The organism is Streptomyces sp. NPDC000229 (genome assembly GCF_040300825.1).
Lineage (GTDB): Bacteria > Actinomycetota > Actinomycetes > Streptomycetales > Streptomycetaceae > Streptomyces.
This window is the reverse complement of the sequence record NZ_JBEPEL010000014.1, coordinates 1-115,343: the sequence shown is the minus strand read 5'-3', so window position 1 is coordinate 115,343 and position 115,343 is coordinate 1. Positions and strand designations below refer to the sequence as shown.

Here is a 115,343-nt window from a genome sequence, read left to right as displayed (position 1 = left end):
CCGTCGTAACCGGAGCGGTCGACGAGGGTGTGGCGGGTCTTGCCGTACGTGGCGATGGCGGCGAGGACGACCGTGCCGTGCTCGTCCTTGAGCTCGTACGGCTCGGTGAGGCCGGTCGCGCCCTGCTCGACGGCGTACGCGTACGCCTTGCGGGCGTCCGGGACCTCGATGGCCAGGTCGATGACGCCGTCGCCGTGCTCGGCGACGTGCTCGGCGAGGAAGCGGCCCCAGTCGGTGGACGGCTTGATGACGGAGGTGAACACGAAGCGCGCGGCACCGTTCGTCAGGACGTAACTGGCGGTCTCGCGGCTGCCGTTCTCCGGTCCGGAGTAGGCCACCAGCTTCATGCCGAAGGCCGTGGAGTAGTAGTGCGCGGCCTGCTTGGCGTTGCCGACGGCGAAGACGACCGCGTCCATTCCCTTCACCGGGAAGGGGTCGGCCTGCCGGGCGGTGTCGGGGGTGTGGGAGATGGTCTCAGTCATGGCGGCAGACTCTCTCCGTTCTGCAAGGTGCGCAATAGTTCGCGTGGAGGCTGGGCAATCTGACCAGTGGGTGGGCAGTATGGTCGGGCGTTCTGTACAGGATGACCACCCCGGAGGCCGTCATGGCGATCGATCATCTGGACGGCAGGCTCATCGCCCTGCTGGCGCGCGAGCCGCGCATAGGCGTCCTGGAGGCCTCGCGCCGGCTGGGCGTGGCGCGCGGCACGGTGCAGGCGCGGCTGGACCGCCTTCAGTCGAACGGAGTCATCCGGGGCTTCGGGCCGGATGTGGACCCGGCGGCCCTGGGGTATCCGGTGACGGCCTTCGCGACGCTGGAGATCAAGCAGGGGCAAGGCGCCGACGTGCGGGAGCACTTGGCGGGCGTACCGGAGGTCCTGGAGCTGCACACGACGACCGGGCACGGGGACATGCTGTGCCGGCTGGTGGCCCGTTCGAACGCGGATCTCCAGCGGGTGATCGACCGGGTTGTCGGTTTTGATGGCATCGTGCGGGCGTCCACGGCGATCGTCATGGAGAACCCCGTGCCCCTGCGGATCATTCCGCTGGTGGAGCAGGCCGCGGAGGAGTAGCGGAAGGGAGCGCGCGTGGGCTTCTGGGAGTACGTGGCCACTCGGCACCAGCAGTTGCTCACGGACGCGTTGCAGCACGTCAGCGCCGTCTTCCAGTGCATGGTGATGGCCACGGTGCTGGGCGTGGCGCTCGCCCTGGCCACGTACCGCACCGGCTGGGCGGGGAACCTGGCGATCACGTCCACGGCGACGGTGCTGACCATTCCCTCGCTGGCGCTGATCGGTCTGCTGATCCCGGTGGTGGGGCTCGGTGTGCCGCCCACGGTGATCGCGCTGGTGCTGTACGGGCTGCTGCCGATCGTGCGGAACGCGATCGTGGGGCTGCGCGGTGTCGACCCGGCGCTGGTGGACGCCGCGAAGGGCATCGGGATGTCCCCGGCCGCCCGGCTGGCGCGGGTGGAGCTGCCGCTGGCGTGGCCACCGATCCTGGCCGGCATCCGGGTGTCGACGCAGATGCTGATGGGCATCGCCGCGATCGCCGCGTACGCCTCGGGGCCGGGGCTCGGCAACGAGATCTTCCGGGGGATCGCCTCGCTGGGCAGCGCCAACGCGATCAACCAGGTGCTTGCCGGGACGCTGGGCATCGTCGTCCTCGCGCTGCTCTTCGACGCCGCCTACGTGCTGCTGGGGCGGTTGACGATTCCGAGGGGGATCCGTGGCTGAGGCTTCGGGCGCGAGCATCGAGCTGGAGAACCTCTCCAAGCGCTACCCGGGCAATCCGAACCCGGCCGTGGACGACGTCTCGATGGAGATCAGGGCCGGGGAGACGGTGGTCTTCGTGGGGCCGTCGGGGTGCGGCAAGTCGACCACCCTCAAGATGATCAACCGGTTGATCGAGCCGTCGTCCGGGCGGATCAGGATCAACGACGAGGACGTCACCTCCATCGATCCGGTGAAGCTGCGCCGGAAGGTCGGGTACGCGATCCAGTCGTCGGGGCTCTTCCCCCATATGACGGTCGCGGAGAACATCGCCCTCGTACCGAGGATGGTGGGCTGGTCGAAGGCGAAGGTGCGCGACCGGGTCGAGGAGATGCTGGACCTGGTCGGGCTGGACCCGCGCGAGTTCCACGGCCGCTACCCGCGCCGGCTCTCGGGCGGCCAGCAGCAGCGGGTGGGCGTGGCGCGTGCGCTGGCGGCCGACCCGCCGGTGCTGCTGATGGACGAGCCGTTCGGGGCCGTGGACCCGATCACCCGGGACCATTTGCAGGACGAGCTGATCAGGCTCCAGCACGAGCTGCACAAGACGATCGTGTTCGTCACCCACGACTTCGACGAGGCGATCAAGCTGGGCGACCGGATCGCGGTGCTGCGCGAGCGTTCGCACATCGCGCAGTTCGACACGCCGGAGGCGATCCTCACCAACCCGGCGGACGACTTCGTGTCCGGGTTCGTGGGCGCGGGCGCGGCGCTGAAGCGGCTCAATCTCACCCGCGTACGGGATGTGGAGATCGCCGACTTCCCGACGGTCTCGGTGGACGACCCGCTCCAGACGATCTTCAACCGGCTGCGCGGCGGTCTGCACAACGAACTGCTGATGCTGGACCGGCGCGGCCGCCCCTACAAGTGGCTGCGGCGCGGCGACCTGATGCGGGCGAAGGGCTCCCTGGCGCGGGCCGGGCAGCTGGTGCACGACACGGTGACGCGGGACGCGACACTGCACGACGCGCTGGAGGCGGTGCTGCTCGACTCGGCGGGGCGGGTGGCGGTCACAGGCCGGCGCGGCGAGTACATCGGGGTCGTGGACATGGAGACGCTGATGAACTCGGTGCACGAGATGCTGGAGGCGGACCGGCTGGCCGCGATCGAGCACCAGCACGACCTGGAGGAGATGCGCCACCACCGCACCGAGGCGGAGCTGGAGGGCGGCCAGTGACGTACGAGGTCGATCAGGAGGCTCCGGCGCCGCCGTCGGGCCCCGTACGAAGACGGCGCGTCCCGTGGCGGAAGCTGGTGGTCGTGCCGGCCGTGCTGGCCGTGGTGCTGGTGGTGACGTACGTCTGGATCGCGAACGCCCGGCTGGACGCGATCGCCGAGAACTCGCTGGCGGGCGGGAATGTGCAGCTGCGGCTGTGGCAGCACGTGAAGCTCACGGCGATCTCCACCTTCTGGGTGCTGCTCATCGCCGTCCCGCTCGGCATCGCCCTGACCCGGCGCGGCCTGAGCCGGGCGGCACCGGTCGCGACGGCCGTGGCCAACGTGGGCCAGGCGACCCCCGCCATCGGTCTGCTGGCGCTGCTGGTGATCTGGCTGGGCATCGGGCCGTCGACCGCGATCACCGGCATGGTGATCTATGCCGTGCTGCCGGTGCTGTCGAACACCGTGGCCGGACTGCGTGCCATCGACCCCCAGCTGGTGGAGGCCGCGCGGGGCATCGGGATGTCGGCGGTGGGCAGGCTGGCGCGGGTCGAACTGCCGTTGGCCGTACCGCTGATCCTGGCGGGGGTGCGCACGGCGCTGGTGCTCAATGTCGGTACGGCGACGCTGGCGACGTTCGGCGGTGGCGGCGGGCTGGGGGACCTGATCACGTCGGGCATCCAGACGCAGCGGATGGCGGTGCTGGTGCTGGGTTCCGTCCTGACGGTGGCGCTGGCGCTGCTGGTCGACTGGCTGGCGTCGCTGGCCGAACTGGCGCTGACGCCGCGCGGGCTGGGGGCGGGGTGAGGCGATACGCGTACGGGCTGGTGGCGCTGGTCCTGGTCGGCGCGGGGCTGTCCGGCTGCGGGCTGAAGAGCGGCTCCCCGATGGCCGACGACGTCCTTCCGGGGTCGGTGGGACGCGGACAGCCGCTGAAGGGCGCCTCGTTGACGGTCACGTCGAAGAGCTTCAGCGAGAGCATCGTCCTCGGCCACATGATCGGGCTGGTCTTCAAGGCGGCGGGCGCGGAGGTGCTGGACCGGACGAACCTGCCCGGTTCCATCAGCGGCCGCGAGGCGATCGTCAAGGGGGACGCGGACGCGATCTACGAGTACACGGGCACGGCGTGGATCACGTACCAGGGCAACCAGAAGCCGGTCGTCGACCCGCAGGCGCAGTGGCGGGCGGTGCGGGACACGGACGTACGCAACGGCGTCACCTGGCTGCCGCAGTCCACCCTCAACAACACGTACACGCTGGCCATCAACAAGCGGAACAATGCCAGGTACCGGCTGCGCACCCTGTCGGACGTGGCCGAGCTGGCGCGCAAGGACCCGTCGGCGGTGACGCTGTGCGTGGAGAACGAGTTCGCGTCCCGGGAGGACGGGCTGCCGGGCATGCAGAAGGCGTACGGGATGTCCATCCCGGCGGCCAACATCCGCAAGATGGACGCCGGGATCATCTACACGCAGGTGGCGGAGTCGGGGGCGTGCCTGCTGGGCGAGGCGTACACGACGGACGGCCGGATCGAGGCGATGGACCTGGACACGCTCGCGGACGACAAGCGGTTCTTCCCCAACTACAACGCGGCGCCGTCGCTGCACTCGGCGACGTACGAGAAGTATCCGGCGATCGCGGGCCTGCTGAACCCGCTGAGCGCGCGGCTGAACACGGCGGTGGCACGGGAGTTGAACGCGCGGGTGGACGTGGGCGGGGAGGATCCGCACGAGGTGGCGAAGGAGTGGCTGGTGGAGGAGGGGTTCATCAGGGAGGGGTGACGGGTTCCGGAGACCGGGTTCCAAAGACTGGGTTGCAAAGAAGTGGTTGCAAGGTGTTCTTTGCAACTCTACGATGGAGGCATGCCCGAGCCCGAGAACCAGCCCGGCCGTCCGCCGGGCCACGAACTGGACCCCCGGTCCCTGCGCGGCCTGGCCCATCCTCTCCGGATGCGGCTGCTCGGCGCCCTGCGCCGGCACGGCCCCGCCACCGCCTCCCAACTGGCCGAGCGACTCGGCGAGTCGAGCGGCTCCACCAGCTACCACCTGCGCCAGCTGGCCGCGTACGGGTTCGTCGAGGACGACCCCGAGCGCGGCAAAGGACGTGAGCGGTGGTGGAAGTCGGCGCACTACAGCACGCACTTCAACGCCGAGCTGTACGACGACGACAGTCCGGACACCCGCGGCGCCGTCAGCGTCTACCTCCACGAGGTCGCAGGCATCCACACCCAGGAACTGAACACCTGGATCGGCACCATGCGGGACTGGCCCTCGGAATGGGCCAAGAACGCGGACCTGAGCGACTTCACGCTACGACTCGACCCCGAGCAACTGCACGAGCTGGACGAGAAGCTGCATGCGCTGATCAACAGCTACTCCGCCGTCGAACCGGGCGAAGGCGCCGCCCGCGTACGGGTCCACCTCCACGCCTTCCCGCAGCGGAACGACTGAAGGGACCGATGACCGCCATGCACCCCCACATCCACCTGCACCTGCACGAGCTGCGCGCCGCCGAGTTGAGGGACCGCGCTCCCCGGCGGTCCGCCACCCGCCGCCCTCTCCGTACGCAACTGGGGTGGACACTCGTCGAGGTGGGCCTCCGCCTGGCCGCCGCTCCCCCGCCGCGCACCGCCCGTGTCGCATGAAGGGGCGGGGACCACTGGCCACCGTGCTGGCGGCCAACGCGATATCCATCAGCGGCAATTCACTGACCCTCATCGGCGTCCCGTGGTTCGCGCTCCAGACCACGGGCAGCCCCGGCAAGGCCGGTCTCGTCGCCTTCTGCGCCACCCTGCCCGTCATCGTCTCGGCGATCGCCGGCGGGCCGGTCATCGACCGCATCGGCCGCCGGCGCGTCAGCGTCACCTCCGACCTGGTCTGCGCACTCGCCCTCGCCGCGATCCCGCTCCTGCACTACGCGGGCCGGCTGGACTTCTGGGTGCTGTGCGCGCTCATGGGCGTCACCGGGCTCTTTCACGCGCCCGGCGAGACGGCCCGGCACGTCCTCGTGCCGGACCTCGCCGAACGCGCCGGGACCACCCTCGCCCGGGCGGCGAGCCTGTTCGACGCGGTGTCGCGCGGGGCGCGGATGACGGGCGCCGCCGTCGCGGGCGTGCTGATCGCGCTGGTCGGCGCGGAAACGGTCCTGCTGCTGGACGCGGCGACCTTCGGGCTCTCCGCGCTGCTGGTCCTCAGTGGTGTACGCGGGGTGAAGGCCGCCGAACCGCAGCGGGACGCCGCGCCCGTCTCGATGGTGAGGTACCGGGCGGAGCTGCGCGAGGGGTACACCTTCGTGCTCGGCTCCCGACTGCTGCTGGGGATCACGCTGATGGTGATGGTCACCAATGGCCTGAGCCAGGGCTGGAGTGCGGTGCTCCTGCCGGTGCACGCCCAGCGCAACCTCGGCGGCGCGGCCGCGATCGGCCTGGTCTCGGCGGTGTGGGGCGGGTGCGCGCTGCTGGGTGCCCTGCTGTACGCGGCGGTGGGGCACCGCTTCCGCCGGCGGGCGGTGTTCACGGTCGCGTTCCTGGTCAGCGGGGCGCCCCCGTTCGTCATGGCGGCGACGACGGACAGCGTGTGGCCGCTGGTGGTGACCGCGGCGGTCGGCGGGCTGGGCTCGGGGACGCTCAACCCGATCCTGACGACGGTGCTGTACGAGCGGATCCCGGGCGCCCTGCGCAGCCGGGTGGCGGGGGTGACGACGGCCGGGGCGCTGATGACCATGCCGCTGGGCGCGGTCGGGGCGGGCTACCTGGTGGAGCAGGTGGGTCTCGTACCGACGCTGCTGACGGTCGCCGGGCTGTACTTCGTGGCGACGCTGACCCCGGTGCTCTTCCCCTCCTGGCGGGAGATGGACGCCCCGGCGGCGGTCAGCAGCTCGGGACCTTCTTCCCCTGCTCCAGCGCGCGCAGCGACGACACCGCGTCCTTGAGCGTGGTGACGGGGATCAGCCGCAGCCCCTCGGGCTTCTCGGCCTGCGCGTCGGCGCACTCGTCCTTCGGTACGAGGAAGACGGACGCGCCGTCGCGGTGGGCGGCCTGTGTCTTGAGGGACACCCCGCCCACAGCACCGACCGTGCCGTCGGCGGTGACCGTTCCGGTACCGGCGATCGTGCGCCCGCCGGTGAGGTCGCCGCCCCGGCCGTCGCCCTCGATCTTGTCGATGATCCCGAGCGCGAAGAACAGCCCGGCACTGGGCCCGCCGATGTCGGCCAGCTCCAGGTCGACCTTCACCTGCTTCGGGCTCTTGCCGAGGTGGCCGAGGGCGGCCTGCACGGCGCTGTTCTGGGACGCCTGCATCTGGCCGATGTTGCGCTTCTCGATCTCGGCGTCGGACTTGCCGGCCGGGTAGACCGAATCGTGCGGCAGCACGGCCCGGTCGCTCCGGAACCAGCTGTCGACGACGTCACCGAGGTCGACGTCGGTACGGGGGCCGGTCGCCACGATGGTCGTCATGCGCAGCTCCCCCTCCGTCTCGCGGACGGGTACGCCGGAGATGGTGATCACCTGCCGACCCTTGTGCTCGCCGAGCACGTCACTGGTCCCACCCGGCTGGGCAAGGGTGAACGGCAACGGCGCGACCCCGGCGACGACGAGCAGCGCGACGACGGGAAGGGCGCACAGGGCGAGAGCACGGGGGCGCGTGAGACTGGAGAGCACGGTGCCAATCTATCGGCCGGTGGGCGCGGTCGCCGGGGGCGGGCCGCGGGCGTCCGCTAGGGGCGGGCCGCCCGTCAGCGCAGCGCGTCCGCGACCTCGCGGGCGGCGTCGACGACGCGGGGGCCGACCCGTTCCGGGACGGCGTCCGCGAGCATGACCACGCCGACGCTGCCCTCGACGCCGGTCACCCCGAGCAGCGGGGCCGCCGCACCGCTCGCGCCCGCCTCCAGTTCACCGTGGGTGAGCGTGTAACCCGGCTCGCTCAGGGCGCCCTGCCGGGCGGCGAGTATCGCGCGGCCGGCCGCGCCCCGGTCGAGCGGGTGGCGGAACCCGGCCCGGTAGGCCACGTGGTAGTCGGTCCAGGTGGGTTCGACGACCGCGACGGCGAGCGCCTCCGCCCCGTCGACCAGGGTCAGGTGGGCGGTGGCCCCGATGTCCTCGGCCAGCGACCGCAGCGCGGGCAGCGCGGCCTCGCGCACCAGCGGGTGCACCTGGCGGCCCAGCCGCAGCACGCCGAGGCCGACACGGGCGCGGCCGCCCAGGTCACGGCGTACCAGGGCGTGCTGTTCGAGCGTGGCGAGCAGACGGTAGACGACGGTCCGGTTGACGCCGAGTTTGTTGGACAACTCGGTGACCGTCAGTCCGTGGTCGGTGTCGGCGAGCAGCTTGAGGACGCGCAGTCCTCGGTCGAGCGTCTGGGAGGTTTCCGCGGTCACGACGCCCTCTCCTTCGGAGTGAGTGACGGCGGACACTCTCAACGGCGGACGCGTCGCCTGTCCCATCGGCGACGCACGGAGAGGCCGCCGGCAGGCCATGGCACACCGGCTGCGCTCCGCGGCGGCGCTGCCACGGGGCGTTTGCATTGCGATTGCCGGGACAGTAGCGAGCGACTCCGCTCAGCGGAAGCCCTCGTCCAGAATCCGGGCGTAAGCGATTGCTGTACGGAAATTTCGTCCCGGTATGGACGTATTGGGCGCCCCGCGTGACCCTCGGGCGTTCAACGCATGCGTGTGGCCCACTCCTGAACCTTCTTGATCCGCTCCCGGATCTGCCCGGCCGTCGCCTCCGCGCTCGGCGGTCCGCCGCACACCCGGCGCAGCTCGGTGTGGATGACGCCGTGCGGCTTACCGCTCTGGTGGACGTACGCACCGACCATCGTGTTCAGCTGCTTGCGCAGTTCCAGCAGTTCCTTGTGCGAAACGACGGGCCGGCGTTCGGCCGGAAGCTCCAGGAGGTCGGCCTCCTCGGCCGGCTTCTGCCGGCTGTGCGCGATCTGCCGTGCCTGCCGCTTGCGCAGCAGCAGCTGCACCTGGTCGGGCTCCAGCAGCCCGGGAATCCCGAGGTAGTCCTGCTCCTCCGCACTTCCCGGGTGGGCCTGCATGCCGAACTCGGCGCCGTCGTACAGCACCCGGTCGAAGACGGCGTCGGACTCCAGCGCCTCGAAGGGCAGCATGTCCTGCTCGCCGGTGTCCTCGTCCTGCTGCTTGTTGGCCTCGTCCATCTCCTTCTCGGACTCGGCGTACGGATCCTCGTCCTCGCCCGCCTTCTTCGGCTTGTCGAGGGCGTGGTCGCGCTCGACCTCCATCTCGTTCGCGAAGGTCAGCAGCGTCGGGATCGTCGGAAGGAACACGGACGCGGTCTCGCCGCGCCTGCGGGATCGTACGAATCGGCCCACCGCCTGCGCGAAGAACAGCGGCGTCGAGATCGTCGTCGCGTACACGCCGACCGCGAGGCGCGGCACGTCGACACCCTCGGACACCATCCGGACGGCGACCATCCAGCGGTCGTCACCCTCACTGAAGTCGTCGATCCGCTTCGACGCGCCCGCGTCGTCGGAGAGGACGACCGTCGCCTTGGTCCCGGTGATCTCCCGGATGAGCTTGGCGTACGCCCGCGCCGAGTCCTGGTCGGAGGCGATGACCAGCCCGCCCGCGTCCGGGATGCCCTTGCGGACCTCGGTGAGCCGCTGGTCGGCGGCGCGCAGCACGTTCGGCATCCAGTCGCCGCGCGGGTCGAGCGCGGTGCGCCAGGCCTGCGAGATGGCGTCCTTGGTCATCGGCTCGCCGAGCCTGGCCGCGACCTCGTCACCGGCCTTCGTACGCCAGCGCATGTTGCCGCTGTAGCTGAGGAAGATCACCGGCCGGACGACTCCGTCGCCGAGCGCGTTTCCGTATCCGTACGTGTAGTCGGCGGAGGAGCGCCGGATGCCGTCGTTGCCCTCCTCGTACGTCACGAACGGGATGGGGTTGGTGTCGGACCGGAAGGGTGTACCGGTGAGCGCAAGGCGGCGCGTCGCGGGCTCGAAGGCCTCCAGGCACGCCTCGCCCCAGGACTTGGAGTCACCGGCGTGGTGGATTTCGTCGAGAATGACGAGCGTCTTGCGCTGCTCACTGCGGTTGCGGTGCAGCATGGGCCGTACGCCGACACCGGCGTACGTGACCGCGACCCCGTGGTACTCCTTGCTCAGCGGCCCCGCGCTGTAGTCCGGGTCCAGCTTGATGCCTATCCGCGCGGCGGCGGCGGCCCACTGCTTCTTCAGGTGCTCGGTCGGCGCGACGACGGTGACCTGCTGCACGACGTGGTGGTGCAGCAGCCAGGACGCGAGCGTGAGCGCGAAGGTGGTCTTACCGGCGCCGGGCGTCGCGACCGCGAGGAAGTCCCGCGGCTGCTCCTGGATGTACTTCTCCATCGCGGCCTGCTGCCAGGCACGCAGCTTGTTGGCGGTACCCCAGGGCGCGCGTCCGGGGAAGGCGGGTGAGAGGTGATGGGAGGCGGTAGTGGTCACGGTCTCCGACTCGGTCTCTCGGCGGTACGTACGACAACCGGGCCACCCTACCGGTGGTCCGGCACCGCCCCCGCCGGGACAGGGCCGGACCGGGGGCGGTTGAGACCGGGGTCACATGACCAGGTCGCGCAGGCCTTGGGCGATGACTTTCACCTCGTCCGCCTCACCTGTGGCGACTGCGATGACCAGCCGCTCGGCGGCATCGATGTCCGGACGCAGCCGCACACCGTTCATGGCGAGGAACGTCACGCACGACAGCCAGGCGGTGCGCTTGGTGCCGTAGACGAAGGGGCGGTCGGTGGCGAGCGACTGCAGCAGGGCAGCGGCCTTGTCGACAAGGTCCGGATAGGCCTCCTGTCCGAACATGGAGGCCGAAGGCCGGTGCACCGCCGATTCGAGAAGCCCTGCGTCCCTTACGACGACGTCCTGGTCATCGACCGCATGCTCGGCGATGACCAGGACGTCCTCGGAGGACAGGTAGAGGTACGTCACTTCAGCCGCTCCAGGAGCTCATGCCACTTGGCCGCCTGCTCCTTGGCCGTCTTGCGCGCGATGGCCTCCTGCGCGGTGCGCGCCAGGTAGTCATCGATCGCCCGCAGCACTAGGGCGTGCATGATCGGGTGCCGAAGACCCCGGCTCGCATCGGTTCACACGTCCTGCCGGGCGGCGAGCATGAGGGCAAGCGGGCCGGCCGGCAAGAGGAAGCCGCCCTCCGTAGCAGCTCGGAGTGCGGCGGACATGGGCCGCCAGAGGAGCTTGAAATCAACCTCGTTCGGCGTGAGCTGCTGCGGCCCGCAAACCAAGTCGCGGGCCTCGAAGAGGTGGACCCGAGCGGTAGAACCGAGGGTGATGGCGTAGGAACCGAGGTTCCTCCAGGAGGAGGCGGAGATGCCGGCCTCCTCCTGGAGTTCCCGCTGGGCGCATTCCTCTGGTGTCTCGTCTTCTTCCTGGCGGCCGCCGGGGAGGAACAGGTACTCACCGCCGTGCCGCGGGAAGTCAGCGCTCAGCAATGCCACATGTCCCCGCTCGTCGCGGGCGACGATGACGGAGGCGTCAGGCGTGGTGTCGGGCGGCGTTGCTTCGTTCATGGTGCGCGAGCGTAGTAGTCATCCGCGCACCATGGCCGTGAACGGGACATTCATGACGGCGGGGTGCGCGATGCCGCGACCGTGGTAGCCGTCGTCGCCGTATGCGTCACCGTGGTCGGCGCACATGATGATCAGCCATCGTTGCCGCTGGGTGAGCGTGCTGATCAGCCGGGCAAGGTGTTCATCGGCGTACGCGAGCGCAGCGCCCTGGGATGCACGGGTGTCGCTGCTGCTGTCCAGGTAGTGACCGTGGGGGACGTGCATGACCGAGACATTGACGAACAGGAACAGCGGTCGCCCGGGCATGACGGGACCTCGCCCCTGTCCGGAGACGGGACGGACCTCGTCCCTTGGTCGTACGTCCATGAACACCGTGTGGCAGTCGCGTTGCAGCCCTTCCACCACCGCGCCCGCGCACCCTACGGTCGTACCGAAGCACCTCCCGACCGTGTGCCCGAGAGGCTCAGGGGCCGGACTGCAACTCCGGTGACGCGGGTTCGAATCCCGCCACGGTCTCTACGGCACGAGGGCGCGATCCAGGCCCTACAGGATCGCGTCCACCGTGTCCTCCACCGTCAGCTCCGATGTGTCGAGCCACAGCCCGATCCGGGGCGTCTCCTCGCGCAGCCCCCGGTCCAGCAGCTCGGGCGTCCAGCCGCCGCCGTAGCCCGTCTTGGCCCTCCCCGCCTCCCGGGCGGCGACCGCGTGCGGGTGCGGGGCGAGGACGACGACGTAGAGGGGGCGGGTCCGTACGAGCGCGGTGTACGCGGCGAGTTCGGGGCCCAGCACCACGTCCTGGACGACGGCGGTGAAACCCTGCTCCGCGTAGGCGTCGGCCGTCGCGGCCGACAGCCGGTACCGCAGCAGTTGCGCGAGGGCCTCGTCGCCCGCCTCCGGCAGCATGTCCGCCCGCCCGGACACGATCATGCGGCGGAAGACGTCGCCCCGTACGTGCGCGGCCCTCGGCAGCCGTGCGGCGAGCGCCTGGGCGACGGTGGATTTGCCGGCGGCCATGACGCCGGTAATGAGGACGACGGCGGACACGACGGCCTCTAGGGCGCGGCAACCGCCGCCTGCGGGCGGATCGGGAGGCGGTTGACGGGGCGGCCGGTGGCGGAGCGGACGGCGGAGGCCACCGCGGCCGGGGAGGTGACCACCGGGACCGCGCTGGCGGCCTTGGCACCGAAGGGGGCGACCACGTCGCGTTCCTCGACGAGTTTGACGATGCGGATGTCCGGGGCGTCCAGGGACGTCGGGAGCGCGTAGCCGGTGAGGTCCGGGTGGCGGACCAGGCCGCGGGCGGTGCGGAGGTTCTCGGTGAGGGCCGCGCCGACGCCCTGGGTGACGCCCGCTTCGATGCGGGTGGCGAGCTGGGCGGGGTTGAGGACGCGGCCGACGTCCTGAGCGACGGCCATCTCGACCACGCGGACGGAGCCGAGCTCGATGTCGACGTCCACGACCGCGCGGATGGCACAGAAGGCGAGGCCCACGAAGGCGTCGCCCTGGCCGGCTTCGTCGAGGGGTTCGGTGGGGTGGGGGCGGCACTGGGCGGTGGCCCAGAGCTCCTTGCCGTCCATGGCCTCCATGACGGTGGTGGACAGCACGCCGTCGTAGGAGGTGATCTTTCCGTCGGTGATCTGGAGCAGCTCGGTCGACATGCCGAACTTGTGGGCCAGGGGCTGGAGGAGCTGGGTGCGCACCATCTTGGCCGCGCGCTCCACCGCGCCGCCCGAGACCCAGGTGTGGCGTCCGTGCGTCGCCGGCCCGGCGGGCGGCTGGTCGGTGTCGACGGAGGCGACGTGGACCTCGTCGATGCCGAGCGTGTCCTGGACGATCTGGCGGGCGAGCGTGGAGAAACCCTGGCCGGTTTCGACGGCCGCGCAGATGACGGTCGCGACGCCGTCGTGGACCTTGACCGTGGCGGTGGAGACCTCGTCGGTGCCCTCGGCCCCCAGCATGTGGACCATGCCGAGCGCGTAGCCGACACCACGGCGTACGGCGCCGGGCTCGCCCGCGCCCTCCGGGCCGCCGGGGAGCAGCCAGCCGTCCTCCGGGGAGTCCTTGGGGAGGGCGGGGAGGGGGAAGTCACGCACGGCCTGGAGGAGTTCGGCCACCGGGGCCGGGCAGGTGACCGTCTGGCCGGTGGGGAGGATGTCGCCGGTGGCCAGGGCGTTGCGCAGGCGCAGTTCGGCGGGGTCCATGCCCAGGCGCGCGGCCAGCTTGTCCATCTGGGCCTCGTACGCGGCGCAGACCTGCATCGCGCCTTCGCCGCGGACATGGCCGGAGGGCGGGTTGTTGGTGCGTACCGCCCAGCCCTCGACGAAGGCGTGCGGGACGACGTACGGACCGCAGGCGAAGGCGACGGCGGCGGCGAGCGACTCGGAGGACGCCTCGGCGTAGGCGCCCGCGTCCAGGAGGATCTGCGCCTCGACCTTGACCAGGCGGCCCTCCGCGTCCGCGTGGTGGCGGTAGCGCAGCAGGGTGGGGTGGCGGTGGGCGTGCCCGAGGAAGGACTCCTCCCGGGTGGCGGCCAGTTTGACGGGGCAGCCGGTGCGCAGCGCGAGCAGGCCCAGCGGGATCTGGAAGCCGGGGTCCTCGCGGTCGCCGGTGGCGCCGGGTACGCCGGTGACGACGACCTTGACCTGCTCGGGGGCGAGGCCGAAGCAGGCGGCGGCCAGGTCGCGGTCGGTGTGCGGGTCGGTGGAGGCGGTGTAGATGTCGACGCCGCCGTCCGGGCGGGGCACGGCGAGCCCGGCCTCGGCCCCGATCGGCGCGGGGTCCTGGCGGCCGATGCGGTACAGGCCCTCCACGATGACCTCGCCCGTCGCCTCCGGGTCGCCGTAGCGCAGCGGGATGTGGCGGATCAGGTTGCCGTCCGGGTGGAGGGGCGGGGCGGCGAAGGCCTTCTCCGGGTCGGTGACCGGGTCGAGGACCTCGTACTCGACGGCGATGGCCGCGGCGGCCAGGCGGGCCGTGTCCGGGTGGTCGGCCGCGACCGCCGCGATGGCCTCGCCGTGGTGGCGTACGAGGTCGGAGGCGAAGACCGGGCGGTCGGCGACCGTGCGGCCGTACGTCGCCTCGCCGGGCACGTCGGCGTGGGTCACCACGACCCGTACGCCGGGCATGCCGGCGGCGGCCGTGGTGTCGATCGAGACCACGCGCGCGTGCGCGTGCGGGGCGCGGAGGACGGCCGCCCACAGCAGGCCCTCGGCCCACAGGTCGGAGGCGTACGGGAAGGTGCCCTCCGTCTTGGCGCGGGCGTCGGCGGGCGGGAGGGACGCGCCGAGCCCGTGGGCCGGCAGCTCCTGCTGGGGCCCCTGGGGGCCGTCGACCGCCGGGATGGCGGTGGCCGCGTCGTTGCTCACGCCATGCCTCCGTCGTGCGGGTGGGGGATCTGGTGCGGGATACGGGCCTGTGGGGCGCCTTCTTCGGCGGGCTCGGCCGGAGCGGCGGCCTCCGCGGCGGCGGCCGCGCCGGCGGCACGTTCGGCGACGACCTCCCGTACGGCGTCGAGGACGCCGCGGTAGCCGGTGCAGCGGCAGAGGTTGCCGCACAGCGCCTGGCGGGTCTCCAGCTCGCTCGGGGCGTGGTTGCCTTCGAGGAGGTCGTGCACCGTCATCGCCATGCCGGGGATGCAGAAGCCGCACTGGACGGCTCCGCACTTGGCGAGGGCGCGCTGCACGTCGGAGGGCTCGCCGTCCGTGGCCAGCCCCTCGACCGTGCGCACCTCGCTGCCCGCCGCGGTGGCGGCGGGAACCAGGCAGGAGGCGACGAGGCGGCCGTCGACCTGGACGTTGCAAGCGCCGCACTCGCCCTGCGAGCAGCCGTCCTTGGCGCCGGCGAGGCCGAGTCGTTCGCGCAGCACGTACAGCAGGGACTCGCCGATCCATGCGTCGGTGACGGGACGGTCGGTGTCGTTGACGCGCAGCACGTACGAGATGTGCGGGTGCTCGTCGCTGTCCGTGGCGTGGGTGGGGGGAGCCGCCGCCTCGTGGCCCGGTTCCTGGACCTCCGGGTCCGGCTCCGGCTCCCGGCCGTGATGCGTCTCCTGGTGCGCCTCTTCGCGCGGGTCCTGCGCGTGTTCCTGAGCGTTCTCCTGAGCCGCCGGATGCTCCGGGTGCGGGTGCGGTTCCGGGTGCGGTTCCGGATGCGGGGCTTCCTGGGCGGGCTGCGGCTCCGGCGTGGCCCATGGCGCGGCGGCGCCGCCCGGCAGGGTGGCCGGCGGGTTGCCGCTCGTCCACTGCGAGGCGAGCGCCGACGTCGTGAACTCGCCCGATTCGTCCGGAAGATCCCCCTGGGCGACCGGAATCGTCCACTGCCCGGTCAGCTCCGAGGGCGCGGGCGCCGCCGCCTGGTAGTTCCACTGCGCCGGCGCGTTCGGGTCGTGCGCCGCCCAGGCCTCCGGCGGCACGTAGCCGTGCCCGGGGGCCTCCAGCGGAGCGCCGTGGGACGCCATGTCCGGCGGCAGCTGGACGAAGGCGGTCGCGTCGCCGTCGTACTCGCCCTGGGGCGTCGGCTGCCAGCCGCCCCGCCCCTGCCGGTCGTCGTTCTCGTCGGTGGTCACGACAGCGCCCTCCCCAGTGCCCGTCGGGCCAGCGCGGCGACCGTGCGCCGCAGGTGCAGTACGGCGGGCGGCAGCTGCTCCTCGCCCGGCGGGTCAGGGATGCAGGCGGCCGCGACGTACTCGCCGAACGCCGTGAGCGCCTCCGGCGCCAGTCCGCGGTCGCCGTCCCAGTCGATCAGCGACGCGATCCAGCGCTCCGCCTCCAGCGGCCGCAGCGGCATCGGGGCGATCGCCCCGACCGCGCAGCGCACGCCGCGCCGCGCCGGGTCCAGGACGACGGCGACGGAGGCGGTGGCCCGCCCGGGGCCGGTCCGGCCGGTGGCCTTCAGGAACACCTGCGGGGCGTGCAGGAGGGGTACGCGGACGAAGCCGATCAGTTCGGCGGGGCCGAGCAGTTCCCGGCCCGCCAGCAGGTGCGTCACCGGGACCTCGCGCGTACCGCCCGGGCCCGCGACGACCAGGTCCGCCTCCAGGGCGGCCAGCACGGGCAGGGAGTCGCCGGTGGGCGCGGCGCTGACGATGTTGCCGCCCAGGGTGCCCGCGTTGCGGATCTGGGGCGGACCGGCCGCGCGGGCGGCCGCGGCGAGCGCGGGGATGAGCGCCGCGAAGTCGGGGCGGCCCATGCGCGCGTGGGTGAGGCCGGCGCCCAGCAGGGCGTGACCGTCCTGGTACTGCCAGCCCCGGATCTCGTTGATGCGGCCGAGGCCGACGAGGCCGGCGGGGCGCAACTGGCCCTTGTTGACGGCGGCCATCAAGTCCGTACCGCCCGCCACGGGCACGGCGGCGGGCATGGCGCTGAGCGCCGCCACGGCCTCGCCGAGCGTGGCCGGCAGCGTCACGGACTGCGCCGCCTGCGGTGCGTGCGTGGTCAACCCAGCTGCCCCTTCCCGGTGTCCCGGCTGTCCCGGCTGTCCCGCCTGTGTTGCCGTACCGTACGTGCTCACAGCCCCGACGTGGCAACTCTGGCACATCTTCCGGGCCGGCCGACGCGAGGGTCCGCGAAGCACGCATCCGCCCCGGACATCCCGTGACCTGCGAGATGGACCGGTTTGCCATGCCATTGGCGGCACGCGTGGATTGCCACTTCTCGGCGACATCGGCGACCTTGTACGACTTATTCCGGGCGGGCCCCCACGGTCCCAGGGCCGGGCGCGGGGGCGTGCGTCTTTCCGCCGGGCTCACACGTTTGGGGGCGCTCCCTCGATAGGGCGTCCGACCACTCCCGGGCGCTTCTGCCACGGCAGCGGGCCGCCGGGCGGGCGGTAGCCGACGCCGAGCGCGTCAAGGCGCCGGTAGTGGCCGGTCATTCGGCGTTCGAAGTCCGTGAAGTCGCGTTCGGCGGGGGCGGCGGGGAGCCGGGTGGACCAGGCGACCTCGGCGAAGGCGGCGAGACGCGGGAAGACCTGGTAGTCGACGCGGGAGGGGGACTCCATGACCTCGGTCCAGACGTTCGCCTGGGTGCCGATGATGTGCGCGGCGGCGTCCCGGGACAGCCCCGGCGGTACGGGCTCGAAGCGGTAGACGTCCTCCAGGGTGCGTACGTATCCGATCGGCACCGGCTCGTCGGGGCCGCCGTCCTGCCGGTGGTCGAGGTAGACGTGCTGTTCGGGGCACATGACAACGTCGTGGCCCGCTTCGGCGGCGGCGATCCCGCCGGCGTACCCGCGCCACGACGAGACGGCGGCACCGGGGGCCAGGCCGCCCTCCAGGATCTCGTCCCACCCGATCAGGCGGCGGCCCCGCTCGGCCAGCCAGCGGTCGAAGTGCCGGACGAACCAGGACTGGAGCGCGTCCTCGTCGGCGAGCCCGAGCTCCTTCATACGGGCCCGGGCGGCCGGGGAGGCCCTCCACTGGTCCTTGGGGCATTCGTCGCCGCCGAGGTGGATGAAGGGGGACCTCTCCACGGGGAAGAGGTCGAGGACTTCCTCCAGGACGCCTTCGTAGAAGCGGAGGGTGTTGTCAGTGGGGGCGAGTACGTTCGGGTTGATGCCCCAGGTGTCCCAGACGGGGAGGGTGGTCGTGTCGATGACGTCGGTGTTGCCGAGCTCCGGGTACGCGGCGATGGCGGCCTGCGAGTGGCCGGGGATGTCGATCTCGGGGACGACGCGGACATGCCGCTCGGCGGCGTACGCGACGATCTCGCGGATGTCGTCCTGGGTGTAGTAGCCGCCGTGCGGCGTCTCGTCCCAGAGCTCCGAGGCCCGGTGCCCCCGCTTCGTCCGCGCCCGCCAGGCGCCGACCTCGGTGAGCCGGGGACGCCGCTTGATCTCGATGCGCCAGCCCTGGTCGTCGGTGAGGTGGAGGTGCAGGACGTTGAGCTTGTGGGCGGCGAGGAGGTCGATGTGGCGGAGGACGTCGTCCTTGGGGAGGAAGTGGCGGGCGACGTCGAGCAGGAGGCCGCGCCAGCCGAAGCGGGGTTCGTCCTCGACGACGACCGCCGGGACGTCCCACGCGCGCGTGGGGGTGATGGGTGCGCGCCGGAAGGCTTCCGGGCCCAGCAGTTGACGGAAGGTCTGGGCCCCCCAGAAGACGCCCGCGGCGCTGCCGCCCTGGATGCGGAGGCCGTATCCGTCGATGACGATGCGGTAGCCCTCCGGTGCCAGCCGGGGGTTGATGCTCAGCACGATGCGGTTGTCGGCGTCGGTGCCGTCCGGGAACGGCAGGCCGGTGGCGGCCCCGACCGTGGCCCGGAACCACCGTGCGACGCCCTCCGTGCCCGGCCGGGCCTCCAGCAGTGTCTCCGCGTCGAGGCAGGCGTAGCCGGCGGGCGTCACCCAGTGGCAGGTGCGCGGGGCGGGGATCAGGTCGAGGGGATCCATCGGGTCGTCAGTCCTTCACCGCGCCGCCGAGCCCGGACACCAGGCGGCGTTGTACGAGTACGAAGAAGACCAGCACCGGGATGGTCATCACGGTCGAGGCGGCCATGATGCCGCCCCAGTCGTTCTCGTCCGGCTTGAAGAAGACGAGCAGCGCCATGGGGAGGGTCGACTGGGAGGTGTCGCTGATGATGAACGACTTCGCGAACAGGAAGTCGTTCCAGGTCGAGATGAAGGAGAAGACGCTCGTCGCCACGAGCCCGGGGAAGACCAGCGGGAAGAGGATCTGCCACAGGAAGCGGGTCCGGCTCGCGCCGTCGATGTACGCCGCCTCCTCCAGGGCCTCCGGGACGGCCCTGACGAAGCCGCGCAGCATCCAGATCGCGAAGGGGAGGGAGAAGGCGATGTGCGGCAGGACCAGCGAGCCGAGGGTGTTGAGCAGGCCGAAGTCCCGCATGAGGAAGAACAGCGGGATGGTCAGCGCCTCGATCGGCACCATCTGCGCGACGAGGAACATCACGAGGAGTGTCGTACGGAACCGGAAGCGGAACCGGGTGACGGCCGTCGCCGCGAGGAAGGCGATGAGGGCGGACGCGACGACGACGGTGCCCGCCACCAGCAGGCTGTTGAGGAAGTAGCGGCCGAAGTCCTGCTGTTCGAAGACGCGGCGGAAGGAGTCGAGGGACGGGGACAGGGTCCAGGGGCGGGGATGGGCGGACTGGATCTCGCCGGCCGGTTTCAGGGCGGAGAGGACCATCCAGTAGAGGGGGAAGGCGACGACGGCCGCGACGAGGAGGGCCGTGGTCTCGGCGGCCAGGCGCCACGGGCGGTGGGCACGGCGGTGCGTACGGATCACAGTTCTTCTCCCTGGCGGCGCAGCAGGCGCAGGTACACCAACGTGACCGCGAGCAGGATCAGCAGCATGACGACGCCGATCGCCGCGCCCAGGCTGTACTGCGAGGACGCGAAGGCCTTCTGGTACGCGTAGACGTTCAGGACGAGGTTCTGGCCGGCGATGCCGCCGCCGTTCGTCATCACGTAGATCTGGGTGAAGACCTTGAAGTCCCAGATGATCGACTGGATGGTGACGACGACGAGGATGGGCCGCAGCATCGGGGCGGTGACGGAGCGCCAGGTCCGCCACGGGGAGGCGCCGTCGAGGGCGGCGGCCTCCAGGACCTCGGAGGGGATGGCCTCGATGCCCGCGTAGACGGTGACCATCACGAAGGGGAACGAGCACCAGACGACCTCGAACAGGACGAGGGCGAAGGCGCTCCAGCGCCCGTACGTCCAGGAGAAGTCACCGAGGCCGAGCAGTTTGTTGACGGGGCCGAAGTCCGGGTCGAAGAGGAACACCCAGACGGTGGACCCCGTGATGGCGGGGGTCGCCCACGCGCCGAGCGCGGCGAGCATGAGCGCGAGGCGCGGCACGGCGCGGATCCGGGTGAGGAGTACGGCGAGGGCGCACCCGACGGCCAGGGTGGCGACGACGCACGCGGCGGCGAACAGCACGGTGGCGAGGAGCACCTGCCGGAACTGCGGGTCGCGGAAGAGGGCCGCGTAGTTGCCGAACCCCTGGAAGGAGGTCGGTTCACCACCGCTGACCTGAGCCTGGGTGTACTCCAGGAACGAGATGAGGCCGAGCTGCTGGACCGGGTAGACGAGGAGCGCGCCGAGCACGACGAGCGCGGGCGCGAGGTACATCCAAGGCGCCCAGCCCGCGCCACCGCGCCGCCCCGGGGCCCTCCGGTCCTTCGTGGACCGCCCGCCCCGGCCGCCGCGCTTCCCGGGCGCTCCGGGTACGGGCGAGGGGACCAGGCCCGCCGGTGCGCCCGCCCCGCCGGCCGGTCCGGCAGGTCCGGGGTTCATGGTGTCGTACGTCATCGGGTCAGCCCGCCGCCGAGCCGAAGGCCGCGTTCATCTTCCTCGCCGCGTCGCCGGATGCCGTCGCCACGTCTTTGCGGCCGCTCACGATCTCCTGGAACATCGTCGGCAGGACGAGCGAGGCGTCTATCTGCCCCCAGCCCGGGGAGGCGGGGACGAACTTCGTGCCGGCCGACAGGGTGTCGGTGAACGGCTTCACGAACGGCTGCTTCCGCGCCGCCTCCGCCCGGACGTCCGTGTACGTCGGCAGGAAGCCCATCGCGTCGAACAGCTTCCGCTGCGCGTCCTTCCCCGCCAGGGACTTCATGAGGTCCACCGCCAGCGTGCGATGCGAACTGCTCCTCAGTACGCCGACGTTGTTGCCGCCCGCGAACGCCGGGGCGATCGATCCCGCCGTCACCCCCGGCAGCGGGACGACCGCGTACCTGCCCTTCGCCTCCCCCGCCTCCACCGCCCCACGGCTGAAGTCGCCGCCGATCGCCATCGCCGCCCTGCCCGACGCGAAGGCCGTGACCGTGGCGTTGCCGCCCATGGAGGCGCACTTGGCGGCCGGGCAGTTGTCGTCGCCGAAGAGCGAGGTGTACGCGGTGATGCCCTTGCGGGCGGCCGCGCTGTCGAGGGCCGAGACGTACGAGCCGCCGCTGCGCGTGGCGAGTTCGCCGCCGTGGGCCCAGAGGAAGGGCAGCGCGCCATAGGTGTACGCGCCGCCGACGGCGATGCCGTAGAGCTCCGGTTTCGCCTTGCGGACCTTCTTCGCGGTCGCGATCAGTTCGGCCTGCGTCCGGGGCGGCGTCAGGCCCAACTCGCGGAACACGTCGGTGCGGTAGTACAGCGCCCGTACCCCGACGAAGAGCGGTGCGCCGTACACCTTCCCGTCCACCGTGACCGAGGCCCGCGCGGTGGGGTCGGTGTCCTTCGCCTCCGCCCACGCGCCGAACTCGGCGCTGACGTCGGCGAGTCCGCCGTCCTTGACGTACCCGGCGGTGTCGGTGTTGCCGTACTCGATGACGTCCGGCGCACTCGCCGGGTCGTTGAAGGCGGCTTTGACGCGCTGTGCGCGGGTGTCGACGGGGATGTACTCGACCTGTACGTCGGCGCCCCGGTGCCGCTTCTCGAAGGCGGCGACGGCCGCGTCGACGACCTGCTCCTTCGGCTTGTTGTTGACCTCCTGGAAGAGCCAGACGCGCAGCGTGCCGGTCTTCTCGTCCCCCTTGGCGCCGGTGTCGGAGGTCTGCGGGGCACAGGCGGCCGAGGCCGTCACGAGTGCGGCGAGGACGGGGGCGACGAGTCGGGCAGGAAGCTTCATGGCGGGATCCCCTCCGATGGCGTTGCAGCATACGCAACACACGTTTCGTGCTGCACAACACGCAGGAGGTTAGGGCCGCCCGAGGGCGCCCACAAGAGGTCTCGACCACTTCGCGATCACACGACAAAGGCCCCCGGGGGGCGTACCGACGTACGCGCCCCGGGGGCCACCGCCCGGCGGGCCCGGCGAACCGGGCCGGGCGTTACTTCTTGTCCTTGCCGCCCTTGTCCTTGTCGCCACCGGCGCCCATGGACTCGTAGATCTCCTTGCACATCGGGCAGACCGGGTACTTCTTCGGGTCCCGCCCCGGTACCCAGACCTTCCCGCACAGCGCCACCACGGGAGTGCCGTCGAGGGCGCTCGCCATGATCTTGTCCTTCTGGACATAGTGGGCGTAGCGCTCGTGGTCGCCGTCGCCGTGCGACACCTGCGGCGTCGGCTCTACGAGGGTCCCCGTACCTGCCCCGCGCTCGGGCTCAAGAGTGCTCATGAGCTCCAAGGGTACTCACGTCGGCGCCGTCCCGGGAGCGAGGCCCCACAGGGCCTCATGCGTGGGTGTGAGGCGCGTCACGCACACCGACAGGGGGCGGGGCGCCCCGGCACATGGCCGAAAGTCGTCGTAATGACCGACACGCTCAGTTCAGCGAGGGATCGTCCGGGTACGTGGCGATCATGGCCAGCTCGCTGCGCTGGCGCCTCAGCACGTCCCGCCACAGGCTCTCGGGCCGGGGCGAGGAGACGTCCCCCGGCTCGGAGTCCACGACGAACCAGGCGCCCTCGGCGAGCTCGTCCTCCAGCTGGCCCGGCCCCCACCCCGCGTACCCGGCGAAGATCCGCAGGCTGCCCAGCGCGGCGGCCAGCAGCTCCGGCGGGGTCTCCAGGTCGACGAGCCCGATGGCGCCGTACACCCGCCGCCAGCCCAGCGGACCCTCGTCACCAGGGATGACGGCGAGCCCGAGCGCCGCGTCGAGCGAGACCGGACCGCCCTGGAACACCACGCCCGGCTCACCGGCCAGCGGGGCCCAGCCTTCGAGGATGTCGCCGACACCGACCGGCGTCGGGCGGTTGAGGACCACACCGAGGGAGCCCTCGTCGTCGTGATCGAGCAGCAGCACCACCGCGCGGTCGAAGTTCGGGTCCGCCAGCGCGGGGGTGGCGACTAGCAGCCGTCCTGTGAGGGAGGACACCTCGGTCATGCCAGACATGATCCCGCATCTCGGCCGTCCGCGGGGGGCGAGCGGCCGACTCGCGACCACCGCGACCGATCCGCTGCTCACACGCCGCCCGGAGTCCGTCCTGGCCGAAAGCGGACCGTAACCGTCCGCAAGGAGCGGAGGACAGAGGGTGTTGTGCCGAATTCATTACATCTGACTGGCGTCCTCGGGCTACCAAGAAGGCCGCTCCGCCCCCTTACCCTTTTCCCTGGCCCCCTGCCCGACCTCTCCGGAACGCGAGATTCATGACCGGCACAGACGATGTACTGCTTGTCCACGGCGGAACCCCGCTGGAGGGCGAGATCCGCGTCCGCGGCGCGAAGAACCTCGTGCCCAAGGCGATGGTCGCCGCCCTGCTCGGCAGCGGGCCGAGCCGGCTGCGCAATGTGCCCGACATCCGTGACGTCCGCGTCGTCCGCGGACTGCTCCAGCTGCACGGTGTGACGGTGCGCCCCGGCGAGGAGCCGGGCGAGCTGGTCCTGGACCCGACGTACGTCGAGTCCGCCAACGTCGCCGACATCGATGCCCACGCGGGCTCGTCGCGCATCCCCATCCTGTTCTGCGGCCCACTGCTGCACCGCCTCGGCCACGCCTTCATCCCGGGCCTGGGCGGCTGCGACATCGGCGGCCGGCCGATCGACTTCCACTTCGACGTACTGCGCCAGTTCGGCGCGACGATCGAGAAGCGGGCGGACGGCCAGTACCTGGAGGCCCCGCAGCGGCTGCGCGGCACGAAGATCCGGCTGCCGTACCCCTCGGTCGGCTCGACCGAGCAGGTGCTGCTGACGGCCGTGCTGGCGGAGGGCGTCACGGAGCTGTCGAACGCGGCCGTGGAGCCGGAGATCGAAGACCTCATCTGCGTCCTGCAGAAGATGGGCGCGATCATCTCCATGGACACCGACCGGACCATCCGGATCACCGGTGTCGACAAGCTCGGCGGCTACACCCACCGGGCGCTCCCGGACCGCCTGGAGGCGGCCTCCTGGGCGAGCGCGGCGCTGGCGACCGAGGGCAACATCTACGTGCGCGGCGCGCAGCAGCGCTCGATGATGACGTTCCTCAACACCTTCCGGAAGGTCGGCGGCGCCTTCGAGATCGACGACGAGGGCATCCGCTTCTGGCACCCGGGCGGCGCGCTCAACGCGATCGCCCTGGAGACGGACGTACACCCCGGCTTCCAGACCGACTGGCAGCAGCCGCTGGTGGTCGCCCTGACGCAGGCGGCGGGCCTGTCCATCGTCCACGAAACGGTGTACGAGTCCCGGCTCGGCTTCACCTCCGCGCTGAACCAGATGGGCGCGCACATCCAGCTGTACCGGGAGTGCCTGGGCGGCTCGGACTGCCGCTTCGGCCAGCGCAACTTCCTGCACTCGGCGGTCGTGTCGGGCCCGACGAAACTCCAGGGCGCGGATCTGGTCATCCCCGACCTGCGCGGTGGCTTCTCGTACCTGATCGCGGCCCTGGCGGCGCAGGGGACGTCGCGGGTGCACGGCATCGACCTGATCAACCGTGGCTACGAGAACTTCATGGAGAAGCTCGTGGAGCTCGGCGCCAAGGTCGAACTGCCCGGCAGCGCGATCGTCTGACGCCCCGTAAGCCCTTTTGACGGCCCCTCGCTCCCGCGAGGGGCCGTCGGCCGTTCCCGGCCCCGGCAGGGCCGTACGGAGCCTGCACGGGGGCCGTACGGGGGTTCCCGGCCCCGGCAGGGCCGTACGGAGCCTGCACGGGGGCCGTACGGGCGCTGTACGAGGCATGTACGCGCGCTGTACGGCGGCGGTACGGGTGTCAGGGCGGCCGCCCGCCCGCGTACGGCTCGGCAGGGAGCCGGACGGCGCCCGCCTCGCGAGCGAGCCGCGCCCCCGGCGGGCCTGCGGACGGCGGTCACCCCCCAGCGCCGTTCAGCGCCGCTCAGCGCCGCGCCGCCGCGCCGCGAGCGCCCTGGCGCCGTGCGGGGCCGCACCGGGCTCGCTCCGGGCATGCGGAAGGGCGGCCGCCCCGTGAGGGGTGACCGCCCTTCTCGATGCGCCCTGGGGACTTACTTGCCCTTGGCGGCTTCCTTGAGCTTCGAGCCCGCGGAGACCTTCACGCTGTAGCCGGCCGGGATGTTGATCGGGTCGCCGGTCTGCGGGTTGCGAGCGGTGCGAGCGGCACGGTGGGTGCGCTCGAAGGTCAGGAAGCCGGGGATGGTGACCTTCTCGTCGCCCTTGGCGACGACCTCGCCGACGGTCTCGGCGAGCGCGGCCAGCACGGCGTCGGCGTCCTTGCGGGTCACCTCGGCGCGGTCGGCCAGGGCGGCCACCAGCTCACTGCGGTTCATGTTGTACTCCCGTGTTCTTCTTGCTGTTGAGGCGTGCCACGCGGCGAAGCCGCATATTGGGCACAGCGAAGCCGATGCTGCCAGGGCCCTTGGACAGTCCCCGGACCCGGGTCTGCTGTCAGACCCTCGCGCCCGAATACGCATCCTGCCCCCACCAGCGGCGGGAAAGCCAATCCGGCACCCTCCGGAGTCACACGAAAAGCGCCACAGCCCCGCCGTGGTGACGTTGAGTCGACTGTGCCGGGACTCCCCGGAGCCGAACCGCCACCCTAAAGGCGGCTTTACGGCCCGGGGACGCGCGACGCGCCGGAGGTCAGGCGGACGTGGGCGCCGTCACACCGCCGCCGGCGGCCTTGGCGGCGTCGCGCACCGCGCCCGCCACGGCGCCCGCGACCTTGTCGTTGAAGACCGACGGGACGATGTAGTTCGGGTTCAGCTCGTCCTCGGTGACGACGTCCGCGAGGGCGCTCGCCGCCGCCAGCATCATCTCCGTGTTGACCGTCCGCGACTGGGCGTCGAGGAGGCCGCGGAAGACGCCCGGGAAGACCAGCACGTTGTTGATCTGGTTGGGGAAGTCGGACCGGCCGGTGGCCACAACTGCCGCCGTCTGGCGGGCGATTGCAGGCTCGACCTCGGGGTCCGGGTTCGCGAGCGCGAACACGATCGCGCCCTCCGCCATGGCCGCCACGTCGTCGCCCGACAGGACGTTCGGGGCGGAGACCCCGATGAAGACGTCGGCGCCGCTCACGGCCTCCTTGAGGGTGCCGGTGACACCCTCGGGGTTGGTGTTGTCGGCGATCCAGCGCAGCGGCGACTCGGGGTCGGCGGAGACGAGGTCCTCACGGCCCGCGTGCACCACGCCGTGGATGTCGGCGACGACGGCGTGCTTGACGCCCGCCGCGATGAGCAGCTTGAGGATGGCCGTACCGGCCGCTCCGGCGCCGGACATGACGACCCGTACGTCCCCGATGGCCTTGCCGACGACCCGGAGGGCGTTGGTCAGGGCGGCCAGGACGACGATCGCGGTGCCGTGCTGGTCGTCGTGGAAGACCGGGATGTCGAGGGCCTCGCGCAGCCGGGCCTCGATCTCGAAGCAGCGGGGCGCGGAGATGTCCTCCAGGTTGATGCCCGCGAAGCCGGGGGCGATCGCCTTGACGATCTCGACGATGGCGTCGGAGTCCTGGGTGTCGAGGCAGATGGGCCAGGCGTCGATGCCGGCGAACCGCTTGAAGAGGGCGGCCTTGCCCTCCATCACCGGCAGCGCGGCCTTGGGGCCGATGTTGCCGAGGCCCAGCACGGCGGAGCCGTCCGTCACAACTGCGACGGAATTGCGCTTGATGGTGAGGCGGCGGGCATCCTCGGGGTTCTCGGCGATGGCCATGCAGACCCGGGCCACGCCGGGGGTGTAGACCATGGAGAGGTCGTCACGGTTGCGGATGGGGTGTTTGGACGCCATCTCGATCTTGCCGCCGAGGTGCATCAGGAACGTACGGTCGGAGACCTTGCCCAGGACGACGCCCTCGATGCCGCGCAGCTTCTCGACGATCTCGTCGGCGTGCGCGGTGGAGCTCGCGGCGATGGTGACGTCGATCCGCAGCTTTTCGTGGCCGGACGCGGTGACGTCGAGGCCGGTGACCGAGCCGCCGGAGGATTCCACAGCCGTGGTGAGCTGGGAGACCGCTGTTCCGCTCGCGGGCACCTCCAGCCGGACCGTCATCGAGTACGAGACGCTGGGCGCCGTTGCCATGGCCGTGTTCCTCTGCTTTCCCTGGTTCGTTGCCGCACCGCGCCGGCGGGTGGCCGGGCGGAGCCCTCCGATGGTCGCACCTACCTGCGAGTAGCAGGTAATAGCGGTCGTTTCGGTCGCGCACAGTTTTCGGAAACTGTTTTCCACCATACGAGATAACCTGGTCTTGGTGGAAGCCCCAACGGGCAAACGACAGCAGGTCCGCGTCATCGGACGATGACACGGACCTGCTGGGTACGACTTGAGTGGCACCGACCCGCCATGCTCGCCTCGCGGCAAGTGGTCGCTCGTAGCGACGAAGGTTGGGCCCGGGGGCTTGGATCGAGCCGGTGCCACAACCCAGGCTAACAAACCGCCCCGGTAAGTGATTCCCCCCTCGCCGGACGACCCGGAATCAGTCCCGGAGCAAGTCCGGCACACCCTCCGCGTCCGGGTCGTCGCGGCGGCCCGAGACCACCGTCAGCTGCTGTGTCGCACGGGTGAGCGCCACGTACAGCACCCGCAGGCCGGCCGGCGACTCGTCGGCGATCTCGGCCGGAGAGACGACCACCGTGGCGTCGTACTCCAGGCCCTTCGCCTCCAGGCTGCCCAGGGCCACGACCCGTTCGCCCAGGTCCGCCAGCCAGCGCGCCGCCTGCTCGCGCCGGTTCATCGCGACCACGACGCCCACCGTGCCGTCCACCCGGTCCAGCAGCCGCCGCGCCTCCTCCCGTACGACCTCGGCCAGGTCCCCGTCCCCCACGGCCACGAAGCGGGGCTCCACGCCCGTGGAGCGGACCGCCCGGGGCGCCTCCATGCCCGGCATGGCGAGGGCCAGCACCTTGGCCGCGAGCTCCGCGATCTCGGCCGGGTTCCGGTAGTTCACCGTCAGCTCGAAGCGGCGGCGCGGCCGGGTGCCCAGCGCCTCGTCCCGCGCCTCGGCCGCCTCGTCCGGCACCGACCACGACGACTGGGCCGGGTCACCCACCACCGTCCAGGTGGCGTGCCGTCCGCGCCGGCCGACCATCCGCCACTGCATGGGCGTGAGGTCCTGCGCCTCGTCGACGATCACATGGGCGTACTCGGTGCGCTCCTGGGCCAGCCGCTCCGCCCGCTCGCGCTGGGTCTCCTCCCGAACCGGCATCAGCTCCTCCAAGCCGGTCAGCTGGTCCAGCGGGTCGAACTCCCGCTTCTTCCGCGGGCGCGCGGGGGCGCCGAGCAGCGTCTGGAGCTCGTCCAGCAGGGCCACGTCGTGCACCGACAGCTCGTCGCGCCGCAGCGAGCGGGCCACGCGCCGCACCTCGCCCGGGTTGAGCACCCGGCGGCCCCAGCGGCCCAGCCGCCTCTCGTCGGCCATGGAGCCGAGCACCCGGCGCGGGGTGAGCTCGGGCCACCAGGCGTTGAGGAAGTCGATGAAACTGTCCTCCGACGTGACGTCCTCGTCGAAGGAGGAGCGCAGCTCGGCCGCCAGCTCCGGGTCACCGGGGTGCCGCGACGCCGCGCCCGACTTGGCGTACAGGGCGTCCAGCAGCAGCTTGCGGGCCCGCGGGCGCAGCAGATTGACCGGCGCCGTGCCGCCGAGGGCGGCGTGCCGGATCCGGGTCAGCTCGTCGCCCTCCAGCTCCAGGCGCCGCCCGAAGGCCACCACCCGCAGCCGCTCGGGGGCCTCCCCCAGCTCCAGGGCGCCGCGCACGGCCTTGCGCAGCACCGCGCGCATCCGCGAGGAGCCCTTGACGCGGGCGACGGCCGGCTCGTCGTACGCGGTGGCCTCCACCCCGTCGACCAGGCTGCCGACCGCGCGGATCGCCACCTGGCCCTCCTCGCCCAGCGACGGCAGGACGCCCTCGGTGTAGGCGACCAGCAGCGGGGTCGGCGAGACGATCAGGATGCCGCCCGCGTATCTGCGCCGGTCCTGGTAGAGCAGATAGGCGGCGCGGTGCAGCGCGACGGCCGTCTTGCCGGTGCCGGGGCCGCCCTCGACGTACGTCACGGAGGCGGCGGGCGCGCGGATGACGAGGTCCTGCTCGGCCTGGATGGAGGAGACGATGTCGCGCATGGTGTGGCTGCGGGCCTGGCCGAGAGCGGCCATCAGGGCGCCGTCGCCGATCACCGCCAGGTCCTCGCCGCCGAGGCGGGCCTTCACCTCGGGGCGCATCAGGTCGTCCTCGACGCCGAGGACCTTGCGGCCCCGGGAGCGGATGACCCGGCGGCGTACCACCCGGCCCGGTTCGACCGGGGTGGACCGGTAGAAGGGCGCGGCGGCCGGGGCGCGCCAGTCGATGACGAGCGGCGCGTAGTCGGAGTCCAGGACGCCGATGCGGCCGATGTGGAGGGTCTCCCCGATGTCGGCGGTGCCGTCCGGGCGTACGGCGTCGTCGGCCGGCTCGACGGAGGTGTACGCGCCGTCGGGGCCCTTCTTGCCGTCCTTGCCGTACAGCAGGTCGATGCGGCCGAAGAGGAAGTCCTCGTACTCGTTGTTGAGCCGGTTGAGGTGGATACCGGCCCGGAACACCTGGGCGTCCCGCTCGGCGAGCGCGCCGGGCGTGCCCACCTGGCCGCGCTTGGCGGCGTCGTTCATCAGGAACTCCGCCTCGTGGATCTTCTCCTCGAGGCGGCGGTACACCTGGTCCAGGTGGTCCTGTTCGACACCGATCTCTCGGTCGCGGATCGTATCGACACCACGGTCGGCTTCCTGCGCGGCCACCGAGGCCCCCTTCTGACGTGCTGGGCAGCCGTCGAGCGTACGCCACGGAAGGGGGCTGTGTCAGGCGCCGGCCGCGGGGACCTCCACGAGGCGCTCTCCGTCGAACGTGCGGACCTCGAAGTGGTCGATCTCGTTCCGGTCCATGGCGGCACCTCCGTGGACGTACAGCGGGTTCTTGCCGACCTCGTGCGTACTGCCCGGGATGCCGTATCCCCACTTCGGGACCGCCCAGGACGTGACGACCTCCTCCTCGCCGGTCTTGGAGACGGCGATCAGGTTGCACTTCAGCGGGCCCTTGACGTTCTTGAGCTCCAGGACCGTGTGGGTGCCCCAGGCCTTCTTCTCCATCCCGACCGTGGCGCTGACCTTGGTGGACGCGTCGGTGTGCTGGACCTTCTCGTCCATGTGGTGGAAGAAGGCGTCCTCGGCGGGGCTGGTGGGGTGCGGGTCGATGGCCTGGTTGGTCCGGTTGGTCTCCTCGCCGGAGGTGGCCACGAACGCGGCCGTGGGACCGGCGATGATCAGCACGGCGGCCGCCGCGACCAGGAAACGGCTGCGGCGGCGGCGCTGGGCTCGTTTGGCGGCCACCTCGTCGACGAGGCGGTCCAGCATCGGTGCCGGTGGAGCCCCCGGGGCGCCGGGGCGTTCCGGCATCGGCAGGACGACCGGCCGGGCGGCCGGGCCGGGGGCCTCGGCGAGCATGGCCAGCATCGGTTCCATCCCGGAAAACTCCTCCAGGTGGTGGGCGCACAGGTCGCAGCCCGCCAGATGCGCCTCGAAGGCGGTGGCTTCGGCGTCGTCGAGAATGCCGAGCACGTACGCGCCGACTGCGTCGTGCACCGACTCGTTCCCCTGTGGAGCGTGGTGCGACATCATGCCGAGATCCCCCTCTCCTCCAGCGCGAGCTTCATCGAACGCAGTGCGTAGAACACCCGGGACCGGACGGTCCCGCTGGGTATGCCGAGGATTTCGGCAGCCTCGTTGACCGTACGCCCCTTGAAATACGTCTCGACCAAGACTTCCCGGTGGGCCGGGGTCAAATCGTCGAGCGCATCAGAGAGCGTCATCAGCCACAACGCCTTGTCGATCTCGTCCTCCGCGGGCATGACCTCAAGCGGCGACGGATCGACCTCCTGCGGCCGGGCCTGCCGGCTTCGGTGGCCGTCGATGACGATGCGCCGGGCGACCGTCACCAGCCAGGGTCGGACAGAGCCGGTCGCCCGATTGAGCTGACCGGCGTTCTTCCAGGCACGGATGAGCGTCTCCTGTACGACGTCCTCGGCTCGCTGGCGGTCGCCGGCGACGAGGCGGAGTACATAGGCGAGCAGGGGCCCGGCGTGTTCACGGTAGAGGGCCCGCATCAACTCTTCGTCCGGGACGTCGGGTTGGGTGCGGGCGGGCACCGCTCGATGCCGGGCGCGATGCGTCCCCCGACGGTCATCGGCCACGGCGGCATCCTTGCGCACCTGGAACCTCCCGGTCGAGACCTTGATCTGACTCGTTGTCTCCCATCACTACGTGGGGGGCGGGAGGGTTTACTCAACGCGGGGAGATTTTTTCTCAGGAAGTTTCGTAACTACCCGTGTGTACGCGCCCGGTGGCGCGCCACACGCTCCCTGTTGCCGCACATCTCGCTGGAGCACCAGCGGCGGCGGCGCCCCCGCGATGTGTCGAGATACACACGCCGGCAGCCCTCCCCCTCGCACTGGCGCAGCCGGGCGCGGGTGACGGGGTCGGTGAGCAGGTCGACCGCGTCACGGGCGACGGCCGCGAGGAGGGCGCCGCAGTCGGGCGGTGCGGCCAGGGCGCGTACGAGGCCGCCCTCTTCGCCGCGTACGGCGCGGGGCGCGGGGGGCGGGGCGGCGGCGAGGGCGTTGAGGTGGTCGAGGCGTGGACCGGCGTGCCCCCCGTGACCGTCGAGCTGGTCCCGTACCAATTGGTCGATGTCGCAGGCCAGTTCGGCGAAGCGTTCCGCCCACCGCCCGTCGACCCCGTCGAGCGGTGTCCCCGCCGGTACGAGTCCGGCGACGTGGAGCCACTGTGCGAGCCGTCCGGCGTCGGACGGCGGCTCGGCCATCAGGTCCAGGCAGAGCCGCCCGGAGTGGAACCGCCATGCCACCATGCGCCCCAGAGTGCCCGCCCGGGGCGGCGACCGGAACCCCGCCTACGCGACCGGGGGCGGGTCGTCGTGCAGAATCCGCTGGAACAGGTGGTGATCGCGCCACGCTCCGTCGATGTGCAGGTAGCGCGGGGCGGTGCCGAACCGCTCGAAGCCGCTTTTGAGCAGGACGCGTTGGGAGGCGGCGTTGGCGATGACGGTGCCGGCCTCGACGCGGTGCAGTCCCAGCTCCTCACGCGCGGCCCGGCACACGTGCGCCACCAGCCGGGTGGCCAGCCCGCGGCCGGTGCGTTCGCCGTCGACCCAGTACCCGAGGTGGGCGCTGCGGAAGGGCCCGAGGGCGATCCCGGAGAGGGTGGCGAGCCCGATGATCCGCCCGTCCTCGGCGAGGGCCCAGGAGCGGCTGCCGGAGGCGGACAGGCGGGCGGCCTGGGCGTCGGCGGTGTAGTACGTCTCGGGGCGGTGCGGCTCCCAGGGCCGCATGTGCTCCCGGTTGCGGACGAGGGCTTCGGCGAGCGCGGGCGCGTCGGCGGGGCCGGCGGGGCGGACGGAGAGGGTCATCCCCGTACCGTAGATCGCCCCGCCGGGACCTCACGCGTCGGCGTACTTGGCGTCCGCGCCCGGGTCCAGGGCCAGGCGGTAGCCCCGCTTGACGACCGTCTGAATCAGCTTGGGGGCGCCCAGGGCCGAGCGGAGGCGGGCCATCGCCGTCTCCACGGCGTGCTCGTCGCGCCCCGCGCCCGGCAGGGCACGCAGCAGGTCGGCGCGGGAGACGACCCAGCCGGGGCGGCGCGCCAGGGAGTGGAGCAGGGACATGCCCGCCGGCGGCACGGGGCGCAGGTCGCCGTCGACCAGCACGGCGTGGCCCCGGATCTCGATGCGGCGACCGGCGACCGGAAGGGTGCGCGCCCGTCCGGGCAGCTCCTGGCACAGCAGCTGGACCAGGGGGCCGAGCCGGAAGCGGGCCGGCTGGACGGTGTCGATGCCGTGCGCCTGGAGCGGCAGGGCGGTGACGGGTCCGACGCAGGCGGCCAGCACGTCGTGGCGCAGCGCGTCGAGCAGCTCGGGCAGCAGGCCCCGGTCCTGGGCGCGGGTCAGGAGCGAGGCGCCCGCCGGGGCGCTGGTGAAGGTCACCGCGTCCAGCGACCGGGCGACGGTGGCGTCGATGAGCCGGTCCAGGGGCGCGAGGTCCTCGGGCGGCATCCACCGGTAGACGGGGACGACCACGACGTCGGCGCCCGCGTCGCGCAGCGCCTCGACGAACCCGGGCAGCGGCTCGCCGTGCAGCTGGAGCGCGATGCGGCGCCCGGTGACGTCCTGGCCGAGGAGCCGCTCCAGTACCTCGGCCATGGAGTCGGAGGCGGGCGACCACTCCTCGGTCAGCCCGGCCGCCCGGACCGCGCCCTTGACCTTGGGGCCCCGGGCGAGGACCTGCGCGCCGCGCAGCCGGTCGAGGAGTTCCTCGCCGTGGCCCCAGCCGTCGGCCGCCTCCAGCCAGCCCCGGAAGCCGATCGCGGTCGTGGCGACCACGATGTCCGGGGCGTGGCTGACGAGGGCGTTGGTGGCGTCGAGGAGTTCGGCGTCGTCGGCGAGCGGCACGATCCGCAGCGCCGGGGCGTGCTGGACGGCCGCGCCGCGGCGTTCCAGCAGCGCGCCCAGCTCGTCCGCGCGGCGGGCCGCGGTGACGCCGACGGTGAACCCGGCCAGCGGGCCGTGGGAACCATGCTCTTGCTCGTGCATGACACCAGAGACTGGCAAGGATCCGTGACGGTCTCGGTTCCCCTGGGTTTCTCCCCCGTTACGTACGTCGCCGCCGAGTGCCACGCTCGTCACACCTCGGAGTAGCTGAGCTGCCGCTTCGCGGGGATCTCCACCGGACGGCGAAGGTATACCGCCCAGGTGACGGTCAGGCACGCCGCGTAGAAGAGGAGGAAGGCGACGAAGGCGGCGGTGCCGGTGCCCGCGGTCTGGAAGGACTGCCGGAAGGCGAGGTTGATGGCGAGCCCGCCGACCGCGCCGACCGCGCCGATCAGTCCGATCGCGGCGCCGGAGAGCCGGCGGCCGTACGCGTCGGCCTCCTCGCCCTCCAGGCCCGAGGCGTGCGCCTTGGCCTGGAAGATGGCGGGGATCATCTTGAACGTGGAGCCGTTGCCGAGCCCGCTGAGGATGAACAGGGAGATGAAGCCGACGAGAAAGACGGCGAGCGACTCGATGACGGAGGCGTAGACGACCACGCCGGTCGCGGCGGCCATGGCGACGAAGGTCCCCACCGTGATGCGGGCGCCGCCGTGCCGGTCGGCGAGGGAGCCGCCGAGCGGCCGGATCAGGGAACCGAGCAGCGGGCCGATGAAGGTGAGGGAGGCGGCCTGGAGCGGCGTACGCCCGAACTGGGTCTGGAGCACGAGACCGAAGGCGAAGCTGTAGCCGATGAACGAGCCGAACGTGCCGATGTAGAGGAACGCCATGATCCAGGTGTGGGCGTCCTTGACGGCCTCCTTGACGGCGCCGGTGTCGTTCTTCACGGGCGCCAGGTTGTCCATGTACAGCGCGGCGCACACGGCGGCGGCCACGATCAGCGGGATGTAGATCCCGAGCACGACCCGCGGCTCGGCCGCGCCCGCCGTACCGATGACCAGCAGGCCGACGAGCTGCACCACGGGGACGCCGATGTTGCCGCCGCCCGCGTTGAGGCCGAGGGCCCAGCCCTTCTTGTGGAGCGGGAAGAAGGCGTTGATGTTCGTCATCGACGAGGCGAAGTTGCCGCCGCCCACGCCGGTGAGCGCGGCGACCAGCAGGAAGGTGGTGTACGACGTGCCCGGCTCCATCACGGCGTACGCGGCGCCCGTGGGCAGCAGGAGCAGCAGCGCGCTGAAGATGGTCCAGTTGCGGCCGCCGAAGCGGGCGACGGCGAAGGTGTACGGGATCCGGATCATGGCGCCGACGAGCGTCGCGACCGCGATGAGGGAGAACTTGCCGGCCGGGTCGATCCCGTACTGCGGTCCCATGAACAGGACCATCACCGACCACAGCGACCAGATGGAGAACCCGATGTGCTCGCAGAGGACGGAGAAGAGCAGGTTGCGCTTGGCGATCCGCTCCCCCTTCTCCCGCCAGAAGGTCTCGTCCTCAGGGTCCCACTGCTCGATCCACCGGCCGCTCATCGCGTACCTCCACTGCTGCTGTCAGATCCCGAATCCCGTCAGGACCGACGCTAGGGAGGATGCGTTTCAGCCCGGTCATATGACGTGACCGGGCTGAAACCTTGATCTCACATGTGGCCGGGCGGGTGGGTGAGGACCCCGGATCGCTCCTCAGAGTGTGCGCAGTGCACGGCCCTCGTGGTCGCCCGTGTTGCACCACCAGACGGCGTGGCCCTCGTGGACCACCGCGTGCAGCCCCGTACCGTGCAGCGGGCACAGCGGCCACAGCACTCTGTAGCGGTCTGCCAGATACGTCTGGATGGCATCAGCCACCTCCGCGTACACCCCGTTCCGGTCGAACGACTGGATACCTGATTCGGCAACCGTCACCATGCCGCCGGGGAAGTCGGGAGAGGGCTCTGAGGCGTCAGGGTGGAGAGGAATTCCGTGACCCGTGTCCCGACGCGCGACGTCCGCCAGCTCCTCGAAGGCCTGACACGTCAAGTCCAATTTGCGATGGAGGGCCATGAGTGCCAAGCGTGACGACGGGAGTTCGCCGTTCTCCCGGTAGACGCGCCGGATCCAATCGATCGACTGCTTGTTCGGCATCGCAGAGCCGAGCTCGTATTCCATGCGCCGCAGCCACTGCGTGAATGAACGCTCATAGCGCCGTTCGAACTCGCATCCGTCCACGGGGATGCGCCTCCTGGCCGATAGGGGCCGGCCGGCCCCGCACGGATTGCGGGACCGGCCGGGGAAGTGGGTAATTCAGTCGGGTCGGAGGGTCGATCCCGCCTCCGGATCACCCCCGGTACTTACCTCCACCGCTGAACGACTGGTAGATACTCCAGTAATACCTGGTGTAACCGAGTCGGGCCTCGCCATAGGCGTAGAACTGAACGGAATCACCCGGATCCATCCAGCACGTGCCCTTCCAGCAGCTGTGCTTGCCGCGCCCACCATTCCCGTACCAGTACCCGTGGAAATTGTACGAACCGAACTCACCGTGGGAGTAGCTCGAACCGAACACCTTCACACCACGGACGGACAGCGTGTACTTCCAGCCCTTGTAGATCCAGGCATCGCGCCATCCCTTACGGAACCACATGTCCCACTGCACGGAACACTTATGTGATGACTTGTCGCAGATCCGGCGGATGCGCACGCACGTATAGGTCGTGCAGGCTTGCTGGACCCGCTCCATGAGAGCGGCACCGCCAAGGTCGAACTTGTTCTGGGGGTCGGCGCAGGCGTACTCGTAGCTGTTGCAGCTGCCACCGTAGACGGGGTCGGACGACAGGAAGCGACCAGTGGCCGGATTGTAGAGCCTGACTCCCATGAGGGTGAGGGACGAAGGGGTCTCCGCCGACCGCTTGTGACCACCCAGCCAGCCGTAACGCGTGGCTGCCTGGCCGGAGCGCGGATTGCCGTACTCGTCCGAGTCCAGGGCGACCGGGGCCTTGGCTGTGTCCAGCGGAAGCTGGAGGGCCACATCACCGTGGAGTGTGGTGAGGTGCAGGACGGTGTCACCCGACCCGCTGGTGGTGGCGGCCAAGTGTCCGGTGGCGGAGTCGACATTACGGGTCAACGCACCGGTGGCGGTGTCCTCCACGACCCAGCGGGGGCTGTCCCCATCGCCGTCGTAGTGGTTGAGCTTCGACGCGGTCTGCGTCCAGGTGCCACCGTTCTCGGCCTCCACCTTCCAGGAGCGGTGCCGCAGGGCTGCGTCCAGCTGCCAGGTCTGGCGCTTGCCGTTCGCGATCTGCTGGTGGGCGAGGTCATTGGCGTAGTAACCGATGACGTTGCCCGGCATCGCGGTGGTGCGGCCGAGAGCGTCATAGACGTAACCGGAGTCCACCAAGCGGTCGGCGCTGTCGTACGTGTGGCTGGTGGTGGTGCCTCCCGCGACGGGACAACCGCTGCCGGACGTGCCGGTGGCAGTGGTCAGGGCGGTGCGGTTCGCCCGCTTGTCCAGGGTGTAGCTGCGGCGCGTACAGACCTCGCCAACAGTGTCGTCGACCGAGGTCAGGCGCCCGCCCTTGTCATAGCGGTACGACTGGCTGCTCCACCCCTGGTGGCTCGTGACCTGGTCGTGGATGGATCTGGTGACCGTGTCCGTGTAGACGGTCACGCCATCGCTGTCGCGGGTGTAAACCCGCGACGTCGGAGCACCAGTGGTGTCCTCGGTGACGGTGAGTGTGTAGCCGCCCGGCAACTTCTCCGTGGAGACGGAGCCGTCCGCGTCGAAGGAAGCCTGGAAAGTACCCGCTATGGAGTCGGTGGCGGCGATGGCCAGCCCTCGCGGTTCGACGGAGTGGTCGTAGCTGTAGGTGACCGTCGAGGGCGCGGTGTCCGTGACCTTGACCGGCCGGTCGAGCACGTCGTACTCGGTCTTCGTGGTGCCGCCGTCGGCGTCGGTGTACGAGATGAGCCGGCCGAGCTTGTCGTACGCCTTGGTGATCGTGCCTGCGGCCGGCGAACTGATCTTGGTCACCTGGCCGGTCGCCGGGTCGTACTGAGTCGTCGACTCGGGTACGGCCTGACCGAGGCCGCCGGACACCGTCACGGTGACGGGCCGGCCCGCAGTGTCGTACGACGTCGTCGCCGTACGGATCACGCCGTTGGCGGTGTCCGTGACCTTGGTCACCTGACCGACGACGCTGTACTCGGTGGTGGTGTCGGGCAGCTCAGCCGGATGCGAGCCACCGCCGGTGATATCGCCGGCCGGGCCGGTCCAGCAGACCTGGTCGGCCCACTCGGGGCGGCCCTTGCACCAGCCCGTGCCGTCCGCGGCCCAGTACTCGGTGATGCGGGTGGCGGCGTCGTTTCCATTGCCCCCGGGGAGGGTCTGGGAAGTGACGCGGCCCTGGCTGTCGTACACGGTTCCAGTGATCAGGTCCAGACCGCCGGAGTCCTGGATCCGCAGCGTGGGCAGGCCCTTCGCCCAGTCGTACTGCGTCTCGTTGACACGCTTCTCACCCATGACGGCGTAGTAGTCACGCACCCGGGCACCGGTGATCTCCATGGTGACCTGGTCCTTGACGGCCGCGGTGCCGTCGGTCGGACGGCCCTCGTCGTACTCCTTCACCGTCCAGGACCTTGCGGGGACCGACGTACCGGCCGCCACCAGCACGGTCGTACCGTCCTTGAGGTCCTCGGTGAGTTCCACCCGGTGGAGCGGACCGAACTCCTCCGTCTGACGGGTTCCGCTCGCGTTGTAGAGCCATACCGACGACAACAGCTGAGCACGCTCTGCGGGGGATCGGCTGATGATGCCGAGATCGGTCAGTGCCGCCTTCTGCTGCGCCGTGGTGCCCAGTGCCAGTGCTCTGTTTCCGGCGCTCAGCTCACGGATGGTGTTTCCGAACCGGTCGTACTCGGTCGTGGAAACATTCTTGCCCGGGCCGGCGGTGTTCACCGTACGGCCGGAGGCGTTGAGGTACGTCACCATGGCCCGCGCGTAGTCACCGGTGGCGAGGTTCGCTCCCGAGTGGGATGCGGGAACGGAATCGGCGGGAAAAACCGCGGTCGCGTCGGTGGGGTGGTCGAGCTGGCCCCAGGCGGCCACATCGGCCGACCCCATGGCGTGCGGCGCCTTTGCTCCGGTCAACGGGACACCGTAGACGATGCTGGTGACCGCGTTGCCCTCGGTGGTGTCCACCGTGCCCTGCTTCAGCGCAGACCGGGACACCTTCAGCAGCATTCCGTCACCGGCGGCCGTGCCGGCCCCGGCGTTGCCGTAGGTGAAGGTGTACGGCAGCTGCCCTTGCGGGGAGAGCCAGGTGATCCGGCCGCCCCAGTAGGCATACTGCGTCTGCGAGGCCTGACTCAGGCGCGGGTCCCACTGCTGGCGCATTCGGCCGGTGGAGTCGTAGCGGTACTTCGCGACGGCGGTCGCCGTGGCGGAGGCGGCACCGGGCGCGGTGGCCCACAGCCGGAGCTCGCTTACCTGACCCGCGAAGTCACCGAACTCCGCGCTGGTCGCGGTACCGGTGGCAGTGGTGGACGTGGCGTAGACGAACTCGAGAACCCGGCACCCCTTGGTCGACGGGTCCGTCTCACACGTGGCGGGGGTTGCGGCCGAGGTGGGGGCGATGATCCGCTTGGGACGGGCCAGTCTCTTGCCGTCCACCGTCACGGCCTCCGAAACGACCTTGGTGGTGGAGTGGGAAAGGCCGTCCGTCAGTGTGCTGGATACAGGCCAGGTCGTCGCGGCGGTGTCGGGCTTGGTGAAAGTGGTGACCGTGCCCTCCGTGTCGGACAGCGTGAAGGAACCCGTCGTGCTTCCCTTCAGCGTCAGGCTTTCCGAGCCGGGCTCAGGGATCCAGCCGGTCTTGGCGGCGTTCGCCGTGAAGTGGATGGCGTTGCCCCCGGACAGCACGACGGCGACTGCCGTGTCCGAGACCCTGCGGATATGGGTGTAGTTCGAGTCGGTGGTCTCCGCCGTCGTACCGGCTGCCCACTCCTTTCCGAAGATCGGCGCCTGCCCTTCCTGCTGCGCCCCCACGTCCGGCACGCGCGAGGAGGAGCTGCGAGTAACCGCCATGCCGAAGAACGACGCGTCGGTCTGCGACAGGGCGTAATCACCCGTGAGCAGGTTGACGGTCCCCGGACCCACGGGGGCGTTCGCGGCGCCGTCGGCGTTGCGGTCCACGATGACGGTCAGCGGAACGGTGCTGTTCGACGCCGAATCGGGACCGGCGAAGTCTGCCTTGATCTCGACCGTGCCGTCAGGGTCGACGGTGTCAGTGGCGTTCCACACCAGCGGCGCGTTCTTGCCGTTCACCAGCGGGACCGGCCATGCGGTCAGGGCGGTGCCGCCCGCGGTCACATCGCCGGCCGGGATCACCGTCCACGCGTCCGCCTCCGAACGGCGCCAGGAGAAGGACACCTTGTCGTACTTGCCCGCCTCCGCTTCGGCGACCAAAGGCAGCCTGCGTGCGGTGCGGTCGCCTTCGGACGGCTGGACGAAGCCGCCGGGGCCCGCGTGGAAGACGTATTCGCTTGCCTCGGACTTGTTGTCCGCCTTCTCGACCATCCGCACCTGCAGGGTGTGCGTGCCGTTCTTCGGCGGGATGACGCTGATGGCCTTGTCGGCGGAGGCACCGTTGGTCTCCGCGTTCGTCCAGTTGACGCCGTCCAGAGACCACTCGACCCACTGGTGGTCTGTGGCCGGAGGCGTGACGGTGAAGGTGCCGGCCTGCCCCGCGCCCTTGACCCACTTGTCCGACGGGTAGTCCGTCGAGACGATCTTCGTGGGCGCCGACGGTGACTTCGTGTCGACCGTGAAGGTCTGCCACTCCGACCAGCCGAGGTTGTAGTGGGTGCCGTCGTACGGCGAGGTGCGGAACTTGTAGGTCTTGCCCTCGACCAGCGCGCCGGCCGGCACGGCGACCGAGGCGACCTGGCCGGAGGGTACGGCCGAGGACACCAGGATGTCGCCGACCTGCGCGCCGGTGGCATGGTCGGCAAGCTGGAACGCGCCGGTGACCTTGTCGCCGTCACCGTCGACGAAGGTGTCACGGAGCGTCGGCGTCAGCGTGTTCACCATGTACGCGCCGCCGTACGAGAAGTACGGCGGTCCGGCCTCCTGCTTGGTGCCGGTACGCGGACGGAAGTTGTAGTTCACCACCAGCTTGGGCGGGTTTTCCGCGGCGTTCGCGGAGTTGACCCGCTTCCACTGGGGGACCAGCGACTCGTCCGACGCCCGCAGGCCCATGTTTCCGTGGTTGCTCTTCGCCGAGGCCCACTCCTGTGCGAGAGAAGTGACATCGGCGTTGATCCAGCCGTCGGGCGCCGTGGTGCAGGCGGCGTTGCCGCGCGTCTCGGTGGAGGTGGCCTTCTTCTCGTTCCAGGCGGGCTGCGAGGTCCAGCGCGAGGACGTGGAGGCCGCGCCGGCGGACCAGACCTCCCACGGGTTGGCCTGGCAGTCGGTGTTGCCGGAGTGGAAGTTCCACAGGCTCAACTTGGCGCTGGACACCAGGGCGTCCGCGATGGGCGCCGTGTTCCAGGTGATGAAGGACCGAGCGGTGCGGGGGGTGCCGTCGGCGTTGGTGGTGCCGGGGTTGCCGAGGTCGAGTTCGACGTCGCTCGACCAGTCGACCGTCTCGCCCTGCTGCACGTAGGTGTCGAAGACGTTGCTCAGCGACGACGTGGACGGGTCCACGGTCACCGGGTACGTGGTCTTCGGGTCGGCGAGGAACGTGGCATCCGGGGTGAGGACGAGGTCCACGCCGCCCTGGGTCTTGACGACCTTCAGCGCGACCTTGGCCCGGCGGGTGTGCTCACCGGAGACCTTGTCGACGCTCGCGTCCCACATGACCGGCGCGGGCATGACGGCGCGACGCTTGTTCTTCTTGTCGGTGAAGAGCAGGCTGCCGTCCTTCTGCTGCTGCACCTTCAGACCCTTGGCCCGCAGCGGCAGCGTGTAGGAGTAGCCCTCGGCGGTCGGCCGCTTCTTGATGGAGACGAACTGCTCGAAGCCGGTACGGGTGGCCTCGACGATGACGTCACCGTTCGGGACGGCGTTCTCGTACGTGGCGCGCGTGCCGTCCAGCTCGGGCTGCGGCAGGCCACCCTTCCACTGGAGCGTGATGCGCTCGTCGCCCTCGCCGAGGGTGACCAGGTCGCGGCCGTCCGCCTTGGCGTTCTGCGACAGGTCGGTGAGCGCCTTGCCGCCGGCCTTGGCGAGCGTGAGCCCCCTGGGGTGCGCCTTCGACTCGACGGAGCCGTCGGCAGTTTTCACCAGGCCGAGGTCCACGTCGCGCCACTGGCCGGTCGCCTCGTCACGGAACCGGATGGGACCGGCCGTCATCTCCGTGGTGAGCGAGCCGTCCTTGTTCGCCCAGGTCGTCGAGGTCTCGGTGCGCTCCGACAGGGCCTCCACCTGCTTGCCGGACAGCCGGGCCGCGACGCGGGCGGACGTGATGTCCGCGGCGGAACTCGCCGCCGGTTTCGCGGGCTTCGCGTCCGCGACGGACGTCGCCGGAGCCGCGAAGGCGGACTCCGCCCCGTACAGGGCCGACACGGACATCATGAGGGCGAGACCTGTGGCGACCTGCCGCAGGCCTGCTCCTCCCATACCCCGGCGATGGCGCCCATGAGGCACCACGCCAGGTATATGAAGCTTCAAAAATCCTCCCCACAAACGCCACACCATGTGAAAGGTGTGACAGCTCCCGAACAAAACGTGGAGAACGTAACGCAGCTCACAAGATCATGAATGATCCATTGAGGGAGGAAGCGGACGCCTGGTGGAACGTGGGGTTCCGTGTCCTCGATCACATCCTGACCGGTACGCCCATACGGCGGTCAGGGGGTTGCACGAGTCAACGGAAGGGACGGCGACGATGACCGACGAGTCGCGGCCGGTCTCCTAGGGCACCGTGCCGCCGCCCGACTCATCCCGCCTGGAACGTCTCCCCGTACATCTGCCAGACCAGGGGCGTCTTCATGGAGAGGTTGCCGTCACGCAGGAAGGTGCGCTGGGTGGTGTCGATCCGGCTCGTGTCCTCGCCCGACTTGGATTCCGTCATCGCTCTGCGGCAGGCGTCCAAGAAGGCGTGGAGGTACGCCGTCTCGTCACCGCCCTCCGCCTTGGTCTTGGCAGTCGCTCGCACCCGCTCGCGAATCTCGTAGAAGCCGTTCTTGTCGATGCCGGGGCCGTGGAAGACCATCGCGTCGTAGTAGATGAACTGGCCGAGCGTCCCCAGGCCGTCAAGCTTGGCGAGGTCGACGGCCGGCTTGAAGTACATCGTGTCGCGGACGGTGTCCTGGGCCTTGCGGAAAGCGGGCTTCTCGCTCTCCTCCTGCCATGCCTGGGTGAAGCCGGTGCCGAGGCCCTCGCGCGAGCCCGTGCCGTCGACCGCGCGCAGTGCGGGCAGGTACACGGCCAGGGCGTTGTCCGGGTGTTCCTTCGTATAGGACTCGACCAGGACCAGCATGTCCTTGGTGCCGGAGCAGAAACCGACCACGCCTCCGCAGTAGCCGTTCCCGTCGCCGCTGTCGGCGATGTGGCCGTACAGGCTTCGCCACTCCCGGGTGGAGTTCATCGCGGACGCGAGGATCTGGTGGGCCACGTCCTTCTTGTCGGGCGCCGCGAGGCCCGGTGGCAGCTTCGCGAGTATGTCCTCGGCGGACTCCAGTTCCTTCTCCGCCCGCTCGGCGGCGCCTTGGTTCTCCGGCTGACCGGCTGTGGGAGAGGCCTTCTTCGGTTCCGGGACCGGGGTGAGGGAGAGGATGGTGAGAACGAGAAGCGGGGCGATCGCGATCAGCACCCACCTGGCGCGCAGGATCATGTGTCAAGGCCCTTCTTGCTCCGCGTCGCCGCACCCGACGGCCACAGTCTCGGCCGCCGTTTGGCGGCCACGTCCTCCAGCCAGCCGAACAGCAGGATGCAGTAGGCGATCAGGGACCAGCTGAACACCAGAAGAGGCCAGTGGCTGTTCATCAGCCACGGCAGGTCGCGCCACATCACTTCGAGCGACCACAACCGGTGCCACATCGTCACGGCGATCGCGATGCAGACGTTGTGCCAGAGGTAGACGGTGACGGCACGCGAGTTGAGCAGCGTGATGGCACCGTCGAAGCGCTCCAGCAGGCGGGGCCACTCGGACCACGACGGGCTGAAGTGCAGCAGCAGGAGGACGAAGCCCAGGCTCCAGAACGTGGAGGGGAACGGCATGTTCCCCAGTGGGTTCTCCGTGCTCAGTCCGTGGTCCGCGGCCCACCAGAGGCCGAAGCCCATGATGAACGGCGCGACGGAGGGGACCACGTAGCCGGGCAGGCGCTTCAGGACGCCTTCCTGGTGCGCCATTCCGAGAATCCAGCAAGCGCCGAACTCGCCGATGCTGTACAGGATCGGGGCGATCTCCTCGGCGGCCTGGAGGTAGCCGGAATTCAGCGCCGCCATCAGCACGAGCGGCGCCGCGATCGTCAGCCACGGCTGCTTGCGCAGGGCCGCCAGGAAGAGCGGCGAGAGCAGGACGAACCAGAGGTAGGCGCGGATGTACCACAGAGGTCCGGCGAAGGGCTCGGCCCACGTGCCGGGCAGGATGCCGGGGATGCCGGCCAGCTCGGCGGCGTGGGGCGGGTCGCTGAGCGGCAGGATCCAGAACAGCAGCTCCAGCCACCAGGTGAGGGTGTCCTCGCCCTCCGCCGGGCCCCAGCCCTGCACGAGCATGGCGGTCACGCCGATCCCACCGGCGGCCCACAGCGGGGGCAGCAGCCGCCGGACCCGGCTCTTGATGACCTGGGCGGGCGGGCGCTTGAGGGAGCGCGCCATCAGGTTGCCCGCGAGGGCGAACATGACGCCCATCGACGGGAAGACCAGCGGGAGCCACATCCAGCCGGTGAGGTGGTACAGCACGACCCGGAAAAGCGCGAGCGCCCGCAGCAGGTCGAAGTACCGGTCACGGCCGCCGGTCGCCTTGCGTGCGGCGTCGGGCTCCGGGCCGGATCCGGCGTCGGCGTTGGCGTCGGGGCTGGCGGTCACGGTCGCTGTCGCGGTTCCGGTTCCGCTCTCCGGCTCGGTGAGGGTCGCGGAAACGGACGGGTGGGCCGCCCCGTACGGCTGGGCGTAGGGGGCCGGCTCCGCGCCGAACGGCGCGTACGACCGCGTGTCCCGCTCCGGCGCGCGCCACCCGAGGTGATCGGGTTCCGGGTCGGCCGCCGGGTACGGCTGCGTGGCGCCGGCCGCACCGGTGCGCTCGTACGGCCACGAGGCGTAGGAGCCGTCGTCGTGAGGACGGTCGTACGGGCGGCCCTCCGCGTCGTCGTACGGTCCGCCGGTGTAGCTGTTCGTCATGCGACCGGTCTCCGATCGTCGCTGTGCGCGCCGCGCTGCGTGGGTATGGAGCCGGGTGCCTCCACGACTCCGGTGCGGCGCAGCTTCTGCCAGCGCAGGCGGCCGCCGGTGAGGGCGGTGATCCAGGACTGGAGCAGCACGACGTACATCAGCTGCCGGTAGAGAATCTGCTGGAGCGGCAGGGAGATGAGGTGGGTCATCTTCTCCTTGTCGAGCCGGAAGGCGTACGCCGCGCACACCGCCTGCACCAGGAGGACGCCCAGCCACGCGAGGATCGTCTTCTGCGTGGGGCCGAAGATCAGGCCGTACAGCAGGAAGACGTCGATCAGCGGCGCGAGCAGCGGTGTGATCACCATGAAGAGCGCGACCAGCGGCAGGCCGACGCGGCCGAAGCGGCCGGAGGGGCCCCGGTCGAACACGGCACCGCGGTGCTTCCAGATGGCCTGCATGGTGCCGTAGCTCCAGCGGTAACGCTGGGACCACAGTTGCTGGACGGACTCGGGGGCCTCAGTCCAGGCGCGGGCGTTCTCCGCGTACACGACGTGCCAGCCGTCGCGGTGGATGGCCATGGTGATGTCAGTGTCCTCGGCGAGGGTGTCCTCGCTCATTCCGCCGACCCGATCCAGCGCGGTACGGCGGAACGCGCCGACGGCGCCGGGGATGGTCGGCATGCAGCGCAGTACGTCGTACATGCGGCGGTCGAGGTTGAAGCCCATCACGTACTCGATGTGCTGCCAGGCACCGATGAGGGTGTCGCGGTTGCCGACCTTGGCGTTGCCGGCCACCGCACCGACGCGCGGGTCACCGAAGGGCTGCACCAGATGGCGGACCGTTGACGGCTCGAAGACCGTGTCGCCGTCCATCATCACGATGATGTCGTGGCTGGCGTGCGCGATGCCGTTGTTGAGGGCGGCGGGCTTGCCGGAGTTGACCTGCCGGACGACGCGGACGTTGGGCAGCCACATCCGCTCGACGATGTCGGCGGTGCCGTCGGACGAGCCGTCGTCGATGACGATGACCTCGATCGGATGGTCGCTCGCCATCAGCGACCGGACCGTGTTCTCGATGCACTCCTTCTCGTTGTACGCCGGGACCAGGACCGTGACGGGTTCGGTGACGGGGGCGCCCCAGCGGAAGCCGCGTCGGCGCACCTTGCGGGCGTGCGCGAAGGCGAGGACGAGCATCAGGCCGAAGCGCCCAATGACGAGGACACCGACGATGGCGAGGCCGCCCACCAGGACGACGGTGATGTTCTCGGAGATGCCCACGGCGTAGACGAACGCCTTGCCCTTCCACAGCTCCATGCCGCTCACCTCGGTGTGGGCGCTGGGCGCCCCGAGGGCTTCGGTGAGCGTGGTGAAGTCGTACCCCTTGGCCTTCTGCTCGGGCAGGAAGCGGGCGAGCGCGGCGACGGTCTGCTCCCGGTTGCCGCCGGCGTCGTGCATGAGCACGACCGCGCCCTTACCCGGCTCGGGGGTGGCATTGCGAAGGATCGTATCGACACCCTTGCGCTGCCAGTCGCGGCTGTCGGTGTCGTTGAACGCGGTGATGTAGCCGCGGCTGCCGACGTACTTGATCAGATCCCAGTTCTTGTTGTCCAGGTGCCGAACGAAATTCGAGTACGGCGCGCGGAAGAGGGAGGAACGGACTCCGGCCGCGCCCGCCAGCGCCATCTGGTTCTGGGAGAGCTCCCACTCGGTGCGGGAAGGAGGGTGGAAAGACAGATCGGGGTGGTTGAAGGTGTGCAGGCCCACCTCGTGGCCCTCCTCGACCATCCGCTCGACCAGGTCGGGGTGGCGGGCGGCCATGGCACCGGTGATGAAGAAAACCCCTTGGCCGTCGTGCTTCTTCAGCTCGTCGAGGATCTTCGGCGTCCAGACGGGATCAGGTCCGTCGTCGAAGGTGAGGACGATTTTATCGTTGGGCACGCTGAGGCTGGTGGGGTTGTCCGGGTTCCGCGCGTCGACGACCGGGCCACCCTTGTGGATGGCCGTCGGCACCTGAGTCCGGTCTTCGGTCAGTCTGATCCTGTGATCGGGCCGGATCTCGTTGTGCACATATCCGCGCAGCATCAGCATCGCGAAGAGTGCCACCAGGAAGACCGAGGGCAGCAAATAGCGCATGGGCAGCCTGCGCCGGACGGCACGCGCCTTCTTCGCGCGCCGTCTGCCTGGGGGTGTCATCTACCGTGTGCCTTCCGCGGCCATCTGCTGGCCGCCGCTCTCTTCGACCGGCGGATCGGTCGGGTCTTCCGTCGGGGTCGTGGGGGCGTCTGTGGGGTCGCCCTGCTCCGGCGTGGGGACCGGTGTCTGCGGGGTGGGTTTGCCCTTGGCGGGCCCGGGGGGCGGAGTTTTGTTCGCGCCCTTGTCCTCGGCCTCGTCCACGGATCGGTCCGGCTCCGTGCTGGGCGGGGCGGCGGGCTCGGCGGAGGTGCGCGGGTCCGCCGGGTCTGCCGGGGTGTCGTCCACAGAGGCTGCGCCACTGGGCTGCGGGACGACCTCGCCGGTGGAGTGAGTGGGCGCCGGGGCGCTCGGGCCGCCAGGGGCGTCGGTGGCACCGGGGCTGGTGGAGCTGGCGGGGACGACCTTGGTGGTGTCGGTCTTCTTCTCGTCGGCCGGCCCCGGTATGAGAAGCCAGGGCGCGCTGGCGGTGCCGCCCCCCACGACGGCGACGACGAGGGTGGCGGCATACACCGCGCACGCGGTCGCGAGCACCCAGCCGAGGCGGCGGAACTTCTTGCTGCGGCGGCCGCTCTCGTCGACGAACACCGGGCCGTCGGAGGGCTCCTGTTCCGTCGGTGCGGACACAAGAGCCGGTGCGGAGACGGTCACGGCCGGGAGCTCGGCAGTCCGGAACTCCGGGCCGCCGGCCGCGTGGCCGCCGACGCCCATGCCGTCGGTGGCCGGGCCGCCGACCCCCAGGCCCAGGCTGTCGGCGCGGTAGGCGATGGTCTCGTCCTCGTGGACGAGGCCGCCGGGCTGGTGGGCGTGGGCCCCGGACGGGTAGCCCTGGCCGTCCGGGGCGTACCCGGCGCCGTCGGTGAAGTATCCGTGGCCGTCGGCCTGGTACCCGGACCCGTCCGGGTGGTAGCCGCGGCCGCCGGCGTGGGGCCCGAAGCCCTCGGGCTGGTGTCCGTGACCGTCGTCCGGGTAGCCGTGGGCGCCGGCCTGGTAGCCGTGAATATTGGGCTGGTGTCCAGCACCGTCGCCTCGATGCCCGAACGCGTTGAACTCGCTGAGACTGTCGAGCTGGACGGTGCTGTCGTATGGCTCATTCTGGTGCCCGTTCCAGGCACTTTCACGCCAGTTGTCCACTTTTGTACGCACATCCCCCACTGAACGGGCCAAGGGGTGCGCACACGGACCATCTGGGTACTCGCACCGGACCGGGCCCCCACCCTGCCGGAGCGCCCCCACCACACCGCACCCGGGCCATGAATGTAGCGCACGCCGGTGACAACAAGGCTTATGGTTCATTCATTCGGGCACATGTGCGTCAAATCACCCTCAGGAAGCCATGCTCCGGCGGGCTTCTTCAGCCACCCCTCCGACTCGGCCAATTCGGCCGCCGCCGCACGGAGCGCCTCGAGCCCCGGATGTTTCAGCCCCTTGCGCCACACCAGTGACACCGGAGACAGCGGCACCGGGTCGACCAGTGGCCGGAGCACGCTCCCGGGCATGGCCGGAAACTCCACGGCGGCCAGGACGGGCGTACGAGTTTTGGCCATGACCCGGCGGAACTCCTCGAACCCGATCGCCACCGGCGCCGGCGGGGCGACCTTGATGCCGCGCCCCGCGAAGAGCCGCTCCGCCAGGTCCGTCCACTCCCGGGTGCCGGGGTTGCCGGCCCCCGCGTACACCGACTCCCCGGCGAGCGCGTCCAGCTGCACCACGGGCCGGGCGGCCAGCGGATGGTCGTCCGGCAGGAGCACGGCCATCGGCTCGTACCGTACGGGCTGAGCCGCGAGCCGGGCGCGGACGGCGGGCGCCAGCCCGGCGAACCGCCCGAAGGACACGTCGAGCCGTCCGGCGACGATCTCGGCGGCCGCCCCGGTCAGCCCGCTCTCGTAGCGGGCCATCAGCTCGCACTCGGGGGCCAGTTCGCGGGCCCGCGCCAGCACCCGGCCGGTGATCATCCCGTCGGTGTTGAGATCCACCAGCAGCGGCCGCGCCCCGTCGGCGAAGGCGGCACCCAGCTCGTCGTACGCCGCCAGCACCGCGTACGCGTAGGGCAGCAGCCGCTCCCCGTCCACCGTCAGCGCCACCTGCCGGGTGGTGCGGGTGAACAGCTCGGCGCCCAACTCCCGCTCCAAGCGCCGGATGTCCCGGCTGAGCGCCTGCTGGGCGACGTACAACCGGGCGGCGGCGCGGGTGAAGTGCAGCTCGTCGGCGACGGCCACGAAGGCGCGCAGCAGCCGGGGTTCGATGTCATGGGCCACGCGCCGAATTTACAACGAGGGTGCGTCAATAGGCCCTCACCAGGTGTTGGACCGGCAGCGGCCGATGCCACGAGGCTGACCGCATGCCGCAGTCGAACAGCGCCGCCCCGCCGTACGTCCTCACCTCCGAGTCCCCCGTCCCCGCGCCCCGCTACCACGATCCGGCGCCCACCCCGGAACCCCGCCGGAAACCGCGCGGGGCGTTCGCCTCCTACCGCCGTCTGTTCGCGACGCCGGGCGCCCGGGCCTTCACCGCCGGGAACCTGATCGCGCGCCTCCCCATGGGGATGTTCAGCGTGAGCGCGGTCATCATGATCGCCGGGGCGTACGGTTCCTACGCCCTCGCCGGCGCCGTCACCGCCACCGGGCTCGCCGCGACCGCTCTGGTGGCGCCGTTCACGGCGCGGTTGGTCGACCGGTACGGACAGGCGCGGGTCGCCGTGCCCGCCACCGTAGTGGCCGTACTCGGATCAGTTGCCCTGCTGCTGTGCGTGCACCACCACGCGCCCGCGTGGACGCTGTTCGCCGCGTACGCCGCGACCGCGACCACGCCCAACACCGGTGGCATGTCCCGTGCCCGCTGGGCACACCTCCACCGGGACGACCCGGCCGCCGTCCACACCGCGAACGCCTTCGAGCAGGCCGCCGACGAGCTGTGCTTCATGCTCGGCCCGGTGCTCGCCGCGTTCCTGTGCGCCGCCCTGTTCCCGGAGGCCGGAACCCTGATCGGGGCGATCCTGCTGCTCAGCGGGGTGCTGGTCTTCGCGGCGCAGCGCGCCACCGAGCCGCCCGTCCCGCCTCGCACCGGCAGGGCGCGCACACCACTGCGTACCCCCGGCATGCCCGCCCTGCTGGCGGTGTTCCTGTCGACGGGCGCGGTCTTCGGGTCGATGGAGGTCGTCACGCTCGCGTACGTGGACGGCCCGGTGGCCGGCGCGCTGCTGGCGCTCCAGGCGGCCGGGTCGTGCGCGGCCGGCCTGGCGTACGGGTCTGTGGCGGCGCCCGGGGGCGGCGTACGGCGCCGGCTGCTCGGCTGCCTCGCGGCGATGACCGCCCTGATGTCGCTGCCGCTGCTCGCGGCGGCCGGCTCCGGCTCGCTCCTCGCGCTGGCGGGTGCCCTGCTGCTCGCGGGGATGGCGACCGCGCCGACCATGGTGACGGGCATGACGCTGGTCCAGCGCCTGACACCCGCGGCCCAGCTGAACGAGGGCATGACGCTCGTCGTCACCGCCCTGCTCGGTGGCATCGCGGTCGGCTCGGCGACCGGCGGCTGGACGGTGGAGCACACGGGTGCCGGCTCCGGGTACGCGGTGCCGGTCGCGGCGGCGGCGGTCGCCCTCGTCGTGGCCGCGGCCACGGGTACGGGTGCGGGTACGGCGAAGGCCCGGCTGCCGTGATGGCTGCCGGGCCTTCGCCCACATGGGGTGACGGGTCCGGGGGCACGCCCCCGGAGGTACCGCTCGTGGAGATGGCGGGAATCGAACCCGCGTCCAACGGTGCAGAATCAGGGCTTCTCCGTGTGCAGTCCGCTGCGATTTTCTCGGCCCCGGAGATCACGCGGACAAGTCTCCGACGGGCTCAGTCACTGTTTGATTTCCCTCTACACCCCGTGACCGGGTCTAGAGGTTTAGTTCCCTAGCTGATGCCAGGATCCGGGTCGGGAACAGCCCCGGGCTGACACTTCGCAAGCTCGCTACTTAGGCAGCGAGGGCGAAGGAATCGCGCTTGGTGTTGGCGATTATTTTTTGCGACATATGGTTTACGAGATCATTGCCGCTTCCTCGACACGCTTCCCCTGCTTCGACATCCGCTGTCGAAACCGATCATCCCCATGTTGATTTTTCAAACCGTGCCCCCGAGGGAGCGAGCCCCCGCTGTGAGGGGCAGGTGCCATCGTACGTGACCAACGCCCGACGGTGCCAGCCTATTCCGGGCGGCCGGGCGGCGGGGCGGCCCGATCAGGCCCGCTCACGGCGCTTGACCGCCGAGATCACCCGCTCCGCCTCACGGCGGTCCTGCTTCTCCCGCAGCGTCTGGCGCTTGTCGTACTCCTTCTTGCCCTTCGCCAGGGCGATCTCGACCTTCGCCCGGCCGTCCTTGAAGTACAGCGACAGGGGCACGATGGTGTGACCCGTCTCCTGGGACTTCGACTCCAGCTTGTCGATCTCGTGCCGGTGCATCAGCAGCTTGCGCTTGCGACGGGCACTGTGGTTGGTCCACGTCCCCTGGGCATACTCCGGTACGTGCACGTTGTGCAGCCAGGCTTCGTTGCCGTCGATCTGGACGAACCCGTCCACCAGCGAGGCCCGCCCCTGGCGCAGCGACTTCACCTCGGTGCCGGTCAGCACCAGCCCGCACTCGTAGGTGTCGATGATGGTGTAGTCGTGCCGCGCCTTCTTGTTCTGCGCGATCAGTTTGCGCCCTGTGTTCTTTTCCTTGGCCATAGTGCCGCCATTTTCGCACTAGGAGCCGCCCCCGAGGCCACTCAATACCGTGCGGGCCCGTTCCTCGGCGCGGTCGGCGGCCACCAGGTCGGGGGTGATGCCCCGGCCGTCGACGCTGTGCCCGGCGGGTGTGCGGTAGTGGCCGACGGTCAGCTCGGCGACCGACCCGTCGGGCAGCCGGCTCGGCATCTGGACCGAGCCCTTGCCGAAGGTCCTGCTACCGACGGTGACCGCCCGGCCACGGTCCTTGAGGGCCCCGGCGAGCAGCTCGGCGGCGCTCATGGTGCCGCCGTCGACCAGCGCCACCAGGGGCCTGCCGGTGTCGCCGCCGGACTGCGCGTACAGCGCCTGTTCCCTGCCGTGCACGTCGTACGTGGCGACGAGGCCGCCGTCCAGGAACGCGGAGGCCGCCGTGACGGCCTCGGTGACCAGGCCGCCGCTGTTGCCCCGCAGGTCGAGCAGGACACCGGCCCTCTTGGGCGCGCCCAGGACCGCGTCCCGCACCCGCTGTCCCGTGCCCTTGGTGAACGCCGCGACCCGGATCCTCAGGGCGCCGTCGTCCAGCCGCTGCACGGTCACGTCCTCGGTGGCGAGCCTGGCCCGCCGCAGCGTCTCGCTCCACGCGCGCGTGCCCCGCTGTACGCCGAGGGCGACGGCCGAGCCGGGCGGCGCCCCCTCGCCTCGCAGCAGGGCGACGACCTCGGCGGCGGAACGGCCGTCCACGGCGCGGCCGTCGACGGTGCGGATCCGGTCGCCGGCCCTGAGGCCCGCCCGGTCCGCCGGTCCGTCGGCCTGGACGCGGGCCACCTCGATCCGGCCGTCGGCGGTGCGGCGGGCGGACAGGCCGACCCCTGTGTACCGCCCGTCGAGGGCCTGGGCGAACTCCTCGTACTCCCGCCGGTCGTAGACGGCGCCCCAGCGGTCGCCGCTGCGGCTGACGACCTCCCGGGCCGCCTTGGCGCCGGACTTGCCGTCCGCCATGGCCTCGGCCGCCGCGCGGGCCAGCTCCCGCTGGTCGACCTCGCCCCGCCCGGCACCGGCGACCGGGGCGGCCCGGGAGACGGACCGCGCGGGCGGGTTCTCCCCGTCCTGGGGAAGGCAGTTGGTCACCGCGGCGGCGACGAGGACGGAGGCGAAGACGAATGTCAGGGCCGCCCCGCGGCTGCGAAGTCCGCGGGGCCGGATACAGAACTCGGGGCCCAGCATGGCGCCCACTCTAGGACAAGGAAATGGCGCCGTACGGTTGTTGACCGCACGGCGCCAGGGGCGATCGTCACACCTTCAGGTACTTGCGCAGCGCGATGGCGGCCGCAAGGGAGGGCATCAGCAGGCCGATGACCACGACGAGCGGCAGCACCGTTATCACCGCGTCCCAGCCGATGAAGTTGACCAGCGGCATGCTCTGGGCGAGGTTGAGCCCCGCGTCGATCATGAAGTACCGGCCGACCAGCAGCATCACGCAGGCCACCACGCCGCCCAGCAGACCCGCGACGGCGGCCTCCATGATGAACGGCATCTGGATGTAGAAGCTCGACGCGCCGACCAGCCGCATGATGCCGGTCTCACGGCGCCGGCTGAACGCCGAGACGCGCACCGTGTTGACGATCAGCATCAGCGCGATGACGAGCATCAGCGCCATGACGCACAGGGCGGCGACGTTCATGCCGCGCATCATCTGGAAGAGGTTCTCCAGCGTCTGGCGCTGGTCCTGCACGGAGTGCACACCGGCCCGACCCGCGAACGCGGTCGCCACGACCTTGTACTTCTCCGGGTCCTTGAGCTTGACCCGGTACGACTCCTGCATCTGGTCCGGCGTGATGATGCTGGCGATGGCGGTGTCGCCGTACTGCTCCTTGTAGTGCTTGTACGCCTCGTCCGCCGTCTCGTGGTGGACCTTCTCCACGATGTTGTCCAGCTTCTCGAGGTCGGCCTCGATCTCCTTCTTCTGCTGGGCGGTGACCGCGCCCTTGTTGCACGTTCCGCCGGCCGCGGCGTCGTTCTTGTTGCAGAGGTAGATCGTGACGTTGACCTTGTCGTACCAGAAGTCCTTCATCACGCTGACCTGCTCGCGCATGAGCAGCGCACCGCCGAAGAGGGCGAGTGACAGAGCCACGGAGACGATGACGGCGAAGGTCATCGTGAGATTGCGACGGAGGCCGACACCGATCTCCGACAGTACGAACTGGGCGCGCATCGCGTGCGTTCAGCCTTTCCTTGCTGCGGGGTGCTGCGGGTGCTGCTGCTCAGTGCTGGTAGCCGTAGACGCCGCGCGCCTGGTCGCGTACGAGACGGCCCTTCTCCAGCTCGATGACCCGCTTGCGCATCTGGTCGACGATGTTCTGGTCGTGCGTCGCCATGATGACGGTGGTACCGGTGCGGTTGATCCGGTCCAGCAGCTTCATGATGCCGACGGAGGTCTGCGGGTCCAGGTTGCCGGTCGGCTCGTCGGCGATCAGCAGCATCGGGCGGTTGACGAACGCGCGGGCGATGGCGACCCGCTGCTGTTCACCGCCGGACAGCTCGCCGGGCATCCGGTCCTCCTTGCCGCCGAGGCCGACGAGGTCGAGGACCTGGGGGACGGCCTTGCGGATCTCGCCGCGCGGCTTGCCGATGACCTCCTGTGCGAACGCCACGTTCTGCGCGACGGTCTTGTTGGGCAGCAGGCGGAAGTCCTGGAACACGGTGCCGAGCTGGCGGCGCATGTGCGGCACCTTCCAGTTGGACAGCCGGGCGAGGTCCTTGCCCAGAACGTGCACCGTGCCGTGGCTGGCGCGCTCCTCGCGCAGGACCAGCCGCAGGAAGGTGGACTTTCCGGAGCCGGAGGACCCCACCAGGAAGACGAACTCGCCCTTCTCGATCTCGAGGGAGACGTCCCTGAGCGCGGGGCGGTTCTGCTTCGGGTAGGTCTTGGAGACGTTGTCGAATCGGATCACGGGTGCACCACGGTCGGCCGGGAGTAGGTGTGCGTGACCATACGCGACTGGGGATGCCGCGTGCAGTCGCCGTTCTGCCTTGCACCTTTTGTCCGGGTGAGGTACAAGCCCGAACCGGAGGGAATCCGATGGGGCGCGCCTAAACTCTGCGGAGCTGGCACAGTGGTAGGGGGAACGGATGCGTTTCCCTGAGCGTTGTGCGGAGAGAACTGTGTGCACAGTCCGCGTCAGGTGCACGGTCCGCGTCTGCGGCTCCGCCGCGCGGGAGGAGGAGAGCGCATGACCTATGACCGATTGGTGTGCGCCAACTGCGCGGCCCCCGTCAGTGAAGGCCGGTGCCCCGTCTGCCGTGCCAACCGGGAGCGCCTCCAGCAGGAGGGCCCCTTCGGCGGGCTGAGCCCGGCGGCTCTGCTGACGCTCCTGGTGCTTCTGATCGCGGCGGTGGCCCTGCTGGCGGCTCACCAGACCGCGTAAGGGCTTCGCCGTACGTTCGCCGTACGCGCGGAAGGGCCCGGGCGGCCGATCGTGGCCCGCCCGGGCCCTTCCGTCGCTCTACGGCGCCTTACGCGGCCGTACGGCCACCGCCCACGAGGCGCGGCAGCATACGGAAGCCGATGCCGCCGGCGATCATCGTCGCGGCACCGATGAGCAGGAACGAGGTCTCGGCGGCGCCGGTCTCGGCGAGCTCCTCCTTGGCCTTGCCCTGCTCGACCGGCTTCGAGCCGGCGGAGTCGGTGTCGGTGTTGTCGGCGCACTCGGCACCGTCGAGGTCGACGGTGCAGGTGCCGGCGTCGTCGCCGCCGGTCGCGGAGCCGGACGTGCCCGAGCCGCCGGTGGTGCCGCCGGTGTCACCACCGGTGGAGCCGCCCTGGTCGCCGCCGGTGCTGCCACCGGTGGTGCCGCCGGTGTCACCGCCGGTGGAGCCGCCCTGGTCGCCGCCGGTGCTGCCACCGGTGGAGCCGCCGGTGGTGGAGCCACCCTGGTCACCGCCGGTCGAACCACCGATCGTGCCGCCCGTGGTGCCACCGGTCGAACCGCCGGTCGAACCGCCCGTGGTACCACCGGTCGAACCGCCGGTCGAACCGCCCGTGGTGCCACCGGTGGTGGAGCCACCCTGGTCACCACCGGTCGAACCACCGATCGTGCCGCCCGTGGTGCCACCGGTCGAACCGCCGGTGGAGCCGCCCGTGGTGGAGCCACCCTGGTCACCGCCGGTGGAGCCGCCGATCGAACCACCGATCGTGCCGCCGATGGTGCCGCCGGTGGTGGTGTCACCGCCGATGGTGCCGCCGGTGGTCGTGTCGCCACCCGTGGTGCCGCCGGTGGTCGTGTCACCGCCCGTGGTGCCGCCAGTGGTGTCGCCACCCGTGGTGCCACCGGTGGTCGTGTCACCCCCGGTGGTGCCGCCAGTGGTGTCACCGATGGGGTCGTTGATCCCGAGGCCGGCCTCCAGGCCGTTCTCGTTCGCCTCGGCGCGAACGCCGATGCCGGCGACGTTGACGTCTATGCCGACCGCCGAGGCGGCGCCCGCCGCGGTCAGGGACGCTCCGGCCGCGATCACCGCGCCGGCTGCGATCCGCGCCACGCGGACCCGCGTCTTCTTGGTCATCTGCCTGCTACCCCCAGTAGCTGTTTCGTCAGTGGAGCAGCGCTCGGGGCAACGGACGCTGGGGGTCCTACTCAGTTGCCCCCCGTCACACGCGCCCCAGTCATGCGCATGCCGCGCGTCAGCTTTCCCAGTTTTCGTACAAGCGTCAAGGCGGTTGCGCGTGCGATGCCCGAAATGATCACACTTGCCTGGCCTGCAACGATGCAACTGTGACGTAAATGGCGAACACCGGTCCGCCAAAGGCCAGTTTCCTTGTCGACAAAGCGAGGAGATGGTCAACCGGCCGCTTGCGTCAGCGAATTGCGTCGGCGTACGCGAACGGCGCCGGACCGCCCGTGCGAGGGGCCGTCCGGCGCCGGAACGCCAACTGCTACTTCTCCTGCTGCTTGCGCCAGCGGATACCGGCCTCCAAGAAGCCGTCGATCTCGCCGTCGAGGACCGCCTGCGGGTTGCCGACCTCGAACTCCGTACGGAGGTCCTTGACCATCTGGTACGGGTGCAGGACGTACGAACGCATCTGGTTGCCCCAGGAATTGCCGCCGTCGCCCTTGAGGGCGTCCATCTTGGCCTGCTCCTCCTGGCGGCGGCGCTCCAGCAGCTTCGCCTGGAGGACGTTCATCGCGCTCGCCTTGTTCTGGATCTGCGAGCGCTCGTTCTGGCAGGAGACCACGATGCCGGTCGGGATGTGCGTGATGCGCACGGCCGAGTCGGTGGTGTTGACGCCCTGGCCGCCGGGGCCGGAGGCGCGGTAGACGTCGATGCGCAGCTCGGACTCGTCGATCTCGACGTGGTCGGACGACTCGACGACCGGCAGCACCTCGACGCCCGCGAAGGACGTCTGGCGGCGGCCCTGGTTGTCGAACGGGGAGATACGGACCAGGCGGTGCGTGCCCTGCTCGACCGAGAGCGTGCCGTACGCGTACGGGCTCTTCACGACGAAGGTGGTCGACTTGATGCCGGCCTCCTCCGCGTACGACGTCTCGTAGACCTCCGTGGAGTACCCGTGCCGCTCGGCCCAGCGGAGGTACATGCGCTGGAGGCGCTCGGCGAAGTCGGAGGCGTCCACGCCGCCGGCCTCGGCACGGATGTTGACCAGTGCCTCGCGCTCGTCGTACTCACCGGAGAGGAGGGTGCGAACCTCCATCTCGTCGAGTGCCTTGCGGACGGAGACGAGCTCCGCCTCGGCCTCGGCGAGGGTGTCCGAGTCGTCCATCTCCTCGGCGAGCTCGAAGAGGACGGCCAGGTCGTCGATGCGACTGCGCAGCGCCTCGGTCTTGCGGACCTCGGCCTGGAGGTGCGAAAGCTTGCTCGTGATCTTCTGCGCCGCCTCCGGGTCGTCCCACAGGGACGGGGCCGCGGCCTGCTCCTCGAGCACGGCGATGTCTGCCCTCAACTTGTCGAGGTCCAGGACGGCCTCGATCGACCCCATGGTCGAGGAGAGGGACTTCAGCTCTTCGGATACATCGACGACTGCCACGACACCAGCGTAACGGCTGCGTGCGACACCCCGGGCCCCCAGGCGGTTCCTAGGGCTGTGAGGGGGCCGACTGCTTGGAGTCCTGGGGCGGGGCGCCGGGGTCGTCCTCGCTGGTCGCCACGTAACCGCCCACCCCGGCCGCGGTCACCAGGGCGAGGGCGGCGATACCGAGGGTGAGGCGGCGCTTGCGGACGGCTTCGGACTTGTGGCGGGCCGAGCCGGGGCGGCGGCCGCCGGCCGGGCGGGGGGCACGGGCGGTGCCGTGGGGGCCGCCGGAGAGCTCGTCGGGGGCCGGGACGCGCATCGAGGTGTGGGTGTCCCGGTTGGAGTCGGTGGAGGAGCCCGGGACCAGCGGTACGGCGGCCCGGCGCGGGGCGTTCGGGAGTGTCGGGTACGGGTCCTCCTCGTACGGCTCCGCGGCGGGCTCGGAGTCCGGCTCGTCGACGTCGAGCGGCGGCATGCCCGCGACGAGCGGCAGGAGGTCGTGCAGGCGGGCGGCGAGCTCGGAGGCGCGCAGCCGGGACGCGGGGGCCTTCGCGAGGCACTGGACGATCAGCTGCCACAGCTCGTCCGGGATGCCAGGGAGCGGGACGACGGTTTCGGTGACGTGGCGGCGCAGTACGGCGCCGGGGTGGCCGCCGCCGAACGGCGTGAAGCCCGCCAGCAGCTCGTACAGCACCGTCGCCAGGGCGTAGATGTCGACGGCCGCGCGCGGCGGGAGGCCCTCGACGATCTCGGGTGCGACGTAGTCCGGCGTACCGATGACGCGGGTGGACTTGGTGCGGCCGGGGGTGTCGATCAGCTTGGCGACGCCGAAGTCGGTGAGGAGGGCGGGGTGGGCGCCGCCCGGGCCGAGCGGGCCCTCCATGTCGAGGAGGATGTTCTCCGGCTTGACGTCGCGGTGGACGATCCCCGCTGCGTGCGCGGCGGCCAGGGCCTCGGCGACGTCCGCGACGATCGAGACGGCCGCCGCGGGGGCGAGCCGGCGTTCGCGGTCCAGCCGGGTGCGCAGGTCGGTACCGCGGACCAGGTCCATGACGAGGGCGAGGTCGTTGCCGTCGACGACCAGGTCGCGGACGGCCACCACGCGCGCGTGGTCCAGCCCGAGCAGGGCGGTGCGCTCCTGGACGAAGCGTCCGACGAGTTCCTGGTCGGACGCCAGGTCCTCGCGCAACAGCTTGATGGCGACGGGGCCCTCCGGGCCCTCGCCGAGCCACACCGTCCCGGCACTGCCCCGCCCCAGGATCTGGTGGGCCGTGTACCGGCTGCCGATCTTCCGTGCCAAGACTGCTCCCTCAGCGGCTGGCGTTCCCGACAAAGTTACGCGGGCTCGGGCGCCGGTATTCACCTCCGAGGGGAAATCACCCCTCGGAAGTCGACAAATCGGCAGAGTTACTGCCCGGAGGGTGTGGTGCCGGCGCCGCCGGAGCTGCCGGTGCTGTCGCCGATCTCCGAGACCCACTTGGACACCGCCGACACCCCGTCGCTGATGGCCTGCCAGTAACTCTTGCCCTCGGCGATCCAGCTCTGGAGCGGGGTCAGCTCCCAGATGAGCCAGCCCGCCACGATGAACAGCACGATCGTGAACAGGCAGCCCTTGAGGCAGCCGAGTCCCGGGATGCGCATCGGGTTGGCGCTGCGCTGCCGGGGCGGCCGCGGCTCACGCGGCGGGCGCGGGGCCGGCTGCTGGGGCTGCTGCGGCTGGTGGTGCTGCGGCGGGTGCGGCTGGTGGTGCTGGGGCGGGTACGGCTGCGGCGGGGGCGGCGGCGCGTACTGCTGGCGCTGCGGCGGCCGCTGTTGCTGCGGGCGCTGGTGCTGCGGGGGGTACGGCTGCTGCGGACGCTGCTGGTGCTGGGGCGGCTGCTGGGGCGCCTGGCGCTGCGGGCGGCGGCGCAGGGGGTCCTGGCTCGGGTCGAGGTACTGGACCTGGGTCTGCTCGTTGCGGTCCCGGGCGGCGCGCAGCTGGCTCTGCCACGGGTGCGGCTCCTCGGGCTGCGGCCGGTCGTCGGACCGCGGCGGTACGGGCGGCATGACCGCGGTCGGGTCGGCGGCGCCCTGGCCGCCCTGCCCGCCGGCGCCGCTGGTGGGCAGCACGCTGGTGGGGGCGGCCGGGTCGTACTGGCCCGCGTTGCTGGGCAGGACCTGGGTCGGGTCCGCCGCGCCCGGGGTCTCCGGGACGGGCGCCGGCGCCGGGTCGGGGGCGAGCAGGGCGCCCACGCCCTCGGCCGCCTCGATCTGGGCGGGCGCGGCGTGCACGCCGATGCCCGAGGCGACGACGCGAAGGCCGCGAGCGAGGTTCTCGGCGCTGGGACGGCGCTCGGGGTCCTTGCTGAGGCAGCGCTCTATGACGGTCCACAGCGGGCCCGGGACCGTCGAGGGACGGCGCGGCTCCTCGCTGAGATGGCGGTGCAGTACCTCCAGCGCGGTGCCGCCGGCGAACGGCGGGCGGCCGGTGACCAGCTCGTACAGCAGGATGCCCGCGCCGTAGACGTCCACGGCGGAGGTCTGCGGGCGGCCCTCGGCGGACTCCGGCGCCACGTACGCGGGCGTGCCGACGAATTCGTGCGTACGGGTGAGGCCGGGGCTGTCCGCGAGGCGCGCGATGCCGAAGTCGGTGAGCATCGGGTGCATCTGGCCGTCGCGCTCGGCGAGCAGCACGTTCGCGGGCTTCAGGTCGCGGTGGACGACGCCGTCGGCGTGGCTGGCGGCGAGCGCGTCGGCGATCTGCGCGGTGAGGAGTGCGGCGGCGACCGGGCTGAGCGGGCCGTTCTCCCGGATGTAACGGTGCAGGTCCGGGCCGTCGACCAGGTCCATGACGAGGGCGAGGAGGTCGCCCTCGACGACGAGGTCCCGGGTGCGGACGATGTTCGGGTGGGTGAGGCGGAGGAGGACGGAGCGTTCCCGGAGGAACCGCATCACCACGTCCGCGTCGTTCGCGAGCTCCTCCTTGAGGACCTTGATCGCGACGGTCTCGCCGGGCTGGCCCGGTACGGCCGCCTCGGCGCCCGCTGTCTCTCGCTGGCGGGCTCGCCAGACGGTGCCCGTGGCGCCGCGTCCGAGCGGCTCCTCGAGCAGGTACTTGCTGCCTACCGGCCGCACGTCATGCGCTCCCTGCGATCGTGGTCCTTGCCTGTCCGAGCCCCCCTCTCGGGTCCGCCCGGGTGTCCGCCCCACTGTAGTGCCGGACGGTGGCACACCGGCGGGTTGTCTTCCGGTCCCGTTCGACCCTGCAAGACGCGTTCGAACCGGACACGGTTGCCAGGGTGACATGACTCGCGCCCGCGCACATGATCCCAAGGTGGGCGCAAGCTGGCGTTTTCGCGAGCGGGAGCGATCAATCAAGATCATTTCTTTCTGGGTCGGCGACGCGTTGTCAGTCCCAGGTGGGAGGATGCCTCCCAGCACGGCGCATCGCGGGGTCGGGAGCCTCGTGGTCCGTGCCGACCTGACCGGACGACGCGTCCGTGCGGGTGGGGGGAGATCGAGACGGGCCAATCCCTCCCCTGCCGGGCGCGCCGCGCAGAAGGGACCGCTGACGGCGATGCAGATCCGGCTGACCGTCCTCGCGGCGCCGACCGGCGGCCAGGCCGCGGGGCGCGCCTGTGACGTGCTTGTCACCGCCCCGGCCGGGACCGCGCTGGCCGCCGTCGCCTCCGGGCTGGCGGCCGCCGTGTCGGGCGCCGACCCCTCGGGCGCCGTCGTGCTGTACGCGGGCGGGGAGCGGCTGGACGTACAGCGCCGTGTCCTGGGCGAGCCGCCGCTGGTGGACGGCGCGGTGCTCTCGCTCCAGGTGCCCGTCGAGGACCACGCGCCGCTGGACGGCGTCCCCGCGCGGCTGCACGTGGTGGCCGGGCCGGACGCGGGAGGGGTCCATATGCTGCACCCCGGCCAGATCCGTATCGGCCGCTCCGCCGACGCCGACGTCCCCCTCGACGACCCGGACGTGTCCCGCCTGCACTGCGCGGTGACCGTCACGGACAGCGGCCGGGTCACGGTCTCGGACCTGGGCTCCACCAACGGCACCACCCTGGACGGCGCCGAGGTCGGCACCCGCCCGGTCCGCCTGGCCCCGGGCGCGCTGCTCCGGCTGGGCGAGTCGTCACTGCGGCTGACGGCGGGCCCGCCCGGGGCCGACGGCGCCCCGCTGCCGACCGTGCCCGACGGCGAGGGCCACCTCCGGGTGTCCCGCGCGGGCGCGGCGCCCTCCGGGGCGGGGGCGGAGGACGGCCCGGCGGGCGCGGCTGCCCGGCCGCGGTCCTCGTGGCCGGTGGCCCGCCCGGCCGCGGGCGGCGCCGGGACCTACGGCGCCGGAGGCACGCCCACGGCCGCTCCGGGCGGTGACGTCCGGGCGGGCGGCCGGGGCGCCGAAGGCGGTGGGCTGCTCGGCGGCGTGCCGCACCAGGCCGGTGACAGCGCGCGGCAGGTCACCCCGCCCCGCGGCACCACCGTGCCCGGCGGCCCGGGCGAGCCGGGCACCCCCGGGGGCACCCCCGAGGGGCCCGCGCGGAAGCGGGGCATAGGGGCCTGGGCGCGGCGGCTCGCGGGCGGGCGGGCCGAAGGGCCGGCCGGGGCGCCGGAGGGGCCCGTACCCGAGACCCTCGCGGGTGGAACCGTCCATGAGACCTGGCCCGACCCCGCCGCCGTGCTGCTCACCGCGCTCGGCCCGGGACCGCGCCTGTGGGAGCGGGGCCCCGGCCACCCGGAGGCGCTGGCCGTGCGGCTGGGCACCACCGACCGGGCCGACCTGGCCGCCGTGCCCGTCACGGTGGGGCTCCGTGAGGCCGGGTCGCTCGCGCTCGCCGGGCCCCGGGCACGGCTCCTGGGGCTGACCCGTTCCGTCGTGGCGCAGCTGGCCGCGCTCCACGCGCCCACCGACCTGGAGATCGTGCTGATCAGCAGCGCGAGCCGCAAGCGCGAGTGGAGCTGGCTCGGCTGGCTCCCACACGTGCGCCCGGCCCACGGCCAGGACTGCCGCCTCCTCCTCGCGTACGACCGGGAGCAGGCGGCCGCCCGGACCGCCGAGCTCACCCGGCGGCTGGACGACGGGCCGCTCGGGCCCGGCTGGGCGAGCGCCGACCGCAAGGCCGTCGCCGAGGCCGCCGAGCGCCACGCCGCGGCGTACGGGACGTACACGGTCGTGATCGTCGACGGCGACCCCGGTTCCGCCGCGCTGCGCGAGACGACCGCGCGGCTCGCCGGGGCGGGCGCGGCCGCCGGTATCCACCTCGTCTGCCTGGCCGAGACCCCGGCCGCCTCACCGCTCTCCCCGGTCGTGGAGACCTACGAGACGGCGTGCGCCGCGTCACTCGCGTTCCGCGAGTGCGGAGCCGCCGCTCTGCTGTCCGGCGACGTGGCGACCGCGCTGCGCCTGATGCGTACCGCCGGGGGACAGCCGGCCGGCCACGGCACGGTCGGCACGGTCGACGCGGTGTCCGCCGCCTGGGCCGAGCGGTTCGCGCGGGCGCTCGCACCGTTGCGGGCGGAGCGCGACGAGGGCGCCGAAGCCCGGGGCACCGTGGGAGCCGCGCCCCGCGCCACCGCCGTACCGCTGCCGCCGTCCTCCCGGCTGCTGGACGAGCTGGGGCTGGCCCGGGCGACACCCGCGTCCCTGATGGCCCGCTGGGCATCGGCCCCGGACGGCACCGCCGTGCTGGGCACCGGCCCGCGCGGGCCCCTGGCCGTGGACCTCACCACGGAGGGCCCCCACCTGCTGATCGAGGGCCCGGCCGGCAGCGGCCGCACGGAGCTGCTGCGCTCCGTCGCCGCGTCCCTGGCGGCCGCGTCCCGCCCCGACCGGCTGGGCCTGCTGCTGGTCGACGGCGCGGGCGGCGGACGCGGCGAAGGCCTCGCGCCCTGCACCGAGCTGCCGCACACCACCGAGCACCTGGTGGCCTCCGACCCGGTGCGGATGCGGGAGTTCGCCCAGGCGCTCGGGGCGGAGCTGAAGCGCCGCGCCGAGCTGCTGGGTCGCCAGGAGTTCACCGAGTGGCACACCCAGCGGGAGGTCGCGAACCGCATGATCGGCCCGCGGCGCCCCACGGACCGGAGCCGCCCCCTGGACCGGAACCGCACCACGGCCACGGACCAGAACCGCGCCACCGACCCGGACCGGCCCGTCGACCAAAGCCGCACCCCCGACCAAAGCCGACCCACCGACCCGAGCCGCGCCACCCACCCAAGCCGCGCCACCGATCAGAACCGCTCCACCGACCCCACCAGCCCGCTCACCGACCCCACCGGCCCGAGCCGACCCACCGACCCCACCAGCCCGCTCGCCGACCCCACCGGCCCGCCCACCGGCCTCGGCTCCCCGTCCACCGGCACGGTGCGGCTGCGTCCGGCCGCCCGGACCGCCAAGGACGAGGTGCCGCCTCCGCTGCCGCGCCTGGTCGTCCTGGTCGACGACTACGACGCACTGGTCGCGCCCGCGCTCGGCAGCCCGGGCCGCCCCGCCGCCGGGTCGGTCGTGCGGGCGCTGGAGGCCGTGGCCCGGGACGGTCACCGCCTGGGCGTGCACCTGGTGGCGGCGTCCGCCCGCCCGGACCGCACGGCCGACACGGAGCTGGCCCACCAGGCCCGGCTGCGGGTGGTGCTGGACGCCCCGCCGGTCTCCCCCGGGCCGGACGTCCCCGCGCCGGGGCGCGGCCGGCTGGGGCATCCGGACGGCCGGGTGACGCCGTTCCAGGGCGGCCGGGTCACCGGGCGCATCCCCCGTACGGCGACGCAGCGGCCCACGGTGGTGCCGCTGGAGTGGGAGCGGATGGGCGATCCGCCGACCCGCCGCCCGGTGCGGGAGCTGGGCAACGGGCCGACGGACCTGGCGCTGCTGGCGAGCGCGCTGGAGCGGGCGGCCCGCTCGGTCGAGGCGGTACCGCTGCCTCCGCTCGTACCGGCACCGCACGGATGAGCGAGCCTGACGGTACGTCACGACCCGATCACGATCGCCGACTTGACACGGAAGGCGGTATTGCGGCCCCCGTACGCCGGGCGTAGACCTGACGGACGGGACGCGTACGCGCACGGAAGAGACGGGGCAGTGATGCGCACAACTCTTCGGACACGCAGGACACCAGGGGCATCAGCGACGCCGGCGACGCCAGCGACACGCCGCATACGCCGGACGCGCGGGGCCGCCATGGCGCTGGCGGCCGTCTGCGCCCTCGCCCTCGCCGGCTGTGGCGACGGCGACGGCGGCAAGGGCGGCTCCGAGCCGAGCGAGGACACCGGCGCGGCGACCGTTCGGCTGCCCAAGCTGGACGGCCAGAAGGTCCAGGTCGTGGCGGTGTGGACGGGCCCGGAACAGCAGGCGTTCACCAAGGTCCTCGACGAGTTCGAGAAGCGCACCGGGGCGGAGGTCGCCTACGTACCGACGCAGGACGCGATGCTGAACTACATCGGTACGAAGATCGCGGGCGGCGCCCCGCCGGACGTCGCCATGCTCCAGCAGGTCGGCGCGCTCCAGCAGGCCGTGGAGCGCAAGTGGGCCAAGCCGGCCGGTGCCGAGGCCAAGGCCCAGCTCGCCAAGAACTACTCCAAGGGCTGGCAGGACCTCGGGGCGGTGAACGGCACCCAGTACGGCGTGTACTTCAAGGCCGCCAACAAGTCGCTGATCTGGTACAACACCGCGGCCTTCGAGAACGCCGGGGTGTCCGAGCCGAAGACGTGGAAGGAACTGCTCACCACCGCCGAGACGATCTCCGCCTCCGGTGTGACGCCCTTCTCGGTCGGCGGCGCGGACGGCTGGACCCTGACGGACTGGTTCGAGAACATCTACCTCTCCCAGGCCGGGCCGGAGAAGTACGACCAGCTGGCCAAGCACGAGATCCCGTGGACCGACCCGTCGGTGAAGCAGGCCCTCACCACCCTCGGTGAACTGTTCGGCAAACCGAACCTGATCGCGGGCGGCGCGGCGGGGGCACTCCAGACGGAGTTCCCCGCCTCCGTGACGCAGACGTTCACCGGCGGTGACGCGCCCAAGGCCGCGATGGTCTTCGAGGGCGACTTCGTCTCCATCAACATCGCCCAGACGGAGGCGAAGATCGGTACGGACGCGAAGGCGTTCCCGTTCCCGGCAGTGGGAGCCGAGCCGCCCGTGGTGACCGGCGGCGACGTGGCGGTCGCGCTGACCGACAAGCCCGCCACCCAGGCGCTGCTGACGTTCCTGGCGTCCCCGGACGCCGCGAGCATCTGGGCGGCCGAGGGCGGGTTCATCTCCCCCAACAAGTCGATGGACCCGGCGGTGTACCCGAACGACGTCCAGCGCGACATCGGCAAGGCGCTCATCGCGGCGGAGGACGACTTCCGCTTCGACATGTCGGACCAGATGCCGCAGTCGTTCGGCGGGACGCCCGGCAAGGGCGAGTGGAAGGCGCTCCAGGACTTCCTGAAGAACCCGAAGGACGTCGCGGGTACGCAGGCGAGGCTGGAGGCCGACGCGGCCAAGGCGTACAAGGGCAAGAGCTGACGCCATGACGGCGCCGACAGCGGGGGGCGCGGCGGCCACGTCGCCGCCCCCGGGTTCACGCAAGAGCGTCACCGGCACCCGCAAACTCGTCGCGGCCGGCTTCCTGCTGCCCGCGCTGGTGCTGCTGGGCGCGCTCGTGGTCTACCCGATCGGGTACTCGGTCTACCGGTCCTTCTTCGACCAGGCGGGCAGCGGCTTCGCCGGCCTGGACAACTACGTCGAGATCTTCACCGACGACACGATCCTCACCGCCGTCAAGAACAACGCCGTCTGGGTCGTGGTCGCGCCGACCGTCGCCACCGCCCTCGGCCTGATCTTCGCGGTCCTGACGGAGCGTGTGCGGTGGGGTACGGCGTTCAAGCTGATCGTCTTCATGCCGATGGCGATCTCGATGCTGGCCGCCGGGATCATCTTCCGGCTGGTGTACGAGCAGGACCCGGACCGTGGTGTGGCCAACGCCGTCTGGGTGGGCGTGCACGACACGTTCGCCGAGTCGGCGACCTACCCCAAGGCGCGGCCGCTGCCGGTGCACCCGCTTCGGGCGGCGGGCGGCGGGGCGTTCCTCACCAAGGAGCCGGTGCGGGCGGGCACGCCCGCCAAGCTGCCCCTGATCGGTGTCGCGGCGCCGGACATGCCCCAGGACGCGAAGCCCGCGAAGGCCCCGGAGCCGGCGGGGGATCAGGTCACGGGGACCGCCTGGCTGGACTTCACCCGGGGCGGCGGTGGCACGTCCAACACCATCGACGCCAAGGAGCTGGGCCTGAAGGGCCTGAAGGTGGAGGCGGTCAAGGACGGCCGGGTCGTCGCCACGGCCACGGCGGCCGCCGACGGCACCTTCGCCCTCCCCCAGGAGGCGGACGGAGCCCTCCTGCGGCTGCCGGAGAGCAACTTCCGGGAGCAGTACAACGGTGTGGACTGGCTCGGCCCGTCCCTGGTCACCCCGGCCATCATCGGCAGTTACGTCTGGATGTGGGCGGGCTTCGCGATGGTGCTGATCGCCGCAGGCCTGGCGGCCCTGCCGCGCGAGCTGCTGGAGGCCGCCCGGGTGGACGGCGCGAGCGAGTGGCAGGTCTTCCGCCGGGTGACGGTCCCGCTGCTGGCGCCGGTCCTCGCGGTCGTCCTGGTCACCCTGATGATCAACGTCCTGAAGATCTTCGACCTGGTGTACATCATCGCGCCGGGCTCGGTGCAGGACGACGCGAACGTACTCGCGCTCCAGCTCTACCGCTCCTCCTTCGGCACGGACGCGCACCTCGGCGTGGGCAGCGCCATCTCCGTACTCCTCCTCCTGCTGGTGATCCCGGTGATGTTCTTCAACATCCGCCGCATACGGAAGGAGGCCCGGCGATGAGCGGGACGGTCAGTGCCAAGGCCAAGCCGTCGTTCGCCTCGCGCGTCGCCGCCCGGACGGGCGGCGGGGTCATGCGGGTCTTCCTCGTCCTCGTCGCGCTGTTCTGGCTGATGCCCACGGTGGGGCTGCTGCTGTCCTCGCTGCGCGATCCCGCGGACATCAACGCGAGCGGCTGGTGGACGGTGTTCACGGCGCCCGCCCAGGTCACCACCGCCAACTACGCGACCATCCTCGACAACGAGACCATCACCGGCTCGCTGCTGTCCACGGTTCTGATCACCGTGCCCGCGACCGTGCTCGTGGTGGTGATCGGATCGCTCGCCGGATACGCCTTCGCGTGGATGGAGTTCCCCGGCCGGGACTGGTGGTTCCTGGTCGTGGTCGGACTGCTGGTGGTGCCCGTGCAGGTGGCCCTCGTCCCCGTCTCGAAGCTGTTCGGGGCGGTCGGGATCTTCGAGACGACGCTCGGTGTCGTGCTGTTCCACGTCGCGTTCGGCCTGCCGTTCGCGATCTTCCTGCTGCGCAACTTCTTCGCGGAGATCCCGCGCGAACTGCTGGAGGCCGCCCGGCTCGACGGGGCGGGCGAGATCCGGCTGTTCACGCGGGTGGTCATGCCGCTCGGCGGCCCGGCCATCGCCTCGCTCGGCATCTTCCAGTTCCTGTGGGTGTGGAACGACATGCTGATCGCGCTGATCTTCGCCGACTCCGAGTCGCCGCCGATCACGGTCGCGCTCCAGCAACAGGTGCGGCAGTTCGGCAACAACATCGACATCCTGGCGCCCGGCGCGTTCGTCTCGATGGTGATTCCACTCGTCGTCTTCTTCGCCTTCCAGCGGCAGTTCGTCTCCGGCGTGATGGCGGGTGCGGTCAAGTGACCTAGCGGGTCCCCCGTATGCCACGGCGGGCGTAACCCGGTCGGTTCATCCGACGTTCCCGGGCCATGCCCCGGTTCAGCGTCATCGTCCCCGCGTACAAGGTCCAGGCCTATCTGCACGAGTGCCTGGAGTCGGTGCTCTCCCAGTCCTTCGAGGATCTGGAACTGATCGCCGTGGACGACTGCTCGCCCGACGGTTGCGGGGCGGTGATCGACGAGTTCGCCGCCCTCGACCGCCGGGTCGTCGCCGTCCACCTGCCCGAGAACACCGGGCTGGGCCCCGCCCGCAACGCGGGGCTCGCCCGCGCGAGGGGCGACTACGTCCTCTTCCTTGACGGTGACGACACCTTCGTACCGGGCGCCCTCCAGGCCATCGCCGACCGCCTCAAGGAGACCGGTTCGCCCGAGCTCCTGGTGTACGACTACGCCCGCGTCTACTGGTCGGGGGAGGCGGTGCGCCACGAGTTCCGCAGCCACCTCACCGAGGCCGGCCCGGCGCCGTTCCCGCTGACCGAGCGGCCGGGGCTGCTGAAGGTCCTGATGGTGGTGTGGAACAAGGCGTACAAGCGGGAGTTCCTGGAGCGCGAGGGGTTCACCTTCCCGCCCGGCTTCTACGAGGACACCCCGTGGACATACCCGGCGCTGATGGCCGCCGGGTCGATCGCCACCCTCGACCGGGTCTGCGTCCACTACCGCCAGCGCCGTACCGGCTCCATCCTGCGCACCACCAGCCCCCGGCACTTCGACCTGTTCGAGCAGTACGAGCGGGTCTTCGCGTTCATCGACGCGCGCCCCGAGCTGGCGCGCTGGCGGCCCGTGCTGTTCCGGCGCATGGCCGACCACTTCACGTCCGTGTTCTCCGCCCCCGGCCGCCTCCCGCGCGGCACCCGCGCCGCCTTCTTCCGCCGCGCCCGCCGCCACTACCGCCGCTTCCGCACCCGGGGCGCCACGCCCAAGTTCACCACCCGGCTGCGGCACGCCCTGGTCCGGCTGGGCAGCCACCGCACCTACCGGGCGATCATGACCGCCCGGGGGCTCAACAAGCGGGCCGGACGGTACGCGTCGACGGCCGCGCGAGCCGTGCGCGGCGCCCTGCTCCAGCTCCACTACCGCGTCCAGCTGTGCCTGCCGGTGCGTGAGGACCGCGCCGTGTTCGCCGCCTACTGGAACCGGGGCTACGCGTGCAGCCCGGCCGCCATCGAGGAACGGGTGCGTGAACTGGCCCCGCACGTGCGCACCGCCTGGATCTGTACGCCCGAGCACTTCCACACCGTGCCGACCGGGACACGCAGGCTGCGCCCGGGGTCGGCCGCGTACTGGACCGCGCTGGCCCGCTCCAAGTACCTGGTCAACAACGTCAACTTCGACCGGCGGCTGGTCAAGCGGCGCGGCCAGCTGCTGATCCAGACCCAGCACGGCACGCCGCTCAAGCACATGGGCCTGGACCTCCAGTACCGGCCGGCGGCCGCCCAGGGCACGGACTTCGCGCAGCTCCTGCGCAGCATCGACAAGTGGGACGCCCTGGTGTCCGCCAACCGTCACTCCAGCCTGGTGTGGGAGCGGGTCTACCCGGCCGCCTACCGCCTGCTGGAGTTCGGCTCGCCGCGCAATGACGTCTTCCAGCGGGCCACCGCCTCCGACGTCGCGCTGCTGCGCGAGTCGCTGCGCGTCCCCGAGGGGCACACGGCGATCCTGTACGCCCCCACGCACCGTGACTACGTCCGCCCGCAGCCGCCCCTGCTCGACCTGGAGCGGCTGCTGCTGGCGCTCGGCCCCCGGTACGTGATCCTCGCCCGCCCCCACCCCACGCACGGCTCGCCCTTCGCCACGGCGGACAACCCCCGGATCATCGACGTGTCCGGGCACGCTTCCGTCGAGGAGCTGTGCCTGGCCTCGGACGCGCTGCTGACGGACTACTCCTCGCTGATGTTCGACTACGCGGGCCTCGACCGGCCGATCGTGGTGCACACCGAGGACTGGGTGGCGTACGACGCGGCCCGCGGCACCTACTTCGACCTGCGGGACTTCCCGCCGGGCGCGGTCGCCCGCACCGAGGACGAGCTGATCGACATCTTCGCCTCCGGCCACTGGCGTGGTTCGCGCTCCGCCCAGCTGCGGGCCGCGTTCCGGGCGCGCTTCTGCCCGTACGACGACGGGTACGCGGCCGAGCGGGTGGTGCGGCACCTGTTCCTGGGCGAGGACCCGGCGGCCCTGCCGCCGGTGATCCCGCTGGAGGACCGCCGCCCGGCCCCGTCGATGGGCGGGGCGGGGGCGATGCTGTTCCCGGCGCCGCGCTAGCGGGTGCGGGCGCGGTACGGTCTTCCCGCGCCGCGCTAGCGGGTGCCGATCAACGCCTTGGCGGCCCGCCGCACCGGCCCCTTCTGCACCACGGGACCGAGCAGTCGGCCCACCACTCCGCCCGGCCGCCAGCGCAACTGCAGCCGCCCCGCGTCCCGCCCCTCCGGCTCGACCGTGACGCGGTGCCGGCCCGCGCCGGCCACCTCGAACGGCGCGAAGTCCAGGGGTGCGAGCAGGATCCCGGTGTTGCCCGTGCGCCCGTCGGTGACCTCCAGCACGGGGTGCCGCACGCCCCGGAAGCCGTGCACGGGCAGCGACGCGGCGGCCACGTCGAGCCGTACGGCGCCCTCGAAGACGCCCCGCCCCGCCGGGTCCATCCGCAGCGGCACGGTCAGCCGCCGCCCGGCGGGCGAGACGTGCAGGCGAGCCGGGAACGGGGCGAGCGGAAGGCGCCGCCCCGGGTCGTAGGTGCGCAGGCGCAGCTCCACGGCGCCGTCCTCGCCGCGCCCCACCCGGGTGATCTCGTGCCGGAACCGGGCGGAGCGGAACGGGCATCCGGCCAGGTCCAGTTCCGTCAGGTCGAGGTCGGCCCGCCCCGCCTCCGTCCGGGGCGGCGCGCTCCCCCAGTACGTACGCCCCCGCCCGTCGCCCGCCGTCTCGCGCGGCCCCACACCGTGGGCCATGCCCCGCGCGGCCAGGGCGGCCTCCTCGTACCGCCCCTCGCGCAGCAGCCCCACGACGACCCGCTCGTCCCGCCGCATCCGCCGGAACGCGGCCGCGGACAGCCCGTCCAGGTACGGCAGGACCTCCGCCGCGAACTCCTCCACCCACGCCGGCTCCCGGTGGGGCAGGTCACCGGCGTACAGCCGCAGGTCGTGGGAGAGGAACTTGTGGTCCTTCTCCTCCCGTACCGCCTCCGACACCCCCTGCTCGGCCAGGAAGTCGTCGATGAGGCGCGCGACGGCGACCCGGTCGCGGACGTTGGAGATCAGGTGCCGCCGGTTGGAGATGGTCGCGGTGTCCGCGGCCGCATAGGGCGCGATGTACCAGCGGTAGACGGGTTCGGTGATGACGGTGAAGGCGCGGGCGAGGGTGTAGGCCTGTGCGGAGAACAGCTGGTCCTCGTAGTGGAGGCCCTCGGGGAAGCGCAGGGCGTGGCGGTCCAGGAACTCCCTGCGGTACATCTTGTTGGTCGACAGCGGCTCGAACAGCAGCCGTGGCTCGTCCTCGATGCCCCGGACGGTGCGCCGCCGGGAGAACAGGTGCGCCATCCAGGGCGAGACGTCCCCCGTGTCGGCGCGCACCCGCTCGACCGCCCCCATCGTGAAGTCGACGTCCGCTTCCGCGTGGGCGGCGAGCAGCAGTTCGCAGGAGCGCGGCGGGAGTTCGTCGTCGCTGTCGAGGAACATGAGGAACGGGGCGCGGGCGGTTTCCAGGGCCCGGTTCCGGGGCGCGCCGCAGCCGCCGCTGTTGCGCTCCAGTCGGAGCACCCGGATGCGGTCGTCCTGGTCGGCCAGTTGGGCCGCGACCTGCGGGGTGGCGTCGGTGGAGTGGTCGTCGCTGATGACGATCTCGATGTCGCGGTGGGTCTGGGCGCGTACGGAGGCGACGGCGCGCGGCAGCCGTTCGGCGTCGTTGTGGACGATGACGGTGACGGTCACGTCGGGGAGAGCGGTCATCGGCGGGTGGCCTCCTCGGGTGTGGGGGCGGGGGTGCGCCGCTCCAGGGGCAGGATCGGCGGCAGGCTCTCCTCGCCCTCGCCGAGGAAGACCCGGCGTACGACCCGCTCGGCGGCGCGCCCGTCGTCGTACTCGCAGAACCGCAGCCGGAAGTCGTGGCGCTGTTTCGCCGCCGCCTCGTCGCACCACGTGCCGTCGCGGAGGATCTCGGTGAGTTCGTCCTGGCTGCGCGTGACGTGGCCGGGGGGTTCGGCGGTGATGTCGAAGTAGACGCCGCGGGTGGCGGTGTAGGTCTCCCAGTCGTCGGTGTGCAGGACGATGGGGCGGTCGAGGTTGGCGTAGTCGAACATGATCGACGAGTAGTCGGTGATGAGCGCGTCGGCGGCCAGGGCGAGTTCCTCGACGGGGTCGTAGCCGGTGACGTCGAGGACGCGGTCGTGGCGCGGTCCGGGCAGCCGGTCGTGGAAGTAGTGGCCGCGTACGAGCAGGACGGTGTCGTCGCCGAGGTCGTCGGCGAGCCGGGGCAGGTCGAGGCGGGGCGTCCAGCGGGTGCGGGCCTGGTAGTCGCGGTGCGTGGGGGCGTACAGCAGGGCGCGGCGGCCGGGTTCGATGCCGAGCTTGGCGCGGGCGGTGCGGACGTCGGCGGCGGTGGCGCGGTAGTGGATGTCGTTGCGGGGATAGCCGTAGTCGAGGGACCGGTAGCCGGCCGGATAGGCGCGCTGCCAGGTCTCGGTGGAGTGGCTGTTGGCGGACAGGCTGAAGTCCCAGCGGTCGACGCGTTCCAGCAGGGCTTCGAGGTTGAGGCCCTGGGCGGCGGCCGGGTGGTCGCGCTGGTCGACGCCCATGCGCTTGAGGGGGGTGCCGTGGTGGGTCTGGAGGTGAACGGCGCCGGGGCGTTTGACGATCCCGTTGGGGAAGTTGACGTTGTTGACGAGGTACTTGGCGCGGGCGAGGACGTCCCAGTAGCGGGGCGTGCCGGGGACGACGTGGTCGGTGCCGGCCGGCAGCAGCGGGACACGGTCGGGGTCGACGATCCACACCTGGTGGATGTCGGGGGCCAGTTCGGCGAGCTCGGCGGCGATGGCGGCCGGGTTGCAGTGGACGCCGCGCCCCCAGTACGCGGAGAAGACGGCGAGGTCCTGGTCGAGGCTCCGGCGCAGCCGGCGGCGGTAGCGGTGGCGGGTGCGGGCGGCCGTGACCCGCTCGGCGCGGGTGGCGGCGACGGCCTGGGCGGCGCGCCGCTTGTCGTTGGCGATGCGCAGCAGCCGGTAGGCGAGGTGGGCGCCGTGGCCGAGGAGGGCGTGGCGTACGCCGTCGAGGCCGCCGGGCCGGTGGTGGCCCTCGGGGCGGAAGCGGGCGGTGTGGCGGGCGGCGCAGCGGAAGTACTCGGTGAGCAGGGCGGGCGGCAGTTCGTCGCGCCGGGCGAGGGTGGTCAGGTAGTCGCCGACCATCCGGTCGTAGAGCCGGATGCGCAGGGCGGTGGGCGCGGCGGCGGCGTGGGCGAGCTGGTGGAGGCGTTCGTACTGGCCGAAGGCGGCGAAGTGCGGCTCGGGGCCGGCGGCCCGCCGCTGGGTGGGCCGGTCCTTGTGGCGGACGAGGCCGACGGCGGTGCAGGTGGTGATCCGCCGGGCGAGGAGGAGGACGGCGTACGAGAGGTAGAGCTCGTCGTGTCCTTCGGTGCCGATCAGCTCGGGGTGTTCGGCCAGGAGCCGGGCGTTGATGAGGCGGGTGCCGAGGAGGGGCGCGATGTCGAGGAGGGCGGGGTGGTCGGCGAGGGTGGTGTGCCCCTGAGTGCCGGTCTCCATGAGGAGGTCGGTGGTGCCGCTGGGTACGGCGTCGTCCCACCAGGGGGCGTGGTGGTGGTCGAGGAGCAGGACGTCCGGTGCTTCGCGCAGCGCGTCGAGGCGGGCGGTGAGGGCGGCGGCCGCGCCGTCGGGCAGCCGGTCGGCGGCGGGGTGCAGGAACTGCAGGTACGTCCCGGTCGCGGCGCGGGCGGCGGCGGCCCGGGCGGTGGCGGCCGGGGCGCCGGGGGCGACGGGCACGACGGTGACGCGCGGGTCGCGCAGCTCGTGGAGCGCGGTGAGCGCCCGTGCGGGGCCGTCGGTGTCGGAGACGGTGACGACGATGTCGAGGTCGGGCGGGGTCTGGGCGGTGACGCTGTCGAGGCAGGTGCGGAGCCGGCCGTGGGGCGCGTGGCCGGACACGATGACGCTGAGTGCGGGCATGGGCGTTCGGTCCTTCTGAAGCTTCCGAGGTGGATCAGTTCCGTTGGCCGAGGAAGACCGTCACCAGTCCGATCACCACCAGCAGCGAGCCGGCCCAGGTCCACACCGAGGTCCGCTCGTGCAGCAGCGTGGAGCCGGCCAGCACGATCAGCAGATAGCCGAGGGCGTTGAAGGGGTACGCGATGGACAGCGGAACCCTGGCGAGGGTGGACATCCAGGCGACGGCGGAGATCGCGAAGACGGTGAGGCCCAGCACCACCCAGGGGGTGGTCGCGGCGCGTACGGCCAGGGAGCCGCCGGCCTTCTCGGCGGCGCCGGCGGCGGCCTTCATGCCGTGCTTGAGCATGATCTGGCCGGCCGCCGAGGAGAACACCGCGAACAGCAGCAGCATCAGGCTGGGCAGGGTCAACGTCCGCCTCTCACACGCCGACGCGGTGGGTGGAGGAGTCCACCGGGACGAACTGACGGTTGAGGATGTCCTGGACATCGATGTGCTCCCCAGCGATGATCGTCCGCGCCGCATGCGGGGTGAGCAGTGCGACGTACTGGTAGCCGAAGAGGGTGGGCCGGACGCGGGTCAGCAGTTTCGACACCCCGCCGAGCGCCCTGGACACCGGTCCGCCGCCGAGCACGGACCAGAAGGGCGCGCCGGTGGCGGTGATGGACAGCACGTCGTACCCGGCGGCGCGCACGGTGCGGCGGAGGCTGGCGCGGCTGAAGAACCGCAGGTGCGTCTCGTCGAGGATGCCGCGCCGGTCGTAGTCGAAGATGCCGAGCGCGACACGCAGCCGTGAGTACCAGTGGCCGAAGTTCGGTACGGACAGCCACACGTGCCCGTCGGGGCGCAGCACCCCGCGCAGCTCGGCGAGGAGGCGTTCGGGGCGGGAGAGGTGCTCGATGACGTCGCCGGCGACGACGTAGTCGTACCCGTCGCCGATGCCCTCGGGCAGCCCCTCCTCCAGGTCGGCGAGGAAGAACCCTCCCGAGCACTTCTCCTGCACGCCCTCGACTTCGACGCAGTCGATACCGGTGACCGTGTGGCCGAGGGCCTCCAGGCGTTCGGAGAACGCTCCGCCGGAGCAGCCGACGTCGAGGACGCGGCCGGGCGCAAGGCCGCGCATCCGGTCGAGGATGACGGCGTGGGAGGAACCGTCGCCCTCCTTGAAGGCGTACTCGACGGGCTTGGGGATCCAGCCGCACGTACCGAACCCCTTCTTGGCCAGCCGGTACTCGAGGACGTCCTTGACGACGTCCTTGGCGTACCGCATGCCGTTGACGTAGCAGATCTCGTCGCCGTAGTAGGTGGGGATGGGGATCTCGCGGATGCGCATCCCGGCGTCGGCCATCTGCACGATGATCTGGGTGTCGAAGTCGAAGGCGTCGGTGTTGCGCTCGATGGGCAGGCGGCGCAGGGCGTCGACCTTGTAGGCCCGGTAGCCGGAGTGGAACTCGGTCAGCTCCGATCCGAGCAGCGCGTTCTCCAGCCGGGTCAGGACGCGGTTGCCGAGCCACTTGTAGAGCGGCATGCCGCCGCGGAGGGCGTCCCGGGGCCGCATCATCCGCGACCCGAACACGGCTTCGCACTCGCCGCGTTCCAGGGGCTCCACCATCTGCGGCAGCAGCTCGGGCGCATACTGCCCGTCGCCGTGGAGCAGGACGACGATGTCCAGTCCCCGCTCGGCGGCGAGCGCGTACCCGGCCTTCTGGTTGCCGCCGTAACCGAGGTTCTTGGTGTGCCGCATGACGACGGTCGGCGGCATCCCGTCGAGCTGGGACCAGCGGCAGCCGGCGGTGAACGTCGCGTCATGGCTGGCGTCGTCGAGGATCAGGATCTCGGCGATCCTCGGCCGGAAGTCGGCGGGGATCCGGTCGAGGGTCTTCTCCAGCGTCGCTTCCGCGTTGTACGCCACCACCAGGATCCCGATCCTGGGGCTGCTGCTTCGGCTGCTGCTCTGGCCTTCCGTCACGGGCTTCTCCACTCTCGCGGGTGTTCGGGCGGGTCAGTCGGCGGGGGAAGCGGGAACGGCGGCGTCACCGGGCGCCGCCCCCGCGGTGCCCCTCCCGCCCGGTGCGGTGGCCCCGGGGACGGCGTCCTCGGCCGGGGCGGCGGGGGCGGTGCCGGCCGGTGCGGGCGCGGCGGAGGCCGGGGCTCGCCGTGCCGGGGGGAGCGGCGGCGCCGGGTCGGGGCGGCGGCGCGTGGCCAGGGCCCCGTGGAGGGCGGAGGCGACGCACAGGGCGAGTACCGCCCAGCCCAGGGCGCCGAAGGCCATCTCCGTGTCCGTCCAGTGGACCGGACGCTGTCCGGAGTAGACCGAGGCGGCTACGGCGCCGACGACGATCCCGTACGCCACGCCCTGCCACAGGCCCACGACGAACAGCCCGGCCGCCGGCCACGCCAGGTACTGCACGCCCGACGCCGTGCTCAGCAACAGCAGCAGCCCGAGGGTGGTGGCGACGGCGAGCGGCGCGTCGGCCGGGCGCCGCCACGCCAGTCCCACTCCCACCGCCATGATCGCGGCGACGATCAGGAAGTGGCCGTCACCGCGCAGCAGCTGGACGTACGGTTCCGGCACGTCCGCCCAGCGGGCGAAGCGGACGATGCCCCAGAAGCTGAAGTTGCCGCCCGCGTACTCCAGGACGTTCGCCTTCAGCCCGCCCGGCACGGTCGCGACCACGGGCCCCCACACGGTGAGGAACAGCGCCACGAACCCGGCCGTGAACCGCAGCAGGAGGGGGCGGCCCCCGCTGCGCCAGGCGGCGGCGAAGAGCAGCGGTACGGCGACGACCGGGATGAGCTTGACGCTGACGCACAGCACCGCCGCGAGCCCGGCCGCCACCGGCCTGCCCCGGTCGACGAGCAGGTACGCGGCGGCGAAGGCGAACATCACCGCGACCGAATCGGTGTTGCCGTGGTAGCCGGAGGTGGCGACGAGCACCGGGCACAGCGCCGCGCCCACGGCGCAGAACACCGCCGTACGCAGCCGGGCCGCCCGCCGCCGCACGATCGCGAAGACCAGCAGCACGGTGATGAAGTCGGCGAGACACGCCGGGAAGCGGATCAGGGGCCGCCACGGCACCCCCTGCTGCGCGAGCCACTCCAGCCCCAGCAGCATCCAGCTCGCCAGCGGCGGATGGTTGTAGACCGGCAACCACGGCATCTGCTCGGCGTAGATGCGTACCGGGTCCGTCCGGGCGATGGCCCGTGCGAAACCCCAGAAGAACCGCACATCGGCAGGCCCGCGCGTGTTCGCCGCGAGCGCCATTTTCGATACGAACGCGACCGCCGCGACGGCGATGACGACGATCCGGGCTTTCCGTACGTCCCAGGACAGAGACGACATTCGGACGTTCATGGTTGTGGAACGTAGCAATACCGACCACACCTAGTGAAGCACCGATTAACACACTTAAGCCACAACGAAGTTCACCGCGTGGGCGTTATAGCGCCGGAACGGATTTACCGAATCACACGTATGGCCCACGAAACCACGTAATTCGTGGCGCTCAACTCTCGTTCACAACCTGCACCTTGTCCCCGTCAGCCGAGGCAGACAGGCAGGCCAGTGAAGTGAAAGCACTCGTACTCTCCGGAGGCGCCGGCACCCGGCTGCGCCCCATCACGCACACCTCCGCCAAACAGCTGGTCCCCGTGGCCAACAAGCCGGTGCTCTTCTACGGGCTCGAATCGATCGCCGCCGCCGGAATCCGCGAGGTCGGCATCATCGTCGCCCCCGACACGGCCGAGGAGATCCGGGCGGCCGTCGGCGACGGATCCCGCTTCGGCCTCGTCGTCACGTACATCCCCCAGCACGCCCCGCTCGGCCTCGCCCACGCCGTGCTGATCGCCCGGGAGTTTCTCGGCGACGACGACTTCGTGATGTACCTCGGGGACAATTTCATCGTCGGCGGGATCACCGACCTGGTCGAGGAATTCCGCGCCGCCCGCCCCGCCGCGCGCATCCTGCTGACCAAGGTGCCCGACCCGCGTGCCTTCGGGGTCGCCGAGCTCGACGTCGACGGGCGGGTCGCCCGGCTGGAGGAGAAGCCCCAAGACCCCCGCAGCGACCTGGCGCTCGTCGGGGTGTACCTGTTCACGCCTGCCGTGCACGAGGCGGTGCGCTCCATCGAGCCGTCCGCGCGCGGCGAGCTGGAGATCACCGACGCCATCCAGTGGCTCATCGACGAGCACCGCACCGTCACCTCGACCGTGGTCTCCGGCTACTGGAAGGACACCGGCAACGTGGCGGACATGCTGGAGGTGAACCGGTCCGTCCTGGAGCTCCTCACCCCGTGCAACGAGGGGACCGTCGACGCCGCCACCGAGATCATCGGCCGCGTCCGCATCGGCGGCGGCGCGACCGTGCGCGGCTCGCGGATCGTCGGCCCGGTCATCATCGGGGCGGGCACGGTCGTGGAGAACTCCTACATCGGCCCGTCCACCTCCATCGCGGAGAACTGCCGCGTCACGGACAGCGAGATCGAGTACTCCATCGTGCTCAGCGGCTCGTCCCTGCACGGCGTGGGGCGCGTCGAGGCGTCCCTGATCGGACGTAACGTCCAAATCACCCCCGCCCCGCCCATCCCGGCCGCCCACCGCCTGGTGCTCGGCGATCACAGCAAGGTGCAGATCTCGGCATGAACACCGCCCTCCGTGTCCTGGTGACCGGCGGAGCCGGCTTCATCGGCTCGACTTACGTCCGTACGCTGCTGGGGCCCTCGGGCCCCGGCGGCACGGAGGTCACCGTCCTCGACAAGCTCACCTACGCGGGCAACCCCGCGAACCTGGACCCGGTGCGCGACCACCCCGGCTTCGCGTTCGTCCACGGCGACGTCTGCGACCCGGAACTGGTCGACAAACTGCTCTCCGAGCACGACCAGGTCGTCCACTTCGCCGCCGAGTCGCACGTCGACCGCTCGATCGCCGGCGCCGACGCCTTCGTACGCACCAATGTGCTGGGCACGCAGACGCTGCTGGACGCGGCCGTGCGGAACCGTCTCTCCACCGTCGTCCAGATCTCCACGGACGAGGTGTACGGGTCGATCGACACGGGCTCGTGGACCGAGGACCAGCCGCTGCGGCCCAACTCCCCCTACGCCGCGACCAAGGCGTCCGCCGACCTGATCGCCCTGTCCTACCACCGCACCCACGGCCTGGACGTGCGGGTGACACGCTGCTCCAACAACTACGGCCACCACCAGTTCCCCGAGAAGGTCGTCCCCCTGTTCATCACCCGGCTGCTGGACGGCGGCCGGGTGCCGCTGTACGGGGACGGCACGCACGTCCGGGACTGGCTGCACGTCGACGACCACGTACGGGCCGTCGAACTCGTACGCACCCGGGGCAGGGCGGGCGAGGTGTACCACATCGGCGGCGGTACGGAGCTGTCCAACCGCGAGCTCACCGGTGCGCTGCTCGACGCCTGTGGCGCCGACTGGTCGCGGGTGGACCACGTCGAGGACCGCAAGGGCCACGACCGGCGCTACTCGGTGGACTGGACGAAGATCCGCGACGAGCTGGGCTACCGGCCGGGCAAGGACTTCGCGACCGGGCTGGCGGAGACGGTCGCCTGGTACCGGGACAACCGCTCCTGGTGGCAGCCCCTGCTGGACCGGGCGGCGCTGTGACCTGGGTCGTGACGGGCGCGGGCGGAATGCTGGGGCGCGACGTGCTGCGGTGTGCGGGGGACGACACGGTCGGCCTGACGCGGCGGGACCTGGACGTGACGGACCGGGGGGCGGTCCTGGCCGCGCTGCGGGCGCTGCGCCCCTCCGTGGTCGTCAACTGCGCCGCCTGGACGGCGGTGGACGACGCCGAGACCCGCGAGGCGGACGCCCTGGCGGTCAACGGGACGGCCGTGCGGTACCTCGCGGAGGCGTGCGCCGAGGTGCGCTGCGCCCTGGTGCACGTCTCCACCGACTACGTTTTCGACGGCCACGCGCGCGTGCCGTACGCCGAGTGCGCGGTGCCCGGCCCGCGCACCGCGTACGGCCGCACCAAACTCGTGGGCGAGCGCGCGGTCCTGGAGGCCCTGCCCGAGCGCGGGTACGTGGTGCGGACGGCGTGGCTGTACGGGGCGGGCGGCGGCAACTTCGTGCGGACGATAATGCGGCTGGAAGCGTCCCGCGACGCGGTCGACGTGGTCGCCGACGAGCGCGGCCAGCCGACCTGGAGCGCCGACGTGGCCGGCCGGCTGGTCCGGCTCGTGGGTGCGCCCCCGGGCATCTACCACGCCACGAACGGCGGGGACGGCACGTGGTACGACCTCGCCCGGGAGACCTTCCGCCTCCTGGGCGCGGACCCGGCGCGCGTCCGCCCCACCACGAGCGCCTCGTACCCCCGCCCGGCACCACGCCCGGCGTACAGCGTGCTGGGTCACGCCCGCTGGCGCGAGGCGGACCTGCCGCCGTTGCGCGACTGGCGGGAGGCGCTGCCGGAGGCCTTCCCGGCGCTGCGGGCGGCCGCGGGCGGCTGACCCCGGCCCGCGCGGCGCCCCCGGACCAGCCGCCTGCGAGGCGGGGCCGACGGCTTCACCGACCAGGACATGGGGATGGGGGGCTCATGCCGGTCCTCCTCGGGTGTTCAGGGTTCCGCCGGCGCGCAACGGGCCCGCGGGCCCGCTCCGTCCGACCGCCTCGGCCATGTGCCGCAGCTGTCGTCGGTGGCGTACGGCGCTCCGGGTGAGCCAGGCGAGGAAGGCCACCGAGAAGACGGTGCAGCCGATGGCCACCGGCGCGTCGGCCGTGGCGGCGACCGCCACCGCGACCAGTCCGATCAGAAGGAACATGCCGACGGCCGCCCACCGCCAGTGCCGGGAGGCGTGCAGCCGGTGCTCCACGAGCCGCGCCATGGCCTCCCGCTCACCCGCCTCCTCGGGCACCTCGCCGCGCCGCAGCTTCTCCTCCAGCGCCACGACCGTCCGGTCGGAGCCACCGGTCGCCCGCTTCTCCCGGTGCCGGCGTACGTAGATGACGGCCACCCCGCCGAGCGAGATCACGGCGACGCGCAGGAGCACCTGCCACCACGGCCGCCCCGGGCTGATCAGCGTGATCAGCGCGGCGGCGGCGACCAGTGAGAGCAGAACCGTCGCCCACAGGTGCTCACCGAGCCATGCGTTGAGACGCCTCATCCCAACTCCCTTGTGTAGGGCGGACCTTGACTTCGACCCGTGTGCCCCGGAAACGACGGGCCATGACAACCGGGGGCCAGGGCCGTTGCCTTCCCGGTCCGGGGGTACACGGGTGGCACATCCCGGACGAAAAGGAGACACGATGGCCGACTCGTCGATGAGGGCCGTGGGCTGGGCCCGGTCCTTCCCCGTGTCGGGCGGTGTACGGGCAGGACGGCGCTGGGCCCGCGAGCACCTGGAGTCGCTCGGGTGGACCGAGGAAAGCCCCGAGACGGTGGACGACGTCCTGCTCACGGTGTCGGAGCTGATCACCAACGCCCACGTCCACGCGCACAGTTCCGCGCAGCTCGTACTGACCTGGGACAGCCAGTGCCTGCACGTCAGCGTCCACGACGGCGGCGGCGGGGTACCGTCCCCGCGCAGCCCCGACACCACCTCACCGGGCGGTCGGGGTCTCGCCCTCGTCGACGCGTTGTCGGACCACTGGCACACGCACGCCCAGGAGCACGGAAAGACCATCACCGCCTGCTTCACCCCGGCGAGAACGGTCTGAAAACACGTGTACGGCCCGCCCCGAGGAGGGGCGGGCCGTACGCGGAACGAACCGGTGATTCAGTGGCGGAAGGCGTCCTTGGCGTTTTCCTTCGCCTGCCGCAGATCACCCTTGGACTGCTCGGCGCGGCCGTCGGCCTCCATGGCCTCGTCACCCGTGGCGCGCCCGAGCGTCTCCTTGACCTTGCCCTTGGCCTTTTCGGTCCGGGCCTGTGCCTTCTCGTCAGCTGCCATCGGAATCACACTCCCACACTGTCGATTACGGGATCGTTGTGTCGTGTTGCCGGAAATCCCGCGGAACAAACACGGGAAGAAAAACCGGATTCCTATCGTGTGATCTTCTTTTTGCCGGGCACAAGCGGCTTCGGAGGTTGATAATCATGGTCCCGCTTCTTCTCGTTCTGCTTCTCGCCCTGATTCTTTTCGGTGCGGGTTTCGCTTTGAAGGTTCTCTGGTGGGTGGCGGCCATCGTGTTGGTCGTCTGGCTGGTCGGCTTCCTGGTCCGCCCGGCCGGTCACGGCGGCGCACGCGGCCGCTGGTACCGCTGGTAGCCCGCACGGGCACTGACACCCCCTCACACGGATGCCGGGTACCGCCTCACCCGAGGCGGTACCCGGCATCCGTGCGTTCCGGAGGGGGCGGGGGCGGTTCAGCGACGCGTCGCCGGGATGCGCGGCGGCGCACCGGTCTCGCCCGTCGCGTCGGCGCGCAGGCCCGCGTACCAGCGGGCGCAGGTCTGGTAGGACGGCAGCAGGCCCGCCCGTTCGGCCTCGGCCAGCGTCGGCGCGGTGGCGTCCTTCTCGGAGAGTACGGGGGTGAGGCCGGCCGGCCAGTCGATGGCGAGGTCCGGGTCGAGCGGGTGGACGCCGTGCTCGTGGGCGGGGGCGTAACCGCGCGAGCAGAGGTACACGACGGTCGCGTCGTCGGTGAGGGCCATGAACGCGTGGCCGAGCCCCTCGGCCAGGTGGACCGCCCGGTGGTCGCGGTCGTCCAGCCGTACCGCCTCCCAGGTCCGGTAGGTGGGCGAGCCGGTGCGGAGGTCGACGATCACGTCCAGCACGGCGCCGCGTACGCACGTCACGTACTTGGCCTGGCCCGGCGGTACGTCGGCGAAGTGCACGCCCCGCAGGGTGCCCCGCGCGGAGACCGAGCAGTTCGCCTGGGCGAGCCCGAATCCGTACCCCGCCGCCGCCTGGAGCTCCGGCGCCCTGAACCACTCGTGGAAGCTGCCGCGGTTGTCCTGGAAGACCTGCGGCTCCATGACCCAGGCGCCTTCGATGCCCATCTCGCGCACGCGTCACCCACCGTCCTTTCGTGTCGGCAGGCTCAACCGCCACGGACGCCCCGCGTCACCGAAGCCGCGTCCGACCGGGTGACCGTCAGCTCCTGAGCGCGGCGACGGCCGACCTGGCCAGGTCGTCGAGGTAGCCCTCCGGAAGCGGCGTACGGACCACCACCAGGCGCCAGTAGAGCGGCCCGATGATCAGGTCCAGGGCACGGTCGGGGTCGGCGCCCTCCGGCAGTTCGCCGCGCGCGACCGCGTCGCGGACGACGAGGGCGGCCACGCCCTGCTGGCCGTCCAGCAAGGCCGCCTTGATGGCGTCGGCGATCTCGGGGTGCCGGGCGGCCTCGACCAGGAGGTCCGGGATGACCTGGGAGGCGACCGGATGGCGCAGCGCGTGGGCGGCGACCTCCAGCAGGGCGCGGACGTCCCCGTACAGCGAGCCGGTGGCGGGGGCGGGGAGGCCCTGGGCGGCGAAGGCGGTCAGCAGGTCGAGGACGAGCGACAGCTTGGACTTCCAGCGCCGGTAGACGGCCGTCTTGCCGACGCCCGCCCGCCGGGCGATGCCCTCGATGGACATACGGGCGAAGCCGACCGCGGCCAGCTCCTCGAAGACGGCGGCACGGATGGCTTCGGTGACGTCCTCCCGGAGTACGGCGGCTCCGGCGGGCTGCCGGCGGGGCGGCGGTGTGCTCATGCCCGGGATCATAGCGCCAGGCCCACGTCACGACGGGACGGTTGCGTTCCGACGTAAGCCGGCCCTACCCTCCCCGTAGCGACGAAACGGTCCCGTTCCGTCGTTCATGCATCCATGCGGAGGGAGACCGCCCTGTGAGTACGCAGACACTCGCGCCCCCGCCGGTGGAGGACCACCAGGACCTCCGCGCGCTCGCCCTCCGGCACGGACTGTCCGTCAGCGGGGCCCGGCCGTCCCTGCCCGAGTACGTCCGGCAGCTGTGGTCGCGGCGGCACTTCATCACCGCCTTCGCGACCGCCCGCCTCACCGCCCAGTACAGCCAGGCCCGGCTCGGCCAGGTGTGGCAGGTGATGACCCCGCTGCTCAACGCGGCCGTCTACTACTTCATCTTCGGCGTCCTGATGAACACGAAGGCCGGCGTCCCCGACTTCGTCCCGTTCCTGGTCACCGGCGTGTTCATCTGGACCTTCACCTCCAGTTCGATCACGGCGGGGACCCGCGCGATCAGCGGCAACATCGGCCTCGTACGGGCCCTGCACTTCCCGCGCGCAAGCCTTCCGATCTCGCTGGCGCTCCAGCAGCTCCAACAGCTGGTCTTCTCGCTCTGCGCCCTGGTGATCATCCTGTTCTGCTTCGGCGTCACGCCCGGCTGGTCCTGGCTGCTGGCCGTCCCCGCCCTGTTCCTCCAGTCGCTGTTCAACACCGGCGTGTCGCTGGTGATGGCGCGGCTCGCCGCCCGCACCCCCGACATCGCGCAGCTGATGCCGTTCCTGCTGCGTACGTGGATGTACGTGTCCGGCGTGATGTGGAGCGTCGAGCACGTCCTGGCGAACAACCACCTGCCGCACGCCGTGCTGCTGGCCCTGGAGTGCAACCCGGCGGCCGTCTACATCGACCTCGTGCGCTTCGCGCTCATCGACAGCTTCACCTCCGCCCAGCTGCCGCCGCACGTGTGGGCCGTGGCGACCGGCTGGGCGCTGCTCGCCGCCGTGGGCGGGTTCATCTGGTTCTGGAAGGCAGAGGAGACATACGGCCGTGGCTGACCCATCCCCCGGACAGCGGATTCCGACCGTCGTCGCCGACGGCGTGCACATCACGTACACCGTCCAGGGCGCCGGCAACGGCGGAAGGGGCAGCGCGACCGCCGCCCTCGGCCGGCTCCTGTCCCGTACCCGCACGGCGTCGCCGGGCACCCGGACGGTCCACGCCGTCAAAGGCGTCAGCTTCGCCGCGTACAAGGGTGAGGCGATCGGGCTGATCGGCTCCAACGGGTCGGGCAAGTCCACCCTGCTGAAGGCCGTCGCCGGCCTGCTGCCGACCAGCGGGGGCCGGATCTACACGCACGGCCAGCCGTCCCTCCTGGGGGTGAACGCCGCCCTGATGGGTGATCTGACCGGCGAGCGCAACGTCATCCTCGGCGGCCTCGCGATGGGCATGACGCGCGAGCAGGTCCAGGAGCGGTACCAGGACATCGTCGACTTCTCGGGGATCAACGAGAAGGGGGACTTCATCTCGCTGCCGATGCGTACGTACTCCTCCGGCATGGGCGCCCGGCTGCGCTTCTCCATCGCCGCCGCCAAGTCCCACGACGTGCTGCTGATCGACGAGGCGCTGGCCACCGGCGATGCGAAGTTCCAGCGCCGCAGCCAGGAGCGCATCAGCGAACTGCGCAAGCAGGCCGGGACGGTCTTCCTGGTCAGCCACAGCAACTCGGCGATCCGGCAGACGTGCGACCGGGCGCTCTGGCTGGAGTCCGGACGGCTGCTGATGGACGGCCCGGCGGGGGAGGTCGTTGATGCGTATGAGGCACACACCAGGAAGAAATAGGCCATAGCGGGCTAAAGTGCGCAGCGATGACCATCTCCAGGATCAGCGCACGCCGCACGCCCATCTTCACGGACCGGTCCTCGGCCCTGCCGCTGGCCGCCGTGTGGGCCTTCACGCGCGCCGGGATGCTCCTGCTCCTGTGGCGGGACAACCTCGGCATCGGCGGGATCGGCCGCGAGGTCTACCTGCTGTACCGGCACTGGTACCAGCAGCTCTCGCAGGGCACGTTCCCGCCCGACGACGTCACCTGGCAGTACCCGCCCGGCGCCGGGCTGGTCTTCCTCGCCCCGGGCCATGTGCCGGAGCTGACGTACTACCAGGCGTTCGTCGCCCTGACGCTGCTCGTCGACGCCGTCGTCACCTTCGCGCTCGCGCGCGCGGGGACCGGCGGAGCCTGGCTGTGGGTGGGCGGCCTGCCGCTGCTGCTGCACCTGCCCCTGGCCCGGTACGACGTCCAGGTCACCGCCCTCGCGGTGCTCGGCCTGCTGGCGCTGCGGGGCGGGCACGCCCGGCTGGGCGGCGCGCTGGCCGGGCTCGGCGCCATGGTCAAGGTGTGGCCCCTGCTCACCCTGCTCGGCACGCCCCGCGGGCACCTCACCCGGCGGGCGTGGACGGCGGCCCTGGTGGCGGCGGGCGCGCTGTTCACCGTCCTCGCGCTGGGGTTCTCCCACACCCTGGACTTCGCGCGCCAGCAGGGCAGCCGGGGCGTGCAGATCGAGTCCGTCGGCGGCACCGCCCTGTCGGTGGCGAAGCTGGCCGGATGGTGGCGGGGCGAGGTCCGTTACCGGTACGGCGCCTTCGAGCTGGCCGGGCCGTACGCCTCCAGCGTGGCCCACTTCGCGCTGGTGCTGACCGCGCTCGCCTTCTGCTGGCTGCTGCTGTGGCGGGTGCGGTCGTGGCAGTGGACCGCGGCGACCCCGGTGGACGCCGCGTTCACCGCGGTGCTGCTGTTCACGGTGACCAGCCGGGTGATCAGCCCCCAGTACATGGTGTGGCTGCTGGGCCTGGGCGCGGTCTGCCTGACCTGCCGGGAGACCAGCCAGCGGACGGTGGCGATGCTGATGCTGCCCGCGGCGGCGCTCAGCGCGCTGGCGTACCCCGTCCTGTACGAGGACGTCATCACCGTCACACCCCTCGGGTGCGCGGTGGTGGCCCTGCGCAACGGGCTGCTGGTGGCCGCCGCGCTGCTGTCGTGCCGGCGGCTGTGGGCCGAGACCGTGCCGGGGCCGCTGTCGCTGAAGGGGTTGTGACACACGGGGGTGCCCCGCCGGTCACCGGCGGGGCACCCCCGTTCATGGGCTGTCAGCTGTGCGTACGCAGCAGCGTCCGCATCGTCCGCATCGCGACCGACAGGTTGGCCAGGTCGAAGGCGTCCGAGCCGTGGATCTCCTCCAGGGTGGTCCGCGCCCGGCCGAGGATCGCCGCGTTCTTCTGCTCCCAGGCCTTGAACCGCTCCTCCGGCGTCGCGGTGCCGTTCCCGGCCGACAGCACGTCGGCGGTGAGCGCGGCGTGCGCGGCGTACAGGTCCTCGCGGATGGAGGCGCGGGCCATGGACTGCCAGCGGTCGGCACGCGGCAGCTCGATGATCCGGTCCATCAGCTGGGTGATGGAGAGCCGGTCGGCCAGGTCGTAGTACACCTCGGCGACGGCCATCGGGTCCTTGCCCGTCCGGTCGGCGATCGCGACGATGTCGAGCGTCGGGAACGCGGACGAGAAGCCGGCCACCCGCAGCGCCAGCTCGTCCGGAACGCCCGCCTCGGTGAGCTCGTCCACGATCGACTGGTACCACTCCAGGTCGGCTCCGCGCAGCATCTGCGGCAGCTTCGCCCACACCTGCTCCACGCGCTCCGCGAAGAACTCGACGGTCTCGGCGAGCTGGACCGGCTGCGGCCGGTTGCCCAGCAGCCAGCGCGTACCGCGCTCGACCAGGCGCCGCGAGTGCAGCCGGATCCGGGTCTGGACCTCGGCCGGGACCCGGTTGTCGAGGGCCTCGACGGCGTCCCACACCTCGCTCAGCCCGAAGATCGCACGGGCGGCGGTCTGCGCCCGGACGATCTCCTCGATCGACGCGCCGGTCTCCTCGCGCAGCCGGTGCAGGAAGGTCGAGCCGCCGGTGTTGACGGTGTCGTTGACCAGCACCGTCGTGATGATCTCGCGGCGCAGCGCGTGGGCGTCGATCTGGTCGGCGAACTCCTCGCGCAGCTTCGTCGGGAAGTACGCGTGCAGCAGCTCACGCAGGTACGGGTCGTCCGGCAGGTCCGTGTGGATCAGCTCGTCCGCCACCGTGATCTTGGTGTACGCGAGGAGGACGGCCAGCTCGGGCTGGCTGAGGCCCTTGCCCGCGTTGAGCAGCTCGCGGATCTGGCGGTCGTTGGGCAGGAACTCCAGCGCCCGGTCCAGGCGGCCCTCGCGGCCCAGGCGGCGCATGAACCGCTGGTGGGCGTGGAGGAGCGACGGGGACTGCTTGACGGCGTTGGCGAGGGCCGTGTTCTGCGCGTAGTTGTTGCGCAGGACCAGCGTGCCGACCTCGTCGGTCATCTCGGCGAGGATCTTGTTGCGCTGCTTGACGGTCATGTCGCCGTCCGCGACCAGGCCGTTGAGCAGGATCTTGATGTTCACCTCGTGGTCGGAGGTGTCCACGCCCGCGCTGTTGTCGATGGCGTCGGTGTTTACCTTGCCGCCCTCGCCCTCGGGGCCACCCTTCCGGGCGAACTCGATCCGGCCGAGCTGCGTCAGGCCCAGGTTGCCGCCCTCGCCGACGACCTTGACCCGCAGGTCCTCGCCGTTGACGCGGATGGCGTCGTTGGCCTTGTCGCCGACGTCGCCGTGCGACTCGGTGGTCGCCTTGACGTACGTACCGATGCCGCCGTTCCACAGCAGGTCCACCGGCGCCTTGAGGATCGCCTGCATCAGCTCGGCGGGGGTCAGCTTGGTGACCGTCCCCTCGATGCCGAGGGCCGTGCGCATGTGCGCGTTGACCGGGATCGACTTGGCCGTACGGGGGTGGATGCCGCCGCCCGGGGACAGCAGCTCCTTGTTGTAGTCCGCCCAGGAGCTGCGCGGCAGCTCGAACAGCCGGCGCCGCTCGGCGTACGAGACGGCCGCGTCCGGGTTCGGGTCGATGAAGATGTGCCGGTGGTCGAAGGCCGCGACCAGCCGGATGTGCTCGCTCAGCAGCATGCCGTTGCCGAACACGTCACCCGACATGTCGCCGACGCCGACGACCGTGAAGTCCTCGGTCTGGGTGTCGTGGCCGAGCTCGCGGAAGTGCCGCTTGACCGACTCCCAGGCGCCCCGGGCGGTGATGCCCATGCCCTTGTGGTCGTAACCGGCCGAACCGCCGGAGGCGAACGCGTCGCCCAGCCAGAAGCCGTACGCGACCGCGACCTCGTTGGCGATGTCGGAGAACGTCGCCGTGCCCTTGTCGGCCGCGACCACCAGGTACGTGTCGTCCTCGTCGTGCCGGACGACGTCGGCCGGCGGGACGACCTCGCCCGCGACCAGGTTGTCGGTGATGTCGAGCAGCGCCGAGATGAACGTCCGGTAGCTGGCGATGCCCTCGGCGAGCCAGGCGTCACGGTCGACGGCCGGGTCCGGGAGCTGCTTGGCGACGAAGCCGCCCTTGGCGCCGACCGGCACGATGACGGTGTTCTTCACCATCTGCGCCTTGACCAGGCCGAGGATCTCGGTACGGAAGTCCTCACGCCGGTCCGACCAGCGCAGACCGCCTCGCGCGACCTTCCCGAAGCGCAGGTGGACGCCCTCGACACGCGGCGAGTACACCCAGATCTCGAAGGCGGGGCGCGGCGCCGGCAGGTCGGGGATGGCCTGCGGGTCGAACTTCATCGACACGTAGTCGTGCGGCTCGCCGTCGTCCTTCTTCTGGAAGAAGTTGGTGCGGAGCGTCGCCTTGATGACGGTGAGGAAGGACCTGAGGATCCGGTCCTCGTCGAGGGAGGCGACCTGGTCCAGCGCGCCGTCCAGCTCCTCCAGCAGCCCGTCGGTCAGCTCGGTGCCGGCCCGCTGCCGCTCCGGCGACATCCGCGCCTCGAAGAGCGAGACCAGCAGGCGGGTGGTGTGGACGTTGTGGCGAAGGGTGTCCTCCATGTAGTCCTGGCTGAACGTCGAACCGGCCTGGCGCAGGTACTTGGCGTACGCGCGCAGCACCATCGCCTGGCGCCAGCCCAGCCCCGCGCTCAGCACGAGCGCGTTGAACCCGTCGTTCTCGGCGCGGCCGGTCCAGGTCGCGGCGAACGCTTCCTGGAACCGCTCACGGGCGTCGTCGGCGAGGTAGTCGCCGTTGCCCGAGCCCTGCGGCATGCGCAGACCGAAGTCGTAGATCCACGCCTGCGCACGGTCGGCGCAGCGCAGCTCGTACGGGCGCTCGTCGACGACCTCGACGCCGAGCCGGTTGAGGACCGGCAGGACGGCCGAGAGGGAGATCTGCGCGCCCGTCTTGTAGATCTTGAAGCGGCGCTCGCCGGGGCCGGCGCCGACCGGCTCGTACAGGGAGAGGGCGAAGTCCTTCTCGCCCCGGACCAGCTGCTCCAGGTGGGCCAGGTCGGAGACGGCGGCGCGCGGCGTGTGGTCGGCCTTGTACCCCTCGGGGAAGGAGTTGCCGTACCGGCGCAGCAGCTCGGCGGCGCGCTCCTCGCCCATCTCCGCGTTGAGCGCCTCGCCGAAGCCGTCCTCCCAGGAGCGGGCGGCCTCGACCAGCCGGGCCTCGATCCGCTCGGTGTCGGCGTCAGTGAGCGGGGTGAGCTCGGTGCCCTGCGGGACGCGGACGACGAAGTGGAGCCGGGAGAGGATCGACTCGGTGTTCCAGGCGGTGAAGTCGACGCTGGTGCCGCCGAGCTCCTCCTTCAGGATGTCGATGATCCGCAGCCGGACGGTGGTGTTGAAGCGGTCGCGCGGCAGGTAGACGAGCGCGGAGTAGTAGCGCCCGTACTCGTCCTGGCGGAGGTAGAGCCGCAGCTTGCGGCGCTCCTGGAGGTACAGCACGCTCGTGGCGATCGACTCGAGCTGGTCGACCGGCGTCTGGAACAGCTCGTCGCGCGGGTAGGTCTCCAGGATCTGGAGCAGGTCGCGGCCGTCGTGGCTGTTGGGCGAGAAGCCGGCCTTGTCGAGGACCTCGGCGACCTTGCGGCGGATCACCGGCACCCGGCGCACGGACTCGGTGTACGCGGCGGACGAGAACAGGCCGAGGAAGCGCCGCTCGCCGACGACGTTGCCGCCCTTGTCGAACTTCTTCACCCCGACGTAGTCGAGGTAGGAGGGCCGGTGCACGGTGGAGCGGCTGTTGGCCTTGGTGAGGATGAGCAGCTTGTGCTCACGGGCCTTGGCGCGGGCGTCGCGCGGCAGCCGGTTGAAGGAGGGCGAGACGGGGTGGGCCTCGTCGTCGCTGTGGTGCGGGTCGGAGCGGAGGATGCCGAGGCCGGTGCCGGGTACGGCGGCCAGCGCGTCGTCGCCGGTCAGCTCGTACTCGCGGTAGCCGAGGAAGGTGAAGTGGTCGTCGGAGAGCCAGCGCAGCAGCTCGCGGGCCTCCTCGACCTCGGAGTCGCGCAGGTCGTCGGCGATCGGCTCGCGGGGGAGCTCGTCGGCGATGCGCAGCGCGGCGTCGCGCATCTTCTCCCAGTCCTCGACCGTCTCGCGGACGTCGGACAGGACACGCAGCAGGTCGGCGGTGATCTGCTTGAGGTCGGCGCGGTCGGTCTCGCGGTCGATCTCGACGTGGATCCAGGACTCGATGAGGGCGTCGTGCGAGGCCTTCTCGTCACCGCCGGCGGGCAGCACCTCGATGAGCTTGCCGGTCACATCACGGCGGACGACGACCTGCGGGTGGATCACGACGTGGATGCCGCGGCCCTGCCGGGACAGCTCGTTGGTCACCGAGTCCACCAGGAACGGCATGTCGTCCGTGACCACCTCGACGACGGAGTGGCTGCAGGTCCAGCCGTTCTCCTCGACCGTGGGCGTGTGCACCCGGACGTTGGCCGTGCCCTGGGGCCGGTTCTCGGCCAGCCGGTAGTGGGAAAGGGCCGCGCCGAAGACATCGACCGGGTCACGGTCCGTGAGGTCCTCGGGGGCCGTGTGCAGGTAGTAGCGCTGGAGGTATTCGAGAACGATGTCCTGGCCCGGACGCTTCCCGCTCTCGGCCCCAGTCTGGAGTTGCCCCCCGACCGGGCTGTTCTCAGCTACCCGGGCGGCCCGTTCGAGCAGCTCGGCCTTGGCTTCGTCCAGCTTGGTCTGCATGTCCTCTGGCTCCTGTCGCGCGCCGTTGCGTGACGTAGGTGAAAGAAGTGACACAACGCCACGACGCGGGGTATCCGGTCTGAGGCGACGTTATGCCGCGATGAGAGATGTCCGGGCCGTTATTGGCCAATTTTGGCGACCGGGCCGGATGGAATGGTTCAGCGATCGCCCGGGCACAGTGGCACTCCGGGCGCCGGCCGGGGGCTCCGCTGCCCCCATGGCGTATCGCGCTGATCACGGGTCCAGGCTATCGCTCCTGCCCCCCGGCCCGTCATGAGCCGTATGTGTACAAAACCAGGCCCCGAAGTTTGACACTCTGGACAGCGACACGTGTCCTGTTGGCAAACACCTCCCAGCAGAGGCAGGCAGTGATGACCGTGAAGATCCTGATCGTCACCGGAGACGCGGCGGAGTCCCTGGAGGTCCTGTACCCGTACCAGCGGCTGCGCGAGGAGGGGTACGAGGTCCACATCGCCGCCCCTGCCCGCAAGACGCTCCGGTTCGTCGTGCACGATTTCGAGCCGGGGTACGACACGTACACCGAGAAGCCCGGCTACACCTGGCCCGCCGATCTGGCCTTCTCGGAGGTCGAGCCCAGCCAGTACGCCGCCGTGGTGATCCCGGGCGGCCGGGCCCCCGAGTACCTCCGCAACGACCCCGAGCTCCGCAAGATCCTCAAATCCTTCTTCGACGCCGACAAGCCGGTCGCCCAGATCTGCCACGGGCCGCTGCTGACGGCCGCGGTCGGCGCCCTGGACGGCCGCCACGTGACCGCCTACCCGGCACTGGAGCTCGACATGCAAGCCGCCGGTGCGGCCTTCCAGGACACCGACGCCGTCGTCGACGGCACCCTGGTCTCCTCCCGCGCCTGGCCCGACCACCCCACCTGGATGCGCGAGTTCCTCAAACTCCTCCGCACGAAGTCCCCCGCGACGTAACCCCTCCGGGCCGACCCGGCCTACCCACCCACCCGGAAACGACCCGCACAGGTCCTCCCACCCGCACCGGTGGTCCGGGTGGGAACCCCAGCTCGCCCGCCAGGCCGGGCGCACCCCCACCGGTCCGCCACCCGGCGGACGCCCCACCGGCCCACGCCGCCCGGCACACCCGAAGCCACACCCACCCGGGCCGCCGCACGCGCTCCGGCAGCTCTGCGCCGCCGCCCGCAACCGCTCGGCAGCCCGCACCAGTCCCGGCACACACCCCGGGCCGCCGCCCGCCAAAGGGCTACGCCGCCAACTCCTCCGCCACCGACACCGCCTCCTCCAGCGTGTCCACGACGGGCACACCGACCACCTCCAGGCTGGCCCGGCTGTGCGAGCCCCCGGTGTACAGCACCGCCTTCGCCCCCACGTGCGCCGCCGCGACCGCGTCGTCCGCCGCGTCGCCGATCACCACGATCCGCTCCGGCGGCACGTCCTCCAGCGCCACCAGGTGCCGCACCATGTGCTCCGCCTTGCCGGCCGTCGAGTGGCCTATTCGCCCGTCCACCCGGACGAACCGCTCCTCGATGCCGTGCCGCCGCACGATCGGCACCAGCAGCTCGTGCGGGGCGAGCGAGAGCAGCGACTGCGTGAGTCCGGCGGCCTGCCGTGCCGCCAGCAGCTCGGCCGCCCCGTCCGCCAGCCCGCACACCTCGGCCCGCACCCAGTAGTGGCGGTGGAACGCCTCGTCCATCGCGAGCCACTCCGCCTCGGTCGGCAGCCGCCCCATCAGCCGCTCGTAGAACAGCGGAACCGGTACGCGGTACAGCTCCCGGTACCGCGCGAGAGTGATCGGCTCCAGGCCGATCTCCTCGAACGCGGCGTTCGTCGCCCCGATGACCGCGTCGATGTCGTCGAGCAGTGTGCCGTTCCAGTCCCACACCAGGTGCGTGCTGCGCTTCCCCATGCCCAAAAAGGTACCGGCAGGGTCCGACAACGAGCCCCCACCAGCTAGAAACAGCAGGTCAGCCGATCAACCCGGGAATCTCCTGCACCCCGAACCACAGCAGTTCATGGTCCTCGGCCCCGTCCACCACGAACTGCGCGTCATCGTCCCCGTGGTCCGCCGCGCCCAGCGCCTCCGCCGCGGCGGACACGTCGGCCTCGGCGTCGTCCGCGTCCGCGTGCACCGCCGCCGCCTTGGCCAGCGGCACCGCCCGTGTGATCCGCACTTCGCCCACCGACGACGGATCCAGGGCCCCGTCGGGATCGGCGACCGCCACCCCGTCGGGTACGTCGACGGCCACGACGACCCGGCGACGTGCCGCGGACGGATCGGCGGCCAGCATGCGCAGCGACGCGGCCGCCGCCCGGCTGAGCGCGGCGTACTCCAGTTCCTCGATGTCGTCCGAGACGTACCACTCGCGCAGCCCCGGCGTCACCGCGTACGCGGTCAGGGGGCCGGGGCCCAGCTCGCCCGTCTTGTGCGCCTGTGCGAGACCGGGAAGGGTCAGGGGGACGTAGACGCGCATGGCAGGCCGCTTTCGTAGTCGGGGACGCCCTCAGGATACGTGCGGAGTCCCCCTTCGGGGCCGGTGGCCACCAGGGCGCCCCGTCCACATGGCACCCCGCCTCACCCGGCTCGAACCCGTGCCGATCCCCAAGCCGTCACCCGGATAGGTGATCCGCCCCCGACTTCGGCACCCGCTCCACCGACGATTGCGGCCGCCCTCCCCGCCCCCGTAGAAGATCACCAACGCAAGTTACCGCCCGGTAGAAAGAGACCGGGTCCTACGGAACGGGGGCGATCATCATGAGCACCACCGCAACCAGGGCGACGTCCGGACCGGCCCGCCGCCGCGACCAGCGCGGCCCCGGCACGGTCCGGCCCGGCGGTTCACCCCGCCCGACCGCAACCGGCCCCACGACCCGCACCACCACCCCGGCCCCCACCCGCCGGCCGCTCCCGCCCCACATCCTCTTCGCCGAACGGCTGCTCGCCGTCCTCAGCGGCGAGCGCCCCGTCCACTGGATGCTGGGCCAGACCGTCGGCGAGGCGTACGACCAGCTGATCAGCCTCGCGCCCGCCACCCCGCTCCGCGCCCGAGGCGCACGCCCCGTCATCCGCCGCTGCGGTGGCTTCCCGCTGCGCCCGGGAGTGGTCGAGGCGTTCGCGAGCATCGCGGCGGGCGAGCAGGTCCGGGCGATGGCGTTCCGCCTGGAGCAGGGCGCCGACCGCAAATGGCGCTGCGCCGCCGTGGAACTCGGCGGCCGGTCCCACTAGCGCAACACAACGGGGCCGGGCACGCGACTCCCGTCACGCACCCGGCCCCGAAGCCCCTCACTCACACGGGGACTTACTTCTTACGGCGACGCCCGCCCTTCTGGGCCTTGCGCCGCTCCGCACGCGTCATCCCGTCCGCCCCGGACCGGCCCGACCCGTCACCGTTCTCGAAGTCGCCTTCGATGACACCGCCCTCGCCGTCCACGGTGGGGGCGGAGAAGTGCAGCCGGTCCGGGCGCTGCGGCGCGTCCAGGCCCTTGGCCCGGATCTCCGGGCGCGACGCACCCGCCTGCGCCGGTACGGCGTCCTCCTTGGTCAGGGACGGCTTCGCGGCTGCCGCGTCCTGCACGGGGACCTCCTCGACCTGCTGCTCGACCTGGACCTCCAGGTTGAACAGGTAGCCGACGGACTCCTCCTTGATGCCCTCCATCATCGCGGTGAACATGTCGAAGCCCTCGCGCTGGTACTCGACCAGCGGGTCCTTCTGCGCCATCGCGCGCAGCCCGATGCCCTCCTGGAGGTAGTCCATCTCGTAGAGGTGCTCGCGCCACTTGCGGTCCAGGACCGACAGCACCACACGCCGCTCCAGCTCACGCATGATGTCGGAGCCGAGCTGCTTCTCGCGCGCGTCGTACTGCTCGTGGATGTCCTCCTTGACGGACTCCGCGATGAACTCGGCGGTGATACCGGCCCGGTCGCCGGCCGCCTCCTCCAGCTCCTCGATGGTGACCTTGCACGGGTAGAGCTGCTTGAAGGCGCCCCACAGCCGCTCCAGGTCCCACTCCTCCGCGAAGCCCTCGACGGTCTCCGCCTCGATGTAGGCGTCGATCGTGTCGTCCATGAAGTGGCGGATCTGCTCGTGCAGGTCCTCGCCCTCCAGGACGCGGCGGCGCTCGCCGTAGATGACCTCACGCTGCCGGTTGAGGACCTCGTCGTACTTCAGGACGTTCTTGCGCGTCTCGAAGTTCTGCTGCTCGACCTGCGACTGGGCGGACGCGATCGCGCGCGTGACCATCTTGTTCTCGATCGGAACGTCGTCGGGAACGTTGGCCATCGACATCACGCGCTCGACCATCTGCGCCTTGAACAGCCGCATCAGGTCGTCGCCGAGCGACAGGTAGAAGCGGGACTCGCCCGGGTCGCCCTGACGGCCGGAACGACCGCGCAGCTGGTTGTCGATACGCCGCGACTCGTGCCGCTCCGTGCCCAGCACGTACAGCCCGCCGAGCGCCTTGACCTCCTCGAACTCGGCCTTCACGGCGAGCTCGGCCTTCTCCAGCGCGGCGGGCAGGGCCGCGGCCCACTCCTCCACGTGCTCGACCGGGTCGAGGCCGCGCTGGCGCAGCTCCGCCTCGGCGAGGTCGTCGGGGTTGCCGCCGAGCTTGATGTCGGTACCGCGACCGGCCATGTTGGTGGCGACGGTGACGGCGCCCTTGCGGCCGGCCTGGGCCACGATCGACGCCTCGCGGTCGTGCTGCTTGGCGTTGAGCACCTCGTGCTGGATACCGCGCTTGGACAGCTGCTGCGACAGGTACTCGGACTTCTCGACCGACGTCGTACCGACGAGGATCGGCTGGCCCTTCTTGTGCTTCTCCTCGATGTCGTCGACGACCGCGGCGAACTTGGCGACCTCGGTGCGGTAGATCAGGTCCGACTGGTCCTTGCGGATCATCGGCCTGTTCGTCGGGATCGGGACGACGCCCAGCTTGTAGATCTGGTGGAACTCGGCGGCCTCGGTCATGGCCGTACCGGTCATACCGGACAGCTTGTCGTAGAGGCGGAAGAAGTTCTGCAGGGTGATCGTGGCGAGGGTCTGGTTCTCGTCCTTGATGTCCACCCCTTCCTTCGCCTCGATCGCCTGGTGCATGCCCTCGTTGTAGCGGCGGCCTGCGAGGATACGGCCGGTGTGCTCGTCGACGATCATGACTTCGCCGTCGATGACGACGTAGTCCTTGTCCTTCTTGAACAGTTCCTTGGCCTTGATGGCGTTGTTCAGATACCCGACGAGCGGGGTGTTCACCGACTCGTAGAGGTTGTCGATGCCCAGCCAGTCCTCGACCTTGGCGACGCCGGACTCGTGGATGCCGACGGTGCGCTTCTTCTCGTCGACCTCGTAGTCACCGGTTTCCTCGATGCCCTTGAGGGGGTTTCCGGGCTCGCCCCTCTTGAGGCGGGTGACCAGCTTGGCGAAGTCGCCGTACCACTTGGTGGCCTGGTCGGCCGGGCCGGAGATGATCAGCGGCGTACGGGCCTCGTCGACCAGGATGGAGTCGACCTCGTCGACACAGGCGAAGTTGTGGCCGCGCTGGACGAGCTCGTCCTTGGACCACGCCATGTTGTCGCGCAGGTAGTCGAAGCCGAACTCGTTGTTCGTGCCGTACGTGATGTCGCAGTTGTACATCTCGCGGCGCTGCGCCGGCGACATGTTGGCGAGGATGCAGCCGACCTGCAGGCCCAGGAACTTGTGGACCCGGCCCATCATGTCGGAGTCGCGCTCCGCCAGATAGTCGTTGACGGTGATCATGTGCACGCCCTTGCCGGACAGCGCGTTGAGGTACGCCGGCAGCGTGCCGACGAGGGTCTTGCCCTCACCGGTCTTCATCTCGGCGACGTAACCGAGGTGCAGCGCGGCACCACCCATCAGCTGGACGTCGTAGTGGCGCTGGCCGAGCACCCGCTTGGCGGCCTCGCGGACCGTCGCGAAGGCTTCGGGCATCAGGTCGTCGAGGCTCTCACCGTCGGCGTACCGCTGCTTGTACTCCTCGGTGAGCGCCCGCAACTCGGCGTCGGAGAGGTTGACGAAGTCCTCTTCGATGGAGTTGACCTGGTCCGCGATGCGGTGCAGTTTGCGCAGGATCTTGCCTTCGCCTGCACGCATGAGCTTGTTGAAGACGGACACTGAGGTTGGTCTCCTTGCCGGTCGGGCCTGGCACTAGGTCTTGTCATGGACACTGGCACGGGCACGGCAGGTGGGCCCCACCGCAACGGCCATCGTAAGCGAGGACGCCACCACGTCGGGAGGTCCGCGCTCACCTGGGCCGACTGCCGCGCCGACATGCCGCCCGCAAGAAGAACGCGCGGAACGCGCCGAAGGTGCCGCTGGACCCGAAAAGTGTTCGCCCCGTCTCTCTCCGTAGCATCAGAATCCCGTCATGGAGCCCGTCACCCTCACCACCGAGCGCCTGAGTCTGCGCACGTTCACGCCCGCCGACGCCGAAGAGGTCCACGCCGCTTGCCAGGACCCGGAGATCCAGCGCTGGATCCCGGTCCCCTCCCCGTACGGACGGGAGCACGCGGACGACTTCGTCGGCCGCCGCGTCCCGGACGGCTGGCGCGACGACACCGAGTACACCTTCTCCGTACGCCCCCGGGAGGGCGGCCCGCTCCTGGCCTCGACCAGCCTCCACCACCCGCGCTCGGGCGCCTGGGAGGTCGGTTTCTACACGGTCGAGGAGCACCGGGGCCTCGGATACGCCACGGAAATGGTGCTGGCCCTCGCCGACTGGGCCTTCACCGACCTCGGCTGCGCCCGCCTGGAGTGGCGCGCCCAGGTCGGCAACCACGCCTCCCGCGCGGTCGCCGAGAAGGCCGGCTTCACGGTGGAGGGCACCCTCCGCGCGGCCATGGACTTCCGGGGGACGGTACGCGACTGCTGGATCGGCGCCCTGCTCCCCTCCGACCTGGGGATGACCTCCCGCCTCCCCTACCTGCCGGCCCCGCGGGACCCGGCCTGACCCCGTCCGGCTGTCAGTGCCGCGGTCTATCGTGCCGAGCATGACCACCGTGCGGACCATGACGCCCCTGCCGCCTCCCACCGCCGAGCTCTCCGCCGACGAGGCCCGTCGTATCGCCCTGCGCGCCCAGGGCTTCCTCGGCGCGCCGGACCGCCGAGCGGGGGTGCGGGGCGTACTGCGCCGGCTCGGCGCCGTTCAGCTGGACACCATCTCGGTGCTGGCCCGCTCGCACGAACTGATCCCGTACGCACGGCTGGGCGCCGTGGGCCGCAAGAGCGTCGAGGATGCCTACTGGACGGACGGACACGCCTTCGAGTACTGGTCGCACGCGGCGTGCATCCTGCCGATCGAGGAGTGGCCGCACTTCGCCTTCCGCCGCCGCGCTTACCGCAAACGCCCGCAGTGGTACCACGACCTGCCGGACGGAGCCTACGACGCGGTGATCGAGCAGCTGCGCGCCGAGGGCCCGTTGACCGCCACGGAACTCGGCGGCGCGAAGAACGGCGGCGAGTGGTGGGACTGGTCCGAGTCGAAGGTCGCCGTCGAGCGGGCGCTGATGTACGGCGAGGTCGTGTGCACCGAGCGGCGCGGCTGGAAACGGGTGTACGACCTGGCGGAGCGTGCCGTCCCCGGTCACCTGCTGCACGACGAGCTGGACGACACCGAGTGCCTGCGGAGGCTGGTGCGGCTGGCCGGACAGGCGCTGGGCGTGGGCACGCGCGCGGACATCGCCGACTACCACCGGCTCAAGGGTGAGCAGTTCGACGCGGTGGTCGCCGACTCGGGGCTGGTGCCGGTGCGGGTGCAGGGCTGGGACAAGCCGGCCTGGGCGGATCCGGAGGCCCTGGCGAGCATGCCGCGCGGCCGCCACCGTACGACGCTGCTGTCGCCGTTCGACTCGCTGATCTGGGAGCGGGCGCGGACGGAACGGATCTTCGGCTTCACCCACCGCCTGGAGGCGTACGTCCCCAAACAGAAGCGGATACACGGCTACTTCGCGATGCCGCTGCTCGCGGGCGGAATGCTGGTGGGCCGGGTGGATCCGGCCCGGGAAGGGCAGACCCTGGTGGCGAAACAGGTCTCGCTGGCCTCCCCCAAGGCCGTCGCCCCCATGGCACAGGCGCTGCGGGAGGCCGCTGCGTGGGTGGGCTGCGATGCGGTGCGCATCGAGCGCGTCGACCGCCCGGAGCTCGGACCCGAGCTGTCGTCCGCCCTGGCCCGTCTCACCTGACCCTCACCCGAACGTCACCTGATCTCGAGGATCTTCTCCCGCATCGCATAGACCACCGCTTCCATCCTGGAGTGCAGCTGGAGCTTCTCCAGGATGTTGCGGACGTGGTTCTTCACCGTGTTCTCGGAGATGAAGAGTTCCTTGGCGATGTCCCGGTTGTTCATACCGGTGGCGACCAGCTTCAGGACCTCCAGCTCGCGGTCGGTCAGCCGGGGCGCCGGGACCAGCCGCCGCTCGTCAGTGCGCTGGATCATCGACTTGAACTCGGTGAGCAGCTTGGACGCCATGGACGGACTGATCTGCGACTGCCCGTCGGCGACCGCCCGGATGGCGGTGGCCACCTCGTCGGTGGAGATCTCCTTGAGGAGGTAGCCGGTCGCGCCGGCCTTGATCGCGTCGTAGAGGTCGGCCTCCTCGTCGCTGATCGTCAGCATGATGATCTTTGCGCTGGGGGCCACCTCCTTGATGGAGGTGCAGGCCTCGATACCGCCCCGCTTGGGCATCCGGACATCCATCAGCACGATGTCGGGCAGCAGGTCGGCGGCCTTGTCGACGGCTTCCGCGCCGTCGCCCGCCTCGCCCACCACCTGGATGTCCTCCTCCTGGGCGAGGACGATCTCCAGGCCTCTGCGGAACAGCGCGTGATCGTCCACGACCAGGACCCTGATGGGCTCCTTGCGTGACGCACCGTCGTCCGTGCCGGTACCGCTTCCACAGCCCGCTCCGCCCACCGGGGCGCCGGAGCCGCCCGGGTGGTGCACCGGGCCGAAGCTGTCCGCCATCGTTCCTCCCCCTGCAGGCCTGCCTGACGTTCACGTTCGGTACGCCAACCTCGGCCTTGGGGGCAGCGGTTGGCGTGCCCCGCCATGATTTCATGCCCGGACGGCGAAGCGGTGATCCTGAGGTCGCACGGTGGTGCCCCTGGGGGCGCACAGGGCGCTCCAGGGGCACCACCGGTGTGGTTCAGCTGCCGTCAGCCACCGAGCGCGCCACCCGCACCGCCTGCCTCGGAGCCGGCCAACGGGTCGGTCTCCAGGTGAATGACGCCGTAGTCGTAGGCGTGCCGGCGGTAGACGACGCTGGGCTGCTTGGTCTCGGAGTCGACGAACAAGTAGAAGTCGTGCCCGACGAGCTCCATCTCGTAGAGAGCCTGGTCGAGCGACATCGGGGCGGCCGTGTGGGTCTTCTCGCGGACCACCAGGGGTCCTTCACCCCGCACCTCGAGCGGGCCCACCCGGGTGGTGGGCACGGACTCGTGCTCCTCCACGGCCACGGCGCCGTTCCCGTTCAGCCGGGCCACGCCCGGGACGGCGTCGGCGACCTCCGCGGCCGAGAGTCGGCCGTTGCCGCGGCGGGTGTGACGCTTGTCGTGCTGCTTGCGCAGGCGCGCTTCGAGCTTGCCCGTCGCGAGGTCAAGGGCTGCGTAGGGGTCGCCTGCCGCCGCCTCCGCCCGGATCACCGGTCCCCGGGAGTGGAGGGTGATTTCCACGCGGTCGGACCGGTCTGCCTGCCGCGGGTTGTGTTCCTTGGACACCTCGACGTCGAGGCTGATCACCTTGGCGTCGAGCTTCTGGATCTTCTCCAGCTTCAGCTTCTCGGCCACGTGCTTGCGGAACCGCTCGGGCACCTCGGTTTTGCGGCCTTTGACGACGATGTCCACGCAGAACTCCGTTCCCGGATCGCTCCTGCCGGCCCACCGGCCGGCGAGCATCTCCCTTTTGCACCAGACCCCGGTGAGTACCGGAGCCTCGGACTTGGCGACTCGACCTCCTCCTCCCCCGTAGGCAAGATCCCCACCCCACCACCTTCCATGTCCTGACCGTGCCCGGAAACTGGCCGGAAACACAGCAGCGCATTCGGTGAAGCGCGGCTTTCGCCATTCCTCACACCCGAACATAGCTCGCTCGGACGGGTGTCGGCACCCGCTGTCCGCACGAACCTCCGATCAGGTGTTTTTGCTCTCTCAGTACCTGCAACGTTGCAAGTTCCCCGTCAGTTCCGGTTTATTTCGAACGAGATCGGTGGGGCCGCGACAACCGCGGCGCTCACCTGCACGAGTCCCCCGAATTGCGGCCGGGAACCGGCACGCAATGCCCTCGTCGCCTCGACCAGCGAAGCCCCGGTGGTCATGAGATCGTCCACCAGGACGGGCCTGCCGCCCGCGAGCAGCCCGTCCCCACCGACCCGCACCTCCAGCGCGCCCGACAGGTTCGCCAGCCTCTCCCGCGCGCCCAGCCCGGTCTGGTCCGCCACCGCCCGCCGCTGCCGCAACACGGGCAGAGCCCGCGCCTCCGTACCCGTACGCCGCAGCTCTGCCGCCGCCGCCAGCGCGATCCGCCGTGCCGCATCGTGCCCACGTGCCCGTACCGCGCGCCGCGCCGATGGCACCGGTACCAGGAGCAGCGGTCCGCGGCCCGGCCAGCCGGAAGCGGCTGCAGAGGCCCTCACGGCACCGGCCAGCGCGACCCCCAGCGGCCGGGCCAGCCCCAGCGCCCCGCGCTCCTTGTGCCCGAGCAGCACCGCCCGCACCGCATCCGCATACGGCGCCGCGGCACACACCACCGGCAGCCCCACCGGCTCCGGCACCGGCCTCACCCGTCGGCCGCCCGACCCGTACAACGCCCGCCCGCAGGCCTCGCACAAAGCGGTACGCGCCCGCCCGCACCCCCCGCAAGCGACCGGCAGGACCAGCCCCACGATCTCCCGCCACCACCAGCGCATACCCCACTGTCCCAACCGTCGCGCCCCGCAGCGACCCCTGTGGAAAACCCATACTCGGACCGAACCCCCGGCCCCACCACCGCACATTCCCTCCACGCCGACGCGCCACCGCCTCGCCTCGCGCCGGCAGTAGCCGGCCCGCGACCCCACCGGCAGCGGCCCCGCCGCCCACGCCGACACCCCGGGCATCCCCGCACCGCCCGCGCCACTCACCCGGCACGGCCGACACCACTGGCACCGCCCGCACACCAAGCAAGGACCGGTGCGTGTACGCGCTCGACGCGGTGCAGGGCGGGGCGGCGGCAGCGGGCGCCGGCCGCGCCTGTGGCCCGGCCCGCCTGCCCGGGTCCCGGCCGCAGGCACACGCGCCAGGACCGCAAGCCGCACCGTCCCGGTCGGCCGCGCCCCCGGCGGACGCCCCCCGCCGCACCCATGGCCGCGGCGTCAGCCGGGATACACCGGCGAGGTGCCCTTCTCGACCATCGGCTGCCAGTTGGCGCCCGCCTGCAGCCGCACGATGCCGTCATCGGCGGACGCCGCCACCAGCGGGGTGCGCTCGTCGTTCGACGCCGCGACGACCTTCACCTGGTTCAGCCCGGGCATCGCCGCGGCCGAGGTCGAACCGTCCGTCTGGATGTAGCGCACCTGCTGTACCCCGCCGGCCAGCTTGCCCAGCACCACCAGCCGGCTCTGCCCGGCCCACGACACCGACGTCACCGACTCCATCCGGGGAGAGATGGCCTGCGGGTCCACGACCTGGACGGTCTGCTTCGCTCCGCTGCCCTGCCGTTCCACCCGCCCGATGTGCAGGGTCGTCTTGTCGTTCTTCTTGAGCAGCAGCGCCATGCGTACCCCGTCGTCGGAGACCCGCAGCGCCTCGATCCGCACTCCGTCGACGAGCCATGGAGCCGCGACCGGCACGGGCTCCTCGGAGCCGTCCGGCACGTACAGCAGCCGGGGGTTCGCCGGGTCGCGGTCGGCGACCCACAGGCCGCCGCGGCCGTCCCAGCTCGGGGCGGACAGCCGGTCCTCCGGCTTCGCACCCTCGCTGCGCAGCAGCGGCGGCGGCAGTTCGACGTTCGCGTCCGAGACCACGGACGCGACCCGCAAACTGCTGTCACTGTCCGTGATCGCGGCGGCCCGGCGCTCATCGCGCGCGACCGCGACCTTGGCGATCTTCACCGTCCCGTTCCCGAACGGCCCGGGCACGCGCGACGGCTTGCCCACGTTCTCGGCGCGGGCGTCCAGCTTCGCCAACCGCCCGGACGCGTCGAGGAAATACGGGTTCGCCTGAAGGCCGCCTGACGGATCGGCCCGGTAGTTCTCCTTCTGGCTCTCACCCATCAGGCACACCGGGCGCCCGTCCTCGCGCTGCAGCTCGACCTGATCCACCCTGGTGGACCCCAAATCGCCCAGGGTGAACAGCAATTGGGCCGCCATCTCCCGGCACGTCTCGGTCCCGATGTTGTCCGCCTTCTTATTGAGCGGCACCTTGAGCTTGTTCTGGTCGTCGGGCGTCAGTGACGTGACGCCGTCCTTCAATGCCACGCCCGTGGGAAAACTGGAATCCACCACCGGATCGAGCCAGTTCGTCGGCCCTTCGAGCAGCGCCTTGACCGTCTGCGCCACCGGATCCATCCGCGTCACCGGATCCTGGCGCTGCCGGATGTACACCGGGTCGGCCACGACCCAGCGCCGGCCGGAGGCGAAGTAGTACTTGTTCACCGAGCGGAAGTTGCGCTGGAAGTCCGACTCACCGAGCAACAGCCCCGGAGGGAGGCTGTCGATACGCCATTCCTTCCCCTTGCCGTCCGGCCCGGGCGCCTGCACCAGCTGGATCGTCCCCTTGTACGGCGTCGTCCGCACCGGCTCGTAGGCGTGACGGCTGTCCACCGTCGCGATCTGATCACCGTGGAGGGGGTAGACCAGACGGTCCTGCGTCTCACGGATGCCGCTCGGTTCCCGCCGGCTGACCGGCGCGGCCATGAGCACCGTGGTGCGCTCCTCGGGCTTCCACTCCCGTGCCGCCTTCTTGGTCAGGTACGTCCGGGCCGTCGCGAACCCGGGGTCGTCACCGGTCATCGCCTCCAGGAACCCGTTGACGATCTCGTCCGGCTCCGCGTTCTCCCGTGGCGTCACCGGATACACCCGCACCTGGGAGTCCCCGGGGTTGGACGCCTTCACCGGGGAGACGTCCCCGCTGTCCGGCATCGACCCGCACCCGGCGAGCAGCAGGCCGCATCCGAGCAGCGCGGCTGCGCGCACCGAACGTCCACGGCCGCGACGACGCTCAGCGCCCACGAGTCGTACCCTCCCGTTCTGCATCCTGCGTCGTGGACGAGGCGCCCTCACCCGCCCGCTCACCGGCTCCGCGTGCCACCACCCGCGACCCGTTGCCGGGCAGGGCCGTCGGATCGGCGGCCACCTGCGCCGCCTGCCGGGGCGGCAGTGCGGTACGCGGCGGAGCGGACAGCCCCGTACGGGCCGAGCCCCCGCCCTGTCCCGGCACCGTGGGCAGCCGGCCGGCGCCCTGCGACGCCTCCTCGGCGGCCGCCCGCTCCCGGTTGCGCCGCGAGTCCTCCGGCTCCAGGGGTATCGGCGAGCCTCGCAACGGCTCGTCCGCCGTACGCGGCAGCGTCAGCCGGAACTGCGAACCGCCTCCCGGCTCACCCCACGCCTGCAGCCAGCCGCCGTGCAGCCGCGCGTCCTCCACGGCGATCGACAGCCCGAGCCCCGTACCGCCCGTCGTACGCGCGCGTGCCGGGTCCGCCCGCCAGAAGCGGTTGAACACCCGCGTGGCCTCGCCCGGCTTCAGCCCGACCCCGTAGTCGCGCACTGCGACGGCCACCGCTCCGCCCGCGGCGGCCATCCGCACCACCACGTCCCGGCCCTCGCCGTGCTCCACGGCGTTGACGACCAGGTTCCGCAGCACCCGCTCGACGCGGCGCGCATCGGCCTCCGCGACCACCGGCTGCTCGTCACCCACCACGAGGATCCGGCCGCCCTTGCGCTCCGCCAGCGGCTCGGCCCCGCCGATCACCCTGCGGACGACCTCGCGCAGGTCTATCGGCTCCGCCTCCAGCGCCGCCGCGCCCGCGTCGAAGCGGCTGATCTCCAGCAGATCCGACAGCAGCGACTCGAACCGGTCCAGCTGGTCCCCCAGCAGCTCGGCGGAGCGCGCGGTCACCGGATCGAAGTCCTCCCGCGCCTCATGGATGACGTCGGCCGCCATCCGCACGGTGGTCAGCGGCGTACGCAGTTCGTGCGAGACGTCCGAGACGAACCGCCGCTGCATCCTCGACAGCTCCTCCAGCTGCTGGATCTTGTGCTGGAGGTTCTGCGCCATCTTGTTGAAGGCCTCGCCGAGCCGCGCGATGTCGTCCTCGCCGGTGACCTTCATCCGTTCCTGCAGTCTGCCCGCCGACAACCGCTCGGCGATCCCGGCCGCCATCCGTACCGGCGTCACGACCTGCCGCACCACCAGCCAGGCGATCGCGCCCAGCAGCACGACCACGAACAGCCCGGCCGTCGCGAGGGTCGTCTTCACCAGGGCGAGGGAGTCCTCCTCCTGGGTCAGCGGGAAGAGGTAGTACAGCTCGTACGCGTTGCCGTCGATGTCATTGAGGCGTTTGCCGATGACCAGCCCGGCCTCGGACGGCTTGCCGTCCGAGTAATTGATCCGGGTGTACGTCTGGAACGCCCCCGGCCCCTGCGCGACCGACTCCCGCAGCGTGACCGGGATGCTCCGCGCCGGCTCCACACCGCCGGACGCCCGGGCACCACGGCTGGGCGCCGCGCCCTCGGTGTCAGAGCTGAGCGCCACCACGTTGAACGCGCCCTGGCCACCGCTCGCGAGCTGCACGACCAGATCGGACCGCCAGTTCAGCGACGCCCGTGCAGTCCCGCCGTCCGGCCCGCCCGGCCCCGGCTCGTCGGCCCTGTCCTGGGCGGCCGAGAACCCGCCCGAAGCCTGGCTCTGAGCGGCCCGCTCCTTGGCGTCCAGCAGACCGTTGCGCATCTGCCCGATGACGACGAACCCGAGCAGCAACACCACCCCGAGCGACATCAGCAGGGTGCCGACGACCACCCGCAGCTGGATGTTCCGCCGCCACAGCCGTACGGCAGGCAGCAGCGGTCGGCGCACCCAGCGCACCAGGAGCCGGAGCACGGGCCCACCCGGCGCCCCGTCCTGGAGCAGGCGACCGGGCCGCCATGGCTGACGCCCCGGCCCGGCAGCCCGCCCCGCACGGACTCCCGGGTTCCCGGGCTTCGGAGCAGCACTGCCGCGGGACATGTCAGCTCGGTCCGGCCTTGTAACCGACACCACGGACGGTGACGACGATCTCCGGCCGCTCCGGGTCCTTCTCGACCTTGGAGCGCAGCCGCTGCACATGGACGTTCACCAACCGCGTGTCCGCGGCGTGGCGGTAACCCCACACCTGCTCCAGCAGCACCTCACGGGTGAACACCTGCCACGGCTTACGGGCCAGCGCGACCAGCAGATCGAACTCCAGCGGCGTCAGCGCGATCGACTGCCCGTCGCGCTTCACCGAGTGGCCGGCCACGTCGATGACGAGATCGCCGATGGTCAGCTGCTCCGGCGCCGGCTCCTCCGACCTCCGCAGCCGCGCCCTGATCCTGGCGACCAGCTCCTTCGGTTTGAACGGCTTGACGATGTAGTCGTCGGCGCCGGACTCCAGCCCGACCACCACATCCACGGTGTCGCTCTTGGCGGTGAGCATCACGATCGGCACTCCGGACTCGGCCCGGATGAGCCGGCACACCTCGATGCCGTCCCTGCCGGGCAGCATGAGGTCCAGCAACACCAGGTCCGGCTTGGCCTCCCGGAAAGCAGCAAGTGCCTTGTCGCCGTCCGCTACGAACGACGGCTCGAAACCTTCTCCACGCAGCACAATCCCGAGCATCTCGGCCAGTGCGGTGTCGTCGTCGACGACAAGGACGCGTCCCTTCATATTCGACATCATCCCATTAGCTAATCGTTACCTGGCGTGACCTGGCACACAGCTCGGCAATTCCTCCCCCGGTGGCCGGGGACACCACCCCCAGCTCGGTGACGATCGCCGTCACCAGTTCCGGGGGCGTGACGTCGAACGCGGGGTTGTACGCCTGCGTTCCCAGAGGCGCCACCGGCAGCCCACCGCCGGCCCCCGGACCCACTCCCCCGGCCGCCACCTGCGGGGGCGCGGTGAGCTCCGTCACTTCCTGCCCGGCACGCTGCTCCACCTCGATGGAGGCCCCGTCCGGAGTCTGCAGGTCGATCGTGGTGACGGGCGCCACCACGATGAACGGTACGTGGTGGTACTTGGCCAGCACCGCGAGCGGATAGCTTCCGACCTTGTTCGCCACCGAACCGTCGGCGGCGATCCGGTCCGCCCCGATCAGTACGGCATCCACCTCTCCCGCCGCGAACAGCGAACCCGCCGCGTTGTCCGTGAGCAGCGTGTACGCCATGCCACTACGAGCCGCCTCGTACGCCGTCAGCCGCGCCCCCTGCAACAGCGGCCGCGTCTCGTCCACCCACAGCCGCCGCAGCCTGCCCGCCCGGTGCGCCTCCAGCACCACGGCGAACGCGGTTCCTTCCCCGCCCGAGACGAGCGCCCCGGTGTTGCAGTGGGTCAAGATCCGGTGATTGCCGCCCGGCAGCAGCTCGTCCAGCAGCGCCAGACCGTGCCCGGCCATCAGCGCGCTCGCTTCGGCGTCTTCCCGATGCAGGTCCCTGGCCGCCACCAGAGCCGCCTGAGCGGCCCCGTCCCGGCCTTCGCCCTTCTCCAGCGCCGTCCGGTACGCGTCGGCTGCCCTGCGTACCCCGTACGCCAGGTTCACCGCGGTGGGCCGCGCCCCCGCCAGCAACCCGGCCGCTTCGTCCACGTCATAGCCCCGTACGGCGGCCAGCGCCACACCGTAGGCACCTGCGATGCCGAGCAACGGCGCGCCGCGTACGGCGAGCGTCTGGATCGCACGGACCAGCGCCGGCACATCCGTGCAGACCAGCTCGACCTCCTCGGCGGGCAGCCGCGTCTGGTCGAGAAGCACCACCACGGGCCCTTCCGGCGGCTCCTCCCAACGCAGGGAGGGCAGCATGGACGGTTTGGAGCCGACGGGAGTTTGTGCGTACTGATCAGCCATCCGCCCAGTCTGCCCGCTGAGCCACCGACAATGAAGGTGCCAACGAGATCCGACCCCAGGCCCGGCCGTGGACGACGCGTGGCACCATGGCTGCCAACCCGCCGCCCCACAGAGCGGCCCGGCACCGTGACCGAGCCGGCTCGACGAGCCGGCACCGCGACGAACACCCGAGGTGGACGACCGTGAACGACACTCCGGGCTGGGCCTCGCCCGGATCCTCCCCCTCCGACGGCCAGGGCACCGACGTCCCGCGGCCTGCCGAGCCCGCCGACGCCCCCGGCACGCCCGCCAACTGGTCGAAGGACCAGCCGCCGGCCGGCCAGTGGTCCCCGCCGACAGCCCCCGGGCCTTCCGGCCCGTTTCCGCCCCGCACGCCCGCACCCGGCTGGGACGGCGGTCAGCACCAGGGCGGCTGGGGCCGGCCGCCGGCCGCGAAGCCCGGCGTCATCCCGCTGCGCCCCCTCGGCGTGGGCGAGATCCTCGATGGCGCGGTCTCCACTCTGCGCGCTCACTGGCGCACCGTCCTGGGCATCACGCTCACCGTCTCCGTCGTCACGCAGATCGGCGACATCCTCCTCCAGCGCTACCTCGTACCGGCGCCGCCGCAGCTCAGTGCGGACCCGACTCCCGAGGAAGCCCTGGATCAGTCGGTGGAGTCCCTCAAGGCGAGTCTCATCTCCCTGGGGCCCACGACGGTCCTCACCCTCATCGGAACGTTCATCACCACGGCCCTGTTGACCATCGTGATCAGCCGTGCTGTCCTGGGCCGCCCGGTGACGCTCTCCGACGCCTGGCGCGAGGCCCGCCCCAGGCTCCCCCAGCTCCTCGGCCTGACTCTCCTGCTGCCCTTGCTGAGCGCCGCCGCCATGGCCGTCGGCCTGCTCCCCGGTCTGCTGCTCGACGGCTCTCCCGCAGGTGTGCTGCTCACCGTCCTGGGCGGCATCGCCGCCGCTATGGTCATCGTCTGGCTCCTGGTGCGATTCAGCCTCTCCTACTCGGCGCTGATGCTGGAACGGCAGGGCGTCATCGCGTCCTTGCGGCGCTCCGCCAAGCTGGTCCAGGGCGCCTGGTGGCGAATCTTCGGCATCATGACGCTCACCATGCTGCTGATGTTCCTCATCTCGATGATCATCGCGATTCCGTTCACCCTCATCGCCTTCGCGGTCGACGGCGAGGGTCTCGGCGGCCTGCTCACCGGTACTGCTCCTGAGTTCGGCTGGCCGTTCCTGATCATCACCGGAATCGGGGCGGTCATCGCCGCCTCGATCACCTACCCGATCTCCTCGGGCGTCTCGGTCCTCCTCTACATCGACCAGCGCATCCGGCGGGAGGCCCTCGACCTCGACCTGGCACGCGCCGCCGGAGTGCCCGGATACGGCTCCTCCTCGACCGGCGACACCACCTCCGGGAGCTGATGCGGTGCCGATCACGGGGGGCATGACGACGGCGTGGCCGACGGTCCACGCGAGCGACGACGTACCGCTGGACATTCCCCGCCTCCCCGCCCGCGAGGCGGCGGAGCGGGAACTGTCCAAGCCCATGTACCACGAGAACGACCCGAACCTGCTCCAGCGCGCACTCGACAGCTTCTGGGACTGGGTGGGCCGGCTCTTCGACTCCGCGTCGGGGGCCGCCCCGGGAGGGCCGCTCGGGCTCGTGGTGATCGCCCTCGTCGCCCTGGCCCTCGTCGGCGCCCTGTGGTGGCGGCTCGGCACCCCCCAACGAGCTCCCGTCACCTCCGACTCCCTCTTCGACGACCGGATCCGCAGCGCCGCCGAGCACCGTGCTGCCGCCGAGCAGCACGCCGCCGCCGGCCACTGGAACCAGGCCGTCCAGGAACGGATGCGAGCCATCGTGCGCTCCCTGGAAGAACGCACCGTCCTCGACCCGCGCCCCGGCCGTACCGCCGACGAAGCCGCAGCCGAAGCCGGCCGCCCCCTCCCCGCCCACGCGGACGAACTCCGAGCCGCCGCCCGCACATTCGACGACGTCACATACGGCGGCCGCACCGCCGACCAACACGCGTACCAGCGCCTCAAGGACGTGGACACCGCTCTGGAAAGGGCCAAGCCCCAGCTGAGCAGCGCCGCCCAGGGAGCGGCCGGATGACTACCACCTCCACCGCCTCCCCCACCTCGACCTCCCTCACCACCCGCCAGATCTGGACACGGGTGAGAGGACTCCTGCTCGCCCTTGCCGTCCTCATCGTCGCGGGAATCGTCATGGCCCTCGTACGCTCCGACGCCCAGCACGGCCGCCTCGACCCCCGGTCCGCCGACCCCAACGGCAGCCGTGCCGTCGCCGAACTCCTCAAGCAACGCGGCGTCACCACCCGGGTGGTCACCACCCTCGACGAGGCCACCACCGCGACCGGCCCCGACACCACGCTCCTCGTCACGACCCCCGACCTGCTGACGGACCACCAGCGGGATCTCCTGCGCAGCGACATGGAAACCGCAGCCGGCCGCACGGTCCTGCTCTCCGCCGGCGCGCCCTCCGTCGGCACCCTGGCGCCCGGAGTGAACGCGGGCTCCTCCGCCCCGGTCTCGGTACTCTCCCCGCGATGCTCCCTGCCCGCCGCCGATCGGGCCGGCGACGTCGACCTCGGCGGCGAGCGCTACACGACCCGTCTCCCCGGCAGCGACACCTGCTACCCCAGCGACGGCCTGCCCACCCTCGTGCGGATCAACGACCCCGCCGGGGGTGACACCGTCCTCCTCGGCTCCCCCGACATCCTTTACAACGAGCGTCTGGACAAGCAGGGCAACGCCTCTCTCGCCCTGCAACTCCTGGGCTCCCGGCCTCATCTCGTCTGGTACCTCCCCTCGCTCGACGATCCCTCCGCCACAGGCGGAAGCGGTGACAGTGGCGACCGGGAAGAGGGCGCGGCAGAACGCGGATTCCTCGAACTCATCCCGTCCGGCTGGCTGTGGGGCACCCTCCAACTCGCCCTCGCCGCCCTACTCGCGGCCATCTGGCGCGCACGCCGCCTCGGCCCCCTTGTCACCGAACAACTCCCCGTCGCCATCCGCGCCTCCGAAACCACTGAGGGCCGCGCCCGCCTCTACCGCCGCGCGAACGCCCGCGAACGCGCGGCCACCGTCCTGCGTACCGCCACCCGAACCCGGCTGGCGCCTCTCCTGGGCGTCCCACCAACGGAAGCCCACTCCCCCGAGTCCCTGCTCCCTGCCGTATCGGCACGCCTCGCCTCCGGGGACAGCAACCTCAGGACTCTCCTTTTCGGCCCGGCTCCCGCCGACGACGCCGCCCTCACCCTTCTCGCAGACCAACTCGACGCCCTCGAAAGAGAGGTACGCACCTCATGAGCGCCCCGACCCCCGAGACCGCTGACAACTCGGACAGCGCCCGCTCCTCCCTGGAGGCTCTGCGCACCGAGATCGCGAAGGCCGTGGTCGGGCAGGACCCCGCTGTCACCGGGCTCGTCGTCGCCCTGCTCTGCCGCGGCCACGTCCTCCTCGAGGGAGTGCCCGGTGTCGCCAAGACGCTGCTCGTCCGCGCGCTCGCCGCATCTCTTGAACTGGGCACCAAGCGCGTCCAGTTCACCCCCGACCTGATGCCGAGCGACATCACGGGCTCCCTGGTCTACGACGCCCGCACCGCCGAATTCTCCTTTCAGCCCGGCCCCGTCTTCACCAACCTCCTCCTCGCCGACGAAATCAACCGCACGCCGCCCAAGACCCAGTCGTCGCTCCTGGAGGCGATGGAAGAACGCCAGGTCACGGTCGACGGCACCCCCCGCCCGCTCCCCGAGCCCTTCCTCGTCGCCGCCACACAGAACCCTGTCGAGTACGAGGGCACCTACCCGCTTCCGGAAGCCCAACTGGACCGGTTCCTCCTGAAGCTGACGGTCCCTCTGCCCACACGCCAGGACGAGATCAACGTCCTGACCCGGCACGCCGAAGGCTTCAACCCACGGGACCTGCACGCCGCCGGAGTACGCCCCGTCGCTGGCCCCGCCGACCTCGAAGCCGCCCGCGCCGCCGTCGCCAAGACCTCGGTCTCCCCCGAGATCGCCGGTTACGTCGTCGATATCTGCCGTGCCACCCGTGAATCTCCCTCACTCACTCTCGGCGTCTCCCCACGAGGCGCCACCGCACTGCTCTCCACCGCCCGCGCCTGGGCCTGGCTCACCGGCCGCGACTACGTCATTCCGGACGATGTGAAGGCCTTGGCCCTTCCCACGCTGCGCCACCGCGTCCAACTGCGGCCCGAAGCCGAGATGGAAGGAGTCACCCCCGACTCCGTCATCACCGCGATCCTCACCCACGTCCCCGTACCCCGGTGAGGCACTGAACCGTGGCCCTCACCGGACGAACCGCGCTGCTCGCCGCCATCGGCGCTCTCCCCGTCGGCATCTTCGCCCCCAGCTGGACGGGGATGCTGGCAGTGAACGCGCCCCTTTCACTCGCAATTCTGTGCGACTACGCACTCGCCGCGCCAGTGCGAACGCTGCAGTTCACCCGAAGTGGTGATACAAGCGTTCGACTCGGTGACAGTGCAGAAGTACACCTCACCGTCACCAACCCGTCCCGACGGAGCCTTCGCGCCCAGCTCCGCGACGCGTGGCCGCCCAGCAGCTGGCTTCCCGGCAGCGAACAGGCCGCGTCCCGGCACTCACTCACGATCCCGGCAGGCGAGCGCCGACGCCTCACCACCGTCCTCCGGCCCACCCGCCGCGGCGACCGGCATGCCGAACGCATCACCGTCCGCTCCTATGGACCACTCGGCCTCGCCGCCCGCCAGGGAAACCACCGGGTTCCCTGGACGGTCCGCGTCCTGCCGCCCTTCACCAGCCGCAAGCACCTCCCCTCCAGGCTGGCCCGCCTCCGCGAACTCGACGGACGCACCAGCGTCCTCGTCCGCGGGCAAGGCACCGAGTTCGACAGCCTCCGCGAGTACGTCCCCGGCGACGACACCCGTTCCATCGACTGGCGCGCAACCGCCCGCCAAACCACTGTCGCCGTGCGCACCTGGCGCCCCGAACGGGACCGCCACATCCTCATCGTCCTCGACACCGGCCGCACCTCCGCCGGCCGAGTCGGCAACGTACCCCGCCTCGACGCGTCCATGGACGCCGCGCTCCTCCTCACCGCGCTCGCCACACGGGCCGGGGACCGAGTGGACCTCCTGGCCTTCGACCGCCGCGTCCGCGCCCGCGTCCAGGGCCGTTCCGCAAAGGACGTCCTCCCGGCACTCGTGAACGCCTTGGCGCCTCTCGAGCCCGAGCTGGTGGAAACCGACGCCCGCGGCCTCAGCTCGGCGGCCCTCACCGACGCCCCCCGGCGCTCGCTCATCGTCCTTCTGACGAACCTGGAAGCCGCCCCCATCGAAGAAGGCCTGCTTCCAGTGCTGCCACAGCTCACCCAGCGCCACACCGTTCTGGTGGCTGCCGTCTCGGATCCGCACACGGAAGGGATGACGAAGGCCCGGGGCTCCGCCGAAGCGGTCTACGAAGCCGCCGCCGGCACCCAGAGCCAGGCGCAACGCCGCCGAACCTCGGAGCAACTCCAGCGCCACGGCGTGCCCGTTGTTGACGCAACTCCCGACACCCTCGCTCCCGCCCTTGCCGACGCCTATCTCGCCTTGAAGGCAGCGGGTCGCCTCTGAACGGTTCTAGGCGCGGACAACCGGCCCAACTGAACACCGTGTGCGCGGCGATCGACGTGTACTGCTGGCCGGTGACCCAGCCCGTCAGGTCGATGCCC

General features: G+C 71.3%; 94 protein-coding genes, 1 tRNA gene, 1 other RNA gene and 1 pseudogene (1 of these 97 running past the window's edge). 34 read left to right on the top strand and 63 right to left on the bottom strand.

Annotation, left to right across the window (positions count from 1 at the left end; all coding sequences use genetic code 11):
- Window positions 1-482, bottom strand: the start of a protein-coding gene (gene hppD / locus ABT360_RS10905; RefSeq protein ID WP_351813658.1) for a 4-hydroxyphenylpyruvate dioxygenase. Its footprint begins 664 nt before the window's first position; the window shows 482 of its 1,146 coding nt (coding positions 1-482); the start codon lies at window positions 480-482; the stop codon falls past the left edge of the window.
- A gap of 122 nt (window positions 483-604) precedes the next feature.
- On the opposite strand from hppD, the gene ABT360_RS10900 reads away from it, so the two are divergent.
- The 8 genes from ABT360_RS10900 (at window position 605) to ABT360_RS10865 (ending at window position 6,853) form a co-directional block, all read left to right on the top strand.
- Entirely contained in the window at window positions 605-1,072 is a 468-nt protein-coding gene (locus ABT360_RS10900) for an Lrp/AsnC family transcriptional regulator (RefSeq protein WP_351813670.1), read from the top strand.
- Between the two features lie 15 nt (window positions 1,073-1,087).
- Entirely contained in the window at window positions 1,088-1,735 is a 648-nt protein-coding gene (locus ABT360_RS10895) for an ABC transporter permease (protein ID WP_351813656.1), read from the top strand.
- Window positions 1,728-2,945, top strand: coding sequence for a betaine/proline/choline family ABC transporter ATP-binding protein (locus tag ABT360_RS10890; RefSeq protein ID WP_351813654.1), 1,218 nt, complete (start codon window positions 1,728-1,730; stop codon window positions 2,943-2,945). The genes ABT360_RS10895 and ABT360_RS10890 overlap by 8 nt, the downstream gene beginning before the upstream one ends.
- Window positions 2,942-3,733, top strand: coding sequence for an ABC transporter permease (locus tag ABT360_RS10885; RefSeq protein ID WP_351813652.1), 792 nt, complete (start codon window positions 2,942-2,944; stop codon window positions 3,731-3,733). Before ABT360_RS10890 ends, ABT360_RS10885 begins: the two co-directional genes overlap by 4 nt.
- Entirely contained in the window at window positions 3,730-4,704 is a 975-nt protein-coding gene (locus tag ABT360_RS10880) for a glycine betaine ABC transporter substrate-binding protein (RefSeq protein WP_351813650.1), read from the top strand. Before ABT360_RS10885 ends, ABT360_RS10880 begins: the two co-directional genes overlap by 4 nt.
- A gap of 81 nt (window positions 4,705-4,785) precedes the next feature.
- The gene (locus tag ABT360_RS10875; RefSeq protein WP_351813648.1) at window positions 4,786-5,373 is read left to right on the top strand and encodes an ArsR/SmtB family transcription factor; all 588 of its coding nucleotides are present in this window, start codon (window positions 4,786-4,788) and stop codon (window positions 5,371-5,373) included.
- An 8-nt stretch (window positions 5,374-5,381) separates the two neighbouring features.
- On the top strand, window positions 5,382-5,567 hold the full coding sequence (locus ABT360_RS10870) for a hypothetical protein (protein WP_351813672.1): 186 nt from the start codon (window positions 5,382-5,384) through the stop codon (window positions 5,565-5,567).
- Window positions 5,564-6,853 (top strand): MFS transporter, encoded by a 1,290-nt coding sequence (locus ABT360_RS10865; protein WP_351813646.1) that lies wholly within the window; start codon window positions 5,564-5,566, stop codon window positions 6,851-6,853. The genes ABT360_RS10870 and ABT360_RS10865 overlap by 4 nt, the downstream gene beginning before the upstream one ends.
- On the opposite strand, the gene ABT360_RS10860 is transcribed toward ABT360_RS10865, so the two are convergent.
- The 7 genes and pseudogenes from ABT360_RS10860 to ABT360_RS10830 form a co-directional block, all read right to left on the bottom strand.
- The gene (locus ABT360_RS10860) at window positions 6,792-7,580 is read right to left on the bottom strand and encodes a S16 family serine protease (protein ID WP_351813644.1); all 789 of its coding nucleotides are present in this window, start codon (window positions 7,578-7,580) and stop codon (window positions 6,792-6,794) included. The two genes, ABT360_RS10865 and ABT360_RS10860, sit on opposite strands and share 62 nt — an antisense overlap.
- A gap of 74 nt (window positions 7,581-7,654) precedes the next feature.
- Window positions 7,655-8,296: an IclR family transcriptional regulator gene (locus ABT360_RS10855; RefSeq protein ID WP_064072183.1), complete on the bottom strand. Its 642-nt coding sequence runs from the start codon at window positions 8,294-8,296 to the stop codon at window positions 7,655-7,657.
- 281 nt (window positions 8,297-8,577) lie between these two features.
- The gene (locus ABT360_RS10850; protein WP_351813642.1) at window positions 8,578-10,365 is read right to left on the bottom strand and encodes a DEAD/DEAH box helicase; all 1,788 of its coding nucleotides are present in this window, start codon (window positions 10,363-10,365) and stop codon (window positions 8,578-8,580) included.
- A 111-nt stretch (window positions 10,366-10,476) separates the two neighbouring features.
- On the bottom strand, window positions 10,477-10,857 hold the full coding sequence (locus tag ABT360_RS10845; RefSeq protein WP_351813640.1) for a type II toxin-antitoxin system death-on-curing family toxin: 381 nt from the start codon (window positions 10,855-10,857) through the stop codon (window positions 10,477-10,479).
- Window positions 10,854-10,979 (bottom strand): annotated as a pseudogene (locus ABT360_RS10840) (CopG family transcriptional regulator); the annotation flags it as partial. The gene ABT360_RS10845 and the pseudogene ABT360_RS10840, both read right to left, overlap by 4 nt.
- Window positions 10,980-11,012: 33 nt before the next feature.
- Window positions 11,013-11,453 carry an NUDIX hydrolase gene (locus ABT360_RS10835; protein WP_351813636.1) on the bottom strand — a complete coding sequence of 147 codons (441 nt, stop codon included), beginning with the start codon at window positions 11,451-11,453 and terminating at the stop codon, window positions 11,013-11,015.
- An 18-nt stretch (window positions 11,454-11,471) separates the two neighbouring features.
- On the bottom strand, window positions 11,472-11,759 hold the full coding sequence (locus tag ABT360_RS10830; protein ID WP_351813634.1) for a sulfatase-like hydrolase/transferase: 288 nt from the start codon (window positions 11,757-11,759) through the stop codon (window positions 11,472-11,474).
- Between the two features lie 138 nt (window positions 11,760-11,897).
- Here ABT360_RS10830 and ABT360_RS10825 point away from each other — a divergent pair.
- A tRNA-Cys gene (locus ABT360_RS10825) sits at window positions 11,898-11,969 on the top strand.
- Window positions 11,970-11,996: 27 nt separating this feature from the next.
- Here the strand turns inward: ABT360_RS10825 and ABT360_RS10820 are convergent.
- From ABT360_RS10820 to ABT360_RS10775, 10 genes are all read right to left on the bottom strand, one after another.
- Window positions 11,997-12,467: an AAA family ATPase gene (locus tag ABT360_RS10820; protein WP_444852213.1), complete on the bottom strand. Its 471-nt coding sequence runs from the start codon at window positions 12,465-12,467 to the stop codon at window positions 11,997-11,999.
- Between the two features lie 38 nt (window positions 12,468-12,505).
- Window positions 12,506-14,818, bottom strand: a complete 2,313-nt coding sequence (locus tag ABT360_RS10815; RefSeq protein ID WP_351813630.1) for a xanthine dehydrogenase family protein molybdopterin-binding subunit — start codon at window positions 14,816-14,818, stop codon at window positions 12,506-12,508.
- A complete protein-coding gene (locus ABT360_RS10810) occupies window positions 14,815-16,017 on the bottom strand; it encodes a (2Fe-2S)-binding protein (RefSeq protein ID WP_351813628.1) in 1,203 nt (400 codons plus the stop codon). Before ABT360_RS10810 ends, ABT360_RS10815 begins: the two co-directional genes overlap by 4 nt.
- The gene (locus ABT360_RS10805) at window positions 16,014-16,889 is read right to left on the bottom strand and encodes an FAD binding domain-containing protein (protein ID WP_133087583.1); all 876 of its coding nucleotides are present in this window, start codon (window positions 16,887-16,889) and stop codon (window positions 16,014-16,016) included. Before ABT360_RS10805 ends, ABT360_RS10810 begins: the two co-directional genes overlap by 4 nt.
- A gap of 306 nt (window positions 16,890-17,195) precedes the next feature.
- Window positions 17,196-18,836, bottom strand: coding sequence for a beta-N-acetylhexosaminidase (locus ABT360_RS10800; RefSeq protein ID WP_351813626.1), 1,641 nt, complete (start codon window positions 18,834-18,836; stop codon window positions 17,196-17,198).
- Between the two features lie 7 nt (window positions 18,837-18,843).
- Window positions 18,844-19,689, bottom strand: coding sequence for a carbohydrate ABC transporter permease (locus ABT360_RS10795; RefSeq protein ID WP_351813624.1), 846 nt, complete (start codon window positions 19,687-19,689; stop codon window positions 18,844-18,846).
- Window positions 19,686-20,717, bottom strand: coding sequence for a carbohydrate ABC transporter permease (locus ABT360_RS10790; protein WP_351813622.1), 1,032 nt, complete (start codon window positions 20,715-20,717; stop codon window positions 19,686-19,688). Before ABT360_RS10790 ends, ABT360_RS10795 begins: the two co-directional genes overlap by 4 nt.
- A 4-nt stretch (window positions 20,718-20,721) precedes the next feature.
- Entirely contained in the window at window positions 20,722-22,023 is a 1,302-nt protein-coding gene (locus ABT360_RS10785; RefSeq protein WP_351813620.1) for an extracellular solute-binding protein, read from the bottom strand.
- A 202-nt stretch (window positions 22,024-22,225) separates the two neighbouring features.
- A complete protein-coding gene (locus tag ABT360_RS10780) occupies window positions 22,226-22,513 on the bottom strand; it encodes a DUF3039 domain-containing protein (RefSeq protein ID WP_023588437.1) in 288 nt (95 codons plus the stop codon).
- A 145-nt stretch (window positions 22,514-22,658) separates the two neighbouring features.
- Window positions 22,659-23,219: a YqgE/AlgH family protein gene (locus tag ABT360_RS10775; RefSeq protein WP_351813618.1), complete on the bottom strand. Its 561-nt coding sequence runs from the start codon at window positions 23,217-23,219 to the stop codon at window positions 22,659-22,661.
- Between the two features lie 263 nt (window positions 23,220-23,482).
- Between ABT360_RS10775 and murA the strand changes: the two genes are divergently transcribed.
- On the top strand, window positions 23,483-24,823 hold the full coding sequence (gene murA / locus ABT360_RS10770; protein ID WP_351813616.1) for a UDP-N-acetylglucosamine 1-carboxyvinyltransferase: 1,341 nt from the start codon (window positions 23,483-23,485) through the stop codon (window positions 24,821-24,823).
- A gap of 449 nt (window positions 24,824-25,272) precedes the next feature.
- Here the strand turns inward: murA and ABT360_RS10765 are convergent, their stop codons facing one another.
- From ABT360_RS10765 to ABT360_RS10690, 16 genes are all read right to left on the bottom strand, one after another.
- Window positions 25,273-25,554, bottom strand: a complete 282-nt coding sequence (locus ABT360_RS10765; protein WP_017237029.1) for an HU family DNA-binding protein — start codon at window positions 25,552-25,554, stop codon at window positions 25,273-25,275.
- Window positions 25,555-25,867: 313 nt separating this feature from the next.
- Window positions 25,868-27,301, bottom strand: coding sequence for an NAD-dependent malic enzyme (locus ABT360_RS10760; protein ID WP_351813614.1), 1,434 nt, complete (start codon window positions 27,299-27,301; stop codon window positions 25,868-25,870).
- Between the two features lie 394 nt (window positions 27,302-27,695).
- On the bottom strand, window positions 27,696-29,984 hold the full coding sequence (locus ABT360_RS10755; protein WP_351813612.1) for a HelD family protein: 2,289 nt from the start codon (window positions 29,982-29,984) through the stop codon (window positions 27,696-27,698).
- Window positions 29,985-30,044: 60 nt separating this feature from the next.
- Window positions 30,045-30,860, bottom strand: a complete 816-nt coding sequence (locus ABT360_RS10750) for an anti-sigma factor family protein (RefSeq protein WP_351813610.1) — start codon at window positions 30,858-30,860, stop codon at window positions 30,045-30,047.
- Window positions 30,857-31,450, bottom strand: a complete 594-nt coding sequence (locus ABT360_RS10745; protein ID WP_064072166.1) for a sigma-70 family RNA polymerase sigma factor — start codon at window positions 31,448-31,450, stop codon at window positions 30,857-30,859. Before ABT360_RS10745 ends, ABT360_RS10750 begins: the two co-directional genes overlap by 4 nt.
- Before the next feature lie 110 nt (window positions 31,451-31,560).
- Window positions 31,561-32,106: a CGNR zinc finger domain-containing protein gene (locus ABT360_RS10740; protein WP_351813607.1), complete on the bottom strand. Its 546-nt coding sequence runs from the start codon at window positions 32,104-32,106 to the stop codon at window positions 31,561-31,563.
- Between the two features lie 42 nt (window positions 32,107-32,148).
- The gene (locus ABT360_RS10735; protein WP_351813606.1) at window positions 32,149-32,664 is read right to left on the bottom strand and encodes a GNAT family N-acetyltransferase; all 516 of its coding nucleotides are present in this window, start codon (window positions 32,662-32,664) and stop codon (window positions 32,149-32,151) included.
- A 30-nt stretch (window positions 32,665-32,694) separates the two neighbouring features.
- Window positions 32,695-33,843 carry a uroporphyrinogen-III synthase gene (locus tag ABT360_RS10730; protein WP_351813604.1) on the bottom strand — a complete coding sequence of 383 codons (1,149 nt, stop codon included), beginning with the start codon at window positions 33,841-33,843 and terminating at the stop codon, window positions 32,695-32,697.
- 89 nt (window positions 33,844-33,932) lie between these two features.
- Window positions 33,933-35,264, bottom strand: coding sequence for a nitrate/nitrite transporter (locus tag ABT360_RS10725; protein ID WP_351813602.1), 1,332 nt, complete (start codon window positions 35,262-35,264; stop codon window positions 33,933-33,935).
- Between the two features lie 150 nt (window positions 35,265-35,414).
- Window positions 35,415-35,876 carry a hypothetical protein gene (locus tag ABT360_RS10720; protein ID WP_351813600.1) on the bottom strand — a complete coding sequence of 154 codons (462 nt, stop codon included), beginning with the start codon at window positions 35,874-35,876 and terminating at the stop codon, window positions 35,415-35,417.
- Window positions 35,877-36,045: 169 nt separating this feature from the next.
- Complete coding sequence (locus tag ABT360_RS10715; protein ID WP_351813668.1) at window positions 36,046-42,276, bottom strand: DNRLRE domain-containing protein; 6,231 nt, start codon at window positions 42,274-42,276, stop codon at window positions 36,046-36,048.
- Window positions 42,277-42,643: 367 nt separating this feature from the next.
- The gene (locus tag ABT360_RS10710; RefSeq protein WP_444852211.1) at window positions 42,644-43,540 is read right to left on the bottom strand and encodes a chitosanase; all 897 of its coding nucleotides are present in this window, start codon (window positions 43,538-43,540) and stop codon (window positions 42,644-42,646) included.
- Window positions 43,537-45,048, bottom strand: a complete 1,512-nt coding sequence (locus ABT360_RS10705; RefSeq protein ID WP_444852210.1) for an acyltransferase family protein — start codon at window positions 45,046-45,048, stop codon at window positions 43,537-43,539. Before ABT360_RS10705 ends, ABT360_RS10710 begins: the two co-directional genes overlap by 4 nt.
- Window positions 45,045-47,171, bottom strand: a complete 2,127-nt coding sequence (locus tag ABT360_RS10700; RefSeq protein WP_351813662.1) for a bifunctional polysaccharide deacetylase/glycosyltransferase family 2 protein — start codon at window positions 47,169-47,171, stop codon at window positions 45,045-45,047. Before ABT360_RS10700 ends, ABT360_RS10705 begins: the two co-directional genes overlap by 4 nt.
- Before the next feature lie 60 nt (window positions 47,172-47,231).
- Window positions 47,232-48,362: a hypothetical protein gene (locus ABT360_RS10695; protein ID WP_351813598.1), complete on the bottom strand. Its 1,131-nt coding sequence runs from the start codon at window positions 48,360-48,362 to the stop codon at window positions 47,232-47,234.
- Window positions 48,363-48,520: 158 nt separating this feature from the next.
- Window positions 48,521-49,486, bottom strand: coding sequence for a LysR family transcriptional regulator (locus ABT360_RS10690; protein ID WP_351813596.1), 966 nt, complete (start codon window positions 49,484-49,486; stop codon window positions 48,521-48,523).
- Between the two features lie 83 nt (window positions 49,487-49,569).
- On the opposite strand from ABT360_RS10690, the gene ABT360_RS10685 reads away from it, so the two are divergent.
- Window positions 49,570-50,883, top strand: a complete 1,314-nt coding sequence (locus tag ABT360_RS10685) for an MFS transporter (RefSeq protein WP_351813594.1) — start codon at window positions 49,570-49,572, stop codon at window positions 50,881-50,883.
- Between the two features lie 63 nt (window positions 50,884-50,946).
- Here ABT360_RS10685 and ssrA read toward each other — a convergent pair.
- From ssrA to ftsE, 5 genes are all read right to left on the bottom strand, one after another.
- Window positions 50,947-51,317: a transfer-messenger RNA gene (gene ssrA / locus ABT360_RS10680) on the bottom strand.
- Between the two features lie 127 nt (window positions 51,318-51,444).
- Window positions 51,445-51,930 (bottom strand): SsrA-binding protein SmpB, encoded by a 486-nt coding sequence (smpB, locus tag ABT360_RS10675; RefSeq protein WP_064072159.1) that lies wholly within the window; start codon window positions 51,928-51,930, stop codon window positions 51,445-51,447.
- 18 nt (window positions 51,931-51,948) lie between these two features.
- A complete protein-coding gene (locus ABT360_RS10670; RefSeq protein ID WP_351813592.1) occupies window positions 51,949-53,136 on the bottom strand; it encodes a S41 family peptidase in 1,188 nt (395 codons plus the stop codon).
- 67 nt (window positions 53,137-53,203) lie between these two features.
- A complete protein-coding gene (gene ftsX / locus ABT360_RS10665) occupies window positions 53,204-54,124 on the bottom strand; it encodes a permease-like cell division protein FtsX (protein WP_351813590.1) in 921 nt (306 codons plus the stop codon).
- Window positions 54,125-54,173: 49 nt separating this feature from the next.
- Complete coding sequence (gene ftsE, locus ABT360_RS10660; RefSeq protein WP_064072157.1) at window positions 54,174-54,863, bottom strand: cell division ATP-binding protein FtsE; 690 nt, start codon at window positions 54,861-54,863, stop codon at window positions 54,174-54,176.
- Window positions 54,864-55,142: 279 nt separating this feature from the next.
- Here ftsE and ABT360_RS10655 point away from each other — a divergent pair, with 279 nt between their 5' ends.
- Window positions 55,143-55,337, top strand: coding sequence for a hypothetical protein (locus ABT360_RS10655; RefSeq protein ID WP_351813587.1), 195 nt, complete (start codon window positions 55,143-55,145; stop codon window positions 55,335-55,337).
- Window positions 55,338-55,425: 88 nt separating this feature from the next.
- On the opposite strand, the gene ABT360_RS10650 is transcribed toward ABT360_RS10655, so the two are convergent.
- The 4 genes from ABT360_RS10650 to ABT360_RS10635 all read right to left on the bottom strand — a co-directional run bounded on the left by ABT360_RS10650 (window position 55,426) and on the right by ABT360_RS10635 (window position 61,048).
- Window positions 55,426-56,472 (bottom strand): hypothetical protein, encoded by a 1,047-nt coding sequence (locus ABT360_RS10650; RefSeq protein WP_351813585.1) that lies wholly within the window; start codon window positions 56,470-56,472, stop codon window positions 55,426-55,428.
- Between the two features lie 370 nt (window positions 56,473-56,842).
- On the bottom strand, window positions 56,843-57,949 hold the full coding sequence (gene prfB, locus ABT360_RS10645) for a peptide chain release factor 2 (protein ID WP_351813583.1): 1,107 nt from the start codon (window positions 57,947-57,949) through the stop codon (window positions 56,843-56,845).
- 49 nt (window positions 57,950-57,998) lie between these two features.
- A complete protein-coding gene (locus ABT360_RS10640; protein WP_351813581.1) occupies window positions 57,999-59,234 on the bottom strand; it encodes a serine/threonine-protein kinase in 1,236 nt (411 codons plus the stop codon).
- Between the two features lie 107 nt (window positions 59,235-59,341).
- Entirely contained in the window at window positions 59,342-61,048 is a 1,707-nt protein-coding gene (locus ABT360_RS10635) for a serine/threonine-protein kinase (protein ID WP_351813579.1), read from the bottom strand.
- Between the two features lie 442 nt (window positions 61,049-61,490).
- Between ABT360_RS10635 and ABT360_RS10630 the strand changes: the two genes are divergently transcribed.
- From ABT360_RS10630 to ABT360_RS10610, 5 genes are all read left to right on the top strand, one after another.
- Window positions 61,491-64,856: an FHA domain-containing protein gene (locus ABT360_RS10630; protein WP_351813577.1), complete on the top strand. Its 3,366-nt coding sequence runs from the start codon at window positions 61,491-61,493 to the stop codon at window positions 64,854-64,856.
- A gap of 228 nt (window positions 64,857-65,084) precedes the next feature.
- Window positions 65,085-66,413 (top strand): ABC transporter substrate-binding protein, encoded by a 1,329-nt coding sequence (locus ABT360_RS10625; RefSeq protein WP_351813575.1) that lies wholly within the window; start codon window positions 65,085-65,087, stop codon window positions 66,411-66,413.
- A gap of 4 nt (window positions 66,414-66,417) precedes the next feature.
- Window positions 66,418-67,764, top strand: coding sequence for a carbohydrate ABC transporter permease (locus ABT360_RS10620; RefSeq protein ID WP_351813573.1), 1,347 nt, complete (start codon window positions 66,418-66,420; stop codon window positions 67,762-67,764).
- Window positions 67,761-68,639, top strand: coding sequence for a carbohydrate ABC transporter permease (locus ABT360_RS10615; RefSeq protein WP_351813571.1), 879 nt, complete (start codon window positions 67,761-67,763; stop codon window positions 68,637-68,639). Before ABT360_RS10620 ends, ABT360_RS10615 begins: the two co-directional genes overlap by 4 nt.
- A gap of 65 nt (window positions 68,640-68,704) precedes the next feature.
- On the top strand, window positions 68,705-70,936 hold the full coding sequence (locus ABT360_RS10610) for a bifunctional glycosyltransferase/CDP-glycerol:glycerophosphate glycerophosphotransferase (RefSeq protein WP_351813569.1): 2,232 nt from the start codon (window positions 68,705-68,707) through the stop codon (window positions 70,934-70,936).
- A 35-nt stretch (window positions 70,937-70,971) separates the two neighbouring features.
- Here the strand turns inward: ABT360_RS10610 and ABT360_RS10605 are convergent, their stop codons facing one another.
- From ABT360_RS10605 to ABT360_RS10585, 5 genes are read right to left on the bottom strand one after another with little or no spacing between them, the layout of a single operon-like run.
- Window positions 70,972-72,615: a glycosyltransferase family 2 protein gene (locus ABT360_RS10605; protein WP_351813568.1), complete on the bottom strand. Its 1,644-nt coding sequence runs from the start codon at window positions 72,613-72,615 to the stop codon at window positions 70,972-70,974.
- Window positions 72,612-74,840 (bottom strand): CDP-glycerol glycerophosphotransferase family protein, encoded by a 2,229-nt coding sequence (locus tag ABT360_RS10600; RefSeq protein ID WP_351813566.1) that lies wholly within the window; start codon window positions 74,838-74,840, stop codon window positions 72,612-72,614. The genes ABT360_RS10605 and ABT360_RS10600 overlap by 4 nt, the downstream gene beginning before the upstream one ends.
- Window positions 74,841-74,874: 34 nt before the next feature.
- A complete protein-coding gene (locus tag ABT360_RS10595) occupies window positions 74,875-75,249 on the bottom strand; it encodes a hypothetical protein (protein ID WP_351813564.1) in 375 nt (124 codons plus the stop codon).
- Window positions 75,250-75,259: 10 nt separating this feature from the next.
- Entirely contained in the window at window positions 75,260-76,807 is a 1,548-nt protein-coding gene (locus tag ABT360_RS10590) for a bifunctional glycosyltransferase/class I SAM-dependent methyltransferase (RefSeq protein WP_351813563.1), read from the bottom strand.
- Window positions 76,808-76,840: 33 nt separating this feature from the next.
- Entirely contained in the window at window positions 76,841-78,181 is a 1,341-nt protein-coding gene (locus tag ABT360_RS10585) for a hypothetical protein (protein WP_351813561.1), read from the bottom strand.
- A gap of 227 nt (window positions 78,182-78,408) precedes the next feature.
- Here ABT360_RS10585 and ABT360_RS10580 point away from each other — a divergent pair, with 227 nt between their 5' ends.
- From ABT360_RS10580 to rfbD, 3 genes are read left to right on the top strand one after another with little or no spacing between them, the layout of a single operon-like run.
- On the top strand, window positions 78,409-79,479 hold the full coding sequence (locus ABT360_RS10580; RefSeq protein ID WP_351813559.1) for a glucose-1-phosphate thymidylyltransferase: 1,071 nt from the start codon (window positions 78,409-78,411) through the stop codon (window positions 79,477-79,479).
- A complete protein-coding gene (gene rfbB, locus ABT360_RS10575; protein ID WP_351813557.1) occupies window positions 79,476-80,465 on the top strand; it encodes a dTDP-glucose 4,6-dehydratase in 990 nt (329 codons plus the stop codon). Before ABT360_RS10580 ends, rfbB begins: the two co-directional genes overlap by 4 nt.
- Window positions 80,462-81,313 carry a dTDP-4-dehydrorhamnose reductase gene (gene rfbD, locus ABT360_RS10570; protein ID WP_351813555.1) on the top strand — a complete coding sequence of 284 codons (852 nt, stop codon included), beginning with the start codon at window positions 80,462-80,464 and terminating at the stop codon, window positions 81,311-81,313. Before rfbB ends, rfbD begins: the two co-directional genes overlap by 4 nt.
- 84 nt (window positions 81,314-81,397) lie before the next feature.
- On the opposite strand, the gene ABT360_RS10565 is transcribed toward rfbD, so the two are convergent.
- On the bottom strand, window positions 81,398-81,967 hold the full coding sequence (locus ABT360_RS10565; RefSeq protein ID WP_351813553.1) for a hypothetical protein: 570 nt from the start codon (window positions 81,965-81,967) through the stop codon (window positions 81,398-81,400).
- Window positions 81,968-82,109: 142 nt separating this feature from the next.
- Here ABT360_RS10565 and ABT360_RS10560 point away from each other — a divergent pair, with 142 nt between their 5' ends.
- The gene (locus ABT360_RS10560) at window positions 82,110-82,520 is read left to right on the top strand and encodes an ATP-binding protein (RefSeq protein ID WP_351813551.1); all 411 of its coding nucleotides are present in this window, start codon (window positions 82,110-82,112) and stop codon (window positions 82,518-82,520) included.
- 59 nt (window positions 82,521-82,579) lie between these two features.
- Here ABT360_RS10560 and ABT360_RS10555 read toward each other — a convergent pair whose 3' ends face one another.
- Entirely contained in the window at window positions 82,580-82,753 is a 174-nt protein-coding gene (locus tag ABT360_RS10555) for a CsbD family protein (protein ID WP_351813549.1), read from the bottom strand.
- A gap of 146 nt (window positions 82,754-82,899) precedes the next feature.
- Here ABT360_RS10555 and ABT360_RS10550 point away from each other — a divergent pair, with 146 nt between their 5' ends.
- Window positions 82,900-83,070, top strand: a complete 171-nt coding sequence (locus tag ABT360_RS10550) for a hypothetical protein (RefSeq protein WP_064072138.1) — start codon at window positions 82,900-82,902, stop codon at window positions 83,068-83,070.
- Window positions 83,071-83,168: 98 nt separating this feature from the next.
- On the opposite strand, the gene rfbC is transcribed toward ABT360_RS10550, so the two are convergent.
- Window positions 83,169-83,813, bottom strand: coding sequence for a dTDP-4-dehydrorhamnose 3,5-epimerase (rfbC, locus tag ABT360_RS10545; protein ID WP_351813547.1), 645 nt, complete (start codon window positions 83,811-83,813; stop codon window positions 83,169-83,171).
- An 85-nt stretch (window positions 83,814-83,898) separates the two neighbouring features.
- Entirely contained in the window at window positions 83,899-84,498 is a 600-nt protein-coding gene (locus tag ABT360_RS10540; RefSeq protein WP_351813545.1) for a TetR/AcrR family transcriptional regulator, read from the bottom strand.
- 134 nt (window positions 84,499-84,632) lie between these two features.
- Here ABT360_RS10540 and ABT360_RS10535 point away from each other — a divergent pair, with 134 nt between their 5' ends.
- From ABT360_RS10535 to ABT360_RS10525, 3 genes are read left to right on the top strand one after another with little or no spacing between them, the layout of a single operon-like run.
- A complete protein-coding gene (locus tag ABT360_RS10535) occupies window positions 84,633-85,541 on the top strand; it encodes an ABC transporter permease (protein WP_351813543.1) in 909 nt (302 codons plus the stop codon).
- Entirely contained in the window at window positions 85,534-86,325 is a 792-nt protein-coding gene (locus ABT360_RS10530; RefSeq protein WP_351813541.1) for an ABC transporter ATP-binding protein, read from the top strand. Before ABT360_RS10535 ends, ABT360_RS10530 begins: the two co-directional genes overlap by 8 nt.
- A gap of 26 nt (window positions 86,326-86,351) precedes the next feature.
- Window positions 86,352-87,575 (top strand): glycosyltransferase 87 family protein, encoded by a 1,224-nt coding sequence (locus tag ABT360_RS10525; RefSeq protein ID WP_351813539.1) that lies wholly within the window; start codon window positions 86,352-86,354, stop codon window positions 87,573-87,575.
- A gap of 52 nt (window positions 87,576-87,627) precedes the next feature.
- On the opposite strand, the gene ABT360_RS10520 is transcribed toward ABT360_RS10525, so the two are convergent.
- Window positions 87,628-92,577, bottom strand: a complete 4,950-nt coding sequence (locus ABT360_RS10520) for an NAD-glutamate dehydrogenase (protein ID WP_351813537.1) — start codon at window positions 92,575-92,577, stop codon at window positions 87,628-87,630.
- Between the two features lie 371 nt (window positions 92,578-92,948).
- Here ABT360_RS10520 and ABT360_RS10515 point away from each other — a divergent pair, with 371 nt between their 5' ends.
- Window positions 92,949-93,515, top strand: coding sequence for a DJ-1/PfpI family protein (locus ABT360_RS10515; protein WP_351813535.1), 567 nt, complete (start codon window positions 92,949-92,951; stop codon window positions 93,513-93,515).
- Window positions 93,516-93,804: 289 nt separating this feature from the next.
- Here the strand turns inward: ABT360_RS10515 and ABT360_RS10510 are convergent, their stop codons facing one another.
- Both ABT360_RS10510 and ABT360_RS10505 read right to left on the bottom strand, forming a co-directional pair.
- Window positions 93,805-94,467, bottom strand: a complete 663-nt coding sequence (locus tag ABT360_RS10510) for an HAD family hydrolase (protein ID WP_351813533.1) — start codon at window positions 94,465-94,467, stop codon at window positions 93,805-93,807.
- Window positions 94,468-94,525: 58 nt separating this feature from the next.
- Complete coding sequence (locus ABT360_RS10505) at window positions 94,526-95,032, bottom strand: DUF6912 family protein (RefSeq protein ID WP_351813531.1); 507 nt, start codon at window positions 95,030-95,032, stop codon at window positions 94,526-94,528.
- A 281-nt stretch (window positions 95,033-95,313) separates the two neighbouring features.
- On the opposite strand from ABT360_RS10505, the gene ABT360_RS10500 reads away from it, so the two are divergent.
- Complete coding sequence (locus ABT360_RS10500) at window positions 95,314-95,784, top strand: Rv3235 family protein (protein WP_351813529.1); 471 nt, start codon at window positions 95,314-95,316, stop codon at window positions 95,782-95,784.
- A gap of 73 nt (window positions 95,785-95,857) precedes the next feature.
- On the opposite strand, the gene secA is transcribed toward ABT360_RS10500, so the two are convergent.
- Entirely contained in the window at window positions 95,858-98,683 is a 2,826-nt protein-coding gene (secA, locus tag ABT360_RS10495) for a preprotein translocase subunit SecA (protein WP_351813527.1), read from the bottom strand.
- A gap of 253 nt (window positions 98,684-98,936) precedes the next feature.
- Between secA and ABT360_RS10490 the strand changes: the two genes are divergently transcribed.
- Window positions 98,937-99,518 (top strand): GNAT family N-acetyltransferase, encoded by a 582-nt coding sequence (locus ABT360_RS10490; protein ID WP_351813525.1) that lies wholly within the window; start codon window positions 98,937-98,939, stop codon window positions 99,516-99,518.
- 58 nt (window positions 99,519-99,576) lie between these two features.
- Window positions 99,577-100,749 carry a winged helix-turn-helix domain-containing protein gene (locus ABT360_RS10485; RefSeq protein ID WP_351813660.1) on the top strand — a complete coding sequence of 391 codons (1,173 nt, stop codon included), beginning with the start codon at window positions 99,577-99,579 and terminating at the stop codon, window positions 100,747-100,749.
- A gap of 14 nt (window positions 100,750-100,763) precedes the next feature.
- Here ABT360_RS10485 and ABT360_RS10480 read toward each other — a convergent pair whose 3' ends face one another.
- The 7 genes from ABT360_RS10480 to mtnA all read right to left on the bottom strand — a co-directional run bounded on the left by ABT360_RS10480 (window position 100,764) and on the right by mtnA (window position 109,617).
- Window positions 100,764-101,531, bottom strand: a complete 768-nt coding sequence (locus ABT360_RS10480) for a response regulator transcription factor (RefSeq protein ID WP_351813523.1) — start codon at window positions 101,529-101,531, stop codon at window positions 100,764-100,766.
- A gap of 191 nt (window positions 101,532-101,722) precedes the next feature.
- Window positions 101,723-102,409, bottom strand: coding sequence for a ribosome hibernation-promoting factor, HPF/YfiA family (gene hpf / locus ABT360_RS10475; protein ID WP_351813521.1), 687 nt, complete (start codon window positions 102,407-102,409; stop codon window positions 101,723-101,725).
- Between the two features lie 332 nt (window positions 102,410-102,741).
- Complete coding sequence (locus ABT360_RS10470) at window positions 102,742-103,470, bottom strand: ComF family protein (RefSeq protein ID WP_351813519.1); 729 nt, start codon at window positions 103,468-103,470, stop codon at window positions 102,742-102,744.
- A 444-nt stretch (window positions 103,471-103,914) separates the two neighbouring features.
- Window positions 103,915-105,771, bottom strand: coding sequence for an LpqB family beta-propeller domain-containing protein (locus ABT360_RS10465; RefSeq protein ID WP_351813517.1), 1,857 nt, complete (start codon window positions 105,769-105,771; stop codon window positions 103,915-103,917).
- Window positions 105,761-107,764, bottom strand: a complete 2,004-nt coding sequence (mtrB, locus tag ABT360_RS10460) for an MtrAB system histidine kinase MtrB (protein ID WP_351813515.1) — start codon at window positions 107,762-107,764, stop codon at window positions 105,761-105,763. Before mtrB ends, ABT360_RS10465 begins: the two co-directional genes overlap by 11 nt.
- A gap of 1 nt (window position 107,765) precedes the next feature.
- Window positions 107,766-108,455: a two-component system response regulator MtrA gene (gene mtrA / locus ABT360_RS10455; RefSeq protein ID WP_219852863.1), complete on the bottom strand. Its 690-nt coding sequence runs from the start codon at window positions 108,453-108,455 to the stop codon at window positions 107,766-107,768.
- A gap of 4 nt (window positions 108,456-108,459) precedes the next feature.
- Window positions 108,460-109,617, bottom strand: coding sequence for an S-methyl-5-thioribose-1-phosphate isomerase (gene mtnA / locus ABT360_RS10450; RefSeq protein ID WP_351813512.1), 1,158 nt, complete (start codon window positions 109,615-109,617; stop codon window positions 108,460-108,462).
- 182 nt (window positions 109,618-109,799) lie between these two features.
- On the opposite strand from mtnA, the gene ABT360_RS10445 reads away from it, so the two are divergent.
- The 5 genes from ABT360_RS10445 to ABT360_RS10425 are packed head-to-tail and all read left to right on the top strand — an operon-like array spanning window position 109,800 to window position 115,245.
- Window positions 109,800-111,032 (top strand): DUF7544 domain-containing protein, encoded by a 1,233-nt coding sequence (locus tag ABT360_RS10445; RefSeq protein WP_351813510.1) that lies wholly within the window; start codon window positions 109,800-109,802, stop codon window positions 111,030-111,032.
- A 22-nt stretch (window positions 111,033-111,054) separates the two neighbouring features.
- Window positions 111,055-111,726 (top strand): DUF4129 domain-containing protein, encoded by a 672-nt coding sequence (locus ABT360_RS10440; RefSeq protein ID WP_351813508.1) that lies wholly within the window; start codon window positions 111,055-111,057, stop codon window positions 111,724-111,726.
- On the top strand, window positions 111,723-112,943 hold the full coding sequence (locus tag ABT360_RS10435) for a DUF4350 domain-containing protein (RefSeq protein ID WP_351813506.1): 1,221 nt from the start codon (window positions 111,723-111,725) through the stop codon (window positions 112,941-112,943). Before ABT360_RS10440 ends, ABT360_RS10435 begins: the two co-directional genes overlap by 4 nt.
- Window positions 112,940-113,923: an AAA family ATPase gene (locus tag ABT360_RS10430; RefSeq protein ID WP_351813504.1), complete on the top strand. Its 984-nt coding sequence runs from the start codon at window positions 112,940-112,942 to the stop codon at window positions 113,921-113,923. The genes ABT360_RS10435 and ABT360_RS10430 overlap by 4 nt, the downstream gene beginning before the upstream one ends.
- A gap of 11 nt (window positions 113,924-113,934) precedes the next feature.
- Entirely contained in the window at window positions 113,935-115,245 is a 1,311-nt protein-coding gene (locus ABT360_RS10425; protein ID WP_351813502.1) for a DUF58 domain-containing protein, read from the top strand.
- The last annotated feature ends 98 nt before the right edge of the window (window positions 115,246-115,343 follow it).

Excerpts from the sequence above, each read along its gene's own strand:
- smpB (WP_064072159.1), bottom strand. The coding sequence starts at position 51,930 with ATGGCCAAGGAAAAGAACACAGGGCGCAAACTGATCGCGCAGAACAAG.
- ABT360_RS10615 (WP_351813571.1), top strand. The coding sequence starts at position 67,761 with ATGAGCGGGACGGTCAGTGCCAAGGCCAAGCCGTCGTTCGCCTCGCGC.
- ABT360_RS10900 (WP_351813670.1), top strand. The coding sequence starts at position 605 with ATGGCGATCGATCATCTGGACGGCAGGCTCATCGCCCTGCTGGCGCGC.
- ABT360_RS10650 (WP_351813585.1), bottom strand. The coding sequence starts at position 56,472 with ATGACCAAGAAGACGCGGGTCCGCGTGGCGCGGATCGCAGCCGGCGCG.
- ABT360_RS10510 (WP_351813533.1), bottom strand. The coding sequence starts at position 94,467 with ATGGGGAAGCGCAGCACGCACCTGGTGTGGGACTGGAACGGCACACTG.
- ABT360_RS10540 (WP_351813545.1), bottom strand. The coding sequence starts at position 84,498 with ATGAGCACACCGCCGCCCCGCCGGCAGCCCGCCGGAGCCGCCGTACTC.
- ABT360_RS10605 (WP_351813568.1), bottom strand. The coding sequence starts at position 72,615 with ATGACCGCTCTCCCCGACGTGACCGTCACCGTCATCGTCCACAACGAC.
- ABT360_RS10830 (WP_351813634.1), bottom strand. The coding sequence starts at position 11,759 with ATGCCCGGGCGACCGCTGTTCCTGTTCGTCAATGTCTCGGTCATGCAC.
- ABT360_RS10715 (WP_351813668.1), bottom strand. The coding sequence starts at position 42,276 with ATGTCCGTGTCGGCCCTGTACGGGGCGGAGTCCGCCTTCGCGGCTCCG.
- mtrB (WP_351813515.1), bottom strand. The coding sequence starts at position 107,764 with ATGTCCCGCGGCAGTGCTGCTCCGAAGCCCGGGAACCCGGGAGTCCGT.
- ABT360_RS10490 (WP_351813525.1), top strand. The coding sequence starts at position 98,937 with ATGGAGCCCGTCACCCTCACCACCGAGCGCCTGAGTCTGCGCACGTTC.
- ABT360_RS10430 (WP_351813504.1), top strand. The coding sequence starts at position 112,940 with ATGAGCGCCCCGACCCCCGAGACCGCTGACAACTCGGACAGCGCCCGC.
- ABT360_RS10710 (WP_444852211.1), bottom strand. The coding sequence starts at position 43,540 with ATGATCCTGCGCGCCAGGTGGGTGCTGATCGCGATCGCCCCGCTTCTC.
- ABT360_RS10630 (WP_351813577.1), top strand. The coding sequence starts at position 61,491 with ATGCAGATCCGGCTGACCGTCCTCGCGGCGCCGACCGGCGGCCAGGCC.
- ABT360_RS10565 (WP_351813553.1), bottom strand. The coding sequence starts at position 81,967 with ATGAGGCGTCTCAACGCATGGCTCGGTGAGCACCTGTGGGCGACGGTT.
- ABT360_RS10555 (WP_351813549.1), bottom strand. The coding sequence starts at position 82,753 with ATGGCAGCTGACGAGAAGGCACAGGCCCGGACCGAAAAGGCCAAGGGC.
- ABT360_RS10820 (WP_444852213.1), bottom strand. The coding sequence starts at position 12,467 with ATGGCCGCCGGCAAATCCACCGTCGCCCAGGCGCTCGCCGCACGGCTG.
- ftsX (WP_351813590.1), bottom strand. The coding sequence starts at position 54,124 with ATGCGCGCCCAGTTCGTACTGTCGGAGATCGGTGTCGGCCTCCGTCGC.
- ABT360_RS10800 (WP_351813626.1), bottom strand. The coding sequence starts at position 18,836 with ATGGATCCCCTCGACCTGATCCCCGCCCCGCGCACCTGCCACTGGGTG.
- ABT360_RS10480 (WP_351813523.1), bottom strand. The coding sequence starts at position 101,531 with ATGGCGGACAGCTTCGGCCCGGTGCACCACCCGGGCGGCTCCGGCGCC.
- ABT360_RS10500 (WP_351813529.1), top strand. The coding sequence starts at position 95,314 with ATGAGCACCACCGCAACCAGGGCGACGTCCGGACCGGCCCGCCGCCGC.
- ABT360_RS10775 (WP_351813618.1), bottom strand. The coding sequence starts at position 23,219 with ATGACCGAGGTGTCCTCCCTCACAGGACGGCTGCTAGTCGCCACCCCC.
- ABT360_RS10525 (WP_351813539.1), top strand. The coding sequence starts at position 86,352 with ATGACCATCTCCAGGATCAGCGCACGCCGCACGCCCATCTTCACGGAC.
- ABT360_RS10835 (WP_351813636.1), bottom strand. The coding sequence starts at position 11,453 with ATGAACGAAGCAACGCCGCCCGACACCACGCCTGACGCCTCCGTCATC.
- ABT360_RS10670 (WP_351813592.1), bottom strand. The coding sequence starts at position 53,136 with ATGCTGGGCCCCGAGTTCTGTATCCGGCCCCGCGGACTTCGCAGCCGC.
- ABT360_RS10760 (WP_351813614.1), bottom strand. The coding sequence starts at position 27,301 with ATGGCAACGGCGCCCAGCGTCTCGTACTCGATGACGGTCCGGCTGGAG.
- ABT360_RS10610 (WP_351813569.1), top strand. The coding sequence starts at position 68,705 with ATGCCCCGGTTCAGCGTCATCGTCCCCGCGTACAAGGTCCAGGCCTAT.
- ABT360_RS10515 (WP_351813535.1), top strand. The coding sequence starts at position 92,949 with ATGACCGTGAAGATCCTGATCGTCACCGGAGACGCGGCGGAGTCCCTG.
- rfbB (WP_351813557.1), top strand. The coding sequence starts at position 79,476 with ATGAACACCGCCCTCCGTGTCCTGGTGACCGGCGGAGCCGGCTTCATC.
- ABT360_RS10750 (WP_351813610.1), bottom strand. The coding sequence starts at position 30,860 with ATGATGTCGCACCACGCTCCACAGGGGAACGAGTCGGTGCACGACGCA.
- ABT360_RS10865 (WP_351813646.1), top strand. The coding sequence starts at position 5,564 with ATGAAGGGGCGGGGACCACTGGCCACCGTGCTGGCGGCCAACGCGATA.
- ABT360_RS10520 (WP_351813537.1), bottom strand. The coding sequence starts at position 92,577 with ATGCAGACCAAGCTGGACGAAGCCAAGGCCGAGCTGCTCGAACGGGCC.
- ABT360_RS10780 (WP_023588437.1), bottom strand. The coding sequence starts at position 22,513 with ATGAGCACTCTTGAGCCCGAGCGCGGGGCAGGTACGGGGACCCTCGTA.
- murA (WP_351813616.1), top strand. The coding sequence starts at position 23,483 with ATGACCGGCACAGACGATGTACTGCTTGTCCACGGCGGAACCCCGCTG.
- ABT360_RS10740 (WP_351813607.1), bottom strand. The coding sequence starts at position 32,106 with ATGGTGGCATGGCGGTTCCACTCCGGGCGGCTCTGCCTGGACCTGATG.
- ABT360_RS10440 (WP_351813508.1), top strand. The coding sequence starts at position 111,055 with ATGACGACGGCGTGGCCGACGGTCCACGCGAGCGACGACGTACCGCTG.
- ABT360_RS10625 (WP_351813575.1), top strand. The coding sequence starts at position 65,085 with ATGGCGCTGGCGGCCGTCTGCGCCCTCGCCCTCGCCGGCTGTGGCGAC.
- ABT360_RS10600 (WP_351813566.1), bottom strand. The coding sequence starts at position 74,840 with ATGCCCGCACTCAGCGTCATCGTGTCCGGCCACGCGCCCCACGGCCGG.
- ABT360_RS10765 (WP_017237029.1), bottom strand. The coding sequence starts at position 25,554 with ATGAACCGCAGTGAGCTGGTGGCCGCCCTGGCCGACCGCGCCGAGGTG.
- ABT360_RS10735 (WP_351813606.1), bottom strand. The coding sequence starts at position 32,664 with ATGACCCTCTCCGTCCGCCCCGCCGGCCCCGCCGACGCGCCCGCGCTC.
- ABT360_RS10620 (WP_351813573.1), top strand. The coding sequence starts at position 66,418 with ATGACGGCGCCGACAGCGGGGGGCGCGGCGGCCACGTCGCCGCCCCCG.
- ABT360_RS10790 (WP_351813622.1), bottom strand. The coding sequence starts at position 20,717 with ATGACGTACGACACCATGAACCCCGGACCTGCCGGACCGGCCGGCGGG.
- ABT360_RS10560 (WP_351813551.1), top strand. The coding sequence starts at position 82,110 with ATGGCCGACTCGTCGATGAGGGCCGTGGGCTGGGCCCGGTCCTTCCCC.
- ABT360_RS10485 (WP_351813660.1), top strand. The coding sequence starts at position 99,577 with ATGACGCCCCTGCCGCCTCCCACCGCCGAGCTCTCCGCCGACGAGGCC.
- ABT360_RS10685 (WP_351813594.1), top strand. The coding sequence starts at position 49,570 with ATGCCGCAGTCGAACAGCGCCGCCCCGCCGTACGTCCTCACCTCCGAG.
- ABT360_RS10550 (WP_064072138.1), top strand. The coding sequence starts at position 82,900 with ATGGTCCCGCTTCTTCTCGTTCTGCTTCTCGCCCTGATTCTTTTCGGT.
- ABT360_RS10700 (WP_351813662.1), bottom strand. The coding sequence starts at position 47,171 with ATGCGCTATTTGCTGCCCTCGGTCTTCCTGGTGGCACTCTTCGCGATG.
- ABT360_RS10870 (WP_351813672.1), top strand. The coding sequence starts at position 5,382 with ATGACCGCCATGCACCCCCACATCCACCTGCACCTGCACGAGCTGCGC.
- ABT360_RS10725 (WP_351813602.1), bottom strand. The coding sequence starts at position 35,264 with ATGAGCGGCCGGTGGATCGAGCAGTGGGACCCTGAGGACGAGACCTTC.
- mtnA (WP_351813512.1), bottom strand. The coding sequence starts at position 109,617 with ATGGCTGATCAGTACGCACAAACTCCCGTCGGCTCCAAACCGTCCATG.
- ABT360_RS10470 (WP_351813519.1), bottom strand. The coding sequence starts at position 103,470 with ATGCGCTGGTGGTGGCGGGAGATCGTGGGGCTGGTCCTGCCGGTCGCT.
- ABT360_RS10730 (WP_351813604.1), bottom strand. The coding sequence starts at position 33,843 with ATGCACGAGCAAGAGCATGGTTCCCACGGCCCGCTGGCCGGGTTCACC.
- mtrA (WP_219852863.1), bottom strand. The coding sequence starts at position 108,455 with ATGATGTCGAATATGAAGGGACGCGTCCTTGTCGTCGACGACGACACC.
- ABT360_RS10785 (WP_351813620.1), bottom strand. The coding sequence starts at position 22,023 with ATGAAGCTTCCTGCCCGACTCGTCGCCCCCGTCCTCGCCGCACTCGTG.
- ABT360_RS10655 (WP_351813587.1), top strand. The coding sequence starts at position 55,143 with ATGACCTATGACCGATTGGTGTGCGCCAACTGCGCGGCCCCCGTCAGT.
- ABT360_RS10435 (WP_351813506.1), top strand. The coding sequence starts at position 111,723 with ATGACTACCACCTCCACCGCCTCCCCCACCTCGACCTCCCTCACCACC.
- ABT360_RS10875 (WP_351813648.1), top strand. The coding sequence starts at position 4,786 with ATGCCCGAGCCCGAGAACCAGCCCGGCCGTCCGCCGGGCCACGAACTG.
- ABT360_RS10705 (WP_444852210.1), bottom strand. The coding sequence starts at position 45,048 with ATGACGAACAGCTACACCGGCGGACCGTACGACGACGCGGAGGGCCGC.
- ABT360_RS10720 (WP_351813600.1), bottom strand. The coding sequence starts at position 35,876 with ATGGAATACGAGCTCGGCTCTGCGATGCCGAACAAGCAGTCGATCGAT.
- ABT360_RS10505 (WP_351813531.1), bottom strand. The coding sequence starts at position 95,032 with ATGCGCGTCTACGTCCCCCTGACCCTTCCCGGTCTCGCACAGGCGCAC.
- ABT360_RS10585 (WP_351813561.1), bottom strand. The coding sequence starts at position 78,181 with ATGTCGTCTCTGTCCTGGGACGTACGGAAAGCCCGGATCGTCGTCATC.